Here is a 109,770-nt window from a genome sequence, read left to right on the forward strand (position 1 = left end):
ATAGGGAGCAAAGTCATAGGGTTGGGCCGGCAACCTGGCGACCACCGTGGACAGCGCTGGGGCATTGATGTTGATACCTGTGGGTACGGTGTTGGGCTTTGCCACCAGATCGATGACCTGCTGCCAGTTGATCGTCCAGTTTTGCCCGGCCTGTTTTTCAAAGTGACTGATGGCGTCTACCGCACGCTGCTGGGCGTTGCCGCCCTTGGCATAGGCTTCAACCGGCTTGAAACTTTGCAGATAGAGCTGACCGTTGCCGTTTGTCCCGACCACGTAGGGCTGGTCGATGGTCGTTACCGGTGTACCCACCTTGACCATTTTGAAGAGCTGGACCTCGTTTTCGGGATAGACGTGGAAGCAGCCATGACTCACCCGCATGCCGACACCCCAGGGCTTATTGGTGCCGTGAATGAAAATCTGCGACCAGCCCGTTTCCAGCGCCAGTTCACCCATGGGGTTGTCAGGACCGGCGGGGAAGAACGCGGGTATGGGTTCTCCGGCCTTGGCGTGCTCCTCCTGTATGTTTTTGGGCACCGTCCAGGTGGGGCTTTTCACTTTGGCGATGATGCGGGTACTGCCCAGCGGATTCGGCCATTTTGGGCGGAAAATGCCTACCGGATAGGTGTAAACCACGTTCTGACCCGGGGGAAAATAGAACAGACGTCGTTCCGGGACATTGATGATGATCCCCGTCCAGGGCTTGGGAGGAAGAATATACTGGGTGGGCACCAGTACCCGGGTTCCCGCGCCGGGAAGCCAGGGATCCACGCCGGGATTGGCCGCACGGATTTCGTTATAGCCGACATCATAGTGGCGGGCAATATCGAGCAGGGTATCCTGATGCCGGGCAATGACCACCTGAAGCTGGCCGACCATGTTGCTGCCGGCAGCGGGCAGGGGAAACTCCGCGGCAAGGGCAGTGCTGGAAAACAGGATCGCACAACCGGCAAGGAGACTTGGGATAAGAAGAGATTTCATGATGCAGTATTTTCCTGGACTTGTTGAATATGAGTAAGATCAATTTCGACGTCACCGTCGGCCCGGCGCAGACATAACCACTCCCTGCCCTGCGCCGTCCAGACGTCGAGAATAATTCCATCCTGCCATGAACCATCCACCATGTGTAAACGCGCTGGACGACGCCGCATCGCGGCGAGCTCTAAAGCGCTGTGCAATTCGCAACTTATGGGTTCGTAGGCCGAATGCACGAGTCACACCTCAATGACGGTCATCCCGCCGAGATAGGGACGCAGGGCGGCGGGAATACGAATACGGCCATCGGCCTGTTGATGGTTTTCCAGTAGCGCAACCAGGGTGCGGCCGACGGCGAGTCCGGAGCCATTGAGGGTATGGGCGAGTTGCGGTTTGCCATCTTCGGCACGATAGCGCAATTGCAGGCGACGCGCCTGAAAGCTTTCGAAGTTGCTGCAAGAGCTGATTTCCCGGTACTGATTCTGGCCCGGCAGCCAGACTTCCAGGTCATAGGTCTTGGCGGCACTGAAGCCCAAATCCCCCGCGCAGAGGGCTACCACCCGGTAGGGCAGTTCCAGCAGTTGCAAGACCTTTTCGGCATGGGCGGTGAGTGTTTCGTGGGCCTGAGCAGAATCTTCAGGGCGGACGATCTGCACCAGTTCCACCTTGTCGAACTGATGCTGGCGGATCATGCCGCGGGTATCGCGGCCATAGGCTCCCGCTTCACGGCGAAAACAGGGGGTGTAGGCGCAGAAACGCTGCGGCAGGCTGGCAACAATTTCGCCACGCAACAGGTTGGTGAGCGGCACTTCGGCGGTAGGGATCAGGTAGTAGGGGTCATCTCGTAGGGCGAAGAGGTCTTCTTCGAATTTGGGGAGTTGCCCGGTTCCATACAAGGAATCGGCGTTGGCGAGAAAAGGCGGTGCGATTTCCGTGTAACCGTGTTCCGTCGTATGCAAATCCAGCATGAATTGCGTCAGGGCGCGCTCGAGACGGGCACCGGCGCCACGCAATACCACAAAGCGGGCGCCGGCAAGGCGGGCGCCCGCCGCAAAATCGATGATACCCAGGGCCTCGCCCAGATCGACATGGTCGTGAGGAGGGAAATCGAAGGCGCGGGGCGTGCCCCAGTGACGCAACACCACATTGTCACTTTCATCGCGGCCGTCGGGCACCGAATCCTGCGGGATGTTGGGCAGGCCGATGGTCAGCGTATCCCATTCGGCAAGGGTACGTTCCAGTGATTGCTCCAGGGCCTTGATCTCCTCGCCGTTCGACGCTGCCGCGGCCTGCATCGCACCGGTATCGAGCCCCTGACGGCGCGCCTGACCGATCTGTCTGGAAGCTTCATTGCGGGCGTTGCGAAGCTGTTCGAGCTGAATTTGCAGGGTTTTGCGCTGCTGATCGAGGGCATTCAGGGCAGCTACATCGAGGATGAAGTGGCGGCGAGCGAGGCCGACAGCTACGGTTTCCGGCGAGCTACGCAGCAAGCTGGGGTCAAGCATGGGGTTTTTTCTCCCGGACAGGTTGACGATGAGCGTTTATCCAGCGCAAACGCTCCTGAATACGGATTTCCAAACCGCGGTCGCTGGGCTCATAAAAATGGGCCTGACGCAGACTGGGGGGCAGATAAGACTGTTCCGGAGCGATGGCGTCGGGATAGTCGTGATCGTATTGATATTCCCGGCCGTAATCCAGTGCCTTGAGCAGTGCGGTGGGCGCGTTGCGCAGGTGGAGAGGCACTTCGGCACTCCCGCCGCCTTTGACGACGGCACGCACGGCATTCCATGCCTCGTATACGCGGTTACTTTTGGGACAACTGGCGAGATAGGCCGTAGCCTGCGCCAGCGCCAGCTCCCCCTCGGGCGAACCAAGAAAGGCGTAGGCGTCTTTGGCGGCGAGGGCCATTTCCAAAGCCCGTGGGTCGGCAAGGCCAACATCTTCGGAAGCCATGCGTACCAGCCGACGGGCAAGGTAAAGGGGGTCGGCGCCGCCGTCGAGCATCCGCGCCAGCCAGTAGAGGGCCGCGTCGGGATCGGAACCGCGCAGGGACTTGTGGAAAGCGGAAATTTCGTCGTAAAAGGCTTCCCCCCCTGGTCGAAGCGTCGCCAGGAGTGACCGCTGGCTGCAGCGATGATCCCGGCGGTGATCTGTGTTTTACCCTCCCGTACCGGTGCCAGTTGTACCGCGAGGTCGAGCAGGTTGAGGAGACGGCGCGCGTCGCCGTCGGCAGCGGTCAACAATCCCTTGCGTACTTCCGGGGACATCTCCATCGCCAGTGCTCCCAGACCGAGCACCCTGTCGGCAAGGGTATGATCGAGGACGACGCCGAGTTCTTCTTCAGTCAACGCCTTGAGGACGTGAACCCGTGCCCGGGACAGCAGGGCATTGATCAAGGCGAAACTGGGGTTTTCCGTCGTGGCGCCGATGAGAGTCACGACGCCTTCTTCCACATAAGGTAGCAAGGCATCCTGCTGGCTTTTGTTGAAGCGATGGATTTCATCGATGAAGAGGACCGTGCCCTGCCCCAGGGACTGGGCGGCCTCGGCGCTACTGACGGCGGCGCGGATCTCGCGCACTCCGCTGTTGACGGCAGACAAAACCTGAAAGTGGCGGCCGGCGGTGTGGGCCAAGAGTTGCGCCAGGGTGGTTTTGCCACTGCCTGGTGGACCCCAGAGGATCATGGAGTGCAGATGCCCGGCCTGCACCATGGCCTGCAGCGGACATTCCTTGCCGAGCAAATGACGCTGCCCGACGTAAGCGTCCAGCGTCTGCGGGCGCATCCGCGCCGCCAGGGGACGGGGGTCGGTGGACGATGCTGCCATAAGAACCTTCCGGAGACGGGTTGTCCGTTAAAAATCCCGAGAAATTGCGGCACCGAAGTTGAAGATACTGGCTTTATACGTGCCCGCAAAGCCGGGATAAGAAGACGTCGTGTTGCCGGAGAGGGCATAGGAGGCACCTATGTCGTAATGCCATGCGCCCAGACCGATACCCAACCCGAAGGAGGCCAGATTGCTGCTGGTTCCCGGCACCGCCGCATCAAAACTCGAGCTGTTGCCGGGGCTGCCCTCATGGGCGAGGCCACCGCGAAGTTCCAGATTCTGGTTCAGGTGGTAGCTGAGCCCGAGGCGATAGGCCAAGGCAGACTTCCAGCCGAGGCTGCCATAGCCAGGTAACCGGGCATTGCTCCAGTCATTCCAGTCCACATCCAGTTCGCTCGCAAAGCGTGGGGTAAATCGGTAGCGCACACCTGCCTGTACGCGACTGGGGAGGTCGATGCGGCCACCGCCCGAAGAAACGCTGGCCGCGGAGCGATAACTGAGTCCCGCATTGAAGCGCTCGGTGGTGTAGAAAAGCCCGACGTTACCGCCGACGCCCCCGCCGGTGCCCGAATTTGGGCCAAAGGTTACACTCAGCGCTTGGTAATAATCCAGACCCACTCCAACGCTCAGGTTGGGGAGCAGCAGATAGGCAACCCCCGGATTCACATCCACGATCCGCAGGTCGTTTTTCAGCGAAGGTTGTCCGGGAAAGGTCCCAGCGGGCCAAGTGGCGTTGATGCTGTAGGGTGAAGTGATACCGAGACCAACTGCCAGTGGCAGATCATTGAAACGATGGGTCACAAAGAGATCGGGCAGAATCTGCAGATTGCTGCTGGCATCGATGCTGCCACCGCCATTATCCACCTTGTAAGCCGGGCGCGTTGCGAGAATATCCAGACCCACCCGGGTACCCGGAAAGAAGACCATATCAGCGGGATTGTCGGCAAAACTGCTGACGGGTCCGCCGTCGGCTACCGTGGCACCGGCTTCCGAAAGCCCCACCACGGAGGTCGGCGCGGCGAAACCCGCGGCATGGGACTGCACAGCCACTAACAGACCGAGGGTAACGAGGACGAGGCGGGTCTTCAAAGCCAACATGCAGGACTCCAGAAAATATTATCGAGAGAGAACATCTACGCCGGCAGGCGGAGTGAACTGAAACTCCTGCGCCGAAATGGGGTGATTGATCCTGATATGCTCGAAGCGGAGGACGGTCTGTTGCTGGAAGGCGTCTTCCATACGCATCTCGCGCAGCGCGCCCTGCGCGTCAAAGCCCAGGCGCAACGCGGTGAAGCCCTGATCCTGACCCGTTTTGGGATGCAACAGCAGCCAGCGGAGTCCGTTTTTTTCACCCAGATCTGTAATCCTGAAGCGCTGGCTGAGGTCATCGTTACCAGCGATCAGCGCCGCAGGGGTGGACCCGATAGCTTTGCCGAGGGGCTGCACCGTGGCCTGTTCCAGAGCCGGCTCATAAAGCCAGACCTTCTCACCGTTGGACACGATGGTTTGCCCGTTACGGCCGTTGTAGTCCCAGCGGAATTTGCCGGGGCGGGAAATCCACAGCTTGCCGCCGGTACGCTTGACGATCTGGCCGTCATGGTTGGCTACTTCCTGACGGAACTGGGCCGTGATGGTGTGGGTTTTCTGGAAAAAATCCTGCAACAGCGCCAACCCCGTGGCGGCAGCCGCGAGCTGGATACTACCCAGCATCAGCAGTGGCACCAGGAGCCAGAGAACCAGACCCGAAGCCCGTGATGGGTCGCGCCCGAGGCGCAAACGGTCAGTCACGACCAGGGGGTGCTGCTGCATAGATTTCTCTGCTCCCGTTACTTTGCAAGGGACCGACCACACCGGCCCGCTCCATCTCTTCAATCATGCGGGCGGCCCGATTATAGCCCACCTTGAGTTGCCGCTGCACGTAAGAGATACTCGCCTTGCGGCTGCTGGTGACAATGGCCACCGCCTGATCATAGAGCGGATCGGCATCTTCACCACCCTCCCCGTCCATGCTTTCCCCATCGCCGCCTTCACCACCCTGTAAAATACGTTCGTCGTATTGGGGCGCGCCCAGTTGGCGCAGGGACTCTACCACACGATGGACTTCGTCATCGCTGACAAAGGCTCCATGCACCCGCAACGGATAACCGGAGCCGGGAGGCAGGTAGAGCATGTCGCCCTGGCCGAGCAAGGTTTCCGCGCCCATCTGGTCAAGAATGGTGCGCGAGTCGATACGCGACGAAACCTGAAAGGCAATGCGGGTGGGGACGTTGGCCTTGATCAGCCCGGTGATCACATCCACCGAAGGACGCTGGGTCGCCATGATCAGGTGCAGACCAGCCGCACGCGCTTTCTGGGCCAGACGGGTGATCAGGGTTTCCACCTGTTTGCCGACCACCATCATCAGATCCGCGAACTCGTCGATGATCACCACGATAGCGGGCAGCATGCTCAAGGCCACGGGTTCGCCGTCCATATCTTTATCCGGGCCCGGCAGGGGATGTCCCGCAGCCGCCGCTTCCCGGACCTTCTGATTATATCCGGTCAGGTTGCGCACTCCCGCAAAAGCCATGAGCTTATAGCGCCGTTCCATCTCCGCCACGCACCAGCGCAGGGCGTTGGCGGCCTCTTTCATGTCCGTCACCACCGGCGCGAGCAGGTGAGGGATGCCCTCATAGATGGATAGCTCCAGCATCTTGGGATCCACCATGATCAGGCGTACATCCTCGGCAGTCGCTTTGAACAGTATGCTGAGAATCATGGCATTGACACCCACAGACTTGCCGGCGCCGGTGGTCCCGGCTACCAGCAGGTGGGGCATTCTGGCCAGATCGGCGGACACCGGCTGCCCGCCGATATCCTGACCCAATGCCAGCGTCAGCAGACTTTTGCTCTGGGTGAAGCCGTGACTGGAAAGCACCTCGGAGAGGCGCACCGTGCGCCGGTTGGGGTTTGGCACCTCGATGCCCATGGTGGCCTTACCGGGAATGGCTTCCACCACCCGCACCCGGGCCGCCAGCACGCGCGAAAGGTCTTTGCTGAGGCCCGCAATCTGGCTGACCTTGACTCCCGGTGCCGGTTCTATTTCAAAGCGGGTAATCACCGGTCCGGGATGGGCCGCCACTACGGCCGCCTGCACCCCGAAGTCGGCCAGCTTTTCTTCCAGCATACGCGACTGCTGCTGCAACGCTTCAGGCTGCAGTTGAGAACCAGGATCTGACGCATCCGGTGGATCGAGCAGACCCAGATCGGGCAGGCCATCGGCACGCGGCGGCCCAACCGGAGCCGGCAACGGCAACTGCCGACTGCTTTTAACGGCGGTATGCGCCGAACCTGGCCCGCGTTTTTTGGTAGAAAAGAAGCTGGGTGCAGCGGGCGGGGACACCTTTGGCGCAGCGGGCGTCAGCGTGGTGATGGACGCCGGGGCCGCCCGGGTCGGAATCTGGCGTCGCAGTCGCCAGCGCAGGTGTGGCCTGGGCAAGGCCGCATACAGGGTATTGGCCTGCGCAGCCATCGCGCGCGGCCCGAGACCGGTGAGCAAAAACACGCCGAGGCCAAACAGCCCAAGAAACAGCAAGGCGCTACCACCCACACCGATGAATGGCCGGGCAAGGGCGCCGGCTTCCTGTCCCAGGATACCACCCGCTCCCGCACCGGCAATGGGCCACCAGCCCGCCGGCCAGGTCAGCGCCAGGAAACTGCTCAGACCCAGCATCATGGCGGCAGCGCCCACCGGCGCCGCCCGGCGCCCAGGATGCTGATGAAACCAGTGCCGCCATAGCTGCCACACCCATGCGCCCAACGCCACGGGCAGGAACCATGCGACCACACCAAAGACCTGTACCAGAAAATCAGCGATATAGGCGCCAGTTTTGCCGCCCCAGTTATGGGCGGGGCCACCCTTTCCACTGTTGAACCAGCTCGGATCGGCGGGGTGGAAGCTGAGCAGGGATATCGCCACGAACGCCGTCACGCCGATCAGTATCAGCAGTAGCGCCTCGCGACGCCATGGTTTGGCACGCGGCGGCTGGCCCGGCTTTGCGGGGGCAGGCCGGGAGCCTCGGGACGCATTACGGGCTGCAGAGTTCATGTCGGCACGCTAAACGACCCCTGCGCGGGTGTCAAGGAGATGCGGGGAAAAAAGGCAAGTCAATGCAGTTGTTAGGCATTTCGAATGGATCAGATCACGACACTTCACTGCGCACTGCGCCATATCCGATCGCTGTCCGGGAAGGACAGGGGTGCGGGAATGATGCTAGACTTTCTCCAGAAGTTCTCCGCTGGTCCGCGCCGGTTCCGCCATACAGTGGGCCGGCGCGGTAGCGTTTCTTTATAGGCAGCGAGGTGCCCATGAGCGATCCGAAAAGTGTCATCGATGAAAAACATTGCCGCTTGCTTATCCTGGGCTCCGGTCCCGGTGGTTATACGGCGGCAATCTATGCTGCACGCGCCAATCTGAGTCCGATACTGGTGCAGGGCATGGAGCCCGGCGGCCAACTGATGACGACCACGGAGGTGGATAACTGGCCGGGTGCTGCAGACGGCATCATGGGCCCGGAACTCATGCAGGAACTGGAAAAACAGGCGCGCCGTTTTGATACCGAGATTCTGTTTGACCACATTCATACCGCCGATCTCCGTCAGCGCCCTTTTCGCCTCAGTGGGGATCAGCACTGCTATACCTGCGATGCGCTGATTCTCGCCACCGGCGCATCTGCCAAATACCTGGGTTTGCCCAGCGAAGACAAGTTTCGCGGCAAGGGAGTTTCCGCCTGTGCGACCTGCGACGGATTCTTCTATCGCGGGCAGGCGGTGGCCGTGGTCGGTGGCGGCAATACGGCGGTAGAGGAAGCGTTATATCTCAGCAACATTGCCAAGCATGTCACCGTGATCCATCGTCGCAACAGGTTCCGGGCGGAAAAAATCCTGCAAGACAAACTCATGGCCAAGGAAAATGTCACCGTTATCTGGGATCATTCCGTCGCAGAAGTGCTGGGCGATGCTTCCGGAGTTACCGGCTTGCGCATTGAGCATGTAGAAAACGGCAGCACGCAGGATCTCGCGCTGATGGGTGTATTCATTGCCATCGGCCATCAACCCAACACCGAAATCTTCAAGGGACAACTGAAGATGGACGAGGGGGGTTATCTGGTTACCCGGGGCGGCCGTGATGGCATGGCCACGGCGACCAGTATCGAGGGGGTATTTGCTGCCGGAGATGTTCAGGATTATGTATATCGTCAGGCGGTAACCAGTGCAGGAACCGGCTGTATGGCGGCGTTGGACGCGGAGCGTTGGCTGGAGCAGCAACAAGAGGGCTGAACCATGGGGCGGCGGCCAGATCAGTCGGAGAAACAAGAGCGAGTGACCGGGGTGGACGACACCGCTTGCTTTCTGCAAGCGATAGCGGATGTCCGGCCCCTGCCAGCCCCGCCCCCTCCCCCACGTCCAGCGCCGCCACCGCCCTTGCCGATACAGCGGCATCAGGACGAGTTGGCAGTTCTGGAGGCGCTGGGCGGTGGTCTGCACAGCGACGAAATTCTGGAATCCGGAGACGGGTGGCTTTATTTGCGGCCCGGGCTGTCTCCGGCGCTGCTGCGGGACTTGCGCCGGGGCCGGTTCCGGATTCAGGAGCGGCTCGACCTGCACGGCTGCACCGTGGAGGAAGGCCGCGCTGAACTATCGGCATTTTTGCGGGAAGCGCGACAACGGCGCTGGACCTGCGTTTGCGTCATCCACGGGAAAGGGCTGGGATCCCCCGGTCGCATTCCCGTCCTGAAAAGGCTGGTGGGTGGCTGGTTGATGCGTCATCAGGAGGTGCTGGCATTTGCTCAGGCGCGCCCAGAAGAGGGCGGCGGCGGCGCGTTGCGCGTTCTCCTGGGCTGGCCCCGCCGCAAATAGGCAAGCCCAACCATAGACCGGGCCTTTAACCGGGTACAGACGGCAACGTTGAACAGTTTCGGTACCCCGCCCTCAGCCCTGCGCCGCGTTGCAGGGTATCCGGGTATCGCGCCGCCCCCAGCGCTCCCCGACAGGCAGGGCGCTTTCCGCATCGGCCAGGGAGGCGAGGATCGGGCAATCAGCCACTCGGCCATGGCCGGGGCAGCGGTCGACCTGTTGCGCAAGGACCGTGCGCATTCTTTGCAAATCGGCGATCTTGCGATCGATCTCGGCAAGTTTTTGCACGGTGAGCGCTTTGATCTCGCCCATGTCATTCTCCGCACTGCCGCTAATATCCAGCAGCTCTTTCACTTCCGCCAGGGAAAAGCCAAGATTCTGGGCACGCCGGATAAAACGCAGACGCGCTTCGGCTTCACCGTCATAGAGCCGATAGTTGGATGGCGTCCGCTGCACAGGCCGAATCAGCCCGATCCGCTCATAGTAACGCAAGGTCTCTGCGGCAAGCCCTGCTTCACGCGCCAAGCGGCCGATGGTTACCGGGGCTTCCATAATCATCCTCCTCGTTATAGGGTGCCATTTAAGAGTGCGTACCGTCCCGAACTATGGTGTCCGTTGTAAGGCCCCTAGTCAACACAATGGTCAAGGCCTTGCGCTTCCGCCATTTCCCTCCCCAAAAGGCCTTCCACACAACTCGTCGCGAATACGCCCGCGGGGAGGGAAAAACTCAGAATCAGGGTTTGTACATCCTCCCAGCGGCCGCTGAGGTTCTCCGGACGCGCGCGCAAGGGACGCCGGGCAGCGTCTAGCCCTTGTTCTGCAAGACGTCGTGCCCAATGGAGGCCATCGTCTGTTGTACCGGCGATGACCGGCCCCGCGCCCAGGGCCGAGGTCTCCAGTGCGGCGGCAACCAGGGTCGGCGCCAACCCGCCACGACCTGGTAAGGGGCCGGTGGGATGCAGGTCCCATTCAGCGGCGCGCGCCTGCAAATCCGCGAGATCGTCCTCCTCCGCCAGAAAAATACTGTGCGAGCCAGCCAGTTGCACGACTTCACCCGGCAGAATCTCCGTCCAGTTGGCATGCCGCACCCGCTCGGCGAGGACCAGATTGAACAGGGCGGAGCGGGCCGCGGACCAGAGCAGGCCGCGCCGATGGCGGTCTACCCGCATCGGCTGTCCGGATAACAGTCGCGCGGCCTCTTGCAAATTTCGGTGCCCGAAGCGCTGGGCACCGAAATAGTTGGGGAACCCTCGTTTCAGGAGAATTTGCAGGCGGGCGTCCCAGAGACTGTGTGCTCCCGTGGTGGCGCGCAAAGTGAGTTGAAAGTGGTTGCCACGTAACACGCCCCGACGTAATTTACGGTCATGGCGGCCGATCTGCTGAAAGTGCAGACTGTCGTCTTCCAGACTGCCCCAATCCGGGTTGCTACCCGCCGTAGCCGGCACCGTAAAACTCTGCCGGGTAACAGCTTGACGGTCCTTGAGACCGGCAAAACCCACATCCCGGACCGCCACCCCGGCACAACGCGCCAGACGCTGGGCCACATCCTGCGTATTGAGGCCGCGTTTCTCCACTACCAGCCAGTGATGGGTACCCATACCGGATGGGACAAAAGGCAGCAATTCCGTGACCTGAAAGTCTTCTGGAGACTGCCTCATTTCGGCGCCCAGCAGACCGCTCTCTGCGGGGTAGATGCGCGGCAGACTTTCAGACATGCCGAATCAGCACGACAGCGTGGGCGGCAATGCCTTCACCCCGACCGGTATAGCCCAATTGCTCTGTGGTGGTCGCTTTGATGTTGACCGCATCGAGATCCACGGCGAGGTCAGCAGCAATATGGGCGCGCATCTGCGGGATATGATCTGCCAATTTGGGACGCTGACAGACGATGGTCGCGTCCACGTTGCCTACCGTAAAACCTTTCCCCTGGACCAACTGACGACAATGTCGGAGCAGGAGCCGCGAATCCGCACCTTCGAAATGGGCATCGGTATCGGGGAAATGATGTCCGATGTCGCCCAGGGCAGCCGCCCCCAGCAGGGCATCGCAGACGGAGTGAAGAAGCACGTCAGCATCGGAGTGGCCGGCAAGACCGCGTTCATAGGGTACCGACACACCACCGAGGATCAGGGCCCTTCCCGGCACCAACGCATGTACGTCAAAGCCGTGACCAATACGCAGTTGCATAAGATTATCCTTCTTCGCCACGCGCCGCGAGAATTGCGGCGGCGAGCATGAGATCATCACTGAGGGTTACCTTGATGTTATCGCCGTGTCCCGGGATCAGGCGGGGACGCCAGCCTTGCGCCTCCATCGCCGACGCCTCATCGGTAATTTGCCGGTGCTCCGCACGCGCGGCTTCCAGGGCCACCAGCAGCGCCCCGAGAGGGAACGCCTGCGGAGTCAGGGCGCGCCACAATCCTTCCCGATCCACGGTACCTGAAGAGCATCCATCCTCACCCCGCTTGAGGGTGTCGGCAACGGGCACGGCAAGCAGTGCGCCCTGGGGTGCGTTCGCAAGACTTTCCAGCAGCCTCAAGAGATCTTCGCGACGCAGACAGGGCCGGGCGGCATCATGCACCAGCACCCAATCGGACGGCACCGCGCCCTGTCGCAGCAGCGCCTCCAGACCATGGCGCACCGAATCGGCACGCAGGCCGCCCCCAACAACCGGGGGCAGGAGCGGCGCCGGCACGGGTCCCAGCAATTCCCGCCAGGCACCGGTGGCAATATCCTCGCCCGGCAGAACCAGCTGAATGCCGGCAATGCGCGGTTCCCCAAGGAAGGCCGCCAGGGCGTGGGCAATGACGGGGCGGTCGCGCAGCAGAACGTACTGCTTGGCCTGCGCCGCGCCAAAGCGCTGTCCCCGCCCTCCCGCCGGGATCACCACCCAGACGCGCTCCATATTCCCCCCAACCTTCTGGACCCAAACCACCAGCCCGAAGTATCCGCAGTCTTGAGGGAGGACGCAAGAAAGCGGTGTCCCGTTTTGCAGTTTCCACGGCGCCCCTTTACACTAGGGGTCTTCAGAGTCCCCACATAAGATCAGATATTCTTGGATCGAAGTCTTTCTCTCGGCACCCCGCCGCGCGCCGGGGCGGCACGCGTATTTAGTCAAATTTACGGTGCTGCGGATAGCTGGCTGGCAGCGCAGATGACGCGGCAGTGGCAGCGCCCGCTGCTGGTTCTGCTGCCGAACGCCCGCGACGTGGAGGAATGGCAGCGCGAGTGGCGTTTTTTCGCACCGGACTTGCCCGCGCCGCTGGTTTTCCCGGACCGCGAAACCCTTCCCTATGACCGCCTGGCGCCGCCGGCAGATGCCACGGCCACCCGGCTGGCCACCCTTGCCACTCTGCCGGAATGGCGTGGCGTGTGTCTCGCCCCTCTATCCGCCGTCTTGCAACGCCTGCCACCGCGCAGTTTCCTCGACCAGCACGCCTTTGTCCTCGCCGTGGGCGACCATCTGAGCCCGGAAGGTTTTCGCCAGCGCCTGATCGACGCCGGCTATCGCAATGTCAGTGAGGTTTCGGAGGCTGGCGAATTGGCCTGGCGTGGTGGAATCATCGATCTCTTTCCCAGTGGTAGCCCCCTGCCCTATCGCATCGAGCTCTTCGATAGAGTCGTGGAAAGCATCCGTGCCTTCGACCCGGAAACCCAGCGTACCCTGCAAAAGGTCGAGCGGGTCTCTCTGCTCCCGGCGCGGGAAGTGCCGGTGGACGCTGCCGCGCTACAGGAATTTCGCAGCCGCTTCCGCGCCCGGTTCAGCGGTGACCCGCAACGCGCCGAGATATACCGGGCGGCCAGTCGAGGACAGGCGCCCCAAGGCGCCGAGCATTATCTCCCGCTCTTCTTTACGGAGAGCAGCCACCTGCTGATGCACTTTCCCGTAGACGGCGTCGTCCTTCTCCCGCCCGGTCTGGAGGCATCCGCCCGGCACGTTCGTCAGGACTGGCAGGAGCGCTACGAGGAACGGCGCCACGATACGGTGTATCCCATACTACCACCTGATGAACTGCTCCTACCCCCCGGTGAATGGGAAGATGCCCTGCGCGGTCGGGCGCTGGTATATGGGCAACAGGAGGGCGATGCGGAGCGTCTGCCGACCGCCCCCCTCCCCGGCCTCCAGGGCAGCCCGGAAGCGCCGCTGGCCTCACTGGATACCTTTCTGCGCCATCTGCCGACCGCGGGCCGGGTCATCCTCGCCGCTGAATCAGCGGGCCGCCAGGAAGCCCTGTCGGAACGGCTTGGCAAGAGCGGACTGCTCCCCAGCCGGGTGCATGACTGGCCGGAGTTCCTGGCGGGTACGGAACGGATCGCCATCACCGTGGCGCCCCTGGAACGCGGCCTGCTCATCAAGGAAAATGGCCTGGTCAGACTGGCGCTGGTCTCCGAGGCGCAAATTTTTGGTGACCGCGTCTTTGCCCAGCGGCGGAGCGCCAACGCCCGACAGCGCAGCATGGAAGGCCTGGTCCGCGATCTCGGCGAGTTACAGCCGGGTGATGCCGTTACCCATGAGGAATACGGCATCGGCCGTTTTCAGGGCATGGCCACGCCCTTTGCCGCCCAGGGAGACATCAATGAATATGTGGTCCTGGAGTATGCCAACGGCGATCTGGTCTACGTCCCGGCGGACCATCTGGATCGTATCGCCCGCTACGTGGGTAATGGTGCGACGGAACCGGTGCTCTCCCGCCTCGGCAGCAATCACTGGGAAAAGTCCAAGGCCAAGGCGCGGCAAAAGGCCATCGATGCCGCCAGCGAACTGCTGGATATCTATGCCCGCCGCGCGGCGCGCACCGGCCGGGCTTTTCCCGAACCGGATGACGCCTATTGGGAATTCGTGTCCCGCTTTCCCTTTGAGGAAACCCCGGATCAGCAACAAGCCATTGACGCAGTCATTGCCGATATGACCAGCCCCCACCCCATGGACCGCCTGGTCTGCGGCGATGTCGGCTTCGGCAAAACCGAGGTGGCGCTCCGTGCGGCCTTTCTGGCCGCGCACAGTGGTGCGCAGGTGGCCGTACTGGTCCCCACCACCCTGCTCGCCCAGCAGCATTACGAGAATTTCCGGAACCGCTGCGCCGGGCTGCCCCTGCGGGTGGAAGTGCTCTCCCGTTTCCAGAATACCAAAACGCACAAGCAAGTGCTCACGGCAGTGTCCGTAGGGGAGGTGGATATCCTGATCGGCACTCATCGCCTGCTGCAAAAGGATGTCGCCTTCCACGATCTGGGGCTGCTGATTCTGGATGAGGAGCATCGCTTCGGGGTGCGCCAGAAGGAGCGGATCAAGGCCCTGCGCTCCGAGGTGGATATCCTCACCCTGACCGCAACGCCGATCCCCCGCACTCTCAATCTCTCGCTGGCCGGCCTGCGTGACTTATCCATCATCGCCACGCCACCCCAGCGCCGCCAGCCGGTACGCACCTTTGTGCAAATCTGGGATGATGCGACGGTGATCGAAGCCTGCCAGCGCGAGTTGCATCGCGGTGGTCAGGTATATTTTCTGCATAATGAGGTACGCGACATCGAGCGCATGGCGGCCACACTGCGCCGCCTGCTACCGGAAGCGCGCCTGCGCGTGGCCCATGGCCAGATGCCCGAGGGCGAGCTGGAAGCGGTGATGCTGGATTTTTACCATCAGCGCTTCGACATCCTCCTCTGCACCACCATCATCGAGTCGGGTATCGACAACCCCCATGCCAACACCATCCTCATCAACCGCGCCGATAAATTTGGTCTGGCGCAGCTCCATCAGTTGCGCGGCCGGGTTGGTCGTTCCCATCAACGCGCCTACGCCTACCTGTTCACCCCCGACCTTCGGGCCATGAGCGACGATGCCCGGCGCCGCCTCGACGCCATCCAGTCCCTGGAAGATCTGGGCGTCGGCTTTGCCCTGGCCAGCCACGACCTGGAAATCCGCGGTGCTGGCGAGTTGCTCGGCGAAGAGCAGAGCGGGCACATGGATGAGGTGGGTTTCACCCTCTTCATGGAATGGCTGGACGATGCCGTGGCAGCCATACGTGCGGGGCGGGATCCCCGCAGTCTGGAGGAACAACGCGCGAGCGGTCCCGAGATCCATCTCAACACACCGGCGCTCATCCCCGACGACTATCTGCCCGACGTGCATTTGCGCCTGCAACTATACAAGCGCCTCAGCGATGTGCGCAGCGACACCGCCATCGGTGAGATCATGGTGGAGATGATCGACCGCTTCGGACCCATCCCGGCGCCGACCCGCACCCTGCTCTGTCAGACCCGGTTGCGTCTTGTCGCTACCCAGACCGGCATTGAACAGATCGATGCCGGTCCCGCCGGTGCCCGCCTGCAATTTGCCGCCGAAAACCAGGTGGCCCCCGACAAAATCATCCGGCTCATCCAGCAACCTCACAGTATCTACCAGCTGGATGGCGAGCACCGCCTGCGCATCCGCCGCGACCTGCCCGACGGCGAAGCGCGCTGTCAGGAATTGCTGCAACTCATCGACCAACTGAGGATTCAACCATGAGCAGTACCCGCCTTGCCATTCTCAGCCCTGCCGCCCGCGGGCCCATGAGTCTGCCGGCCAGTATGGGCCAACTGGTGGCGGAGGTGGAAAGTCACCAGGAGGTATGGGGTTGCTGGCTGCAAAGCTGGGATATGCCCGTCACCACCGGTGAAATCGCCCCTTTCCTCGACGAACTCTCGCGCCAGGCCCTGCACCAGGAGCGGGAGGTGATCTGGGCCCCCATGAGCAGTGCCGATGGCGCTGTACGTCTGGTGCTGCATGGAACGGCGCAGCCCGAGGCGCTGCGCCGCGCACTGACCACCCTTCACCTGCAAAACTTTATGCCGGGCCGCGTACTCCACTGCCAGGACGACGATCTGGCCCTGATCCTGCACGGTCCCCGCGGCCCTCTGAGCGCCGTGAATCATCGCCTCATCGAAGCCCTGGAGGGGATCGCGCTGGATGTTGCGGTTTCTCCGCTGTGGGACAAGGGGCATTTCCGCCTGCTGCTGACCGACATGGATTCTACGCTGATCAGCATTGAATGCATTGATGAACTAGCCGAACACCTCGGTCTCAGACGGCAGGTTGCCGCCATCACCGAACGCTCCATGGCGGGCGAGCTGGATTTCCAGACCTCCCTGCGCGAACGGGTACGCCTCCTGGCGGGCACCCCGGCAAGCAGTATCGACACCATCATCCGCGAACGACTGCGGCTCAGTCCCGGTGCCCGCGAACTGGTGGCGGCGGCCAAGTCCCAGGGCGTCGAGGTCGGTGTCGTATCCGGGGGCTTCACCCAGTTTACTCGCCACCTGCAGGAAGCACTGCACCTCGATTACGCCTTCGCCAACACCCTGGAAATCATCCAAGGGCAAATCACCGGCCAGGTACTCGGAGATATCGTCGATGCCGCCGCCAAAGCCGACATCCTCGACCTGCTGGCCATCGGTCTGGGCACCGACGCCGGTCATTGCATCGCCCTCGGAGATGGCGCCAACGATCTGCCCATGATCCGCAAAGCCGGCATAGGCATTGCCTACCACGCCAAAGCGGTCGTCCGCGCCCAGGCGGATTTTCAGATTCGCTACGGCGGTCTCGATACCGCCGCCGCCTATCTCGGCTGGAACACAGCCTGAACCTCGCACTTCGGCCAACATTGTAATACTTGATATTGTTTTAGACTTATTCTATTATCAGCCCATGTGCAGCACAGAACAATCTGGTGCACATCGGCAATGGTGCCGCAACTGCAGCGTAAACAGGAGACCGAGATGAAACTGACCAGCATAGAAGGCCAAAGTGTTCCCCAGGTCGTGTTCCGCACCCGCGATGATAATCAGTGGCGTGACGTCAGCACCGACGAACTTTTCAAGGGCAAGACCGTGATCGTGTTCTCCCTGCCCGGCGCCTATACCCCCACTTGTTCCTCTAGCCATCTGCCGCGCTACAATGAACTTGCGCCGAGCTTTCGCGAAAATGGCGTAGATGACATCCTCTGCATGTCGGTGAATGACGCCTTTGTCATGGACGCCTGGGCCAAAGAACTGGCTGTCGAAAACATCCACCTGATTCCCGATGGCAATGGCGAATTCACGGAAGGCATGGGCATGCTGGTGGACAAGAGCGAACTTGGGTTCGGCAAGCGTTCCTGGCGCTACTCCATGCTGGTGAAGAACGGCATCATCGAGAAAATGTTCATCGAACCCGACAAACCGGGTGATCCCTTCGAGGTCTCTGACGCCGATACCATGCTCCACTACATTAACCCGGAAGCACGCGATCCCGAATTCGTCACCATCTTTGCCCGCGAAGGCTGCCCATATTGTGCCCGCGCCAAGGCAATGTTGAAGGAGCACGGCATGGCCTTTGAAGAGATCAGGACAGGTATGGGTACCAGAGTCAGCTCGCGGACGATTCGCGCGGTGAGCGGACGCTCCACCGTGCCGCAGATCTTTATCGGCGGCAAACACATCGGCGGCGCCGACGACCTGGAGAAATATTTCGACGGGAAGTAAGGGCACATCCCTTCGGATGGTCATCTCCAGCAGTATGCCGGGGATGACGTCCTTCCTGCTTCGTTCAACCCCGAAAAAAGGGAGCTATCATGACCCAATCCTACGATCTCATCGTCATTGGTGGAGGCAGCGGAGGCATTGCCATGGCCAACCGCGCCGCCCGTTACGGGGCAGTCACCGCGCTGGTCGCCGCCGGTCCATTGGGCGGCACCTGTGTGAATGCAGGCTGCGTCCCCAAAAAAATCTACTGGAATGCCGCCCACCTTGCCGGGCAAATGAAGATGGCAGGAGAATATGGCTTCGATACCATAGAACCACGGTTCCACTGGGAACACCTGAAGCAGCAGCGTGACGCCTACATCGGGCGGCTCAATGATCGCTATGCCCAAGGCCTGGATGGTAACGGCGTCTCCCTGATCCGCGGACATGCCCGTTTTTCCGGCGCGCATCGGATCCATGTCGGCGACCACACCCTGGAAGCCGCACACATCCTGATCGCCACGGGGGGGCATCCGGTCTGGCCCGATATTCCGGGTGCAGAACTGGGCATCACCTCGGACGGATTCTTCGCACTGGAATCGAGGCCCCGCTGTGTTGCCGTGGTGGGCGCCGGTTATATCGCCGTGGAACTCGCCGGGGTACTCCACGCTCTCGGCAGTGACGTTTCCCTGGTCATGCGCCGCAGGCACTTCCTCAATGATTTCGATCCGATGCTGCGCGAGAGCTTGATGGATGCCATGCTCCGGCAAGGCATCAGCCTTCTCGCCCAGCGCCAGGTCCGGGAACTGGAAAAACGCGCCGATGGCTTATGCCTGCATTTCCACGATGGCGACTGCCTCGGAGGGCTGGATGCCGTCATCTGGGCCATCGGCCGTCGCCCGAACAGCGCCGACCTTGGTCTGGAGTTCGCAAACATTACTGCCGACCCGCAGGGTTTTATCCCCGTGGATGCCTTCCAGAACACCGATGCACCGGGTGTCTACGCGGTCGGCGATGTCACAGCGGGACCAGCCCTCACCCCGGTAGCCATCGCCGCCGGACGTCGTCTCGCCGACCGCATCTTCGGCGACCAGGCGGAGCGGCATCTCGACACCCTCGTGGTACCCACGGTGATCTTCAGTCACCCCCCCATCGCGACGGTCGGCCTCAGTGAGGCTGCCGCCCAGGAGCAATACGGAGAAGAGGCGGTCAAGGTCTACCAGACGACCTTCACCCCGATGCTCCGCGCTTTTGCGGCAGAACCAGAAAAAACGGCGATGAAGCTGGTCACGGTGGGCCGGGAGGAAAAGGTCGTCGGTCTGCACGCCATCGGCGACGGTGTGGATGAAATGCTCCAAGGCTTTGCGGTAGCGCTGCGCATGGGTGCAACGAAACAGGATCTTGACGACACCATTGCCATCCACCCCACCAGCGCCGAGGAATTCGTCACCATGCGCTGAAGGGCCGGAGCAAAGCCGCAGCTTACTTCTTGTTATGCAACTGCCGGAGAGCCTCCGGTCCCACCGCGGTTCCACAACCGCACTGCGGGCAATCCGCAAGTAGCGGTACGACATTCCCCAGCACTTTTCGCACCTTTTCCATCCCCTCATGCATTACCATGTCGATGGCCTCCATGGTAATGGGCTCCGCCGACTTGCCCGCCGCCAGATTGACCACCAGCGACAAGGGCGCATAGCACAGGCCGATTTCCCGCGCCAATACCGCTTCTGGAGCCCCGGTCATCCCCACCACATCGCCACCATCCCTTTCGATCCGGCGGATTTCAGCAATGGTTTCCAGGCGTGGCCCTTGGGTGGCCGCATAAGTGCCACCGTCGATAACGACGATATCCGCAGATCCTGCCGCCTGCAGCAGGCGCTCACGCACCGGTTGGCAATAGGGCTCAGAAAAGTCGATATGTACCACCATGCTCTCGCCACCTTCAAAGAAGGTACTGGGACGCCCACTGGTATAATCGATCAGTTGATCCGGCAGACAGAGAACGCCTGGCCGCATGGCGGCGGTGATACCGCCCACCGCCGCCACCGCCACCACATGTGTCACCCCGACATGATGAAGCGCCCAGATGTTGGCGCGATAATTGACCCGGTGCGGAGGAATGGTATGGCCATAGCCGTGGCGCGCGATGAAAACGACTTCCTGCCCACCCATTTGACCAAAGGTCAACGGGCCAGATGTCTCCCCAAAGGGCGTACGGATTACCCGGCGGTGACGAATTTGCAAATTTTTGAGCCCGGTCAGACCACTGCCACCGATAATGCCCGCCACACCCATCAGCCGTCCTCCGGCAAAACAAAAATACCCGGCGCATTCCGCCCCAGGCCGCGGGCATCCAGCCCGTACCCAAACACAAAGCGATCCGGCACTTCCAGCCCCACATAGTCCACCCGCACATCGATCGCGCGGGAACGGATTTTCCGCACCATCACCGCCGTATGGATGGCGGCAGCGCCCTCCGCCGCGCAATATTCCTGCAAAGCTTGCAAGGTCACGCCCTCGTCAAGGATATCGTCCACCAGCAAAACTACCGCGCCTGCCAGTGGTTCTTTGGGGCGCGTGCGCCACTGCAAGACACCACCACTGGTTTCGGCGCCATAGCGACCGACTTGCACACAATCGAGCACCAGGGGAAAACGCAGGTGCGGCATCAATTGGCCGACCACCACGACGGCACCCGTCAGCACACAAAGCAATACCACCGGACGATGCGGCGTCAGATGTTCCATCTCTTCATTAATGGCAACGGCCATCCGCTGGATGGCCGTCTCCACCTCTTCCGCGCTGAACAGATGCTCAGCGGGCCCTAAATGGGTAGGTGTCATAATGGCACTAGTAGGTAAAGGTGACCACGTTGTCATCCATTGCCTGCTCGATGACATAAGCGCCACCGACGATGTCCTGGACTTCGGGGATCAGGTCTTCCTTGGTGCATTCCCACAACTCAAGGGTCGGGGTGCAGACAAAGAACTTCACGCCTGCCTCATGGGCGTCCTTGATAAAGTCGTAGACACTCTTGGGGCTGCCCGGCATAACAAACATTTTCTCCGCCACACCCTTTTTGGCCAGCTCGCCGGCACGGGCGGTCAGCACAACTTCGACCTCAAAATCCATCGCGGCAGCCACCGTCGCCTGGAAAAAGGGCGCGCCCAACTCCTGGGGGTTGGAAGGATCGGTGTTCACCATAACCATCAGCAACTTATCAGCCATGTATATCTCCTTGTGAAATTCAGCCCGCCCATCATAGCCGTCCCGATCCAGCGCCGCGCCATGAAATGATTGATTACACCATAAAAAGTCGTAAGGCCCCGCCAGGAGTCCTTAGTGGTCGATATCCTGCACCTCCACACGGCGCGCCCGGCTGGCCCGGGTCAGGATATCCCGCTCCTCAGCCAGTGCGCGCTTGGCCACCTGAATGGCTTCCAGCAGATCCTGGCGTCTGGACTCGACCAAATCACCGCCCACATCCATCAGATGTGCAGTTTTCTCCTGGATTTCGTCAATGAGTACGCCGATGCGTTCTTCCGCCACAGACTCCATATTGCGTAGACGATCACGGCCTTTGTCGACCGCGCGCCGCAATTCCTGGCGCGTCTCTGCGCCGCTGGCCGGGGCCAGCAGCAGGGCACCAACGGCACCAACCAGCACTCCGATAACAAAGCCTTCCGCGTTCTTCATTGTGGTCTCCTCAGTGTTTCCAGCTAATGTTTCCGGGAAAAATAACGCCACCCTGTGCGTAGCGCATGATACCACAGCCCCAGTTCTCGAACCGGACGAACCAGGGAATCCGCGGTATCCATGATCTCCACACTCAGATACCTGAGTGTGGAGTCCACCCGATCCATCTGTACTCGCCCGGTCCGGGTAATATGTTTGATATCCGCCAATGCCACCTTGGCATCGAATATCAGCGGTCCAATGTCTTGTTCAGCCCTGGCCAGCAGCCTTTCCAGACGCAACTGGGTCCGTATCAGCACGACCGCTGTCACCGTGATGACCAACAGAATAATGATCATGACAATGGCAATGATGGTTACCCCCGCACTGACAGTCATCCTCCCCCCCAAGCTTCCGGACACCGAAAGCCAATGCCATTAAATGCGGTGAAGGGCAACAATCCGCCACAACCCCGTGCCTATCGCGCCACCTCTTTTCATTATAAGCCGCATCTGCGGGCTGGGTAAAATCGCAGGCGCCAAGGTGACGCGCGCAGGCTTCCTCAGAATGACAATACATATCCCATCACGGCCAGTCCGACGACACCCAGCAGCCCGAGAGCCACCCTGCTCCAGGTCTGCCGCGCACCGGTCAATCTGTAGTATGGATGCCGGGAATGATAAGTTCGCCAAACCCCCCAGAGCAGGACCAGCCATAGTCCGGACAGCAACCATGCGCCGAGCACATCACTGGGCCAATGCACCCCGAGGATCAGACGACTCCAGGAGATAGCCGCCACCAAACCCGCAAGCACCGTCACCAGCGCCAGACGCAGGCCTCGATGCCGCAGCGTGGCAAGGAGGTAGAGCGCCAGCAGGCCATAGACCACGACGCTGACGCTCACATGTCCACTGGGAAACGCGGCTGGCAACATTTCCGCCGCGCCCGGGGGACGAGCACGTGCGGTTGTCACTTTGATCAGTTGAACGAGTACGGCCAATATCGCCGTGCCGAATACCAGCAGGAAACCATCAAAGAAACGCCAGGTTGCGAAACAGGCAGCGGCCATCAGCGCCAGCAGCCAAGGCAGAAAATCCGGCCCGCCGAGCTGTGTCACCCTGGCCCAGAATGGCTGCCAACCAGGGGTCCTGGATTGCAGAATCACTGTCTCCCAACGGGCGTCCAGCAGTGCTACCCGATGCAGGAGCAGACCCGCCAGAAGATCTCCCGCATAAAGCCAGAGTAACGCCGCCAGCCCCACAGCGAGTAGCAATAAAGCCAGCAATTCCCAGCGTTGTGGTCCGCGCATCGGTCACCCCCCCATGCGCAGGTACCGCCATAACAGCAACGCGGCGATCAGTACTGCGGTGAAGCTCAGTACCAGCACCGCCGCCGCGCCGCAATCCTTCGCGCGCGCTACCAGAGGGTGATATTCCGGGCTTACGAGATCAGCGAGCGATTCTACGGCGCTGTTGAGCAATTCTGCCGCAAGCACCGTGCCCATGAGCAAAATGCCGACCCCCCACCAAAGGAGAGACGCCCCTGTCCAGTACAGAAGGATCACGCCCCCCGCCACCGCCAGCAACTCGGTCCGGAAGCTGGCTTCCTCGCGGGTAGCGATCCACAACCCACGCCCCGCAAAAAGGGCGCGCCGCCATAAGGCGCTGTTTTTTTTCACCAGCCCCCCTGTTCGCGCAAGGACAAAGGCTCACCATCACCGACAATGAAGTGATCCAGCAAGCGCAAGTCCAGTAGTTGCATGGCCTGATCCAGACGCCGCGTCAGGGAAAGGTCCGCCGCGCTGGGCTCCGCCACACCGGAGGGATGATTGTGCGCAACGATGAGCGCCGCCGCATTCAGCTCGAGGGCGCGCTTCAGCACTTCGCGAATGTGCACCGTAGCGCCGTCGATAGTGCCGAGGAACATCTCCTCAAAACGCAGCACCCGGTGCCGATTATCCAGAAAGATCACCGCAAAAACCTCCCGGCAGCGGTCACGCAAAGTAGCAGACAGATACTGTCGTACCCGCAGCGGCGAATCAAGGCCGTCCCCACGTTGCCACTCCTCGGCAAGATGACGCCTACCCATTTCCAGCACCGCCTGCAGGAGGGCATATTTCGCGTCGCCGAGTCCTTTATGTACACAAAAATCATGATGGGAGGCAGTGAGCAATGCCCGCAAACTGCCAAAACTCAGCAGCAGCTCCCTGGCCAGATCCACTGCGCTTTTACCCACCACCCCCACCCGCAGAAAAATCGCCAGCAATTCCGCATCCGACAGCGTCGCGGCCCCTTTTTGCAATAATCTTTCCCGCGGACGCTCGTCCATCGGCCAATCAGTGATGGCCATACGCTCCCTCCTTCCCTTACACTGGGAATGTGATGACTGATAGCGTATTCAACACGACGGAGCCCCTCGCTGGCAAACGGATTCTTCTAGGCGTGGGCGGCAGTATTGCCGCCTACAAAAGCCCGGAAATCGTGCGCGCCCTGCGCCAGGCCGGTGTAGAGTTGCGTGTAGTCATGACACGGAGCGCAGCACAGTTTGTAACCCCGCTGACCTTGCAGGCCATGAGCGGCGAGCCCGTGCGTAGCGATCTCTTTGCCGCTACCGAAGAGGCGGCCATGGACCATATCCGTCTGGCCCGCTGGGCGAACGCCCTCCTGATCGCGCCCATCTCCGCTAACGGAATGGCCCGTCTCGCTCAAGGTCTGGCGGATGACCTCCTCGGCACCATTGTGCTCGCCAGTCGTGTGCCGCTTTTTCTCGCACCCGCGATGAACAGTGCCATGTGGATGCACCCCGCGACTCAACGTAACCTTGCGCAGCTCCAGGCGGATGGCGCCCACTTCTTGGGTCCCGACAGCGGCAGTCTCGCCTGCGGCGAGGACGGCGCTGGACGATTGTTGGCGCCCGACCGGCTGGTGGGCGAACTACGTCTAGCCCTGGCCGAGAAAACCCTGCGCGGCCAACGTGTCCTCATTACCGCCGGTCCGACTTGGGAGGCAATCGATCCGGCAAGAGGTCTCAGCAATCGGGCTAGTGGCCGCCAGGGCTTCGCCCTCTCCCAGGCCTGCGCAGAAGCGGGAGCGGAGGTGCTACTGATTACCGGACCCACCCATGAACAAACCCCGCCGGGAGTAAGCCGCCTGGATGTCGTCTCTGCGCGGGATATGCTCACGGCCTGCCTGCAGGCTCTGGACCGACCGACGGATATATTTATCGCCAACGCTGCCGTGGCCGACCATAGACCGAGTCACTTCAGCGCCCAAAAGCTCAGCAAAACCGCTATTGCCAATCCCCTTCCCCTCAGCATCAATCCGGATATTGTCAGTGCTGTAGATCGGGATTCCCGGCGACCACGCTATATCGTCGCCTTCGCAGCCGAGACCCATAATCACCTTGCCACCGCTGGTACCAAGGCGCAGCGCAAGGGCGCGGACGTTATCGTGGTCAACGATATCAATTCTGCCGAGCTGGGGATGGGGGCCGCCGATAATGCCTGCAGCATCCTGCAGGGTGAACGGGTGCTGCACATCCCGCGCTGCAGCAAAATCGATCTGGCGCGCCACCTGGTGCGTCACCTCAGTAGTTTTATCTCACTGCCTGGAACGGAGATTGAAGACCTTCATGAATAACCTGCAAATTCGCATCCTGGATCCGCGTATCGGCCAGGATTGGCCTCTTCCTCATTACGCCAGCGCCGACGCAGCAGGCATGGACCTACGTGCCTGTCTGGACAACCCGCTGCGGCTGGCTCCGGGGCAGGCCGAACTCGTCTCCGCCGGATTTGCCATGCATATCGGCAACCCTCAGGTTACAGCGCTGTTGCTGCCGCGCTCCGGTCTGGGGCACCGCGGGTTGGTACTGGGCAACTTGGTGGGCCTCATCGATGCGGATTACCAAGGGCCGCTGAAGATGTCCCTGTGGAATCGCGGCAGCGCAGAAATACTCATCGAACCTGGTGAGCGCGTCGCGCAACTGGTGCTGGTGCCGGTTATCCGTCCCGCCATTACGGTGGTGGACCATTTTGCAGCCAGCGTACGGGGTGCCTGCGGATTTGGCAGCACCGGACGACAATAACAGGCGGGTACGCTCCCTCCCGACGTGGCCTACTAGCGCAGGTACCACCGAAGCCTCGGGCGGGGCTGACCCCGTTAGCGAACGTATAGGGGCATAGCGACCTGAGCAAAAAAAACGGCCACGAAGGACGGGCCGGTTTTCTGATCACGACATACAGAATTATTCGGCGGCTGCCGTTTGCCGGTCTACCAGCTCGACAATAGCCAACGGCGCATTATCACCAGCCCGAAAACCGTATTTGACGATACGCAAATAACCACCTGGCCGCGCCAGGTAGTGCGGGCCAAGGTCATCAAACAATTTTACCACTGCCTGGCGATCGCGCAGGCGAGAAAATGCCAGACGTCGTTTTGCGACGGTCGCCTCCTTCGCAAGCGTGATCATGGGCTCGGCAAAGCGCCGCAACTCCTTGGCTTTCGGCAAGGTAGTAACGATCCGCTCATGATGAAACAACGACACCATCATGTTCGCAAACATGGCCTGTCGATGACTGCTATTACGATTTAACTGTTTACCACTTTTACGATGACGCATGGCACCATTCCCTCTACATAATTTCTAACGTTAGCCGATGATCGAGTCCGTATCTGCCGCTCGCCCGGGCACCGGCGGCAGATTTTCCGGCGGCCAGCTGTCGAGTCGCATCCCCAACGTCAGGCCATGCGCCACCAAAACTTCCTTTATCTCATTGAGCGACTTGCGTCCCAGATTAGGCGCCTTTAAAAGTTCCTGCTCCGATTTCTGCACTAAATCGCCGATATAAAAAATGTCCTCAGCCTTCAAGCAGTTCGCCGACCGCACCGTGAGTTCCAGATCATCGACCGGACGAATCAACAGGGGCGTAAGGCTCTGGCTGACCTGCACTTGCGATGCCTCTGGTATTTCCAGGGTTTCCGCACCCGCCAGCACGCCAAGCTGACTGCGAAAAATGCGGGCAGCCTCCTGCACCGCCCAGACCGGATCCACCACACCATTGGTTTCGACATCCAGTACTAGACGATCCAGGTCGGTACGTTGCTCAACCCGGGCGTTTTCCACCAGATAGCTCACCCGCAGCACCGGACTAAAACTTGCGTCCAGAGCCATCACACCGATACGTTTTTCATGCGACTGACGTCGCGTAGCAGCCGCGTCATAGCCACGTCCTTCGTCAATACGCAAATGGAGTACCAGTTCGACATCGCGGGTCAGCGTTGCGATGACCTGCTCCGGATTCGCCACTTCGATACCATGTTCCGATACGATATCGGCGCCGGTCATTTGGCCGGGGCCACGCTTGCGCAGTGTCACCACCGCATCTCCGCGTCCGTGCGCCCGTACCGCCAGCATCTTCAAGTTGAGCAGGATATCCACCACGTCTTCCTGCACGCCCTCGATGCTCGAGTACTCGTGCAACACGCCTTCAATCTCCACCTCGGTAACCGCCGCACCTTTGAGAGACGACAACAACACCCGGCGCAACCCACTACCCAGAGTGTGGCCAAAACCACGCTCCAAGGGCCCAAGGGCCATACGCGCACGGCGTGCTGAAATCACTTCCACGTCAACGCCCTGCGGGCGCAACAGCTCTCCAACCTCAGTCATAAGCGTTCCTCAACCCCCGGTCTTACTTAGAGTACAACTCCACGACGACCTGTTCGTTCAAATCCGGGGCCATGTCTTCTCGCACCGGCACGGCTTTGATGGTCGCCTTAAGTTCGGTAGTGTCCATGCTCACCCATTCCGGGAAACCACGACCTGCTGTAGCTTCAACCGATGCAGCAATACGGATATGCGTCCGGGCGGCCTCAGCGACGCTCACAACGTCCCCGGCACGTACCTGGTAAGACGGAATATCCACACGTCGGCCATTAACCAGAATGTGGCCATGACGAACGACCTGGCGCGCCTCCGCACGGGATGCGCCGAAACCCAAACGATACGCAACATTGTCGAGACGCAACTCGAGGAACCGAAGCAGCAACTCGCCGGTGACACCGCGTGCCTGACTCGCCCGCTGGAAATATCGCCGAAACTGCCCCTCCAACACGCCGTAAATGCGCCGGATTTTCTGCTTCTCACGCAACTGCCCGCCATACTCGCTGACACGTCCCCGCCGCTGGCCATGCTGCCCAGGGGCGTAGGCCCGTATACTCACTGGACATTTATCAGAAAAGCATTTCTCACCCTTGAGAAACAACTTTCCGCCTTCGCGCCGACACAAACGACAACTCGGACCCGTATATTTAGCCACAGACAACCTCCACCTAAAATTTAAACACGCCGCTTTTTAGGCGGACGGCATCCGTTATGAGGAATCGGCGTTACATCGCGGATACTCGCGATACGGAAACCAATGGAATGAAGTGCACGCACAGTGCTCTCGCGTCCAGGCCCCGGTCCCCGGACTTCGACATCCAGGTTCTTTACACCAAACTCCTGAGCTTTTTTACCCGCGTTTTCAGCGGCTACCTGGGCCGCAAAAGGTGTACTTTTGCGCGAGCCCCGAAACCCCGATCCACCGGAGCTGGCCCAAGTCAGCACATTACCCTGACGATCACTGATGGTGATAATCGTGTTGTTGAAAGATGCGTAAATATGCGCGACGCCATCCAGGACATTTTTCTTGACCTTCTTTCGCGCACGAGTATTCGTTTGAGTTTTTGCCATTTCTGGAATCTTCCTGCCTATCGCGTAATAGATTTGGCGGGACCTTTACGCGTACGCGCATTGGTCTTGGTCCGCTGACCGTGAACAGGGAGGCCGCGCCGATGCCGTATGCCGCGGTAACACCCCAGGTCCATCAGGCGTTTTATGTTCATGGTAACTTCGCGGCGCAGGTCGCCCTCCACAAGAAACTTTGCAATCTCCGAACGTATGCGTTCCAGCTCAGGCTCGCTGATATCCTTGACCCGCATATCACATGCAATGTCGGCTGCGCTCAGAACGGTCCGGGCACGCGTTCTGCCGATACCGTAAATATACGTCAAGGCAATTTCTATTTGTTTGTTATTCGGAATATTTACACCAGCGATGCGGGCCATCCGCAATTCCTCCAAGAGACTGAGTGGGGTGACCCCACAAGACTAAACAGTTTCGCCCGCACCTTAACCCTGGCGCTGTTTATGGCGCGGCTCAACACAAATCACCCGAACCACGCCATTACGACGAACAATTTTGCAGTTACGACAAAGCTTTTTAACAGATGCGCGAACCTTCATGACACCCCCTATTTGGCACGATAAATGATGCGACCCTTCGTTAAATCGTAGGGCGTCATCTCTACAGTAACCTTATCTCCAGGCAAAATACGAATATAATGCATCCGCATTTTCCCGGAGATATGTGCATTGACGACATAACCATTTTCTAAGCGAACCTTAAAGGTCGCGCTTGGTAAATTCTCCACTACCTCACCCTGCATTTCCAGGGTATCTTCTTTCGACATTTAGCGTGCTACCCCTACCGCTTTCACGATTCTAGAGAATACCTCATCCGCCTCACCCTCTCCGCTCACCAAGTGGTAAGCAGACCGATCGTGATAATACGCAATCAACGGCGCAGTTTCTGTCTGATAAACAGCCAGGCGCCTACGAATCACCGCCGGCTGATCATCCTCGCGTTGCAACAACACCCCCCCGCAGGCATCACAGATCCCTTCGACTGCAGGCGGGTGATAGCGTACATGGTAAATCGCCCCGCACGTCGCACACACTCGCCGTCCGGAAAGACGCTCCACGATTTCTTCATCAGCCAACTCAATATGAAGCACCGACGCAATTTGATCACCACGTCCGGCAAGCAAATCGTCCAGCGCGTTCGCCTGGTGAATAGTCCGGGGAAATCCATCGAAAACAACCCCCGTCGCCGCATCCGGAAGAAGCAACCGCTCTGCAACGATGCCAATGATAATTTCGTCGCCAACGAGCGCGCCGGACTCCATAACCGCCGCAGCACGAACACCAATGTCACTACCGGACTGAACCGAGGCGCGGAGCATATCACCGGTAGAGACATGAGGCAAGCCTAACAACTGGGCCAAGCGCTGCGCCTGTGTCCCTTTGCCAACGCCCGGCGCACCGAGAAAAATAAAATGCTTTGCCACCCTCACCGCCCGCCAAGAGGGTTTTTGCGAATCAACCCTTCGTACTGGTGCGTCAGCAAATGGCTCTGAATCTGGCCCATCAGGTCCATCATCACGACGACCACGATCAGCAGACTCGTGCCGCCAAAATAGAATGGGACATTGTACTGCACAATGAGAAATTCCGGCAGCAAACAAACCAGGGTCAGATATATGGCGCCCCAGAGCGTAAGCCGGGTAAGAATACGATCCATATACTTAGCCGTATGCTCACCTGGTCGAATGCCTGGTACGAAAGCGCCGGACTTTTTTAAGTTGTCCGCCGTTTCCCGAGGATTAAAGACCATGGCGGTGTAAAAAAACGCAAAAAATACGATCGCCGTTGTAAACACCACAACGTAAAGAGCAGAACCAGGACTCAACGCCTGACCGAAGCGCGCCAACCACTCCATACCTGGCACATTCGCAAACCAACCTGACAGAGTCGCGGGCAGCAATATGATGCTGGATGCGAATATCGGTGGAATTACTCCGGACATATTCACCTTGAGCGGCATATGGGTGCTCTGCCCACCATATACTTTGCGACCGACCTGCCGTTTGGCGTACTGAATGGGAATACGTCTCTGCGCACTCTCCATAAACACCACAAATCCCGTCACAGCGAGCGCCAGCACAAAGAGCGCCACAACAAATAGTGGCTGAAACTGACCAGTTTTCATCAGTTCAAAGGTCGTCCCTATTGCATCCGGCAGTCCGGCAACAATGCCGGCGAAGATAATCATGGAAATACCGTTACCGATTCCACGCTCGGTGATCTGTTCCCCAATCCACATCAAAAAAACCGTACCACAAGCCAAAGAAATGGTTGTGGTGAACAAGAATAGCGGGCCCGGGCTAATAACAACCGGGACATTTCCGGCATGCATCTTCTCAATCGCGATGGCGATTCCCAGACCTTGCATCAGCGCCAATACGACCGTCGCATAACGTGTATACTCTGTTATTTTGCGCCGCCCGGCCTCGCCTTCCTTTTTTAGTTCCTCAAGTTTCGGAAAAACTGATCCCGCCAACTGAAAAATAATGGATGCGCTGATATAGGGCATGATCCCTAACGCAAAAACCGTCAGCCGGGAAAGTGCCCCGCCGGAGAACATGTTGAACATGCCAAGGATGGTTCCCCGTTGCTGATTAAAAAACGTCGCCATAGCCGCTGGGTCGATTCCGGGCACGGGGATATGCGCCCCCACCCGAAAAACCAGAAGCGCACCCAGCAAAAACAGGATACGGTTACGTAACTCATTGATCTTACCAGCACCCTGTGCGGCACCTCCAATGCTACGTAACCCAGCCATCAATCTTCCACCTTTCCGCCGGCCTGTTCGATAGCCGCCCTGGCACCAGCGCTGACTCGCAGACCACGCACCGTCAACCCCTGAGTGATTTCTCCGGTCAATATAACCTTGACCGCATCGGGTGAACCGCGAACGATGCGCCGCAGTAGCAGACCTTCCAAATCCACCACGCCGTCAATGGCTGCAGACTCCAATTGCGATAACGCCACCTCCACGACGCGAACGCCCAACGTGTTACGAAAGCCACGCTTGGGAATACGTCGTTGCAAAGGCATCTGCCCGCCTTCAAAACCTACCTTATGGTAACCGCCGGACCGCGCGTGCTGGCCCTTATGACCACGCCCGGCCGTCTTGCCGAAGCCGCTGCCGATACCCCGCCCAACACGCCGGCGGTCCTTCTTTGAGCCCTCTGCGGGCGAGATAGTGTTTAATTTCATGACAACTCTTCCCAGCGAAGCAGATAAGGAACCTTGTTTACCATCCCTCGAATCTCCGGGGTATCCAAACGCTCCACCGAGTGATGGGTGTGGCGCAAGCCCAGTCCGACAACGACCCGACGATGTTTCTCAGCAACGCCTATCAAACTTTTTACCAGCGTGATACGCAGACGTTTACTCATCGTGTCCTCCTTGCTCGCGAATCTCCTTAAGACTTTTACCACGTTTCATCGCGATCACCTGGGGGCTAACCAGTTTGTTGAAGGCATCAAAGGTCGCCCGAACCACATTGATGGGGTTATTGGAACCCAGCGACTTGGCGACTACATTGCGCAACCCTACCGCCTCGCAAACCGCACGCATCGCACCGCCCGCAATCACACCGCTACCCTCCGGCGCTGGCCGCAACATTACCCGCGCTGCACCGTGACGACCCTCTACCGGGTACGGAATCGTGCCGCCCCGCATCAACGGTATGCTGGTCATCCAGCGGCGGGCCTGATCGGTAGCTTTTTGAATGCCCGCGGGCACCTCTTTGGCCTTTCCGCGGCCAAAGCCAACCTTTCCATCCCCGTCCCCCACGACCATGAGCGCCGCGAAACCAAACTGCCGCCCACCCTTAACCACCTTGGAAACGCGGTTGATATGAATTAATTTTTCCTGCATTCCGTCATTGGGCTGCGTATCGCGATTTTCCCGTGCCATCTTAGCTCTCCATCAGAACGACAACCCGCCTTCACGGGCAGCGTCGGCCAAAGCTCTCACCCGACCGTGATAACGATATCCGCTCCGGTCAAATGCCACTTCCTTAACGCCCACAGCCAATGCCTTCGCTGCAACCCGTTGTCCGATTGTTGCGGCTGCCGCCACATCTGCACCCCGCCCTTTTGACGCACGCAACTCACCCTCGAGGGTGGAGGCCTGCGCCAGAACCTTACCCTGCGTGTCATCAATCACCTGAGCGTAAATATGCTTGCCCGAGCGAAAAACACAGAGTCGCGGTTTGGCCTGCGATGCAATACGTGCTCGCGTTTTACGCGCCCGACGAAGCCTTGCCAAATTTTTATTCATAGTAGTAAGCCTCAACCATTATTTCTTCTTCGCTTCTTTACGTCTGACATTTTCTCCCGCATAACGCACGCCCTTACCCTTGTAGGGCTCCGGAGGACGATAGGCACGGATATCTGCAGCGATCTGCCCGATTTTCTGTTTATCGATTCCCCGAATGACAATCTCTGTCTGAGTCGGTGTCTCGATGGTGATATCATCTGGCACCGGATAGTCCACGGGATGAGAAAAGCCGAGGCTCAAACTGAGGGTCTTGCCCTTCGCCTGGGCACGGTAACCTACGCCGATAATTTCCAGCTTTTGTTCATAGCCCTGGGAGACACCCTGTACCATATTGCTCAATATGGCGCGCATGGTTCCCGCTTGGGCATTCTGGTTATCCGACCATGTCAGTGACGCGCTGCCGTCATCTATCCGCAACTCCACCGCAGGATGAAAAGGAACGGACATTTCGCCCTTAGGGCCTTTTACCACCAGGCGTTGATCTGCAACATGGACCTCAACCCCCTTAGGCAGCGGTACTGGTTGTTTCGCTACACGAGACATTTTCGTTCCCTCCTCAGGACACGACGCAGAGAACTTCGCCACCAATCCCGGCACTGCGGGCCGCGCGATCGGTCATAATTCCCTGAGACGTTGAGATAATGGCAATACCGAAGCCGTCACGCACGCGCGGCAAATCTTCCGCACCACGGTAAACGCGAACACCAGGTCGGCTAACTCGCCGAATTTCAGCGATCACACCCGCACCAGCATAATACTTCAAAGTCAGATCGAGAACGGGGTGACCGTTCGCGACGTCCTCTTTTACTTCCTGAATATAGCCTTCTTCCACCAGAACTCGTGCGATCGCACGTTTCAGCTTAGAAGCGGGCATCCGCACTTTCGCCTTATTTACTTGTTGCGCATTACGAATGCGCGTCAGCATATCAGCAATAGGATCCGTCACGCTCATCGTGTTTCCTCACCAGCTCGCTTTAACGATACCGGGAATTGACCCAGCCGACGCATGCTTACGAAAGCATAGACGGCACAAGCCGAACTTCCGATAGTAACCGCGTGAACGCCCGCACAATTTGCACCGGTGATACGCACGCACTTTAAATTTTGGAGTCCTTTCAGACTTTGCGATTAACGATTTCTTTGCCACGCGTCAAACTCCTTCAAGGCCGGAAGGGCATCTTGAAGGCTTTCAACAGCCCAAGGCCCTCTTCATCATTCTTGGCGGTGGTGGTAAACACCACGTCCAACCCGCGCAAACGATCGATTTTGTCATATTCGATTTCCGGGAATATGATCTGCTCTTTCACGCCCATCGTATAATTTCCACGCCCATCAAAAGACTTCGGCGAAAGCCCGCGAAAGTCCCGAATTCGGGGGATAGCGACACTGACGAGGCGATCTAAAAACTCGTACATCACGATCCCCCGCAACGTCACCATACATCCAATCGGATAGCCTTCGCGAATTTTAAATGCCGCCACAGACTTTCGCGCACGCGTGACTACCGGCTTCTGCCCCGCAATCCTGGTCATGTCCCCCACCGCGGCGTCCAGCACTTTTTTATCGCCAACCGCCTCGCCGACCCCCATGTTCAGAGTGATCTTAAGCAATTTTGGCACTTCCATGACACTACTGAAGCCAAACTCCTGCATCAGTTTGGGCGCAATGGAGGTTTTATACAACGCATGTAAACGTGCTTCCATATGATTTCCCTTGCTTAACGGCGGCCGATAACTTCGCCGTTGCTCTTAAAAACACGCACTTTCTGCCCATCCTCAAGCACTTTATAGCCGATGCGATCCCCGCCGCCAGTTGCGGCGTTGAAAATTGCCACGTTGGATACGTGAATAGGCGCTTCTTTCTCCACGATGCCGCCCGCCTTACCCATGCGATCCGGACGAACGTGGCGTTTGATCATGTTCACCTTTTCAACCAGCACCCGCGAGTCCTCCCCCAGCACCTTGAGCACCTTACCGCGTTTACCCTTGTCTTTGCCGGCAAGAACCACAACCTCATCATCCTTACGTACCTTCAACATGGTCATCCCCTACAACACTTCCGGCGCCAAAGAAATGATCTTCATAAAATTAGCCCCGCGCAGTTCACGCGTAACCGGGCCAAAAATACGTGTCCCAATAGGTTGCAATTGATTATTCAGAAGCACTGCGGCGTTACTGTCAAAGCGAATCAGGGATCCATCTTCCCGGCGCACGCCCTTACGGGTGCGCACCACGAGCGCGTTGTATACGTCGCCTTTTTTAACCTTGCCGCGCGGCACCGCATCCTTGATGCTGACCTTGATCACGTCGCCGATATCCGCATAACGCCGATGTGAACCGCCAAGCACCTTAATACACATCACTTCTCGCGCGCCGCTGTTGTCCGCGACATTGAGCCTTGTCTGTGTCTGTATCATGCGTTATCTCCCTCTACGACGCCTTCGGCGAGCACGCTTACCAAACGCCAACTTTTGGTTTTTGATAACGGGCGACACTCCTCGATTTTTACAATATCTCCGATATGGCAGATATTTTCTGCATCATGGGCGTGAAATTTCTTGGACCGCCGAATATATTTTTTATAAAGTGGATGCTGAATGCGACGTTCAACATTCACCACTATACTTTTATCCATCAGGTTGCTGACTACCGTACCAACCAGACTACGCGGACTTTTCGCCTCGGTCATGAGTGCGCTTCCTTCTTCACGGTAATGGCTGTCCGTACGCGCGCAATATCACGACGCACAGTGCGTAAACGGGACGTCTTGGCCAATTGCCCGGTTGCATGTTGCATCCGCAATCTGAATTGCTCTTCCAAAAGGACCAACAATTGAGCCTGACAACCTGCTAAATCAAGTTTCTGAACTGCCTGAGCTTTCATCCCATCACCCGTCTACTTACAAATGCCGTCTGCACTGGAAGCTTAGCCGCACCCAGCGCGAATGCTTCACGCGCAATCTCTTCCGTTACACCTTCCATTTCATAAAGCACCTTGCCAGGCTGAATCAGCGCCACCCAATATTCCGGGTTGCCTTTACCCTTGCCCATACGCACCTCGGCAGGCTTTTTACTGATTGGTTTGTCCGGGAAAATACGTATCCAGATGCGCCCGCCCCGTTTCACATGACGACTGATGGCGCGCCGTGCGGCTTCAAGCTGACGCGCAGTAATACGGCCGCGACCAACAGCCTTGAGGCCGAACTCACCAAAGCTCACTTTGCTTCCGCGCGTCGCGATACCGCGGTTACGCCCCTTGTGTTGTTTACGAAATTTTGTACGTTTTGGCTGCAGCATCGGAAACTCCCGTCACTTCTGGCGGGCAGCGGCCGTTTGTGCCGTGCTCCACTCCAGGATTTCACCTTTGAAAATCCATACCTTCACCCCAATGATTCCGTAGGTGGTGTTGGCCTCGGCGAAACCGTAGTCAATATCAGCGCGCAACGTGTGAAGCGGAACGCGACCCTCTCGATACCATTCAGTACGGGCAATTTCAGCCCCACCCAAACGACCGGCACAGTTAATGCGCATGCCTAATGCACCGAAACGCATGGCGTTGGTAACAGCGCGCTTCATGGCCCGCCGGAACATGATACGACGGACGAGTTGCTGCGCTACGCTTTCTGCCACCAACTGCGCGTCCAGCTCAGGCTTGCGGATTTCCTCCACATTGATATGCACGGGAACCCCCATGCGCTTTTGCACGTCATGCCGAAGCTTTTCAATATCTTCGCCCTTTTTACCGATCACAATACCCGGTCGGGCGGTATGTACGGTAATGCGCGCACTACGCGCTGGGCGCTCAATAATAATGTCAGAAACCGCCCCGCCAGCAAGTCGCTCCCGAATAAACTGCCGGACCTTGATATCTTCAAGCAGCTTCTCCTGGAAGTCGCTTTTGCCATACCACCGGGAATTCCAATTCTTAATGATTCCCAGACGCAGTCCGATTGGATTGGTTTTTTGTCCCATAGGTTCCTCAGTAAACCTCTGCAACTACAACGGTGATATGGCTGGTGCGCTTCAGAATCCGCGAGCCGCGACCTTTCGCTCTAGCCGCGAACCGCTTCAGTACGGCACCACCATCAATCATGATCTGCTCGACCACCAAGGCGTCGACATCGGCGCCTTCGTTATTCTCGGCGTTCGCGATCGCCGATTCCAAACACTTACGAATGGGCAAGGCGGCCTTTTTAGTAGTGAAACGCAGAATCTCCAACGCCTTCTCCACCGGCTGTCCGCGTACCAGATCTGCGACAAGACGCGCCTTCTGGGGTGACATCTGTAATCCTTTAAGCACGGCTGATGATTTCATCATTCCCCCCTTTAGCGCTTGGCTTTCTTGTCAGCGACGTGGCCCTTGAAGGTCCGCGTCAAAGCAAATTCACCGAGCTTATGACCCACCATATTCTCGTTAACGACTACCGGGATATGCTGACGGCCGTTATGAACGCTAATGGTCAATCCAATGAAATCAGGTGTAATCGTCGAACGGCGCGACCATGTTTTGATCGGCCGACGGCTGTTACTCGCCTGAGCACTCTGCACTTTGCGGTCCAGATGTTCATCAATGAACGGACCTTTTTTAATCGAACGTGGCACGTGAAATCCCCTTAACCACTAACGCGAACGACGACGCACAATCATATTACTCGTACGCTTGTTTCTACGAGTACGGTAACCCTTGGTCGGTTGGCCCCACGGCGATACTGGGTGGCGGCCACCCGAAGTGCGGCCTTCGCCACCACCATGTGGATGGTCAACCGGATTCATCGCCACACCGCGAACTGTTGGCCGCACACCCCGCCAGCGCGTTGCTCCCGCCTTTCCCAACTGACGAGATCCGTGTTCTTCATTGCCCACCTCACCTATAGTAGCGCGGCAGGATACATGAATTCTGCGAACTTCACCAGAGCGCAAGCGCAGTTGGGCGTAATCGCCATCACGGGCCATGAGCTGAACCGATGCACCAGCGGATCTGGCGATCTGTCCGCCCTTGCCTGGCCGCATCTCAACATTATGAACCACTGATCCCACCGGGATACCGCGAAGCGGCATACAGTTACCGGGCTTTATGGGCGTCTGCTCAGCAGAAAGCACCGGATCACCGACAGACATGCCTTTTGCCGCGAGGATATAGCGACGCTCACCGTCGACATAACAAATCAACGCAATATGAGCGGAGCGATTGGGATCGTATTCCAAGCGTTCTACCTTGCCAGGTATGTCTAGTTTATTACGCTTAAAATCCACCAGCCGATAATGGGACTTGTGTCCGCCGCCCTGGTGCCGCCGAGTAACCCGCCCAAGATTGTTGCGACCGCCACTATGAGATTGCACCTCCACCAGCGCGGAATGCGGGTTCCCTTTATGAAGACGTGTGTCGACGGTTTTTACCACGAAACGCCGCCCTGCAGAGGTCGGTTTGGTTTTAATCAGTGCCATGTGTTATCCCTTTTCGTCAGGCAACGCCGTAATCTATGCTGCTGCCCTCGGCCAGCCGTACATAGGCTTTTTTCCATGACGAGCGACGCCCGACATGGCGACCTACACGCTTTTCCTTTCCCAGATAGTTACAGGTTTGAACAGAAAGAACCTGAACCTCAAAAAGTTTTTCAACTGCTGACCTGATCTCGCGCTTCGTGGCATCGCGGGCGACCTTAAATACGAACTGATTCGCCTGCTGCTGCACCATCGTGCTTTTTTCACTGATCAGAGGCGCCAGCAAGACCAGATACTTACGCTCAGCGTTCATCCATACACCTCACCTAACCTGGCTGCGGCTTCAACATCCAGTAATACTCGGCCATATTGAAGCAGATCGGCAGGACCGACATCCTGCCATCCGGCGATACCCACTCTCGGAAAATTCCGCAAGCCCAGAAAAAGATTCAACGGCACTTCCCCCATGACGAGCAGAACATCATCTCCTCCTGCGCGACTTAACCAGTCCCTACCCAGGCGGCTTCGTGGTTCTCCGAAATCTTCCTGCTGAATGATTTGCAAACGACCCTGGCGTAGCAATTCTGCTAGTACGGTCCGCATTGCCCCGGCCCACATTTTCTTGTTGACCTTCTGCGTGTAGTTTTCATTTCCGCCGGGAAAAGCTCGCCCACCACCGCGCCAGATCGGGCTACGAATGCTGCCCGCGCGAGCCCGCCCCGTACCTTTCTGTTTCCAGGGTTTACGTCCGCCACCACGCACTGCCGCACGATTCTTCTGTACGGCGTTGGCCGAACGCATGCCGGCCATCTGGGCTACCACCACCTGATGCAGCAACGCCTCATTATAAGGCACACCAAAAACACCATCGGCGATCTCGATTTCGCTACTTTTCCCGGTGGTCACTTCCAAGCTTTGCACTTGCATTGTTCTTCTCCTAACCACGCACGGCGGGACGAATCATCACGTCCCCGTCTCGCGCACCAGGGACGGCACCCTTGATCATGAGCAGGCGACGATTGGCATCGATACGTACCAACTCAAGATTGAGTGTTGTGACCTGTTCTGCGCCCAGGTGTCCGGCCATTTTCTTGCCCTTGAACACGCGGCCCGGCGTCTGGCGACAACCGATGGATCCCGGTGCACGGTGGGACAGGGAGTTACCATGACTCGCGCGGTTACTCCGGAAATTATGGCGCTTGATGGCGCCGGCGAAGCCTTTACCCTTGCTCACGCCCGACACATCCACGCGCTGCCCTTCAGCGAAAATGTCCAGATCGATGTCCATACCGCACGTATAATTAGCAGTATCTGCCACGCGGAATTCTCGTAATAGCCGCCCGGGAGCAATGCCACTTTTACGAAAGTGTCCTGCCACAGCAGAGGTTACTCGCTGTGGACGGCGCGTACCGGTTGCCACCTGCACTGCACAGTAACCGTCAGTGGCGATATCTTTAACCTGTGCCACCGTATTCGGCGCCACATGGATGACGGTTACCGGCAACACACGCCCGTCATCTGCAACGATGCGCGTCATACCTACTTTCCGTCCGATCAGGCCCATTACCATTGTATCGTCCTTTATAATTACAGCTTGATCTCGACATCGACGCCAGCCGCCAGATCCAGTTTGATCAGGGCATCCACCGTCTTGTCGTTGGGATCGAGAATATCTAGTAAGCGTTTGTGCGTACGTTGTTCAAACTGATCACGCGCATTTTTATCCACATGCGGCGAACGCAAAACCGTAAAGCGTTCGATTTTTGTGGGAAGGGGAATCGGGCCACAAACACGTGCACCGGTCCGGCGCGCGGTTTCTACGATTTCCGCAGCGGAAATATCAAGCATGCGATAATCATATGATTTAAGGCGGATGCGAATCTTGGAACTGTCCATTATTCGACCACCTTGGAGACGACGCCGGCGCCAACGGTACGGCCGCCTTCGCGTACCGCGAAACGTAGACCTTCCTCCATCGCAATCGGCGCAATCAACGCAACCTTGAACAATATGTTGTCTCCCGGCATCACCATCTCCACACCTTCCGGTAATTCCACCGCACCCGTTACGTCCGTCGTACGAAAGTAAAACTGCGGGCGGTACCCGTTGAAAAACGGCGTGTGTCGACCACCTTCCTCTTTCGACAACACATATACTTCCGCTTCAAAACGCGTATGCGGTTTGATGCTGCCAGGCTTGGCCAGTACCTGACCACGCTCTACGTCATCTTTCTTCGTGCCGCGCAGCAGTACCCCGACATTGTCTCCGGCCTGCCCCTGATCCAGAATCTTGCGGAACATCTCTACGCCGGTGACAATGCTCTTGGCGGTGTTGTGAATGCCGATAATCTCGATTTCATCGCCAATCTTCACCACACCACGCTCAATACGCCCGGTCACCACGGTGCCACGACCCGAAATCGAAAATACGTCTTCTATCGGCATCAGGAAGGGTTTGTCTATGGGACGCTCGGGCATCGGGATGTAGCTGTCCATGGCATCCGCCAAACGGAAAATCGCAGGCTCCCCGATGTCGCTCTGATCCCCTTCCAGAGCCTTCAGCGCCGAGCCGATAATCACCGGAATGTCATCACCGGGAAACTCGTACTTGGACAGTAGTTCACGCACTTCCATTTCCACCAATTCCAGCAGCTCGGCGTCATCCACCATGTCCGCCTTGTTCAAAAACACGACGATATAGGGAACGCCCACCTGACGGGCAAGCAAAATATGTTCACGGGTCTGGGGCATCGGGCCGTCTGCTGCCGAACACACCAGGATCGCACCGTCCATCTGCGCCGCCCCGGTGATCATGTTCTTCACATAATCCGCATGACCCGGACAGTCTACATGGGCATAGTGACGATTCGCGGTCTCGTATTCCACGTGCGAGGTCGCTATCGTGATCCCTCGCGCCCGCTCTTCCGGCGCATTGTCTATCTGATCATAGGCGCGAATCTCTCCGCCAAACTTCGCCGACAACACCTTCGTCAGCGCCGCCGTTAATGTGGTCTTGCCATGGTCCACGTGACCAATCGTTCCCACGTTGACATGCGGCTTCGTCCGCTCAAATTTCCCTTTGGACATCTTGAACTCTCCCGTTACGACTAGCGCTGACTTTTCTTGACAATGGCCTCGGCCACATGGCCGGGGACTTCCATATACTTCTCAAACTGCATGGTATAGGTGGCGCGGCCCTGGGAAAGCGAACGTACCGTCGTCGCATATCCGAACATCTCCGCCAGAGGCACTTCGCAGCGGATCAGCTTGGCGCCCGCCTCGTCTTCCATACCCTGCATCATGCCGCGACGACTATTGATGTCGCCGATGATGTCACCCATATATTCTTCCGGAGTTACTACCTCTACGGCAAAGATGGGTTCCAGCAGTATAGGATTCGCCTTGGCTGCGCCCGCCTTGAAACCCATGGACCCCGCGATCTTGAATGCCGCCTCTGAGGAGTCGACATCATGATATGAACCGTCAAAAATGGTGACCTTGACGTCCACCACAGGGAAGCCGGCAATGATACCATTTTCCAGCGCTTCTTCAACACCTTTCTGCGTCGGACCGATGAACTCCTTGGGCACCGTACCGCCAACCACCCCGTTTTCGAATACAAAACCGCTTCCCGGCTCGAGGGGTTCAAGGCGCAACCAGACATGTCCGTATTGACCACGACCGCCTGACTGGCGCACGAACTTGCCTTCCGACTCGACCGTCTTGCGGATCGTTTCGCGATACGCCACCTGCGGCGCACCGACAGTAGCTTCAACCCCGAACTCACGCTTCATGCGGTCGACGATGATTTCCAGATGCAGCTCGCCCATACCGGAGATGATGGTCTGCCCGGATTCCTGATCGGTACGGACCCGAAACGATGGATCCTCCTGCGCAAGCTTCCCCAGAGCAATGCCCATCTTTTCCTGGTCCGCCTTGGTCTTTGGTTCGACCGCGACATGAATCACCGGCTCGGGAAACTCCATCTGCTCCAGAGCAATGGGCTTATTCAAGTCACAGAGCGTATCTCCGGTATAAGCTGTTTTGAGGCCGACGGCGGCGGCGATATCGCCAGCAAGCACCTCTTTGATTTCATGGCGTTCATTGGCATGCATCTGCAGCACGCGCCCGATACGCTCCTTTTGGTTACGCCCCGGGTTGAGGACCGTGGAACCCGCGGTGAGCACCCCGGAATACACCCGAAAAAAGGTGAGTTGCCCGACAAACGGATCCGTCGCGATTTTAAACGCGAGCGCGGAGAAAGGTTCGCTGTCATCAGCGGAACGGACGATTACTTCGCCATTGTCGGGATTCGTACCTTCCACCGGCTTGATATCAACAGGCGACGGCAGATAGTCCAATACTGCGTCCAATGCTGCCTGTACCCCTTTGTTCTTGAAGGCGCTTCCGCACAACACCGGAACCACGGCGCCGGAAATCGTCGCCTTGCGCAAGGCCGCCCGCAATTCTGGAATGCTGATTTCCTCACCTTCCAGATATTTCATCATCACGTCTTCGTCGGCGTCCGCAATCGCTTCGACCATGAAGTGCCGTGCCGCTTCTGCGTCCGCTTGCAAGGCAGGGGGAATATCTTCTTCGGTAAATCGCGTGCCCTGCAACGCATCATCCCAGTTGATGGACTTCATCTTCATCAGGTCGATGACACCGCTGAAGTGATCTTCCTCACCGATGGGCAACTGAACCGGGACAGGGTTACCGCGCAGCTTGGTCGCGATCTGATCGACAACGCGCTTGAAGTTGGCACCCTGGCGATCCATTTTGTTGACGAACGCAATACGGGGCACCTTGTACTTGTTTGCCTGCCGCCATACGGTCTCGGACTGCGGCTGCACGCCACCCACCGCACAAAATACCGCCATGGCGCCATCCAACACCCGCAGGGACCGTTCCACCTCGATAGTGAAGTCGACGTGTCCGGGGGTGTCGATGATGTTGATCCGGTGCTCGGCACGCTGCCCATCCATACCTTTCCAGAAGCAGGTAGTTGCCGCAGAGGTAATGGTGATACCGCGCTCTTGCTCCTGCGCCATCCAGTCCATGACCGCGGTACCTTCATGCACCTCGCCAATCTTATGAGAGACGCCAGTGTAGAACAGAATGCGCTCAGTGGTAGTCGTTTTGCCGGCATCAATGTGCGCCATGATGCCGATATTGCGATAGCGTTCGATAGGGGTTGTGCGTGCCACGTGTCAGTCCTTGTGCGGAGGGTTGCTGTCAATTACCAGCGGAAATGGGCAAAGGCCTTATTCGCTTCTGCCATACGATGGGTCTCCTCACGCTTACGAACCGCGTTGCCGCGATTTTCCGCCGCTTCGAGAATTTCCGCCGCCAGTCGGTTACCCATGGACTTTTCGTTCCGTTTACGCGCTGAGTCACGCAGCCAACGCATAGCCAACGCCATGCGCCGGTCCGAACGGATCTCGACGGGTACTTGGTAAGTGGCACCTCCGACGCGACGGCTTTTCACTTCCACGACCGGGCGCACGTTGTCGATAGCCTTACGAAAAATTTCGAGGGCGTCGCTTTTGCTCCGCTCCGCAACCATTTCCAATGCACCGTAAACGATTTTTTCGGCAGTGCTTTTTTTGCCATCACGCATCATCACGTTGGCAAATTTGGCAATGACCTCTTCCTTGTACTTGGGATCCGGCAGAACAATCCGCTTGGGGACTTCACGACGTCTTGGCATGGCGCAACAACTCCTTCAATAAATATTTACTTTGGACGCTTGGCGCCATACTTGGAACGCGACTGTTTACGGTTTTTGACACCGGCAGTATCCAGGGTGCCACGCACGATATGATAGCGTACACCGGGAAGATCCTTGACACGACCGCCGCGAATCAGTACCACGGAGTGCTCCTGCAGGTTATGCCCTTCACCGGGAATATAACTGCTGACCTCAAAACCATTGGTGAGACGCACACGGGCGACTTTACGCAATGCCGAGTTGGGCTTTTTAGGTGTCGTCGTGTAAACACGGGTACACACGCCGCGCTTCTGCGGGTTGGCGTCCAACGCCGGAACCTTGCTTTTGGCTACAGGCCGCTTACGTGGCTTGCGCACGAGCTGATTTAATGTGGGCATTTACAATCTCCAGAGTACGATGGGGGCACCCAGCCCTCTCACCGATGAGAGGGCGCATTCTAGTTAGGCTTGCCCTGGCTGTCAAGGCAAGCCCCAGTCATACAACAAATTACGGCATATCGCTCACCGATACCGGCATATCGCGCGGCACCGCGGTCTCCAGGGAAAGGGCAGATTCACCCCGACTCAGCCGTCGGCGATGCTCATGGTAGGCCAGGCCCGTTCCTGCAGGAATCAAACGTCCGACAATGACGTTTTCCTTGAGGCCGCGCAAGTCGTCTGCCTTGCCGGATACTGCAGCCTCAGTGAGTACGCGGGTGGTTTCCTGGAAGCTTGCCGCCGAGATGAACGATTCGGTAGACAGGCTTGCCTTGGTGATACCCAGCAACATCGGAGTGAAACGCGGCAGTTCTTTGCCGGCGGCTTCCAGCGCGATGCTTTCATCTTCCACCCGTGCCCGATCCACCTGGTCTCCGGGAATAAAGGTACTGTCCCCGCTGGACGTCACTTCGACCCTACGCAGCATCTGGCGCAGAATGACTTCGATGTGCTTATCATTGATACGCACGCCCTGCAGACGGTATACGTCCTGCACCTCATCTACGATGTAGTTGGCGAGAGCCTGCACACCCAGCACACGCAGGATATCGTGCGGAACCGGCTGGCCTTCGACAAGCTGCTCACCCGGGCTGACCCGCTCCCCTTCGTACACGGTCACATGGCGCCCCTTGGGAATCAGATATTCATGCTGTTCCCCGCTCTCGTCGGTGATGATCAGTCGCTGCTTGCCCTTTGTGTCTTTCCCGAAGCCGATGATGCCCTCGTGCTCCGCGATAACAGCGAAGTCCTTGGGACGCCGGGCCTCGAACAGCTCCGCCACACGGGGCAGACCACCGGTAATGTCGCGCGTCTTTGTGGTACCCACCGGCAGACGTGCCAGAATATCTCCGGGATGAATTTCCATACCTTCGTGCACCGCGATAATCGCCTTTGCCGGCAGGAAATAGCGTGCGGGCAGGTCCGTACCGGGCAGCTTCAGGTCCTGGCCGTGCTCGTCCAGCAGGCTGATCACCGGGCGCAAATCCCGTCCCTGGGGTGGCCGTTGTTTGGCGTCGATGACGACGAGTGTCGACAGCCCGGTGATCTCGTCGGTCTGGATGGCTACGCTCGCGCCTTCCACCGCATCTTTCAGAGAAATTTTGCCGCCGACCTCGCTGACAATGGGCCGCGTATGCGGATCCCATTCCGCGACCCGACGGCCCGCGGTGACCGCGGCGTTGTCATCCACCAGAATGGTGGCACCATAGGGCACCTTGTAACGCTCTTTTTCCCGGCCTTGTTCGTCAGTGACGGTCACCTCCCCATTCCGGCCCACCACTACGTGGCGTCCACTGCTGTGCGTAACCAGACGAAGGTTTGGCTGATAACGAAAAACCCCGCCCTGTTTGATATCGATACTGCTTTGCGCAGCAGAACGACTGGCCGCACCACCGATGTGGAAAGTACGCATGGTGAGCTGGGTACCCGGTTCACCAATGGATTGCGCGGCGATAACGCCGACTGCCTCACCCGCGTTGACTAGATGCCCACGTGCCAGGTCACGCCCATAACACAGTGCACAGACCCCATGGCGTGACCGGCAGGTCAGGGGCGAACGCACCTTCAGTGCATCCACGCCCAGTTCGTCCAACTGACCGAGATGCCGCTCTGTCAGCAGCGTATTGCGGAGGATGACAATCTCACCGGTGTTGGGGTGGACCACATCCTCCGCAACTACACGACCCAGCACGCGATCGCGCAGAGGTTCGATGATCTCACCGCCCTCGACGAGGGAGGTCATGGGCAGGCCTTCCTCCGATCCACAATCGGTCTCGACCACCACCAGATCCTGGGTAACGTCTACCAGACGCCGGGTTAAATAGCCGGAGTTGGCGGTTTTCAGCGCGGTATCTGCAAGTCCCTTGCGGGCACCATGGGTGGAAATGAAGTATTGCAGGACGTTGAGCCCTTCACGGAAATTTGCGGTGATGGGAGTCTCGATAATAGAACCGTCGGGCTTCGCCATCAGGCCGCGCATGCCTGCAAGCTGGCGAATCTGCGCCGCCGAACCTCGGGCGCCGGAATCCGCCATCATAAAGATCGAGTTGAACGAATCCTGCTGCACCGAACTGCCGTCCGGGAGGTACACGGTATCCTTACTGACTCGATCCATCATGGCTTTGGCAACTTCGTCGGTAGCCCGCGACCAGATGTCGACGACCTTGTTATAACGTTCACCCTCGGTCACCAGACCCGAGGTGTATTGGGCCTGAATGGCTTTGACCTCATCTTCGGACCGCGCCAGGATGCCCTCTTTTTCCAGCGGCGTGACCATATCCCCGGCACCAAAGGAAATGCCTGCGCGTGTCGCCATACGGAAGCCGGTATACATCAACTGATCCGCAAAGATAACCGTATCCTTGATACCCAAACGCCGGTAACAGGTATTGATAAGTTCGCCGATCACCTTCTTCTTCAGTACCCGGTTGATGACACTGAACGGCAGCCCCTCGGGGAGAATATCCCCGAGCAGGGCGCGTCCTGCCGTGGTATCGATACGCTCACCGCGAAAGCGCACGGTGATACGGGCATGCAGACCCAGGTTGCCCGTTTCATAGGCGCGCCGCACCTCTGCCGTATCCGCGAAGACCCCGCCCGTGCCCTTGGCGTCGGCCCGCTCCTGGCTGACGTAGTAGAGTCCGAGGACGATGTCCTGGGACGGGACGATAACGGGCTCACCATTGGCCGGGCTGAGAATATTGTTGGTGGACATCATCAGGGTCCGGGCTTCCAACTGCGCCTCCAGCGACAGCGGGACGTGCACAGCCATCTGATCACCGTCAAAATCCGCATTGTATGCCGCACATACCAGTGGATGCAGTTGGATGGCCTTGCCTTCGATCAGGACCGGTTCAAAGGCCTGGATACCCAGGCGATGCAAGGTTGGCGCGCGGTTCAGCATGACCGGATGTTCGCGAATCACCTCTTCAAGGATATCCCAGACTTCCGGTTTTTCCTGCTCGACCAAACGCTTGGCGGCCTTGATGGTGGTCGCCAGCCCGCGCTCTTCCAACTTGTTGAAAATGAATGGCTTGAACAACTCCAGGGCCATCTTCTTCGGCAAACCGCACTGGTGCAGGCGCAGTTCAGGTCCGACGACGATAACCGAGCGGCCGGAGTAGTCCACCCGTTTACCCAGCAGATTCTGACGGAAGCGACCCTGCTTGCCCTTGATCATATCCGCAAGCGACTTGAGCGGGCGTTTATTGGGTCCCGAGATGGCACGTCCACGCCGACCGTTATCGAGCAGCGCGTCTACGGCTTCCTGCAACATGCGTTTTTCGTTGCGCACGATGATGTCCGGCGCCTTTAGTTCCAGCAGGCGCTTGAGCCGGTTGTTACGATTGATGACCCGCCGGTAGAGATCGTTGAGATCAGAGGTTGCAAAACGGCCGCCATCCAGTGGCACCAGGGGCCGCAGGTCCGGGGGCAGCACCGGAAGCACTTCCATGATCATCCATTCGGGACGATTGCCAGACTGTTCAAAGGCCTCCAGGATCTTCAACCGCTTGCTGAGCTTCTTGGTCTTTGTGTCGGAGTTGCTCTCTCGCAGTTCATTGCGGATCTGCTCAATTTCCTGAGCCAGGGGTATGCCACGCAGCAGGTCACGAATACCCTCTGCGCCCATTTTTGCCGTAAACTCATCCCCATGCTCTTCCAGGGCGTCCAGGTACTGGTCTTCGGTAAGGATGTTCCCGCGTTCCAGCGCGGTCACCCCCGGATCAACGACCACATACGCTTCAAAATAGAGGACCCGCTCGATATCACGCAGCGGCATATCGAGAATCATGCCCATACGACTCGGCAGAGATTTGAGGAACCAGATGTGGGCGACAGGGCTGGCAAGTTCAATGTGTCCCATCCGCTCGCGGCGGACCCTCGCCTGGGTTACCTCAACACCGCATTTTTCGCAGACCACGCCGCGGTGTTTCAGGCGCTTGTACTTGCCGCAGAGGCACTCGTAGTCCTTGATCGGCCCAAAGATCTTGGCACAGAACAAGCCTTCGCGTTCCGGTTTGAAGGTCCGATAATTAATCGTCTCGGGTTTTTTTACCTCACCGAAAGACCATGACCGCACCTTATCCGGAGACGCGATACCGATCCGAATCGCATCGAATTCTTCCTGCTGATCGTTTTGTTTGAAGAGCTTCAGTAAGTCTTTCAACGCATCCATCCTTGCCCGCCACGGGCGGAAATTTTACTTGGACTGTTCCAGTTCAATATCGATACCCAAAGAACGCAGTTCTTTCAACAACACGTTGAAAGACTCCGGCATTCCGGCATCCATGCGGAAATCACCCTTGACGATGGACTCATACATCTTGCTGCGCCCGCTTACGTCGTCCGACTTCACGGTGAGCATTTCCTGCAGGGTGTATGCCGCGCCATAGGCCTCCAACGCCCACACCTCCATTTCACCGAAGCGCTGGCCGCCGAACTGCGCCTTACCACCTAAAGGCTGCTGGGTAACCAGACTGTAGGGACCTGTGGAACGGGCATGCATCTTGTCATCCACCAGGTGATGGAGCTTGAGCATATAGAGATAACCCACCGTCACCTGGCGATCAAAGGCATCACCGCTTCGTCCGTCATACAGCGTGACCTGGCCGCTGCGCGGCAAGCCGGCCAACTCCAGCATATCGCCGATCTCTTCTTCGGAGGCACCATCAAAGACCGGGGTCGCCATGGGCACGCCACCACGAAGATTCGCGGCAAGCTCGCGAATTTCCTGGTCTGTCAGGCTGTCGAGATCCTCTTTCTTGCCAGATCGGTTGTAGATTTCCGCAAGGAAAGCGCGCAGCTCCGCCATTGCCATCTCACTGTCCAGCATCGCGCCGATCTTCTTGCCCAGCCCCTTGGCAGCCCATCCCAGATGGGTTTCGAGGATCTGTCCCACGTTCATACGGGACGGTACACCCAGAGGATTGAGCACGATATCCACCGATGTACCATCGGCAAGATAGGGCATGTCTTCCACCGGCACGATCTTGGAGACCACGCCCTTATTCCCATGGCGGCCCGCCATTTTGTCTCCGGGTTGCAGGTGCCTTTTTATGGCCACATGCACTTTAACCATCTTCAGAACGCCCGGGCTCAGATCATCCCCTTGGGTCAGCTTGCGCCGCTTTTCTTCGAGCACCGCATCGAGACGCTGGCGTTGTTCCTCGAGCTGCGCACGGATCTGTTCCAGAGACTCGTTACTCTCTTCCGAGCGCAAACGGATCTCAAACCATTTAGCACGCGGCAAGTCTTTCAGATAAGCCTTGGTCACCTTGTTTCCGGCCGCCAGGCCGTTGGGACCGCCCTCGGCAACCTTACCGATCAGCTGACGCTCAATCCGCTGATAGCTGTCTTCCTCGACGATGCGATACTGATCATTGAGATCCTTACGGATCCGTGCAAGTTCATGTTCTTCAATGGACTTGGCACGGGCATCCTTCTCGATACCATCGCGGGTAAAGACCTGCACGTCGATCACCGTGCCATACATACCGGCAGGCATTCGCATGGAGTTATCTTTCACGTCGGAGGCCTTTTCACCGAAGATTGCCCGCAGAAGCTTCTCTTCCGGCGTCAGCTGAGTCTCGCCCTTGGGCGTGACCTTGCCGACGAGAATGTCACCCGGCGCTAGCTCCGCACCGATTACGACAATACCCGACTCATCCAGATGACGTAAGGCACCTTCGGCGACGTTGGGAATATCCCGGGTGATTTCTTCCGGCCCCAGTTTGGTGTCGCGGGCGAAGACCGAAAACTCCTCGATATGAATCGTGGTATAGCGGTCTTCTGCTACGACCCGTTCCGAGATCAGGATGGAATCCTCGAAGTTATAGCCATTCCAGGGCATAAAGGCGACTAGAATGTTCTGGCCGAGTGCCAGTTCACCCATCTCCGTGCTCGGCCCATCGGCCAGTACGTCGCCACGACTCACCACATCGCCGACCTTGACCACGGGGCGCTGATTCAGGGTGGTGTTCTGGTTGGAACGCGCGTACTTGACGAGGTTGTAGATATCCACGCCGGGCTCTTCCGGCAGGGTTTCCTCATCACTGACCCGAATGACGATACGGGCACCATCAACGATATCCACCACGCCACCACGCCGGGCGACGACGGCCGCGCCGGAATCGATGGCGACCACCCGTTCCATGCCCGTACCCACCATCGGTGCATCGGAACGCACCGTCGGCACCGCTTGGCGTTGCATGTTGGAACCCATGAGGGCGCGATTGGCGTCATCATGCTCCAGGAACGGGATCATACTCGCCGCCACCGAGACGATCTGCCGCGGCGAGATATCCATGAACTGAACCTGATCCGGGTTTGCCAGAGTGAACTCGTTCTTGAAACGGCAGGACACCAGTTCGTCGGTCAGCACGCCGTGCTCGTCCACCGTCGAGTTTGCCTGGGCAATCATATAATTGCCTTCTTCAATCGCCGACAGATATTCCACCTCGTCGGTGGTGCGGCGATCGACGACGCGTCGATACGGCGTTTCGAGAAACCCGTAGGAATTCGTCCGCGCGTAGCACGATAGACTGTTGATCAGTCCGATATTCGGGCCTTCCGGCGTTTCAATGGGGCAGATCCGGCCGTAGTGCGTCGGATGTACGTCACGCACCTCGAAACCCGCACGTTCCCGGGTCAGGCCGCCCGGCCCCAAAGCCGAGACACGCCGCTTGTGGGTGACCTCGGAAAGTGGGTTGGTCTGATCCATGAACTGGGAAAGCTGGCTGGAGCCGAAGAACTCGTTGACCACTGCCGCAATGGGTTTTGCATTGATCAGATCCTGAGGCGTGAGGCCCTCGCTCTCGGCGAGCGCAAGACGGTCCTTGACGGCCCTTTCCACACGCACCAGACCAAGCCGAAATTGATTTTCCATCAACTCACCAACCGAGCGCACGCGCCGGTTACCGAGATGATCGATATCGTCGATCTCCCCCACACCGTTACGCAGGGCGACCAGTACCCTGAGTACTGCGATGATATCCGCATCATTCAGTATGCCAGGACCGGTAATCTCATCGCGTCCCACCCGACGATTGAACTTCATGCGGCCTACGGCCGACAGGTCATAGCGATCGGGACTGAAGAACAGTCCCTGGAACAGGTTTTGCGCCGCATCCTTCGTCGGCGGTTCGCCCGGACGCATCAGCCGATAGATTTCCATCTGGGCGTCGTGCGCATCACGTGACGTGTCGATACGCAACGTTTCTGAAATATAAGGCCCACGATCCAGTTCATTCAGATAGAGCGTATGCAGTGTGAGTGACGGCATTTTTCGCAGAGCGTCCAGAAGCTCACCGCTGACGGGCTCATTGGCCTGTACCACCACTTCGCCGGTTTCAGGATGAACGATATCCCGGGCGACGACCTTGCCCAGAAGGAAGCTATCCGGCACGGGAATCTCATGCAGACCCTGAACCTCGGAGAGCGCCCTGGTTTGGCGCACCGTAATTCGCTTACCGGTCTGTACCAGCACTTCGCCGGTTTCCGGGCTGATGATATCAAACGCCGCCACTTCGCCCTGTAGACGCTGCGGGATCAGCACATAGCGCAGATCGCCGTCGATCAGGCGAAAGGTCTCCATATCAAAGAACATCTCAAGAATATCCTGGGTACTGTAGCCCAGCGCACGCAGCAGCGTCGTCGCCGGCAACTTACGACGGCGATCGATGCGCGCATAAACGTGATCCTTGGGGTCAAACTCGAAATCCAACCACGAACCCCGGTAAGGAATGATGCGCGCGTTAAAGAGGAGCTTTCCCGAAGAATGGGTCTTGCCGCGATCATGATCGAAGAAAACGCCGGGCGAACGATGCAACTGCGAGACGATGACGCGCTCCGTGCCGTTAATCACGAAGGAACCGTGCTCCGTCATCAGCGGCAGTTCGCCCATATAGACGTCCTGCTCCTTCACGTCTTTGACTCTTTTGGCGCCAGTGGTGTCGTCTTTTTCCATCACCGCCAGACGCAAACGTACCCGTAAACCGGCACAGTAGGTCAGCCCGCGCTGGCGGCACTCCACCACATCAAACACCGGTTTTTCCAGGCGGTAGGAAACATAATCCAGCATTGCGTTGCCGGAATAACTTTCCATCGGAAAAACCGAACGGAAAACAGCTTCTAAACCCGTTTCCTTTCGCGCCGCCGGGGGTACCGACTCCTGGAGAAACTCCCGGTAGGAATCCATCTGCGTAGCCAGCAGATATGGCACAGCAAGAATGCTCTGGCTTTTGCCAAAGTCTTTACGAATCCGTTTCTTTTCAGTAAAAGAGTAGGCCATGGATGCTCCGCGCGACGACTGCATGGTTCAGGGATCAGCGGTTAAAGCTGCTTTCCGCAAACAATGAGGGGCTGGCAGCGCTTTACGCGGCCAGCCGATAAGGGTTACTACATCAACTATAGATTACTTGATCTCCGCCTCGGCACCGGCCTCGACGAGCTGCGCCTTGACACTTTCGGCTTCGGCCTTGGCTACGCCTTCCTTCACAGGCTTCGGCGCACCGTCAACCAGATCCTTCGCTTCCTTCAGGCCAAGACCGGTGATGGCCCGAACCACCTTGATGGTATTCACCTTGTTGGCACCGGCGGCGGTGAGGATCACGTCAAATTCGGTCTGTTCCTCCACAGCAGCCGCACCTTCGCCAGCCGCCGCGCCACCGGCAGGTGCTGCGACCGCGACGGCCGCTGCAGATACGCCGAACTTCTCTTCCATTTCCTTGATGAGTTCAGACAGCTCGAGGACCGTCATACCCGCAATAGCGTCTAAAATTTCCGCTTTGGACAATGCCATTTTACTAACTCCTTCAGTTCAAGTTGATTTTAAGCAGCGCGCTGATCGCGAACTGCCGCCAAGGTCCTGACGAAACGGCTCGGGACCTCGTTAAGGGTGCGAACAAAGCCGGCAACCGGGGCCTGCATGGTGCCGAGCAATTTGGCCAGCAATTCTTCGCGTGAGGGCATTTTGCTCAATTGCGCGATTGCCGCCGCATCGATCTGCTTACCACTGAGCACACCACCGATAATGACCAGTTTTTCCAAACGCTTTGCATGGTCAGTGAAGAGCTTCGCCAGGGCAACAGGGTCTTCTGCTGCCGCGAATACCAGAGGGCCTTTCAGCAGATGGTCCATCACTGCGAATGGCGTTCCCGCGAGGGCGCGCTTCAACAGCGTGTTCTTCACAACCTGCACATGCACCGACTGCTTTTGTGCTTCTGCCCGGAAAACAGTCATCTGCGCCACCGTCAAACCGCGATACTCCGCTACCACTGTGGCTTGCGCCCTAGTGAGTCTGGTCTGCAAGGTGGCAACGACCTGTTCCTTTTCTGCGAGTTTGAGACTCACGTGAATGTCACCTCCTATCTAACCGAGGCGGCCAGAAGATCTGGCGCGCCGTCGCCTACGCAGGGAAAATCATTAAGGCTTACGCCCCCTGCGGTCTTTGTACGCCGGCTTACGCCGACCTTCCCGCCCGGAAACGGAAATCTTTAGCCGAGACCACTCAGATCCACGGCAACGCCAGGACCCATGGTCGGAGAGAGGTTCACCTTACGGATATATATACCTTTACTGGTGGCCGGTTTGGCTTTACGCAAGCTGTCGATCAGCACCAGCAGGTTTTCCTGCAACGCCTTCACCTCAAAGGAAGACTTGCCGATGGTACTGTGCACGATACCGCCTTTGTCGGCGCGATAACGCACCTGTCCACCCTTGGCATTGATTACGGCAGTACGAACATCTGCAGTCACCGTTCCGACTTTGGGGTTCGGCATCAAACCACGGGGACCCAGTACGGGACCCAGGGTGCCCACCACACGCATGGCATCCGGCGTAGCAATGACCACGTCAAAGTCCATCTGCCCAGCCTTTACCAACTCCGCAAGATCCTCCATGCCGACAATATCGGCACCGGCTTCACGCGCTTCGGTCGCTTTATCGGCGGTGGCAAAAACGGCCACCCGCATTTGCTTACCGGTGCCATGGGGAAGCACTACCGCACCACGCACCACCTGGTCCGATTTGCGCGGATCAATACCCAGACCTACCGCCACATCCACCGACTCGTCGAACTTGGTCGTGGCCATCTTCTTGACGAGCTCGAGGGCTTCCTCGATCGCGTAACGGTTATTCCGATCCACCATCGCCCTGATGGCAAGTGTGCGCTTGGATTTCGTCGCCATATTTCAGCCCTCCACCGTCAGGCCCATACTGCGGGCAGTACCACGCACGCTGCGCTTTGCCGACTCGATATCCTGCGTATTGAGATCCGGCATTTTCGTTTTGGCGATATCTTCGATCTGCGCTTCCGAAACCTTACCAACCTTTACCGTATTGGGACGCCCGCTGCCCTTTGGCAGGCCCGCAGCCTTCATCAGCAGCACCGCTGCTGGTGGCGTTTTCACCTCGAAAGTGAAGCTTTTATCTGCAAAAACAGTAATGACCACGGGTAACGGCAAACCCGGTTCAACACCCTGGGTCTGGGCATTGAACGCCTTGCAGAACTCCATGATGTTCAATCCACGCTGACCCAAAGCCGGGCCGATAGGCGGGCTTGGATTGGCTTGCGCAGCCTTTACCTGCAGCTTGATATATCCCGTTATTTTCTTTGCCATAATTTAACTCCTGCGAGGTGCGAACGCTGTCAGGCTCCCTCTGTTGAAAACGATCAGGCCTTCTCGACCTGGCCAAAATCCAATTCTACGGGCGTGGAGCGACCAAAGATGGTCACCGAAACTCGTAACTTGCTCTTTTCGAAATTGACTTCCTCGACGACGCCGTTGAAATCCTTGAACGGGCCATCTACGACACGCACCTGCTCACCTGCGTCAAAACTGAATTTCGGACGCGGTTTCTCAACGCCTTCCTTGATGCGGTCCATGATGGCGTTGGTCTCTGCGTCGCTCAGCGGATGGGGGCGCCCTACAGAGCCGCCGACAAATCCGGTGACCCGTGGTGTGCTCTTGACGAGGTGCCAAGTCACGTCGTCCATTTCCATCTGCACCAAGACATAACCGGGGTAAAACATTCGTTGCGAGCTCGTTTTTTGACCGCCCCGCATTTCCACCACTTCTTCGACGGGAACGAGGATATCACCAAACTTGTCGGCAAGCCCCTCCCGATTGGCACGCTCGCGGATCTCGCCCTGCACCTTTTTCTCGAAGCCCGAGAACGCATGAACCACATACCAACGCATAGACATTTACGCGACTCCTCCGAGTAGCAGGCGCACGATCCCAAGGAGTGCCATATCCACCAGCCAAAGGAAGATGGCAATTACCACGATCAAGCCAATAATGATGGCCGTACTGCGCAAGACCTCGGGGCGCGTCGGCCAAACCACCTTCAGCAACTCCACGTATGCTTCCCGAAAAAAGATCAGGAGCGCCTTGCCGTTGTTGCTGGAAGCGAAAAGACCGGTAGCAATCAACAAAGCCAGAATCAGCGCCGCACCAGGGTAATACGTACCGAAGTGGATGGGGATGAGGAAATAGGCGAATACCCCGAGGGCAGCGAATCCTGCCGCAAAATAGAGCTTCACTTTTTCCGACATGAACACCACACCTTTTTAATAATGGCAGGGCAGGAGGGGCTCGAACCCCCAACCTGCGGTTTTGGAGACCGCTGCTCTACCAATTGAGCTACTGCCCTGCAGACGGCAAACGGCGGACAATGCCGCCGTTCAACACTACAACATGAAAACTTATTCGACCACCTTGGAGACGACGCCGGCGCCAACGGTACGACCGCCTTCGCGTACCGCGAAACGCAGACCTTCCTCCATCGCAATCGGCGCAATCAACGCAACCTTGAACAATATGTTGTCTCCCGGCATCACCATCTCCACACCTTCCGGTAATTCCACCGCACCCGTTACGTCCGTCGTACGAAAGTAAAACTGCGGGCGGTACCCGTTGAAAAACGGCGTGTGTCGACCACCTTCCTCTTTCGACAACACATATACTTCCGCTTCAAAACGCGTATGCGGTTTGATGCTGCCAGGCTTGGCCAGTACCTGACCACGCTCTACGTCATCTTTCTTCGTGCCGCGCAGCAGTACCCCGACATTGTCTCCGGCCTGCCCCTGATCCAGAATCTTGCGGAACATCTCTACGCCGGTGACAATGCTCTTGGCGGTGTTGTGAATGCCGATAATCTCGATTTCATCGCCAATCTTCACCACACCACGCTCAATACGCCCGGTCACCACGGTGCCACGACCCGAAATCGAAAATACGTCTTCTATCGGCATCAGGAAGGGTTTGTCTATGGGACGCTCGGGCATCGGGATGTAGCTGTCCATGGCATCCGCCAAACGGAAAATCGCAGGCTCCCCGATGTCGCTCTGATCCCCTTCCAGGGCCTTCAGCGCCGAGCCGATAATCACCGGGATGTCATCACCGGGGAACTCGTACTTGGACAGCAGTTCACGCACTTCCATTTCCACTAATTCCAGCAGCTCGGCGTCATCCACCATGTCCGCCTTGTTCAGAAACACGACGATATAGGGAACGCCCACCTGACGGGCAAGCAAAATATGTTCACGGGTCTGGGGCATCGGGCCGTCCGCTGCCGAACACACCAGGATCGCGCCGTCCATCTGCGCCGCCCCGGTGATCATGTTCTTCACATAATCCGCATGACCCGGACAGTCTACATGGGCATAGTGACGATTCGCGGTCTCGTATTCCACGTGCGAGGTCGCTATCGTGATCCCTCGCGCCCGCTCTTCCGGCGCATTGTCTATCTGATCATAGGCGCGAATCTCTCCGCCAAACTTCGCCGACAACACCTTCGTCAGCGCCGCCGTTAATGTGGTCTTGCCATGGTCCACGTGACCAATCGTTCCCACGTTGACATGCGGCTTCGTCCGCTCAAATTTCCCTTTGGACATCAGACACTCCCCAAGAATACCAGACCCAAGAAAGACCCGAAAATATGGAGCCCACAACCGGATTCGAACCGGTGACCTCTTCCTTACCAAGGAAGTGCTCTACCGACTGAGCTATGTGGGCATGGACACTGGAGCGGGTGATGGGAATCGAACCCACACCATCAGCTTGGAAGGCTGAGGTTCTACCATTGAACTACACCCGCACAAATCAAAACCTGCCATACTGGCGCCCGCTCTAGGCAGAATGCCATAAAAATAAAAGCTTGGTGGAGGGGGGAGGATTCGAACCTCCGAAGGCAGAGCCGTCAGATTTACAGTCTGATCCCTTTGACCGCTCGGGAACCCCTCCCACGATTAGCGGCGCATTGTGCGGCCTGGGTATTTCTTTGTCAAGCGGTGCCGGGCGTCCGGAAACTTCCGGAACGCACATCAACTTGACGAATGATGCGTATTCTGCGCTTTCAGCGCCTTGACATCGTTGCCCATTTACAACATCCTGTAAAAGAATAGTGCAGGTTTTTTGCCGGGCAGCTTCGCCAGGGCTTGAGAGAGGAGGGTTTTGATAATGGAACATATTAAAGGAATCAAAGGTATCACACTGCTGGTTGCCATCAGCGGGGGGCTTTTCGCCAGCGCAGCCTATGCGGACGGTGGCTATGTGGGTTATGCAGTCAACCACGGCGCCAAGCCTGTTGTCACCAGTCGGGGTATCTGCGTGCGTGGCGGGCGTCCGGTAACGGATGGTCCAGTACCCGCCTATTGTGCGCCCGCGCCGGTCGCCGTGGCAGCTGCGCCGACACCGCCTCCGGCCCCTGTACCTGCCCCCATCGCGCCTGTGGAGCAGACGATCCTGGTGAGCAAGCCGATCACCATCACCGGTATCAACTTCAAGTTCGATTCGTACAAGCTGCTGGATCATGACATCCGGGTACTGGACGAAGTGGCGAGTTTTGCCAAAAATCATCCCGAGGCCGTACTCGACGTCAATGGATATTGCAGTAAGGTGGGCACCTACGCCTACAATCTCAAGCTGTCCAAGCTGCGTGCCCAGAGTGTCGCACAGTACCTGGCCCATCACGGGGTGGCGAGTGATCGTATGGTACTGAAGGGTCACTCCTACGACAATCCGGTCGCCACGAACGCTACCCCCCAAGGCCGCTTCCTGAATCAGCGCGTGGAAATCAATTCCAGCATCAAGGTTCAGAAGACCGTTCGTTAATCTCCTTCCAAATATTGCAGATGCGGGCCAGCCAAGGCCCGCTTTTTTTGCGGCGGCCATGGCGGCGCATGGCATCGTTTCCGTGATAGACTAAACGCCATGCGACAGTCCTTCCTTCGTTTTGTGCGAACACTGCAAATCACCCGCGTTCTGGTGCGTTACCGCCTGGACGAAGTGCTGTATTTTCTTCCTTTGTTAAAACCATATCAGGCCGTGTTGCGCCTAAACCCCATGACATGGCTGGCGCCGCGTCCCCAGGGCTCCTTTGCCGAACGCCTGCGCGAGGCCTTGGAAACACTGGGCCCCACCTTTATCAAACTAGGACAGATGCTTTCAACCCGCCGGGATTTACTTCCCGACCACATTACTCATGAGCTTGCGAAACTCCAGGACGCAGTACCCCCTTTCCCCTCCAATGTTGCCCGGCAGATCATCGAGGCAGCGCTTGGCAAAACGCTGGATGCGATCTTCTCCCGGTTTGATGATCAGCCTGCCGCAGCGGCGTCCATTGCCCAAGTGCACTTCGGGCAATTGCTGGATGGCCGCGAGGTCGCGATCAAGGTCAGACGGCCGGGCTTGCAATGGATCATCGAACAGGATCTGGCCATCCTTGCGCTGCTCGCTGATCTCGCGGAGCGCTACTCTCAGGAAGGCCGGCGCCTGAGGGTGCGCGCCGTTGTCGCAGAATACGCGAAAGTCATTCGCGGGGAACTGGATCTGCTACGTGAAGCGGCCAACGCCAGTCAGTTGCGACGTAATTTTACCGCAGAACCGGAACTGCTCTATGTGCCGGAAATATACTGGGACTATTGCGCGTCTCCGGTACTGGTGATGGAGCGCATTTATGGTATCCCCATCGGTCAGCGTGAGGCACTTCATGATGCCGGCATCGATTTTGATCAGCTCTCGCGGCGCGCTGCGGAAATCTTTTTCCGGCAGGTCTTTCGTGACGCATATTTTCACGCGGACATGCATCCCGGCAATATTTTCATCGACCCGAAGAACGGGCGCTTCATCGCAGTGGATTTTGGCATCATGGGCAGCTTGGATGATGCAAGCCAGCATTACCTTGCAGAAAATATGGTTGCGTTTTTCCGACGCGACTACCGGCGCGTGGCAGAAGCGCATGTGGAAGCCGGATGGGTCCCAGCGGATACCAATGTGCAGGATTTTGAAACCGCCATCCGTGCCATTGCGGAGCCGGTGTTCGAAAAACCGCTGAATGAAATATCCGTTGCCAGCCTGTTGCTGCGGCTCTTTCAGACTACGCGCGCCTTTCATATGCAAACCCAGCCACAACTCCTGCTGCTCCAAAAAACGCTGGTCAACGTCGAGGGCATCGCCCGTGATTTCAACCCGGCACTCAATATCTGGGAAGTGGCTACGCCGCTTCTGACAGAATGGCTCAGCCGTCAGCGCGGTCCGCAGGGTTGGTGGTCCGAGCTGAAACGATACTTTCCCCAGTGGGGTTTGGTTCTTCCGGAAATACCGGTGCTCCTTCATAACATCTTGCGCCAGACCCAGCAGGGTGAACTACCCTTGGTGATCCGTAGCAACGACATCCAGGGTATTCGGCAGGAACTGCATAATGGTTTGCAAAAACTTACCTATAGCGTAGGCGGCACGTTTATTGTGGTAGGCTTGGGTATTATTGCGGCGCTGGAGCACCGGCTGGATAGCCCGGTACTTCATTTGCCGGTGTGGGCCTGGCTGATTATCCTGCCGATGGCGCTCTGGGCAGGGACCAGATGGGTACGCAGCATATTTGTCCGTCGCGACTAAGGTAGGCGGGGGTCCGTTACAACAGATACACCGAGCTAGGGAAAGGAGGGTGTCATGTGGATGGTCGTTTCATTTTTGATAGCGGCGCTGGCTGTCATTTTCGCGGTTCAGAACGGAGCACCCGCCACCATTCATTTCTTCTCGTGGACGTTTGCACAATCCCAGGGGGTGGTCCTGCTTAGTGGTTTTGTCGCCGGTTTTATTGCGAGTATGTTGATTTACCTACCCACACATATCCGTAACAAGCTGAAGATCCGCCGCCATGAACGACGCGAGACCGATCTTGAAGGGCAGCTCAACGCGGAACGCGGCAAGCGGGAGTACTTCGAAAAGGAACATGCAGCCGCCATGCGCGTCCAGAAAGGCAACAACACGGCGACCGGCAACACTGGGAGAAGCGCGGACTGAAGGTGATCAGTCGCGCGTCATGGTGCAGCTACCGTCTTTTCCCTAACAGCAGCCACCTCCCGGTACTCTGGGTGTACTTGCGCTAAAGTCGCCAGGTTACGGCTGGCTTGTACGTTGCCAAGCGCCGCTGCTTTGCGCCACCAGAGGCCGGCCTTGCCATAGTCCTGCGGCACCCCCTGCCCCAGGAAATAGAGATTGCCCAGGTTGTACTGAGCGGCGGGAATACCCTGCGCTGCCGCCTTCTCCCACCAGTAAGCTGCTTTGGCTTCATCCTTGTTCACGCCCTGGCCAAAATAATACTGCATGCCAAGGTTGTATTCCGCTTTGGCGTAACCATGGAGGGCAGCCTTATTGAACCAATGTGCAGCCAAGCTATAATTTTGCGGAACTCCGTCACCCAAGGCACAACGAGTACCTATCGTATTCTCGAGCCTGGCCGTGGTGAGATCCGCAGAGTGGGCGGCAGCCACATCTTCCGGGGCTACACCGCTTGCGGTATGCGCACCGGCCCAGGGCGCAGAAAGCGCCAAAAATACTGCCCCACAGACAGCAGGAAGGAATCGTTTACTGAAATCGTGATCATTGCGCATAGAAACTCCTAGCTGATTGCCCACACCTTACAGATAGCGAGGTTACACCAAAAACCTCACGGATAACCAGAAGTTTTTCAGGCCATGCCAAACGGGAATTGCCGACTGGCCACAGCCTGCGCGTCTCTCCCCGCGCAGGCGCCGCAAATCAGACGCGTCAAGCAGACAGATGAGCGTCGATCCAAGACTCCGCCGCGTACCAGTCCGCCTGACAGTCGCCTCCCGCAAAACCGCGCGCCTCGGCAAGATAGTAGGCACGTTCCGCAATCATGCGCTGGCGATCCGCAGCAGAGACCTGCGGAGACTTTGGACGTCCGGCAGCCCGGGGCTTCTTGGGCACGACGACCGCACTCCGCGCCGTTGCGCGAGGCGTCGGCGCCACCTTGGGATCCGCTGAAACTTCCTTGGGCTTTGTGACCCGTTTTTTAGGTTGCTCTTCCGCCATGACTACTCTCCTGAACGACATGAAAAACCGCTTTATAAGAGATAGCACATGGCGGCAGCGTTTTCAAAGTCCGGGCAAGACGTCTTTCCATTTTGTGGAATAGAATGAAGACCATCATCGTGTCATCAGCGACCGGTCTGCAACATCTCCGCAGCCCGCCACCTCTGCGCGAGTTTATCCAGGACGGCGTTGACGAAGCGATGGCCTTGCTCACCACCAAAGTCCTTATCCAGTTCTATGGCTTCATTGATGATCACCCGGTATGGCGTTTGCGGATAGTCCCGCAATTCGTAGGCCGCCAGACGCAGGATCGCCCGTTCGACTTCGCTGACCTCGTCGGCCCAGCGACGGTCCTGCACTTCCTCGGCGATGGCCGGGTCCAGCTCGGAGGTTGCGGCACAGACTCCTTGCCAGAGGCTTTTAAAGAAAGCGACATCGGCGCCCTGCAGGCGCTCCGGATCGGAGGTAAATTGCAACTCGATCTCCGCACAATGGCCCGGGTTCATCTGCCACTGGTAGAGGGCCTGAACAGCAGCTTGACGCGCCAGACGACGGCGACTGATTTTCATCGAGTGCTGTTCAGATCTGACGCAACAACTGCACCATTTCCAGCGCAGTCATGGCAGCATCGAAGCCCTTGTTGCCTGCTTTGGTTCCGGCGCGCTCGATGGCCTGCTCAATGCTGTCCGTGGTCAGCACCCCAAAAATCACCGGCACTCCCGTGTCCAAGGATACCTGGGCCACCCCCTTGGACACTTCGGCCGCGACATAATCAAAATGTGGGGTACTGCCGCGGATCACTGCCCCCAGACAAAGCACGGCGTCATAATTACCGCTACGCGCCAGCTTCTGTGCGATCAGCGGCATCTCATAAGCACCCGGGACATGAACGACATGAAGCTGTTCTTCTTTTGCACCGTGACGGCGCAACGCATCGATGGCACCCTGCTCCAGCTGCTGGGTGATAAAGCTGTTGAAACGGCTGACCAACAGGGCAAAGCGATGCTCACCGGCCTGCAGACTGCCTTCGATATGACGAATCATGACTCATCCTCGGGGACTTCCAGAAAGGGACGCTGGCCGACGATCTCCAGACCGAAGCCGCCGATACCACGGTATTGAAACTGACTGTCGCTGAGGACCACCGCCTGATGCACCCCCAGATCAGAGAGAATCTGGGCACCGATACCAAAGGTGCGCAGAACTCGTCCGGCGTCGCCTGCCTGACCAGGCCCCTTGGGCTTTTCAGGCAATGCGGCAATCTCGCGCAGGAGTTCTTCGACACTCTCCTGATGGTGGAGATAGACCAGTACGCCACGACCTTCTGCAGCAATCCGCCGCAAGGCGATGACATTCGGGCTGGCTTCACCGGCGAAGAGATCATTCAGCGTTTTGCCAACCTGTACCCGTACCAGTACGGGTTCATCATGCGCTTCCAGGTCGCCAAGAACCAGGGCAAAATGCGTTTCACGGGCGACCCAGTCACGATAAACGTGGAGTTCGAAGTCGCCATATGGGGTATGCCACGGGCCACTCGCCTCCCGCTGTACGATCCGCTCCCGTTCCAGGCGATAGCGGATCAGGTCGGCAATGGTGCCAATTTTGAGGCCATGGTCCGCAGCATAGGGGAGCAGGTCGGGCAAACGCGCCATTTCGCCGTCGGCATTGAGAATTTCGCAGATGACGCCAGCGGGTTTGCAGCCAGCCAGTCGCGCAAGGTCGACCGCTGCTTCGGTATGACCGGCGCGAACGAGTACGCCCCCGGGTTCTGCGGCCAGGGGGAAAATGTGACCGGGCATCACGATGTCCTCAGGGCCGGCGTCATCGGCAATGGCAGCCTGAACCGTCGCCGCGCGGTCGGCGGCGGAAATGCCGGTGGTGACACCGCGGGCGGCCTCAATCGAGACCGTGAACGCGGTGCTGAGGTTGGCAGTGTTATGCCCTACCATCTGCGGGAGACGCAATCGCTCGCAACGCTCACGGGTAAGCGGCAGGCACACCAGACCACGTCCCTGCGAAACCATGAAGTTGATGGCGGCGGGTGTCACAAACTCCGCCGCCATGATCAGGTCACCTTCGTTTTCACGCCCCTCGTCGTCCATCAGAATCACCATTCGGCCGGCAGCGATGTCGGCGATGATCTCCTCTGCGGAACTTATACTGGCACTGCTCATACCGGAAACCCTTTTGCGGCGAGTGAATCGCGATCGACTGTTGATTTTAACCCGGACCCGGGGCCTGTGGCCACCCAGCGTTCCAGATAGCGCGCAATGAGGTCCACCTCCAGATTGACGGACTGCCCCGGCCGCCACTGCGCGGCTGTCGTCTGTGCCAAGGTGTGGGGGATGAGATTGAGCATGAACAGGTCGCCTCGGAGCGCGTTGACGGTCAGGCTGATGCCGTCCACGCAGACGCTGCCTTTGGCGGCAACATAGCGTAGCAGGTCCGGAGGTGCGGCGATGGCAAATACCTGCGAGCGTCCCGAGGCGCTCACTTCGCGAACCTGTCCGACACCATCCACATGGCCAGCGACCAGATGCCCTCCCAGGCGATCTGCCAGTCGCAGAGCTTTTTCCAGATTGACCGGACTGCCCACCTGAAGACGTCCAAGAATGGTTTTATCGAGGGTTTCGCGGGAGACATCGACGGCGAAGGCGTCGCGCTGGACTTCCACCACCGTCAGGCAGGCGCCGGAAACCGCAATACTGTCGCCCAACTGGACATCACTAAGATCAAGGTTCCCGGCAGCGACGGTCAGCCGTAGGTCGCCGCTCTGGGGCTGCATCCCGCGGATCTGCCCCAATGCCTGAATAATGCCAGTAAACATCGCCTATCGCTCCTGTGGACGCAATGTCCACTTGATATCGTTGCCCAATCGGGAGCTTTGGATCACCGACCAGCGCGGCACCTCCGCGAGATCCGAATAGGGGCCGGTAGCAAGCACCGGCCGCGCATCCTGCCCGAGCAGCAGCGGTGCCACATAAAGCAGCCATTCGTCGATCAGACCAGCCGCGAACAGGGAGGCAGCGACGCCAGGCCCCGCTTCGACCAGCACCTCGTTGATCTGCCGCTCGGTCAGCATGCCCGTCACTTCCTGCCAGTCCAGTCCCTGTACCGTGCTGCCACAGATCAGCAACTCCGCACCGGCAGCGCACAGCGCCGCCCGGGCGGCAACGGGAGCATCCTGCCGGTGGAAAATCCATACCGCACCAGGTGTACCAAAAAGCGCCGCATCCGGCGGCGTGCGCAGATGGCTGTCCACGATGACTTTCACCGGATAGCGCCGCAGGGGAGTTTCCAGGCGTGGTGCCAGGCGCGGATTGTCGGCCAGCACCGTGCCGATGCCGACAAGGATGGCACTGGCCCGTGCGCGCTCCTGCTGCACATCCGCACGCGCCGCCTCGCCCGTCAGCCATTGGCTTTGTCCGTTGGCAAGCGCCACCCGGCCGTCCAGACTCATGGCCTGCTTGAGCCGCATCCAGGGGCGGCCATGGCGCATCCGGCGCAGAAATCCAGGATTCAGGGCTTCTGCCGCCGCTTCCAGGCAGCCCTCCTCGGCCACCACGCCGGCGGCGCGCAAACGTTCCACGCCGCGCCCCGCCACTAGAGGGTTAGGGTCGCGCATGGCAATCACCACCCGCGCGATACCCGCGGCAATCAGCGCATCCGCACAGGGCGGCGTACGGCCATAGTGACTGCAAGGCTCCAGAGTCACATAAGCCGTAGCGCCGCGCGCAGCAGCACCCGCCTCCTTCAGCGCAAGAACCTCCGCATGCGCCTCACCGGCCTGCAGATGAGCGCCCCGCCCGATGACGCGTCCGTCTTTGACCAGAACAGCACCAACACAGGGATTGGGGTGCGCGCTGTACTGGCCCTGCTTCGCAAGCACCAGAGCCTCAGCCATGAAGGCAAGATCCTGCTCAGTCGCCACGATTCGGATCGTCTCCCCCGCCGGGGACCTCCGCCTCCTTCATCCGCGCAATCTCCACGCTGAACGCATCGACGTCCTCAAAGCGCCTGTAAACAGAGGCAAAACGCACATAGGCGACAGGATCGAGGTCACGCAAAGCCTCCATCACCAGTTCGCCGATGAGGCGCGCCGGGATCTCCCGCTCACCGCGTTCGCGGATACGGCGCTGGATCATCCGCACGGCGGCATCCACCCGCGCAGTGGCTACCGGCCTCTTGCTCAATGCCCGGGTCAGACCCCGCTGGAGTTTGTCTTCGCTGAAGGATTCGCGTCGTCCATCGGTCTTGACGACCATGGGCAACGCCAGCTCTGCCCGTTCAAAGGTGGTGAAGCGTTGCCCGCACTCAGGACATTCGCGCCGCCGCCGTACACTTCCACCGTCATCCGCGAGGCGGGAATCCACCACGCGGGTATCGGCGTAGGCACAGAACGGACAATGCATGAATACTCAGCCGTACACCGGGAACTGATGGCAGAGGGCCTCCATATCTGCACGGACCCGCTCAATGACCGCAGCATCGCTGCTCGCATCCAGGACATCCGCAATGCCGTTGCCCAGGCGATGCATTTCGGCCTCGCCAAAACCTCGCGTGGTAGCGGCCGGCGTACCAATCCGGATGCCGCTGGTAACCGCCGGGGGCGGATATCGAAGGGCACGGCATTCTTGTTGACGGTGATATTGGCCTGTCCCAGTGCCTCTTCCGCCTCCTTACCCGTGACCTTCTCGCCCAGGTTCAGCAAGAAGAGATGGTTGTCGGTACCACCCGAAACCGCGCCATAACCACGCCCCGCCAACACCTTGCTCAAGGTTTGCGCGTTATGAATGACCTGCTGCTGATAGGACTTGAACTCCGGCCGCAGCGCTTCACGGAAGGCGACGGCCTTGGCAGCGATGACATGCATCAGCGGCCCCCCCTGTAAGCCGGGGAAGATCAGGGAGTTCACTTTTTTGCCATATTGCTCCCGGCAGAGGATCAATCCGCCGCGAGGACCGCGCAGGGTTTTGTGGGTGGTGGTGGTGACAAAATCCGCATGGGGCACGGGGCTGGGGTGCAGGCCCGTGGCCACAAGGCCGGCGATGTGCGCCATGTCCACCAGCAGATAGGCGCCGATGCTGCGGGCAATCTCGCCGATGCGGGCGAAGTCGATGACGCGAGAGTAGGCACTGGCACCGGCGACGATCATCTTCGGGCGTTCCCGCTCCGCCTGCTCCGCCATGGCGTCATAATCGATGCGGCCGTCTTCCGCGCGCACGCCATAAGCCGCCACCTGAAAAAGCTTGCCGGACACGTTCACTTTGGCGCCGTGGGTCAGGTGGCCGCCATGAGCAAGGCTCATGCCCATGATCTTGTCACCGGGCTGGAGCACGGACAAGTAAACAGCCTGATTGGCCTGCGAGCCGGAGTGCGCCTGGACATTGGCATGTTCGGCGCCAAAAAGCTCCAGCGCACGGTCCATGGCGAGCTGCTCGGCGATATCTACGTACTCGCAACCGCCATAGTAGCGTTTACCAGGATAGCCTTCTGCGTATTTGTTGGTCAGCACCGAGCCCTGCGCGGCCATTACCATGGGGCTGGCATAGTTCTCGGAAGCGATGAGCTCGACATGATCCTCCTGACGCCGGGTTTCTTTGCGCATGGCATCCCAAAGCACGGGGTCAAAATCAGCGATGGTCAGGGTCTTGGAAAACATGGCGAAACTCCTTGGGCTTCAGAAAAAGCAGGCGTAAACACTAATGGATGCACACGGTCACAGCAAGGGTGAAAAATTGGCATAACCCATGAATCTCTTTCATCCGGCGCCAGCGCCTGGACATGCGCCGGCTCAGATCTTGATACGCACCGGCTGGGGATGGCCCTGCAAAACGAACTTTGGTGCCGCCTTTTCTTTCTTGCCACGGCGTGGCCGCTGTTTGTCCGCAAAAATATCCTGATAAGCCACATAAATGACCGGTGGCCCAAGCACCCAGACCACTAGTCCGAGCCAAAGCTGAGAGAATGCGGGCATCAGCACATTGCTGATCAGAATGGCGGCCCACAGGGCAATCAGGGGGTCGCGCAACTCCGGCCGGAAAATCAGGGTCAGCGTGGTTTCTACCTCTGATTCCAGCCAGCCATGCCCTTTATGCAGTGCAAGGGCGATACCAAAAAAGGCGGGAGAGAACCAGAAGTAGGGCATGAGCGCCAGATTGGAGAAGCGCTCGCCGAATGCGAACCACCAGCCCCAGAACCCCTGCCCCAAGCCAGACCCGTCATTCCAGGGCATCTGAATTCCGGCGAGGATGGCCCCCATCACTACCGTATCCTGGCCGAACTCGAAGATCATCCCGAATATCGCGAATACCATGCCCCATAAAACGGCCACATGGAGTGCGTGCCGGGTTTGCTGCGGGGTGTATTCCTCTCCCTCACTGCGGCCGGCGATGCGCAGACCGACCAGCAATCCAAGCGGTGCCAGCGCGTCCATAAGCCAACCCGGAAAGGGAATGGCGGCGAAGATCAGGGCCCCGGCGGCGAAGGCAAGCCATGGCTTGGGGCGCACCGCTACCAACTCGGCTCCACCTTCCACCCAGGTCATCATTCGATTCAACCAATTCCAAGCCAAAGCGCTGCTCCCGGACTAAGGACAAACGGCCTGCGCGCAATTCCTGTACCAGGCCGGTACAACAGGGATCAGTGTAGCCAAGAATGCGGGTCATGACAAAACACCTGCACCAGGATCTGTCCGGCACGTCTTGTAGCTGGGGGCCGGCGCGATTAGACTCTTTCAGCTCTCCCTATAAATCGAAGTGCATAATGCCAGTAGAGATACCCGTCGATTCCGTTGGACTGGTGACCCCGCAGACTGTGACCTTTTCGGCACCTCTGGAGCTGGAGTGCGGGCGCTGGCTGCCCGGCTACACCCTCGCCTACGAGACCTACGGCACACTCAATGCGCAGCGGAGCAACGCCATCCTGCTCTGCCATGCCCTTTCCGGCGACCACCACGCAGCGGGCTATCACAGCATGGACGATCGCAAACCCGGCTGGTGGGAACACTTGCTGGGACCGAGAAAGGCCATGGATACGGAGCGGTTTTTCTTTGTCTGCGCCAACTTCATCGGCTCCTGCAAGGGGTCCACCGGCCCAGCCAGTACCAACCCGGAAACCGGTGCACCCTGGGGATTGGATTTTCCCATGGTCACCGTGCGCGACTGGGTGAAAACCCAGGCCGAACTGGCAGACTATCTGGGCATTGAACAGTGGGCGGCGGTTGTGGGAGGCAGCCTTGGCGGCATGCAGGTGATGCAGTGGAGCATGGATTATCCGGAGCGCCTGCGGCATGCTGTGGTCATCGCCGCCGCACCCAAGCTCACCGCCCAGAACATCGCCTTCAACGAGGTTTGCCGGCAAGCCATCATGACGGATCCGGACTTTTATAACGGCCGTTATTATGCGCACAACACCAAACCGCGTCGCGGCCTGTCGCTGGCACGCATGATCGGCCATATCACCTATCTCTCCGACAACGCCATGCGTACCAAATTCGGCCGCGACACCCGGGGCGGCAAGGCTTTCTCCTTCGGCTTCGACGTGGATTTTGAAGTGGAGAGTTATCTGCGTTATCAGGGCTCCAGCTTTGTGGAGCGCTTTGATGCCAACAGCTACCTTTATATCACCAAGGCCTTGGACTATTTTGATCCGGCCAGCGCCTGGGGGGGCAATCTGGCCGAGGCCTTTGCCTCCACTCGGGCAAACTTTCTGGTGATTTCCTTCAGCTCGGACTGGCGCTTCTCTCCGGAACGCTCCCGCGAAATCGTGCAAGCCCTGTATACCTGTAACCGGGACGTCAGTTATGCGGAGATCGAGGCAGAGCATGGTCACGATTCTTTCCTGATGCCCATCCCCCAATACGTGGCAGTGCTGGGCACCTATCTGGGGCGGGTTGCTGAAGAGGTCGGCGCATGACCCTGCGTAAGGACCTGGCGATCATCGCCGACTGGATTGCCCCCCGGAGCCGTATCCTCGATCTGGGTTGCGGGGAAGGCGAACTGTTGGCTTACCTGCGCGCCGAAAAAGGGGTGCAGGGCTATGGCGTGGAAATCGAGGAGGCGAGGGTGGTGGCGGCCATACGCCGCGGCATACCGGTGATTCAGCAGGATCTCGATCAAGGTTTGCGTAATTTTGCCGATCAAAGCGTCGATACGGTAGTCCTTTCCCTGACCCTGCAAGCTACAACCTACCCGCGCGAACTGCTGCTGGAGATGCTGCGGGTGGGACGCGAGGTCATCGTCACTTTTCCCAACATGGGGCACTGGCACGCGCGCTGGCAACTGGGTATCCGTGGCCGCATGCCCATGACGGATGTTTTGCCCCATACGTGGTACGATACGCCGAATATCCATCTGTGTACGATCCGCGATTTCGAGTCGCTGTGCCATGATAACGGGATTGCCGTCCATCAGCGGGTCGTGCTGAACGATCTGCGTCGCGAGACCTGGCGCAACCGCCTGTTGCCCAATCTTTTCGGCGAGGTCGCCCTCTATCGTTGCGCCCTGAAGGTGCACTGACCCGCTGCAGGAGAACGCCATGCGACTAGAACTCATCAGCTTTCCCCTCTGCCCTTACGTGCAGCGCTCCGTCATCACCCTGCTCCACAAGCAGGTGGGCTTCACCCTCACCCACATTGATCTGGCGCATAAGCCGGAGTGGTTTCTGGCCCTGTCGCCCCTGGGCAAAGTCCCCTGCCTGAAGATCGATGAACACACCGTTCTTTTCGATTCGCAGGTCATCAATGAATATCTGGACGAAACCATCGCCCCCGCGCTGCATCCTGCCGACCCGCTGGAGCGGGCGCAGCACCGCGCCTGGATTGCCTTCGGCAGCGAAATACTGGGCGATCAGATGCAGATGATGGTCGCTCAGGGAGAAGAGCGTTTTACCGCCGCCAGTCGTCAGCTTTTTGATAAACTGGAGCGACTGGATAAAGCCATGGGAAACGGCGCATTCTTTGCTGGCGATGACTTCAGTCTGATAGACGCCGCATTGGCTCCCCTGTTCATGCGCATGGAAATCCTCCATACCCTGCGCCCATTGCCGCGCTGGGAATCCTTGGGCAAACTGCGACGTTTGACGGCGTTGCTCATGGAGCTGCCGGAAGTGGCGGGATCGGTAACTGCGGACTTCCCCGATCGTCTGCGCAACTATATTAGTGAGAGAGGCAGTCTGTTTTTGCGTACTGCCTGAACCAACGCCGCACCACAAATCCGATAAAGAACAGGGGAGTAGACCATATGAGCGCACATCACGAAAATGGGGAACAGAGTCAGGCACTGGTGCCGACCACCCACTTCGGCTACCAGGAGGTACCCGAGACGGAGAAGGAGCAACTCGTCAGGGGGGTTTTCAGCAACGTCGCCAGCAAATATGACCTGATGAACGATCTCATGTCCCTCGGGGTCCACCGTTTGTGGAAACGCTTTACCGTAGATCTCGCCCGGCCCCGGCCGGGGCAGCGGGTACTGGATCTGGCGGGTGGTACGGGCGATCTGGCGGCCGCCATTTATCCGCGGGTGCGGCCCAACGGCTCCATCGTGGTCTCGGACATCAATCCCGAGATGCTGGCGGTGGGGGAAAGTCGGCTGGCTGACAAAGGCATCATCGCGGGAGTGGAGTTTGTCGAGGCCAACGCCGAGGATCTGCCTTTCCCTGACCGCGAATTCGATCTGGTCACCCTGGCTTTCGGTATTCGCAATATGACCCACCCGGAAAGGGCGCTGAAAGAAATTCATCGGGTGCTGAAAACCGGTGGGCGGGTATTGATCCTCGAATTCTCCCATCCACGCTGGCCCGGTTTGCAGACCGTATATGATATGTACTCCTTCAAGTTATTGCCGCGAATTGGCGAACTGGTGGCCAAAGACCGTGAGAGCTACCAGTATCTGGTGGAATCCATCCGCCGCTTCCCCGATCAGGAAACCTTCAAAATAATGATGGAAGATGCCGGGTTGGAGCGGGTGGAGGTATTCAACCTCTCCGGCGGGATTGTCGCACTGCATCGCGGGTTCCGGATGGACTAATGAATGCTTTTCATCACCACGCCTAAAAATTCCCTCTTGAGCCCACCGACATGGCAGGGCATGATGGCGGCAATTTTCGCAGAGGAGTAATGCCCATGACATCGGTCCACAGTCTCGGTTTTCCCCGTATCGGCCACAAGCGCGAGCTGAAGAAGGCGCTGGAAAGCTTCTGGTCCAGGGAAATTGACGAGCAGGAGTTGCAGTCCCGCGCTGCCCAGTTACGTGACCGTCACTGGCGGATTCAACAGACCTGCGGCATGGATCTGGTACCCGTCGGTGATTTCAGCCTTTACGACCACATGCTCGACATGAGCTGCACCCTTGGTGCCATTCCGCCCCGTTACGGCTTCGCCGGCGGTCAGGTCGGTCTGGACACCTTCTTCGCCATGGCCCGCGGCTCCGCCACCCAGCCAGCCATGGAAATGACCAAGTGGTTCGATGCCAACTATCATTTCATCGTCCCCGAGTTCCACGAGGGGATGGATTTCCGCCTCAGCAGCGAGCGTCTGTTTGATCAGGTGAAAGAGGTGCAGTCCTTGGGTCTCAAGGCCAAACCCGTACTGGTCGGCCCCATCACCTATCTGTGGCTGGGCAAGGAAAAGGACCTGAAAGCAGAAGCACACCATGAAGCGCAACATCATCACGATGACAGCGCCTGTCATGGCCATGGCGCCCCGATCGGGACCGCTTGTTTTGACCGGTTGACCCTGCTGTCCAAGGTCCTGCCGGTTTATGCCGAGATACTCGCGCGTCTGGCGGAAATGGGTGTCGAATGGGTACAGATCGACGAACCTGCCCTCGCCCTCGATCTCCCCCAGGAATGGGTCAAGGCGCTGGAATCCGCATACCAGGCACTGCACAGTCACAAGACGCCCAAGGTGCTGCTGGCGACCTATTTTGACTCCGTCGCCGACCATGCCAAAGCACTGAAGGCGCTGCCGGTGGCCGGCGTACACTTGGATCTGCGCCGTGCGCCGCAGCAATTGAACAGTTTCCTCAGCGACTATCCCGCCGACAAGGTACTCTCCCTTGGCGTCGTCGATGGCCGTAACGTCTGGCGCGCCGATCTGGACGCTGCTCTGGAACTGCTGCAACCCGCTCACAAACAACTCGGTGATCGCCTCTGGGTGGCACCGTCCTGCAGCCTGCTGCACACTCCGGTAGACTTGGAGCAGGAGACCGAGCTGGACGCCGAACTCAAGTCCTGGCTGTCCTTCTCGGTACAGAAACTGGACGAAGTCGCCATCATCGGACGCGCGCTGAATGAAGGCGTCGAGTCGGTGGCACAGGAACTGGCCGCCGCCCGCGCAGCCGCCGCCTCACGCAAAAGCTCGCCACGCATTCACAACCCGGCGGTCGCCCAGCGTCTGGAGGGACTGGGTCAGGATGATGGTCGGCGCAAGAGCCCTTTCCCCACCCGCGAAGCCGCGCAGCGCGCCCGTTTCAAACTGCCTGCCTTCCCCACCACCAGCATCGGCAGCTTCCCGCAGACTCCCGAGATCCGTAAAGCCCGCCTGCAGAATCGCAAGGGTGAGTTGAGCAACGCTGATTACCAGAAAGCCATGGAAGCAGAAATCGCCCTGGTGGTGAAGGAACAGGAACGTCTGGGCATCGACGTACCCGTCCACGGTGAGCCGGAACGCAATGACATGGTGGAATACTTTGGTGAGCAGCTCGCCGGTTTCGCCTTTACCCGTCATGGCTGGGTACAGAGCTATGGTTCACGCTACGTCAAACCGCCGCTGATTTTCGGCGACGTCTCCCGTCCCACTCCGATGACGGTAGCCTGGAGCAAGTACGCCCAGTCTCTCACCCAGCGGCCCATGAAGGGCATGCTCACGGGTCCGGTGACCATTCTGCAATGGTCTTTCGTCCGCGATGACCAACCCCGGGAACGTACTGCACTACAGATCGCCCTGGCCATCCGTGATGAGGTCAAGGACCTGATCGACGCAGGCATCGGCATCATCCAGATCGACGAACCGGCCTACCGTGAGGGTTTGCCCCTCAAGCGCAAGGATTGGGGTCACTACCTCGAGTGGGCCTCCCGCGCCTTCCGGATTTCGGCGCAGGTCGCCCCCGATGATGTCCAGATTCACACACACATGTGTTACTCGGAGTTCAACGACATTCTGCCCGCCATTGCGGCCATGGATGCCGATGTCATCACCATCGAGACTTCCCGCTCGCAGATGGAGCTGCTGGACGCCTTCGCAACCTTCAACTACCCCAACGAAATCGGACCGGGCGTCTACGACATCCACTCCCCGCGCGTCCCCAGCGTCGAAGAGATGGTGGGTCTGATGGAGAAGGCAGTTAAAGTGGTTCCCGCCGAACGTCTCTGGATCAATCCCGACTGTGGTCTGAAAACCCGCAAGTGGGCGGAAGTCACCCCGGCACTGGAGAATATGGTCGAAGCAGCCCGTCAGGTTCGCGCCCGGCACGGTTGACATCCACCTCTGGAGCCGTGAAGAAGCCCTCGTTGTTCCGAGGGCTTTTTTATAATCATTTCGGACCATCATTAACTAAGCATATGGTTATTGAACCTTGTTGTCGGCGTCATGGTCCAACTGGCGCTTTACGTCTGAATTTCAACCGATAACGAGGGAGTGACAGCCATGAAAAACGACGTGACCGATGCCATGATCAACGGCTTCAAGGCGTTCCACCGTACCTATTATGATGATCGCCCCGACCTTTTCGATTCCCTCGTGGATAATGGGCAAAGCCCGAAAGTCATGCTGGTGGGTTGCTCCGATGCCCGGGTCACCCCCACAGCCCTCTACGGCAGCGAGCCCGGGGACATTTTTGTAGTGCGCAATATCGCCAATCTCGTGCCGCCGGCGGAGCAGGATGGCCATCTCCACGGTACCAGTGCTGCAGTGGAATTCGCAGTCAGCCGCCTGGAAGTCGAACATATCATCATCAACGGCCACTCACACTGCGGCGGCATAAAAGCGCTGCTTCACGGTAGCGACGGCAAATATGTCGGCCCCTGGGTGGAGATTGCCAAAGACGCCCGGTCCGACGTGCTGCGGGAGTACGCCGATGCCAGCCCGGAAGAGCAGGCACGTGCACTGGAAAAAGCCAGCATTCTGATTTCTCTTGAAAACCTGCTGACCTTCGACAGTGTGCGCCGCCGCGTGGTGCGGGGTGAGTTGCAGTTGCATGGCTGGTACTTCGACATGGAAGAAGGCACTCTCCTCAGCTATCGTGCGGAGAAACATCAGTTCGAGCCGTTGGCCTGAGGACACGATATGGAAAACAGCGCCAATCTTTCGCCATTCAAAAATCTGCGCACGGATGTGCCCGCTGCCGTGGTCGTCGCCCTGGTAGCGATGCCGCTCTGTCTCGGCGTAGCTCTGGCGTCAGGGACACCAATGATCGCCGGACTGATTGCGGGCGTTATGGGCGGCCTGCTGGTCCCCTTGTTCAGCCGTTCGCAACTGGCCGTCAGCGGTCCGACGCCCGCCATCGTCGCCACGGTGCTCCTGGCCATGCAGACTTTGCCGAGTTTCTCCGCCTTCCTGCTGGCGGTAGTCATTGCCGGGGGCATCCAGATCGTTCTGGGTGCCATCCGTGCCGGCGTCGTCGCATATTTTTTCCCCTCCGCGGTCATTCAGGGCATCCTTTCGGCGATCGGTATCATCATCATCCTCAAACAGTTTCCTTATGCCATCGGTTTTGACCTGGGCGAATTTGGCAATCAGGATTTCATCAGCGCCCATGGCGAGAATACCTTCACTGGTGTCATCGCTGCCCTCGCCCACCTGGAATGGGGCGCACTGCTGGTCAGCGTACTCGCCCTTTCGGTTCTCATCACTTGGGACAAGGTGGCGGTACTGCGTAAACAGACCTGGCTGTCGGGACCACTCATGGCGGTGATCTTGGGCACCCTGCTCAACACATTGTTCCTCTACGCCGTTCCAGGTCTGGCCGTCAGCGGCCATAACCTGGTCAATCTGCCGATCATCCGCTCCGTTGCGGATCTGCAGGGCATGCTGCAAATGCCGGACTGGGGGATGATCGGATCGAAAGCCGTCTGGGTGACCGCCATCGCCCTCACCTTTATCACCAGTCTGGAGAGCCTGTTATCCGTCGAGGCAACGGACAAACTGGATGTATTCAAACGACGTACGCCCCTTGATCGCGAATTACTCGGACAAGGTGTGGCCAATATTGCCAGCGGTCTGATCGGCGGGCTTCCTGTGGCGGCGGTTATCGTGCGCAGTACGGCCAACGTGGCTGCCGGGGCCCGCACCAAGGCAAGTGCCTTTCTGCATGGCTTGTTCCTGCTACTCGCCGTGCTGTTTCTGGCGACGTTGTTGAACCAGATTCCGCTGGCTGCCTTGGCATCCATTCTGATTTTCGTCGGCTTCAAGCTGGCCCACCCAAACATTTTCCAAAAAATGTTCAAGCTGGATAAATCCCAGTATTTACCCTTCCTCATCACCATCGTTGCCATTTTATTCACCAGCCTGATTACCGGCGTGATCATCGGCCTGCTGGCCGGGGTGTTCTTTGTCCTCAAGGCCAATTACCATAGTGCCATAGAGATTGGCCGGGAGGGCCCCGCTTATAAAATTGCCTTGAACCGGGAGGTGACATTTGTCAACAAGGCGCGACTTTCCCACATCCTGGAACGACTGCCAAAGGGCGCAGAGGTCATACTGGATGGTGAACATGTGGGTTTCATTGATCACGATGTCCTCGAAGTGATCAGGGATTTTGAACGCTCTGCGCCCTTGCGTGAAATCCGCCTACGGGAACAGGGCTTTGATGCGCCGGTGCTGAAGGTCCCCGTATAATGATCACAGTCGACCCTGCGACAGCAATTCCGCATTGCCTCCAGCTGCCGTGGTATTGATGCTCACCGCCTGTTCCGCCACCATCCGCAACAAATAATGTGGACCACCGGCTTTCGGGCCGGTTCCACTTAACCCTTCTCCACCAAATGGTTGCACACCAACCACTGCACCAATCATGTTGCGGTTCACGTACACATTACCGCAGCGGGACCGCGCAGCAATATGTGCCGCCCGGTCATCAATCCGGGTCTGGACACCCAAAGTCAGTCCGAATCCCAAAGCGTTGATAGCATCAATCAGCGCGTCGATTTGTCCGGCTTTCCAGGTGACCACCTGCAGCACCGGACCAAATATTTCCTCGCGAACCTGACTGACATGGCTAATGGCGTAAGCACAGGGGGCCACAAAATGCAGATCCCGCTGCTGATCATCCTGCATCGTCAGCGCTACAGAAATATCCGTAGCGTGGGCATTTTCCAGCAAGGATGCGGGCCAGGCACAACGGGCCAGCAATCTTCCTCCGCCCTGCTCAATACGGGCCATTTGGGCAAGGATATTGGACTGCGCGTCGGCATCAATCACTGGTCCCACATCAGTGGCATATTCTACCGTAGGGCCAATCACCAGCTCGTGCATGGCGCCTTTCAGCATGGTCAGAATTTCTTCCGCGCATTCTTCCTGCACACATAGCAAACGCAGTGCAGAACATCTTTGTCCGGCGGAACGAAATGCCGAGGCAATCACCGCATCCACCACCTGCTCGGCCAGAGCGGTGGAGTCCACAATCATGGCATTGATGCCTCCGGTTTCGGCAATCAAGGGCACAATGGGGCCCTCTTTGACGGCCAGGGCCTGATGAATGTGGCGAGCAACACCCGTCGAACCGGTAAACACCACCCCGCTGGTCAGCGGATGCGCCACCAGAGCGGCACCCACGGTTTCGCCAGCACCCGGCATCAGCGCCAGCACATCGCGGGGAACACCTGCTTCCCACAGCAGTGCGACAAAAGCTTTGGCAATAGCCATGGTCTGTTCGGCGGGCTTGGCAGCCACACTATTGCCCGTAACCAGAGCCGCTACAACCTGTCCGGCAAAAATCGCCAAGGGGAAATTCCAGGGGCTGATACAAACGAACACACCACGCCCCCGCAAACTCAGGGAATTGGCCTCACCGGTAGGACCGGGCAGGGCTTCCTTACGCATGAGCGTCTTGGCCTGAATGGCATAATAACGGCAAAAATCCACAGCTTCGCGCAGTTCGGCCACAGCATCTGCCAAAGTTTTGTGCGCTTCGCGCATCACCAGAGCAATCATTGAATCCCGTCGGGTTTCCAGCAGCTCTGCCGCCTGGGTCAAAATCTCGGCGCGTCGCTCCACGGGCACCGCATCCCAGCGTGTTTGCCCGGCATGCAGCGTGCGCATCAACGGATCCACCTCTTCCACCTGTATTTCTTCGGGGGTCTGTACCCGCAGCGCCAGGGCAGCTTCCAGAACCGGGCCGCGTTCCACAATATAAGTCATATCCATTCCTTGACTGTTCAGTCGCAATTCACCATGCAAACGGCCGTAAATCTCTATCGGTTTGGGCAGTGCCACTTCTTCAGCCCGCCAGAGCGGGCTGACCAGCAAATCTTCGGCTGCCACATGCTGATTGGCCAGCTGATGAATAAAAGACGTGTTGGCCCCATTTTCGAGAAGGCGGCGCACCAGGTAGGCGAGCAGATCCCGATGACGGCCTACCGGGGCATATATCCGCAAGTGCTGAATGCGGGCGTGGCGTAAAACTTCCCGGTAAATCCCTTCTCCCATACCATGCAGGCGCTGCATCTCAAAACGGGCATCGGGTTGCTGATCCGCCAATTGCAAAACCGCGGCAATGGTCGCTGCGTTGTGGGTGGCAAATTGCGGATAGACCAGAGCCTGTGGACCATTCGCCTCTTCAAGGAGACGCGCTGCAGCGGCCAGATAACTGATATCGGTATGATGTTTATGGGTGAACACCGGATAACCGGACAAACCCATTTCCTGGGCTCTCTTGATTTCCATATCCCAGTAAGCACCCTTGACCAGACGCAACATCAAACGGCTCTGGTTGCGACGCGTCCGGGCCAGAACTTCATCAATGGCAGCATCCGCCCGGCTCTGATACGCCTGCACGGCAATACCCATCCCGTCCCAGCCTGCACAAGTCGCATGCCCGGCAATATGCTGTTGCAAGGCATCCAGCAAATCGAGCTGCAACTCAAGGCGATCACTTTCTTCTGCATCCAGCGTCAGATTCAGGCGTCCCTGGGCGGCCAACTCGGCCAGTTGCTGCAGCTTGGGGAAAAGTTCTCTCCAAAGACGGGCGCGCTGGGCTTCTTCGAAGCGCGGGTGTAATGCTGACAGTTTGATGGAGATACCATCGCGTTCCCGAGGACCTCCATTACCGGTTTGCGTGGCGAGTGCTCTCAATGCGGATTCATAAGAAGCCGCGTAGCGGGTCGCATCGGCACTATTGCGGGCACCCTCTCCGAGCATATCGTAGGAATAACATAGTGCGGGCTGTTTTTTCCGGGCCTCTGCGGAGCGCCGGCGCGCCTCGCCAAGATCCTGTCCGAGTACAAACTGCCGACCTAGCAGCGCAATGGCACGCACCACAGCCGTCACTACGGTATTCATACCAAGTCTTTGCACCAGACTGCGCGTTTCTTTTTCGGCGAGCAGACGGCGAGATAAAATCAGCACGCGACCGGAAATCTGGGTGATCCAGGACTGTTTTTCTTCACCGGCAAAGCGCGCTCTGCCCAACTGGTCCGCCGCCAGCAGCGCTGCGGTGCCGGTATCGGGCACCCGCAGCAGGGCCTCGGCCAGACGCATCAAGGCCAAGCCTTCGGCACTGGTGATGGGGTATTCCCGCAACAGCGATTCCAACGCCCAGAACGGGGCTGGCTGCTTGCGTACCGCCTCCACCCAGGGCCGCGCCTGATCAATGACATTCAGCCAGTTCAGCTTGCCGTTGAGCGCCGACAGCAACGCCTCAACCTGCTGATTTTCATCCCGGTACGGGGGCGGCAGTGTCACATTGTTCCGAATAAAATCCGGGGAATCAGCAGGTTCACCGGGTAAAACTGATTGTAAACGGGTTTGAGACATTCCGATAAGGCTCCTTGCAGCAGGTAATCGGGTTCATGATCAGCCTGTGCCTACCTCCTTTTTTTCACCTGCGGGTTTTATGCGCCTTGTGGTACTACCAGGGCCGTGGACGCCAGAAACTGCCGGCAGCGTTCCAAGCCTTCCGCTGCGCCTTCGGTGACGGTTACTCGTGGCACTCAGGAATAGCCTTTTCGTCATCAGTATCCCAGGAGCTCAACCAGGCGCGCACTTCCTGGCCGGTCAGGTGTCGGCCGGTTTCCTTGTAGGCCGTCCATGAGGCCAAGGCTTCCTGCTTGAAGCGCTCGCGAGATTCCTCGCGCTCGACGTAACGCTTTCCTATCTCCGAGTCCATCCAGGCCGGCGCACTGAAATTATCTTACCGTATCGCATAAGTCCTTATTTTACGAAGCACCGCGCTCTAAGTCATGTAAATTTTCAGTCCGCCGACGGTAACAGCGGCATACCGAGTTCTTTGAGGAAAGCGTTGTGTTTCGCCGTCGCGATCTGGATCGCCCGCTCGATGTCCACCAGGCGCGCATGGGTCGCCGCGAGGTCGATTTCCTCCTCGGCCACCGCCGTGCTGATGTAGCGGGAGATATTCAGGTTAAAGTCGTTCTTCTCGATCTCCGCCATGTCCACGCGGCGGGCGTAGCGCAGTTCTTCCTTGCGGAACTGGTAGGTATCGACAATCCGCTTGATATGTTCCTTGCTCAATTGGTTCTGGCGCTTGCCTTTCACGAAATGCTCGGCGGCGTTGATGAACAGCACGTCGTCGGGCTTCTTGCACTTTTTCAGCACGAGGACGCAAACCGGAATACCGGTGGAATAGAACAGGTTCGCTGGCAAGTCGATGACGGTGTCGATGTGGCCGTCTTTCAGCAGCTTGGTGCGGATGCGTTCCTCCGCCCCTCCCCGGAATAGCACCCCGTGGGGCAGGATGATCGCCATCACGCCTTCGTCTTTCAGGAAATGAAAGCCGTGCAGCAAAAAGGCGAAGTCGGCAGCGGATTTCGGCGCGAGGCCGTGGCTTTTGAAACGCACGTCGTCGGCCAGCGCGTCGGTGGGCTCCCAGCGGTAGCTGAAGGGCGGATTGGCGACGATGGCGTCGAAGCTCGGCTTCTTCGCCGGGTTCTGCTCGCGCAGCATGTCCCACTCGTTGAGCAGGGTGTCGCCGTGGAAGATCTCGAACTCCGTGTCTTTCACCCCGTGCAGCAGCATGTTCATGCGCGCGAGGTTGTAGGTGGTGATGTTCTTTTCCTGGCCGTAGATTTTGCCGATGGTGCCGCCCGCCTTGGCCACCCTCTTGCGCACGTTCAGCAGCAGCGAGCCGGAGCCGCAGGCGAAGTCCATCACGCTCTCCAGCCGTTTTTTGGTGCCGGTTTTCGGTTCCTGACTGTCCAGCGTGACGATGGCGGAGAGGATGTCGGAAATCTGCTGCGGCGTATAGAACTCGCCCGCCTTCTTGCCCGACCCAGCGGCAAACTGGCCGATCAGGTATTCATAGGCATCGCCCAGCGCGTCGATGTTCGTGGAAAACTCCGCCAGCCCTTCGGCGATTTTCTGGATGATGGTGCAGAGCTTGGCGTTGCGGTCGGTGTAGGTCTTGCCCAGCTTGGGCGAACTCAGGTCGATCTCGGAGAACAGGCCCTGAAAGGTGCTCTCGAAGGATTCCGTCTCGATGTATTTGAAGCCCGCCTGCAGCGTGTTGAGCAGCTCCGCGTTTTGCGTGCGGGCCAGGTTGGCGATGCTGTTCCAGAGGTGCTGTGGCTCAATAACGTAATGCACCTTGCGGCGCATCTGCTTCTCGAAGGCCGGAATGTCGTCCGCGTTGTTGGCGTACCAGAGCGCCAGCGGCACCTTGCGCGTGTCTTTGCCCACATCGGGGTAATCCTTGCCCAGTTCCTTCTTCGCCGCCGTCTCGTAGTTGTCGGAGAGGTAGCGCAGAAAGAGAAAAGACAGCATGTAGTCGCGGAAGTCGTCCGCATCCATCGCCCCGCGCAGTTGGTCGGCGATGCTCCAGAGGGTATTGCCCAGTTGTTTTTGGTTGGTTTCGGTCATGGTTTGAGCGTTTTCTCGGTGTTTGCCTGTTGGGCGGCCCGCCGCAACGCCCCCAGGGATGCGCGCAGGTCGGGGTCTTTGGCATTGGAAATGTCTTTGGTGCTCATCGGTTTTCTCCCCATTGCAAGAGGGTCGGCTCTTCGCCGACATTGTCATATTCTGCCCAGGTATCCACAGCGGCCTTGTAGGCTTGATCGAGGTTGCGCCGTCCGGCAGAAAAACGGCGGCGGATCACCGCCTCGTCAATGTGGTGCCCGCCTTGGCGCACCCGATAGCCCACGGCCAGAATGGCGTCGAGGTTGTAGAGCTTGGTGAGGTAGTTTTTGCCGTCGGCCGCAGTTACCGAGGATTCCTCGGTAACTGGTTTCTCCTCTAGTTCGCCATCCGTAAAAATGTTCTTGAGGTGCAACCCCACGTTGTCCGTGCTCACGTCAAAGAGCTTTGCCGCTGCCGGTGGTGTGCCAGATGTAGCCGTTGCCGTTATCTTCGTCGATGCACTGGATCATGTGCTGCACGGCATAGACTTGGTAGGGCCGCATCATCATGAGCTTTTGCTCACCGGCGAGCAGCACCATGTAGCGGCTGATGGTCTGGCCAAGCTCGCACTTTTTCAGGAAGCGTTCGGCGAAGGCGTCGAGCTGGGTGATCTTGCGGTTGTCCTCGTCCGCGAATTCATAGACGGGCAGAAAGCGCTCGTCGGCATTGAAAGCGAAGTGGCGGGCGTTGTTGTTGGCGAAGTAGTAGGTCCGGTCGCCGTTGCTGACGATGAACAACTGCATGAAACAGAGCAGCGTCTTGGTGTAGCCGTTGCCGGGGTCGTGCTTGTATTCGACGATCTGCTCCATGGCCCGGCGCGGATGGACACCCAGGGTCTTCAGCTCGATCTGCACGCAGGGCACGCCGTTGATGAGCAGGATGACGTCGTAGCGGTGGTGGCTGTAGTCGGTATTGATGCGCAGCTGGTGGATGACCTCGAAGGTGTTCTTGCACCAGTCCTTGAGGTTGACCAATGTGTAGTTGAGCGGCGTGCCGTCGTCGCGGGTGAAGGCATTGATGCTGCGTAGGGTCCTGGCGGCGGTAAAGACATCCGGGGTGACGATTTCTTCCAGCAGGCGGGCGAACTCGGCATCGGTGAGACGGACGCGGTTGAGCGCCTCGAATTTCTCGCGGAAGTTTTGCTCCAGCGCGGCGCGGTCATGAATATCGTCGCGATAGTCGTATTTGAGGTTTTGCAGGGTGCCGATGAAGCCGTATTCGATGGTGTCCTCGCGGACGGCGGAATGCGGGCGATCAGCGGGCCGACTGTAGGTGCCTGGAGCGTTGATTTGTTTCCGGGTGCGGTCTTCCGGTTTCATGCGTTCTCCAGCGACATGTTTTGGTGCATTCTACGCTGTTGGGCTTATAGGACAAAATTTTACCGCTTTCCGTTAAGTGGTGAGTCGCTTGCGTGACGGGATGCTGGCATTGCCAGCTCGCCCCGTCTGTGCCAAGGTCTATTCCTCCAACAGTTCCGAGTGCTTCCATGCATATCTGGGTCGATGCCGACGCCTGCCCCAATGTCATCAAGGAAATTCTGTTTCGCGCCAGTACGCGTCTGAAACTGCCCCTGACTCTGGTCGCCAATCAGCCCCTGCGCGTGCCCCACACTGCTCATATTCGCAGTGTGGTAGTGCCGGGAGGCTTTGATGTGGCCGACGATGAAATCGTGCGCTGCATTGAAGCGGGCGATCTGGTCATCACCGCCGATATTCCCCTAGCCGCTGCTGTGCTGAAAAAAAATGGCCATGCCCTCAGCCCGCGCGGCGAGCGGTATTCCCCCGAAACCATCCGCGAGCGCCTGCGGATACGGGATATGATGGAGCAACTTCGAGATTCCGGCGTCCGTACCGGCGGTCCCGCCACCCTGAGTCAAGCCGACCGGCAGGCCTTTGCCAACGCTCTGGATTTCCTCTTGCGTTAATAGACTGATAACGCTATCCTTGCGAACTTTTCCGGGCAGTCCCGGCGAAACCCTTGTTGGAGGTCTGTGATGTACGCGGTCATTGAAAATGGTGGCAAGCAGTATCGGGTGACAGTGGGCGACAAGCTCCGGCTCGAAAAGATGGAAGTAGAGCCGGGAGCCGAACTTGCACTGGACCGTGTGCTCATGGTCGGCGTTGGTGAGGACGTCCAGGTAGGACGACCTCTGGTGGAAGGTGCCGCAGTGAAAGCCACCGTACTCAGCCAGGGCCGCGCGAAAAAGGTACATATTTTCAAGATGCGTCGGCGCAAGCACTACCGTAAGCAGCAGGGCCATCGTCAGTACTTTACCGAAGTCCGCATTACCGGCATTGAAGCCTAAGGAGCACAATCATGGCACACAAGAAGGCTGGCGGTTCCTCCCGTAACGGTCGCGATTCCGAGTCCAAGCGTCTGGGCGTCAAGCGCTACGCCGGACAGGAGGTCATCAGCGGCAACATCATCATTCGTCAGCGTGGCACCCAGTTTTATCCGGGCGCCAACGTCGGTATCGGCAAAGACCATACCCTCTTTGCCACCGCCGAAGGTGTCGTGAAGTTCGAGCGCAAAGGTCCGCGCCAGGTACGCACCGTCAGCGTCGTTTCGGCAGGCTGATCAGGCTACCGCCCGGAGGGACCCCGCCCCGTTTTTGCGGGAGCGGGGTTTTTCTATGAAATTTATTGATGAAGTACGCATTCATGTGGCGTCCGGCAACGGTGGCCACGGCGCGGTGAGCTTTCGCCGCGAGAAATTTATTCCTTTTGGCGGCCCCGATGGCGGCGATGGCGGGCGCGGCGGCAGTGTTTATCTGGTGGCCCAGGCCAGCCTCAACACGCTCATCGATTTCCGTTACCAGCGCCGCTATCGCGCCGAAAATGGTCACGGCGGCGCCGGGCGCCAAATGACGGGCCGCGCCGGTCACGACCTGGAGATCAAAGTCCCGGTCGGCACCCTGGTGTATGACGACGACACCCATGAATTGCTTGGTGACCTGCGTTTCGAAGGCGAACGGCTGTTGGTCGCCCGGAGCGGCCGGGGGGGGCACGGTAATCTGTCCTATAAATCGAGTACCAATCGCGCCCCTCGTCAGTTTGAGAAAGGCGGCGCGGGTGAGGAACGGGATCTGCGCCTGGAGTTGCGCCTGCTTGCCGACGTCGGCCTGCTGGGACTGCCCAATGCCGGCAAAAGCACCCTGATCCGTGCCGTCAGTGCTGCCCGCCCCAAAGTGGCGGACTACCCCTTCACCACCTTGTATCCCAATCTCGGCGTCGTGCGCGTCGCAGCGCACGAGTCCTTTGTGCTTGCCGATATTCCCGGCCTCATTCCGGGCGCCTCTGAAGGTGCAGGACTAGGCACCCGCTTTCTCAAGCACCTGAGTCGCACCCGCCTACTCCTGCATCTGGTAGACATGGCCCCCGTCGACGGGAGCGATCCGGCGATGAATATCCGCGCACTGGAAATGGAGCTGGCCGCCTACAGCCCAACCCTGGCCGCGCGTCCCCGCTGGTTGGTGGTCAACAAGTCAGACCTCCTTCCGGGCGAAGAAGCCGAGGCGAGGTTTCAACAGATCTGCAAGGCTCTGCAATGGGAAAGGCCGGCCTTTCTGATCTCGGCCGCCAGCGGCGCCGGCTGTGAGGCTTTGGTGTATGCCATCTGGCAGGCCCTTCCCGACCTTCCTCCGGCCGCTGACCCTACGCAGACAGAGGACTGGGGTGACGAAAGCGATGGCGACGAGCACCTTGAAGACTGGGAGGGCGACGATCTCGATGCCGACTGGGAGGAGGGGCAGGTGTGAGCCGCAACCTCAAAACCGCGCAACGCTGGGTCATAAAAATCGGCAGCAGCCTGCTCACCAATAACGGTCAGGGCCTTGATCTCGCCGCCATCGAGGCATGGGTTACGCAAATACTGGTGTTGCGGCGGCAGGGTATTGAACTGGTGCTGGTTTCTTCGGGCGCGGTAGCTGCCGGCATGGAGCGCCTCGGCTGGTCGACTCGCCCTACATCACTCCACAAACTCCAGGCGGCTGCCAGCGTTGGCCAGGCTGCTCTCATTCAGGCTTATGAAGATTTTCTGCGCCGGGGCAACGTGCATGGCAGCCAGGTCCTGCTGACCCATGAAGATTTGCAGGATCGTCAGCGTTACCTCAACGCCCGCGCCACCCTGCGCATCTTGCTGGAAATGGGTGTAATCCCCATTATCAATGAGAATGACGCCATTGCCAGCGCCGAAATCCGCTTTGGCGACAATGACACCCTGGCGGCCATGGTCGCCAATCTACTGGAAGCTGACCTGCTGGTGATACTCACCGATCAGGCCGGGCTTTATGACCGGGACCCGCGCCACGACCCCCATGCCAGCCTGCTTTCGGAAGTGCGGGCCGGAGACCCGGAACTACTACGGATGGCTGGTGGTGCCGGGACAATGCTGGGGAGCGGAGGCATGATCACCAAGGTGCGGGCGGCCAGCCGTGCCGCCCAGTCGGGCGCCGCCACCGTTATCGCCCCAGGCAGCGCCGACAACATCCTGTTGCGAATCTGGTCCGGGGAAGATGTGGGGACGTATTTTCGTCCGGGCGTTGCCAAACTGGCTGCGCGCAAGCGCTGGCTGGCAGGGCAGCTGCGCCCGTCCGGGACACTCCATCTGGACGCGGGCGCCGTGCGGGTACTCCGGGAAAAGGGCAGCAGTCTGCTTCCAGTCGGTATTACCGCCAGCGAGGGCGACTTCCAGCGCGGCGACTTGGTGCGCTGTGTGGACCCGGAAGGTCATGAAGTCGCGCGCGGTCTGGTGAACTTCGCGCAGCATGAAGTCCTGTTGCGGCTAGGTAAGGGCAGCAAGGCACTCTGCGCGTTGTTCGGCGATGTGGACGAGTTCGAGATCATCCACCGTGACAACCTGGTGCTCAGCAGCGACCAGGGCTAATTCGTACCGGCTCCCGGGGCATCGTCGTCCCTTAGTGAACAAATCCCCACGTCCTGCATGCCAAGACAGGTACCATAGAGATAGAGGCTGTGGTCGCTGATAAAAAAGCCCTGGTTCGCAGCGAGCTCCCGCTGCCGGGCCTCCAGCATCTCATCGAAAAACTCCAGCACCTTACCACAGGCGGTACACACCATATGATCGTGGTGGCCGGTTTCATTGAGCTCAAAGACCGCCTTATCGCCCTCGAAGTGGTGCCTTCGCACCAATCCGGCCATTTCAAACTGTGTAAGCACTCGATAGACCGTCGCCAGGCCCACTTCTTCACCGGTCTCCAGCAACAGCCGGTAAATTTCCTCGGCCGTAAGATGCCGTGCGTCGCTGTCCTCAAAAATGCGGAGTATCTTCAGCCGCGGCAAGGTCGCCTTGAGACCGGCGCGTTTCAATTCATCGCTGTTCATTCGTTCGTCGATCATTCGCTCGTAGCAATAGCCATGCGTAATGGTTTAGGATAGTTGCACCTGACGCCCAAGACAAGGACCATGAGAAGCTTCCGCCTGATTATTCTGCTTACTTTCTGTGCCCTACCGCTCGGCGCCTGCAGCATTTACCGCGTCAGTGTGCAACAGGGCAATGTCATCACCGCCAAGGAGCTGGCTGAACTACACCCGGGAATGGATGAGCTGCAGGTGCGCGCCATCCTTGGCTCGCCACTCCTGCAGGACCCGTGGCATCCCCATCAGTGGGTGTATGCCTACAGCTTCAAACCGGCCTATGGCAATACGGAGGTCCGCAAGGTGCTGGTGCTTTTTGACAAGGACGACAAGCTGACCGGCGTGCAGGGAGACGTACGGAGCACCACGCCGACGACAGCGGCCACTGCGTCTTAGGGATGGCCGGAGTGCGGGGCGTCCCCAGGTTCTTGTGCCCCCAACGCGCGCGGCTGGCCATATACGGCCCGCGCACGTTGAGCGAAGCGTTGCACCATGGTTTCCGCCGCCTGCTTGAATATGGGTTCTAGAAACGCACCCAACAACCGGGACGCGAACTCAAAACGCATATCCAGGGTTACTTTGGTACCCCTGGCGTCCGGTTCCAGTTGCCAGAGCCCTTCCAGAAAGCGGAAGGGACCATTGACCAGCCGCACCTCCGCCATCTTGGGCCGCTGATAACGATTTTTGGTGGTGAAGGATTTGCCAAAAGCGCCGTGGGAGATGGTGATCTCGGCAACCACTTCATCCTCCTTCGACTGGATGATCCGGGTTCGCCCACACCAGGGTAAAAATTGCGGATAGGCGCGGATATCCTCTATCAGGGCAAAAATCTGCGCCGCGCTGTAAGGCAGCACGGCGGTCTTACAAATATGATGCATGAAATCCTCTCAATATCGGCGCTGCCCCAGCGCGCGCGCCTGCACCCAACGATCTATCTGTACCAAAAACCATTCCACGACCCGCCGCCAGCGGGGCCGTTTGCGCCAGGGCTCCGGGTCGATGTTCCGCGCCTGGGCGAATTCACGTAAAAACAGGGTATGCAGCAACAGCGCCGCGAGGGGAGCGCGCAGCTCCAGGTTCAGTTCATGATTGAACCACAGGCTCAGAAAATCGAGATTCGCGGAGCCGATGGATGCCCAGGAATCATCCACCAGCAGATATTTCGCATGCAGAAAGGCACCCTCATATTCGTATATATGCACTCCTCTGCGCATCAGCTTTTGATAGTACGCCTGAATCCCAAATCGCAAAAGCGGGTGATCGGTGATTCTGCCGGCGAGCAGAAGCCTGACGTCGACACCCCGTTGAACGGCATGATATACCGCCCGCAGGACGATAGGATCGGGATTGAAATAGGGGGTAGCGATCCAGATACTGCGATGCGCCGCACGGATGGCGGCGAGCAGACGGCGACGCACCGCCAGATTTTTCGGCGGCGCCCCCTCTACGAAACGGCCAAAACCCCACCACAAGGTATCGGAGGGGAAAGATGCCGCCATGCCCGGCGACGGAAGCGACTCGGGGCGATGACGAAAAAAAATCTGGCGACCTTGTTCCGCCAAGTGACCACGACAGGCAAAGAGCGTCTCACGATAGGGCACGGTACCGGGAACGCCGGTGAGCCAGTCATCCGCAATCGCGAAACCACCGACCGCAACCCACTTACCATCCACCACGACGATGCGCCGGTGGCTGCGTCGCAGCCTTTTTTCCAGCCCTTTGGTTTGCAGGTGATGGTACCAGTGTAACCGGGCACCAGCGGCGCGCAACTCAGCCGCCCAGGCGCCCGGAAAGCCGCGGCTGCCCACAGCGTCCAGGGTGATATAGACCTCTACCCCAGCCGCCGCCTTGTCGCAGAGGATACGCACGACACGCCGGGGCCAGTCGCCTCCGGCAAAAATATAGTTCTCAAAGAGAATCTCGTTGTGCGCGTCGCGCAGGCACTGCTCCAGCCATTCGGCGATAGCAGGCATCTCGCTCAGCAGCACGGCTGCGGGAATGGGCTCCCAGCGTCTTTGGCGATGCGCCGCGAAATGGTCGGGCAACAGCTTCGGCACGTCTTCAGGCTCCGCTATGGTGCATGCTGGTTACCTTCCACAGGAACAACGACAAAGTCAATGCCACCTTTCTGCGCGCTGGCCTTTTCCCGTACAATACGCGACTGACCGGCACGGGAGGTGCAGGATGAGCAGCACAATCGCCCTCAATCGCGAGGCGAAACATGATTACTTCATTGAAGAGCGCTTTGAGGCCGGCATGGTCTTGGAGGGCTGGGAGGTGAAGTCCCTGCGTGCCAATCGGCTCACTCTCAAAGACAGTTATATCATCGTCAAAAATGCGGAACTCTGGTTGCTGGGCGCGCACATCAGTCCACTGCTTACCGCCAGCACTCATATAAACCCTGACCCGACACGTACCCGCAAGCTGCTGATGCACAGGGAACAGATCAATCGCATGATCGGTAGTGTCGAGCGCAAGGGCTTTACGATCGTGCCCCTGGCCATGTACTGGAAGCAGGGCCGTGCCAAAGTGGAAATCGCACTGGTGAAGGGCAAACAGGAGCACGACAAACGTGCCACGGTCAAAGACCGGGAGTGGCAGCGGGACAGGGCGCGCATCATGAAGGGCGGAGCGCGGGATGTCTGAACGGCGTCAGGGGACTTTTCTCTTTCAGGCGCTGATTCTGTTCCTTTTTGCCTTCTGGCTGTTGGCCTTTCATACCGGAAATTCCAGCCTCTGGGACATCGATGAGCCCAATAATGCCCAGGCGCTGAAAGAAATGATGGTGCATCACAACCTGGTGGTCCCCACCTTCAACGCCGCGCTGCGTCCCGACAAGCCCATCCTCAATTACTGGTTGATGTGGGCCGGGGTACACGTGCTGGGAATGAACAGTTGGGGCCTGCGTATCGGCTCGGTGGCGATGGGGGCGCTGCTGGTATTCTATCTGGCGCTGGCTTTGCGTCGCCCCTATGGGGAGCAGACTGCGCTGCTGGCCGGACTACTGGCTGCCACAGCCCTCCATAGCCAGATCATCTTCCGGGCCGCAGTACCGGATCCTCTGTTGATTCTCTTTGTCACTATCACACTGGTTTCCTACCTGCGGGGTTATCTTTACCCGGAAAAAGCGAAGCGTGACTATCTGATCGCCTACGCAGCGATGGGGTTGGCGACCCTGGCCAAAGGCCCCATAGGCTTCCTCCTGCCTGGCCTTGTCATTGTGGTTTTCCTGCTGCTGCGCCGGGAACTGCCGGATCTTTGGCGCCGCGGCCGCCTGGCGTGGGGTATCCCACTGTTTTTGGTCGTCACCCTACCCTGGTATCTGGCGGTGGGTATAGAGACCCATTGGGCCTGGGATCGCCTGTTCATTGACCAGCAGAACATCGATCGCTACGCCGCCGCCATGCAGGGTCATTCGGGTCCGATTTACTATTATCTCTTCACCATAGCGCTGGCGCTGCTGCCCTGGACGATTTTTCTGCCGCAAACCATTGCGGAAATCTGGCAGAGACGGGCAACGCTGCTGCAACAGGCACCCGCTGATACCTTCATGCTGGTCTGGGCCGTTATCTGGGTCGCTTTTTTCAGCCTCGGCGCCACCAAGCTCCCCAATTACGTCTGGGAAGCCTACCCCCCGCTCTTCGTCCTTATCGCGGCGCGCCTTTACCGGGCGTTGAACGGGACGGAGCCCCTCGGTCGTCGCGGTGTCGTCCTGTCCCTCGTGGCATTATTGCTGGTGGGTGTCATCCTGGCGGCCCTGGGGGCCTGGCTGGTACCGGAAAAAATTCCGCCCCTGGGCAGCATGGCCTATCTGGGCCTGCCCTATATCGCCGCGGCAATGCTCGGTCTGCTCTTCGCCTGGCGAGGCCTGCTGCTGCCGATCATCAGCAGTCTCGGAGCAGGCGCGGTAGCCCTCACGGCCTGCCTGGTATTGCTGGCCATGCCCGCCCTGAATGTCTTGAAACCCTCGGTGACCATGGGTCGCATGATCCGCGCGAGTGTCGGCGCACGACCCTACGCCATCGCGACCTGGCAGTGGTTTGAGCCCAGTTTTCTTTTTTATGCCGGGCGTGGCGCCATGCGCGTGCATCAGTTGAAAAACCCGCAGGCGATCCGGCGCGTCGTTGCCGATGGCCACGGCACCGCCTATCTCGCCCTGCCGACCCGCGATATACCGGCCCTGCGGACAGGCTTACCCGGAGCGTTGCATGTACAGGAACTCTACTCGGGTTATGAACTCTATAGTCGGCAGCATATCGCCCTGTTACGCATCGAGTCCCCCATATCTCAGGAGAAAAACGGATCATGACGATTGTTCACGCAATTCAGACCCTGGCTCGTTCGCTGGCGATTGGCGGGGTCATCCTGACCACGGGCGTCGGCATCGCCCAGGGGGCGACAGCGGCCGCCGATCATGATCTCGACTACTGGCAAGCCCTGAGCCACACCCACTACATCGAAGAAGGCAGCAAGGGGCCCATCCTCTATGATTTTCTGGATCCCAACTGTCCCTATTGCCATCAGACTTATGTCTGGCTGCAAAATCCCGTTGATGGTGGACAATTGCGCGTGCGCTTCGTCATCGTCGGTTTCCTGTCGCCTAGCAGCAAGGGCAAGGCTGCGGCCATTCTCGCGGCACCCGAACCTCTGGCCGCCCTCCGGCGGACGGAAAAAGGTTTTGCCATGACCCAAAACGGTCCGGAAGGCGGCATCAAGCCTGCCGACGCCGCAGTAATCGCCAATGTGCAGAAGCAACTTCAATTCAACCAGTCCCGTCTCGATGGCAAAGAATCTGAACTTTTTGGGATGGAAGGTGCCGCGGTGCCTTTTCTGGTCTACCAGCGGGGCAAAAAAATCCATTACCTTTTAGGCCCGCCCGACAACGCACAATGGAAAGACCTGCTCGACGCTTCATGAGCCCAGCGAGGCTGTCCGGCCTGATTGCGGTGCTGGTGGCGGGCGCGGCGGCCGGTGCCTTTGTCCTGGTCCTCTGGCTGCAATTCGCACGAGGCTACGAACCGTGCAGTCTCTGTGTGTATCAGCGCCTGGCCAATATCGCCGTGCTGCTCATCGTCGTGATGGGATTTTTCTGGACGAGGGTGGCACGGCGCGGATTGTGGATGCTGGCCAGTGCCTATGCCCTGGCGGGCGCAGGGCTTGCCGGCTGGCAATGGCATCTCAGCGCGATCGCAAGCCACGCACCCGAGGCATGCGCAGCGGTGAGTATCTTCCGGAGTGGGCGCAGTTTCGGGCCTTGGGGCAAAGAGGCAGCCTCGGTCTTCTCGGGACAGGGCTCCTGTGCCGCCGCCGGAGCCCGCACCCTGGCTGGATGGCCCGTTACGCACTGGAGTCTGGTCTTTTTCCTCACCTGCGCCGTACTGCTGTGGCTTGCCCAATGGCTTTGCGGACGGCAGGACAGGCGTTAGGCCTCGACCACAGAAACAGGGTTTCCGACTTCTTCAGTTTGGCCATCGCCAGTCACGACGCAGGGTTTCCAGTACGTCAAGCGCCCGACCCGTGTCCAGGGCGAGCGCATTCACATGCCCCATTTTACGCCGCGGTCTAGCCTCCTTTTTCCCGTACAGGTGGGGCTTGAGCTGGGGATGACGCAGCAGCGCATCCCAGTCCGGGCTACCCCTATCCCAGAGATCACCCAGCAAGTTCATCATCACCACGGGGCTGATCAGGCGGGTATCCCCGAGAGGCAGACCGCAGAGGGTCCGCACCTGTTGGTCGAACTGGCTGTGCACACAGGCGTCCACGGTAAAATGACCACTGTTATGAGGACGGGGCGCCATCTCGTTCACCAACAGTTGGCCCGCGCCATCCACAAAAAATTCGACCGCCAACACACCGACATAATCCAGCGCCCCGGCAATCCGAGCGGCGCTGTATCGCGCCCGTTCCTGCAGCGGCTCGACGGCACGGGCGGGTACGATGCTGAGGTCGAGAACGCCCCGATAATGGATATTTTCGGCCATCGGGTAGAACACCATCATGCCATCGCTGGTGCGTGCCAGAATGATGGAAAGCTCCTGAGCCAGCGCAACGCGCCCTTCCAGCACCGCTTCCGTCTCTCCCAGTGATGCCCAGGCGGCAGCCAGGTCTGCTGCGGAAGCCACATCGATCTGCCCCTTGCCGTCATAACCGAGACGCGCAGTCTTGAGAATGGCTGGAAAGGGCACATTTGCCGCTGCCGCTGCCAGGTCGGCGGCGCTGCGCAGCAGTGCGAAAGGCGCAACAGCCAGATTCAGGTCGCGGAAAAAGGCCTTTTCCCGTGCCCGATCCTGGGCAATGGCCACCGCCGCGACGCCGGGGTGCATCGGTACCTCCCGGGCGACACGCTCCAAGGCAGCCAGCGGAACATTCTCAAATTCCGTAGTAACCGCCGCACAGGTACCCGTCAACTCCCGTAATGCGTGGATATCGTCATAGGCCGCGCAGAGATGGCGGTCTGCCACCGCGGCGGCGGGACAATCCGGATCGGGGTCCAGTACCCATACGCTGTAGCCGACGCGCCGGGCGGCGAGGGCAAACATCTGACCGAGTTGTCCGCCGCCGAGCATACCGAGAGTGGCGCCGGGCAGGATCAAAGGCCGGTCTCCGGCAAGGTCATGGCCATCACTGCAGTCTCCTGGCGCGCGCGAAAATCCAAGAGGCGCAGGGCCAGCGCGGCATCGGCACCAGCCAGCATCGCGGCAGCAAACAGGGCAGCATTGGCAGCACCCGCCGCGCCGATGGCAAAGGTGGCCACCGGCACCCCCTTTGGCATCTGCACGATAGACAATAGAGAATCCAGGCCTTGCAGATGCCGGGAAGGCACCGGCACGCCGAGCACCGGCACGATGGTCTTGGCCGCCAGCATACCGGGCAGGTGCGCAGCGCCGCCAGCGCCGGCAATGATGCATCGCAACCCCCGCGGCGCGGCACCAGCCGCATAGTCAAAAAGGAGGTCCGGCGTGCGGTGTGCGGATACGACACGCTGTTCGCAGGGAATGGCCATCGCCTGCAGATGTTCCACCGCGGCGCGCATCACTTCCCAGTCACTTTCGCTGCCCATCACCACACCGACTACCGGTTGTTCCATACCTGCCCCTCTACGCCCTGACCCCAAACGGGTTATAATGCCTGTCATGGAAGGAGCGCTCAAGACCAGCCATCGGGCCATCCGCAGTTTCGTGCTGCGCCAGGGCCGCATCACCGCTGCCCAGACCCGGGCAGTTGCGGAATATTTGCCGGCCCGACAGATAGATGCCCATGCCGAGTGGCGGGATCCCTGGGATAACCAAAGACCGCTCTTGCTGGAAATAGGCTTTGGCAACGGTGAGCACCTGGCCGCCATTGCCGCGCAACGGCCGACCTGGGGCTGCATCGGCATCGAGGTGCATACACCCGGCGTGGGGTCCCTGCTGCTGCAACTGGTGGAGGCCGGAACCGATAACGTCCGGATCGTCCACGACGATGCCGTCACATGGCTGAAGGCGCTGCCGGACGCTCTTCTGCGCTGCATCATCATTCAGTTTCCTGATCCATGGCCTAAAAAACGGCAACAAAAACGGCGCCTTATCCAGCCGGATTTTGCTGCAGTGTTGTGTCGCCTGCTGCAGCCCGGAGGCGAACTGCAACTGGCCACGGACTGGGCGGACTATGCTGGGCAGATGCTCACCGTGCTCAACGCCACCCCAGGCCTGCAAAATGCGTCTCCCGACAATGGCTATGTCTTCCGCCCCGACAACCGCATTCTGACCCGATTTGAGCGGCGCGGGCAGCGACTGGGGCATACAGTTTATGACCTCTGCTATCGGCGCATCCCGTGACTGCCAAGCGCTCCGACTGTGTGCATTGCCTCATGCGCGGACGAAGCATTTTTGCCGGGTTGAGCAGGGACGAAGTCTGCGAACTCGGTATGGACGTCCAGGATATCCACGTCCCGACGGGAACGTCGATCTATCACGAGGGCGGCCCTGCGCAATATGCCTATACGCTTCGTCAGGGCGGCATCAAGCTGGTCAAGAGTCTGCCCAATGGTCACGCGCAAATCGTTCGCCTGCTCAACCACGGCGACCTCCTGGGTTTTGAAGGATTGCGTAGCGAGCGGCATCGTCATAGTGCCATTACCTTGACCGGCACCGATCTCTGCCGCCTGGAACTGAGGGCACTGGATGCGCTTTCCCAGCGTCTCCCAGCGGTGCGTGAAGCCATTTTCGCGCGCTGGCAGCAGGCACTGCAGGAAGCTGAAGACCGCATTGTCGAACTGGGTGCCAAAAAGGCCGATGCTCGGCTGGCCACATTCCTCTGCCAATGGGTCAGCGCCTACCCGCAACAGCGTGCGGCGCCTTTCCCCCTCACCCGTCAGGACCTGGGGGAGTTTCTCGGCCTTTCCACCGAGCACGTCAGCCGCATCATGGCGGACCTGAAACGCCATGGGCTGCTCCACGAACACAAGGGGCAAATCGAAATTCCTGATCCCCAAAACCTACTCCTGTACGCGAGCAGCGACGGCACCCGCGCCTGAGCCTCCCCTGTTAGTTAACCAAATCTGTCAATTTTGACAATTGTCAATGCAGACACTCTTTCTACGCCTTATGGTGAGAGTATGGGCGTCTCAGAACACAGGATGATGCTCCGACACCATTGCCGACAAGGGGTGATAGCATGTTTTTCAGACAGCTTCTTGAAACCGAAACCAGCACCTATACCTACATCCTGGGGGACCCGACCTGGCACGAGGCCGTGGTTATCGACCCGGTTCTGGAAACCATCGATGAGATACTGCGCATACTTGATCGGGAATCCATGCGACTAGCATACGTGCTCGATACCCATGTCCACGCCGACCACGTTACCGGCGCCAGCGCACTGCGTGCGCACACCGGTGCGCAGGTCGTGATCAGCCGCCGAGCTGCCGCGCCCTGTGCAGACGTACCGGTGGATGATAACGATTTTATCGTGCTGGGTGATGACGTCATACGGGTCATTAGCACGCCCGGCCACACTCCGGGATGCGCTAGTTACCGTTGGCGCGACCGGGTCTTCACGGGCGACGCACTATTGATCGGGGGCTGTGGCCGCACGGATTTTCAGGGTGGCGATGCTGGGGCGCTCTATGACAGCATCACCGGGAAGATCTTCACACTGCGCGACGAGACCCTGGTCTATCCTGGCCACGACTATGCCGGTCGCCACGTCAGTTGCGTCGGCGAGGAAAAGCGTATGAACCGTCGCCTGGCGGGTAAAAGCCGGGAGGAGTTCATCGCCATCATGGCGGAACTCCACTTGTCAAAACCGAAGAAAATTCATGTTGCCGTGCCCGCCAACCAGCGCTGTGGAGCGCTCAATATATGAGGAGTACTTAAAGATGAGCAAAAAAAATACCGTGCACGGGGTGCTGGCAGGCATGAGACGTGGTGGCGGCGGCGGAGGTCGCGGACGCGGGCAGGGCGGCATTCGTTTCGGGAATGAGCCGGGCATGCGGCCTGCCGGCATGAGCCTGGCCGACGAGGAAGCTATGGAACAGCGGATGCTGGTGAGCACCGGGAACACGGACAAAAGGGCACGCCATCAGCACGATCAGGAGGTCTTCCATACCCTGCTTCGCCATCACGACCAGATTCAGCGTGAATTGACCCGGCTTCCCGATGGCATACGTTCGCTGACGACTTCCGCCAACCCGGAGATCGTCAGCCTGCTGCACGACCATGTTCCGGCCATGCACCACCGGTTGGAAGAAAACTTTGGATTGCGCTTCTGGGATCCAGCATTTCCGGAAATTTTCGCGCAGCGCGAAAAAGTACAAATGGAAGTAACCCTGGTACCCAATGGAGTTCTTGTGGAAGAGACCAGCGAGGATCCCAACGTGGTGACCCTCATTCAAGCCCACGGCATCGTCGTCAGCCTCTTCGTGCAACGCGGCTTTGCCCAGGCCCAGGAGGTCAGCCCCTTGCCAGACAACTATCAGCGTGTACTGGGTGGCTGAGCAGTCTGCCGGAGGGGCAACGGCGTCCGGCCTGCCGGGCGCCCTGCCAGGCGGATGCAGTATACTGTGTGAACGGGGCCGATTGCGGCTTCCTTCCACGTTTTCTGCTACTGAGGAATAGCATATGACCCAAGTGACCATTATCGGCGCAGGCTTTGGTGGCCTGACGGCCGTCCGCCACCTGCGCCGCCGGATGCCCGACGCGGAAATCACCGTCATCGCACCCAGGGCGGAGTTCGTTTACTACCCCAGCCTGATCTGGATTCCCACCGGGCTGCGGCAAGGCGAGAATCTGCGGATTCCCTTGGACCGTTTCTTTCAGCGCCAACGGGTGGAGTTTCATCAGGGTCGCGTCACTGGCCTGCGCGACGGTGGCCGTACCGTCATCACCGACCACGGTGAAGTGCGGAACGACGCGCTCATCATTGCCAGCGGCGGTCGCGGTATCCGTAAGCTACCGGGCATCGAGCACAGTTTCGCTATCTGCGACGGCATCGATGCCGCCGAAAACATCCGAGACCGCTTGGCGCTGATGGACAAAGGTACCATTGCCTTCGGTTTCGCCGGCAACCCCCTGGAGCCAACCGCCGTACGCGGTGGTCCGGTCTTTGAACTGCTCTTTGGAATCGACACTTACCTTCGTCAGATCGATAAGCGCGGACAAATCGAATTGGTATTTTTCAATCCGATGACCGAACCGGGTAACCGGCTGGGTCCGAAGGCGGTGGAAGGACTGCTCGCGGAAATGCAGCGGCGCGATATTCGCACCCATCTTGGTCATAAAATCAGTGGGTTCTCGGTAAACAAAGTGATGACCGAAGGCGGCGACATTGCCGCGGACCTGATCCTGTTCATGCCCGGCATGACCGGCCCGGACTGGGCAGCCAACAGCGGTTTGCCCCTCTCTGCCGGTGGCTTTTTTCAGTCCGACCTGCACTGCACGGTTCCCGACCATCCGGGCGTCTTTGTCATTGGTGACGGGGGGTCCTACGCGGGCAGCCCGGACTGGCTACCCAAGCAGGGCCACATGGCGGACCTGCAGGCCGGGACCGCCGTGCATAACCTGCTCCTGCATCTGCAAGGGAAGGCGGCAGACAACACCTTCCGCAGCGAGTTGATCTGCATTGTCGACACCCTGGACAGCGGCATCATGGTCTATCGCAGCCCCAATCATGCCAGCATCCTGCCAAATTCGCTCTGGCATGCGGCCAAGGTCGCCTTTGAGTGGCGTTATCTGCTGCATTACCGCTGAGCCAGCGCAATGCGGCCCCGACAACGCGCGGCGGGGCTTCAGCGCTCCTGTCCGGGCGCACTATAATGCCGCCCTTTCCACGCTCCGCCCCGGCCGCCGTAATGACGGCGGGCGGAATCCAGCGTCATGAGTGTATAGAACAGTGCCGCAATGGGCAGACTGAACGCCCGGAGGGGGTTCAGCGCGTAAAGCCGCAAAGTGGGCACATAGGCCGTCAGCATCAGCAGACAGGCGAGCAGCGTGGGCATCGCCAGCCAGACATTTTCGGTCCAAAGTCCATACAGCAGCCCTCCTACCGGCCCGGCATAGAGAAAAGTCATCACCAACGTTGCTCCGAGCAGCCGCCAGGGGCTGAACCGCAGTTGCACGTAGGCGGAGCGAGCTACCATCCGCCATATTTCGCCAAGTTGGCGGTAATCCCGCAGACTATGGCTCTCCGTCCCCAAACCCAGCCAGATCGCGCCATGGGGCTTCAGCAATGCTGCCAGCGTGCAGTCATCGATGCGTGCGGCACGCATGGCGGCGAACCCGCCGACCTTTTCGAGTGCCTCCCGACGCAGCAGCATACACCCCCCGCCGCACCGGCCAGAGTACGGTGTGGGTCGTTGACCCAGGGAAAGGGATACAGCATCTGGAAGAAGAAGATGAAGGGCGGAATCAGAAGACGCTCCCAAAAACCGCGGCAGGAGAGCATCACCATCAGCGAGACCAGTGACAAATCCCGATCCTCTATCCGGGTGACGAGGCGCCGCAAGACATCCGGCCCATGCACGATATCTCCGTCGGTGAACCAGAGAAGCGGCACCGGGCCGGCCGCGGTCACCCCCTGGTCCATGGCCCAGACCTTACCCGCCCAGTTTTCCGGCAGCGGCGCGCCAGTCAGCACCTCCAGACGGGAGGAGGCATCCATCTGCCGCGCCGCCTCCCGTGCGCACTTTGCGGTGCCGTCCGTACTCTGGTCATCCACCACGATGACCCGCAAGACGCCGGGGTAATCCTGTCTCAGCAGGGCCGTTACGCAAGCACCAATACCCTCTGCTTCATTACGCGCAGGCACTACGGCGGTGACTTCTGGCCAGCTTCGCCGTGGGTTGCTTTCGCGGGGTGGAAGACGCTGATCTGCCCGCCAGAAAGCGCCCCGCCCGAGGAACAGCACCAGCCAGGCCACCAGAACGGCCCATGCGGCCGGTAACAGCCACACGTCGCTCAAGACTGAATACGCCACTGCCCTTCCGCAGAGGTGGCGGCCCCAGGATCGGCCATGCCCGAACGCATACACGCCTGTTTGATGGCGAGGCGCAGATCGTTCTGCGAATCGGCCGCGCGCAGGGCATCGTCATATTCCACCAGTCCATCCATAAACAACTGCAACAGGCTCTGATCAAACGTCTGCATACCGACGTCGTTCGTTCGCGACATGGCGTCCTTCAGCAGACTCACTTCACCCTTGTAGATCAGATCGGCAATGGCCGGGGTATTGATCAGCACCTCCATGGCAGCGATTCGTCCGCTCTGCCCCTTGACCGGCAACAGGCGCTGTGAGACCACGGCACGCAAATTGAGTGAAAGATCCATGAGCAACTGTTTTTTACGATCTTCCGGGAAAAAATTGATGATCCGTTCAATGGCCTGATTGGCATTGTTCGCGTGGAGGGTGGACATACACAGGTGCCCGGTTTCGGCATAAGCGATGGCATGATCCATGGTGTCCCGGCTGCGCACTTCGCCGATCAGGATGACATCCGGCGCTTCCCGCAACGCATTCTCCAGCGCCCGCTCATAATTCAGGGTATCGATGCCCACTTCGCGCTGATTGACGATGGACTTCGCATTCCGGTGCAGAAATTCGATTGGATCCTCAATGGTGAGGATATGACCCGCCGCATTCTGGTTGCGATACTGGACCATCGACGCCAGGGAGGTGCTTTTCCCGGAACCGGTAGAACCGACGAAGAGCACCAGCCCCCGCGACGTCATGGCCAGATCTTTCAGTATCGGCGGCAGCCTGAGCTGCTCCAGGCTGGGAATCTGGGTCTTGATGGCGCGCAGGACAAAGCTCAGTTCACCACGCTGGAAAAACCCGTTGACCCGGAAACGCCCCACCTCGGGCACGGAAATGGCCATGTTGATTTCTTTCTCGTGCTGGAACTCCTGTAAGCGCTCCATCCCCAGAATTTCCTTGGCCAGATTCAGCACCTGACCCGGTTTCAGCATTTCTGTCCCCAGCGGAACCGTCCGCCCGTCGACTTTCATGACCGGTGGCGAGCCCACGGTGAGGTACAGGTCCGAGCCGTTTTTTTCCACCATCAGGACCAGCAAGTCATCCAGTACAGACTGAAGTTTAGACATGCAGCCTCCTCGCCAGCTTCTATGTGTGGCGATATGGCGTAGTAAATGTGGAGCAGGATTGAGTCAGGCGACCTTTTTGCGGGGTGGGTCATCGGTATCGGCCCAAAAGGCGGGGGCGGGGCACTGGAATTTCCCGGACTTCGGGTCGTAGCCCTTCCAGAATGGAACCCGCAGAAATTGCAGATGAAGCCATTGGGCCATGAGTCCTGCGGTGACAGGAGTAGCGATACGCCAGGGCGCTACTGCAGTCATGGGGAAATCTTCGGATAGGGTTTCGGCGAGGAGTTGCACCATGGACCAAGCGATGCAGCGGATTTGCATCCAGCGTTCCAAGACGGTGCGTTTTTGCTGCCAGAGGTTATGGATGCCCCACCAGCGTTTGAGATTGTGGAAGATCGGTTCGATCTGCCAGCGGTTGCTGTAGAGGACGACGATTTCGCTGGCGGTGAGATCCGTCTCGGAAGCGAGATAGAGGCGGGTGGGAGACCACCGATGATGCTTTTCATCGTAGATCGCACTCCATACGGCACGGACCGGATGGCCGTTCAGGAATCGTGCATTGGCGATGATGGATTGAAGACGGACCTTCTGCCGTTTCCCATAGAGATCCAGAGAGACGATCTCGGTGGGCAGCGCAGCCATGTCTTCCACGGTGTACTTGTTTCCATATATCCGAGGACGCCCGCGTTGGGATGTCCTCGGCGGTGGGTCGCGGAGCAGTACAGTATCTTTGCGCACCTGGCCGATGAACTGGCCTGCCGGCTGCAGGCCGTGCTGACGCAACAGGGGCAAGAGCAGGCGCCGCCGCATGAACCAAGCATCGGTGAGCAACCGGACGGGTACGGGGATGTGGGGTATAAAGGCGCGCAGCAATGCTCCGGCGATTTTCAGCTTGTGGGTGTTGCCGGTACTGGGCACCAGGCGCAAGCGGATGGGAAAGGAAATGGCTTTGCCGGAACGGGTACGCAGGGTCAACGCCAGACCCACCCAATTCTGGGCGAGGACATAACTGGGGCGGTTGTGCTTATGACTGTGGTCGAAGCGGATGGCCGCGCCTGGGGCCTTGGTAGAGTGCCGCAGGACCATCGTGTCGTCGACGACTAACTCGACGATCAGGGGCTTGGGCAAGGACTGCAGGAGCCAGCGTACCTGGGTTATGGCCAACGCCTGTGTACGCAAGGACGCACGCTCCAGGAGTTTGTAATAGGTGGTCCAGTGGCAGCGGAGGGAGATGCTGCTGAGGGCGCGGGTGACCCAGCCTTCGGGCGAGATCAGGCAACCGCAAAGCAGCTCCACAAAACTGCGCCGCGAGCGGGGCGGCACGACCGTCAGAAAGTAGGAAATCCACTCCGAGAGGCGGAGGGCAACGAGACGATGAAAGGGCATGACAGTGATTCCGAGAAGCCTAAAACGCTTCTCATTGGCCGACCCTTTTTTACAAGGGTCGGCCGCACGGCACTATCACTGTGTCAAGCACTTTCGTAGCAAAAATAGAAAAAACCCGGCGGAGCCGGGCTGTATGTCTAAACTTCAGCAGTACAGACATAAATTATCCTCAGGCCACGTTCATGAAGCTGTCTTTGTTCTGTACCCGGCGCAGCGCATCTTCGCGAGTCACCTTGTGGGCACGCACCAGGTCGGCAAGACATTGGTCCAGGGTTTGCATGCCCTGATTTTGCCCGGTCTGGATCACCGAGTACATCTGCGCAACCTTGTTCTCACGAATCAGGTTGCGGATAGCCGGGGTGGCGATCATGATTTCGTGGGCGGCGACCCTTCCCTTGCCGTCGGCCGTTTTGAGCAAAGTCTGGGAAATGACCGCGCGCAGGGATTCGGACAGCATGGCGCGGACCATATCCTTTTCCCCCCGGGAAAGGAATCGACAATACGGTCGATGGTTTTTGGTGCGGAACTGGTATGCAGCGTCGCAAACACGATATGGCCGGTCTCTGCCGCGGTAAGCGCCAGGCGCATGGTCTCCAGATCACGTAACTCGCCCACCAGGATGATATCGGGATCTTCACGTAAAGCCGAGCGCAGGGCGTTTTCAAAGGAGTGGGTGCTGGCACCCACCTCGCGCTGGTTGATCAGGCACTTCTTGGGGGTGTGCAGAAATTCGATAGGATCTTCAATGGTAATGATGTGGTCGGCGCGATTCGCATTGATATGATCTACCATCGCCGCCAGCGTCGTTGACTTACCCGATCCGGTCGGCCCCGTGACCAATACCAGTCCGCGCGGCACGTTGATGATCTCCTTGAAAGAACTGGGCGCATGGAGGTCTTCCAGTGTCAGCACACTCGCAGGAATCGTCCGGAACGCCGCAGCCGGTCCGCGGTCCTGGTTGAAGGCGTTAACCCGGAAACGCGCCACACCCGGCAGTTCATAGGCAAAGTCGATTTCCAGGTTCTCCTCATACCCCTTCCGCTGGAAATCGTTCATGATGTCGTAAATCATGCTGTGTACGGTTTTGCTGTCCTGCGCCTCCACATTCAGCGGACGGATGTCGCCGTTGATCCGCAGCATCGGCGCCAGACCTGCCGAGATATGGGTGTCCGATGCGTTGTTTTTTACCGCGAAGGCGAGCAGTTCTGAAATATCCATCGTGCGGCTCCCGACATGAACGCCCCATGATTTGGGGCCAAAGGCTATTGGGCGTTACTATAGTCGACCTTGACCATTTCGCCCACGTCTGCCGGAGACTGATGTCCATCGCTGAACGCCTGGCCCATGTGCAATGGGAGATTGCCGATCACCCGCCGCAGTGCCTGCTGGCTGCAAGCAAGCACGTTACGGCGGCGACACTGCGTGACGCCTATGCCCTCGGACTTCGCCACTTCGGCGAAAACTTCCTGCAGGAGGCGCTGGACAAACAGACGGCACTGAGAGATCTGGATGGCATCATCTGGCATTTCATAGGTCGCATCCAGCGCAACAAGACCGCACTAATAGCCCAGCATTTCGACTGGGTGGAAAGTGTGGACCGCCCACTCATCGCGGAACGGCTCCATGCCGCCCGCGCCGGCATGGAGCCGTTGAATGTGCTGATCGAAGTCGCCATCAGTGGGGAGGAAACCAAGGGCGGCTGCGCGCCAGAAGAGGTTCCGGAATTGGCCCTCGTCATTTCCCGGTTGTCCCGTTTACGGCTCCGCGGCCTGATGGCCCTGGTCCACCCGCAACCGGAGCCGGCAGAGGCCGACTTCCGCCGGATGGCAGAACTTTTTCTCGCGCTGCGGCAAACCCAGGTCCATGCCGATCTGGATACCCTCTCCATGGGCACTTCGGCGGATTACCTCCAGGCCCTGCAGCAGGGTGCCACAGAAATCCGTCTTGGTACCATCCTCTTCGGAGCCCGTGCCCAGGAGCCCTTATGATACCTCAGAATATTGTCTTCATTGGTGCCGGCAATATGGCTCGCGCCCTTATCGCCGGTCTGCGGCGTCAGGGCATTGCAGGCGAGCAGATTCAGGTTCACGCCCCCAGCAGTGCACACCGTGACGCACTTGCCGAAGAGTTCGGCATCCGCAGCCTGGCGGCAACGGCGCAAAGTCTGCCTGCCAACAGCGTGGTCATCTACGCAGCCAAACCCAAGCAGATATCCGCAGTGCTCGCGCTGTGGCGGCAGGCTTTCGCCGATGCCGGCGTGCTCTTCCTCTCTGTGGCTGCCGGCATCGGCAGCGCACGCATTGCCGCCGAACTAAACCCCGGGAGCGCCATCGTGCGCGGCATGCCCAACACCCCGGCGCAAGTCGGCGCCGGAGCGACGGCGCTGTATGCCCGCGATTCGGTGAGCGCCGCGCAACGCCAGACTGCCGGGTTTATCATGTCCGCCGTGGGCCAGATTTACTGGTTAAGCGATGAATCACTGATGGACGCCGTTACGGCACTATCCGGAAGCGGCCCTGCCTATGTCCTGCTGTTCCTGGAAGCCCTTGAAGATGCCGCCGTGCTGCAGGGCCTGGACCGTGTCACTGCGCGCGCCCTCGCCCTGCAGACGGTGCTCGGCACCGCACAGATGGCGGCTGCCAGCGCCCTCAGTCCGACCGAGTTACGCCATCAGGTCACCAGTCCGGGGGGCACCACGGCGGCGGGTTTGGCGGTCTGGGAAGAGCACCTGCGGCCACTGGCGCAGCGGGCCCTAGCCGCCGCGGCGGAGCGCAGCCGCGCCCTAGGCAGCCCCGAAAAGGATATATCATGACCGAACTGAGCATTATGGCGGCGCGCCTTACCAGTCTCATTCTGACCTTGCTGTTCTGGGCAATTCTCATCCGTGCCATATTGTCCTGGGTACAGCCCGATCCACGCAATCCGGTCATACAGTTTCTGGATCGGCTGACCGGACCCATTCTCTATCCCCTACAGCGGATCATCCCGCCCATCGGCGGATTCGACCTCAGTCCGCTGGCAGCGCTGCTGATCATCGAAGTGCTCAAGGGGCTGCTGGTTCATGCCATCCTCAATCTGGGCGGGTAACCCCATTACGACGGACTGCAGCACATGACTTCCTCAGAAACACGCCCCCCATATCTGCGGGCAGACGGTGACGACCTGTATGTACGCGTCCACGTACAGCCGGGTGCCAAGATCGATGCCATCGGCGGATGCCACGGCGATGCCCTCAAAATTCGCCTGCGTGCCCGGCCCGTGGATGGCGCTGCCAATACTGCCCTTTCGGCTTTGCTCTGTGCTACCCTGCGCCTGAAAAGACAGCAGATCACTTTGGTGCAGGGGGAGAGCGCGCGGGACAAAGTGCTCAGGATCAGCGCAGCGCCCACACACGTGCAGACTCAACTCAGAAAATATGCCGAATCCGCCCACTCACCTGCTCTCGACAGGGAAGACCGATGAACCACAGCGCAGCACTGCCGACTCTCGATGCCATCCTCGAAATCTATGCCAGCCCCTTCAACGATCTGATTTATGAGGCGCAACAGGTGCATCGGCTACACTTTGATCCAAATGCCATCCAGTGCTCCACCCTCCTCTCCATCAAGACCGGCGGTTGCCCCGAGGATTGTGGCTACTGCTCCCAGAGCGTCCATCACCAGACGGCCCTCCAGGCCGAACCGCTGATGGATCTTGAACAGGTGCGTGCCGCCGCGCGGGAGGCCAAAGCCAATGGGGCCCAACGCCTGTGCATGGGGGCTGCCTGGCGCTCGCCCCACGACCGGGATATCGAAAAAGTAGCCGCCATGATCGGCGTGGTCAAGGAGTATGGCCTGGAAAGCTGCGTGACGCTGGGGATGCTCAAACCGGGGCAAGCGGAACGCTTACAGCATGCTGGCCTCGACTACTACAACCACAATCTCGATACCTCCCCCGAGTTTTATGGTGAAGTCATCCACACCCGCAGTTATCAGGACCGCCTCGACACCCTGGAAGCGGTGCGTGACGCCGGTATCCGGATTTGCAGCGGCGGCATCCTCGGCATGGGAGAGTCCCGCCGGGACCGGGCGCGGATGCTGCAAGTGCTCGCGCAGTTGCCCCAGGCTCCGGAGAGTATCCCCATCAACGCCCTGGTGCCCATTCCCGGCACCCCGCTGGAGGCTGCGGAGCCGATTGACGGCTTTGAATTCGTGCGCACCGTCGCGGTCGCCAGAATCCTCTTCCCCAAGGCCTACGTACGGCTTTCGGCAGGGCGCGAAGCCATGAGCGACGAATTACAGGCGCTCGCCTTTCTGGCCGGTGCCAACAGCATTTTTCTTGGGGATCGCCTGCTGACGACAGGGAATGCCAGCACCGGACATGATCAGGCCTTGTTCAACCGACTGGGCCTGCACCGCAGCGCGGACTGACGGTCGGCGACAGGGGCCAGCCGGACGGACCGACCCCGGTGTAGCTCAGGAGTGGTCACCAAAAGACAGGGGGATGGCGTAGGTCAGCAGCACCTCATCCTCGCCGGGATCCTCGTTGGCGATATATGCATTGGAAATGTGGGCGATCTTGATTCCCAAGCGCGACTGATCGGCAAACTGATAAGCCAGACTCAACTCCAGACGAAACTGGAAGGTGCCGTCCAGATATTTGCCGCGCCCCTGATTATATCCGCCCATGCCGAGCACCGGCGTCAGTACCCAGTGATCCCAGGCAATATCCGAGTAAAAGCCGGTGTAGCCCATGAAACCGCCGTTGGTATTGGCGACGATACCCCATAGCGCGCCGATGCCGAACAACTTGGAGGCAGACTGGTATTCCAGATCGATCTCCGGAAGGGTTGCATTACCCCGATGTCCAGGACCGGGCTCGACGCCAGCCGCGTTAAAGGCGCCGATACCGGCGTCGAAATACGCAGGTCCGCCCTGGACCACATGCAAGCCTGCGCCTTCTGCCCAGGCTGGCCCGGCTGCCAGCAGAGCCAATGCCGTCACACCCAGGATCCTCGCCAGGATTTTACTACCGTCCTTCATGACTGCTCCTTAGTAAAGATGTGTCGGCCGCCTTGCCGACAGGAATCGTTTGCGTTATGGTATCAACCGAACGGTCAGTATGCGTTCGCTCAGCGCGCATGTCAAAAAAGCCTGATGGACCTGAGCCGCGCATATACTGTGCGCAAAACCCATTGTAAGCAGGGGTTGCGCATGAGTCGACCGTCGAAACAGGTCCGGAGAGTCGCCCGGCTGCTGGGATTCAACAAGGGACACATATGCGCTGGCTCAAACGCCTTTTGGTTCTGGTCATCATCGTCGTGGTTGCCTTTGGCGCCTATGCATACTTCCAGATTTCTGATTACTATCCCAACACCGACGATGCCTATCTGCATGCCCATGTCGTGAACATCGCACCGCGGGTTACGGGACATATTGTCGCCATTTATGTGCATGATAATCAGGTCGTGCAGGCTGGACAGCCCCTGCTCCAGGTGGATCCGCGGGCCTACGTCTACGACGTGCAGAAAGCCGAGGCCGAACTGACCCAGGCGGAACGGCAGACGGCCGCCATTCAGGCCAATATTGCCGGAGCGCGCGCCAATATCAGCGCCGACCAGGTCAATTACCAGAATGCCCGGCACAACGCCCAACGCGCGGCAGCGCTGGCGGCACAGAAATATCTATCCGCGCAACAGGCGGATAACGAAATGACCGCGGCGAAAAGTGCCGGGGCGCGCCTGACCGCCGATCAGGCGGCCCTGGCGGAGACACAGGCACAGCAAGTCCTCAATGGTGCCCGCATCGCCGCCGCCAAGGCCGCCCTGCGCACAGCCCGGCTCTATCTGTCTGAAACCACGCTCTACGCGCCCATCGCGGGAGTCGTCAGCAAAGTGGATAAAATCCATGTGGGCGACGTGGTCAATGTCAATCAAGACCTGTTCCCCCTGATCGGCAATGCGGAATACTGGGTCGAGGCCAACTACAAGGAAACCGATCTTAGCCGGGTACACCCGGGACAGAGTGCGAAAATCACTGTGGACATGTACCCCGACCATCGCTTCAAGGGAAGGGTGATAAGCCTGAGCGGCGGTGCCGGAAACGCCTTCTCCCTGCTGCCCCCGGAAAATGCTACGGGTAACTGGGTGAAGGTGACACAGCGGGTACCGGTGCGCGTGCTCATCACCAATCCGGACCCCAGGTTCCCGCTACGGATCGGTACCAGCGCGTCGGTAACGGTGGATACGGGCGGAGCACCGGGCTGGGTCAAGGCGCTGCGACCGATCTTCTGAGGCCCCGGCGTTACCGGCCGTGCCGGCGAGATCTGCACCAACGCACGCGCAGGTGACCCAGGTTCAGCGCGTGTCGGAGATCAATGTACCGACCCCGGCGTCGGTGAATATTTCCAGCAATAATGCATGGGGTACCCGACCATCGATGATATGTGAAGCCTGCACGCCCGCCGCCACAGCGTCCAGACAGCACTGGATCTTGGGCAACATGCCGCCGTAAATACGGCCATCGGCGACCATCCGGTCCACCTCGGCGGCCTCCAGACGAGTGCGCAACTGTCCGTCAGAATCCAGCACACCGGCGACATTGGTCATCAGGATGAGCTTCTCTGCTCGCAACGTCGCAGCGAGAGCGCCCGCCACCAGGTCGGCATTGATATTATAGGACTCGCCCAGGGAGCCCACCCCGACTGGCGCCACCACCGGAATAAAATCACCCTGATCCAGCAGACGGATAATATCCGGGTCCACCCGTGCGACCTCGCCCACCAGTCCGAGATCCACACCATCCCGGCGCAGGGGGCGCGCCCGGAGCAAGCCGCCGTCCTTGCCGGTCAACCCCACGGCGCGGCCGCCCGCACGATTGATGGCCTGCACGATCTCCTTGTTGACACCCCCGCCAAGGACCATTTCCACCACTTCCATGGTCGCGGCATCGGTCACCCGCATGCCATCCACAAAATGGGTATGCACCCCGAGTCGCTCCAGCATGGCACCGATCTGCGGCCCACCCCCATGCACCACCACCGGATTCATGCCCACCTGTTTCATCAGGGTTACATCGTAGGCAAACTGTTCCTGAAGTCGGGCATCGATCATGGCGTTGCCACCGTACTTGATGACGATGGTACGGCCGTGAAAACGCTGCATGTAAGGCAGGGCTTCCACCAGTATGCGGGCCTGCAGGTGGGGATCGCTGTGTATGGAGTTTATCATGCACGTACCGTGTCTGTTGAAGATTCCGGAATCAGCCCACGCAGAAGAATCTCGACAACCCCAGCGTCATAACCTGCGGGATCATCGGCAAAGCCCACGGCCGGATAATGGCGCAGAATATCCCGGGACTGAAAAAAGAAAACATTCGCGCCCAACATCAGGGTTGCCACCAAGGCAGGGTTGAAATCCGCCCGCAGTTCGCCCCGGGCCTGCCCGCTTTCCAAGACCGCAACCAAGGCAGAAAACACATCCGCGAAACCCTGTTCCGCAAACTCCCGTGCTCTGGGCGCGCCTTTTTCGAGTAATTCCCGCCATACCAGA

General features: G+C 58.9%; 129 protein-coding genes, 4 tRNA genes and 2 pseudogenes (2 of these 135 cut by a window edge). 39 read left to right on the forward strand and 96 right to left on the reverse strand.

Annotated elements, in window-relative coordinates; genetic code table 11:
- The 8 genes and pseudogenes from AFERRID_RS05125 to AFERRID_RS05155 all read right to left on the reverse strand — a co-directional run.
- Positions 1-978, reverse strand: the 5' portion of a protein-coding gene (locus AFERRID_RS05125; RefSeq protein ID WP_126604515.1) for a L,D-transpeptidase family protein. It extends 66 nt beyond the left edge of the window; only the first 978 of its 1,044 coding nucleotides appear in the window; the start codon lies at positions 976-978; the stop codon falls past the left edge of the window.
- On the reverse strand, positions 975-1,208 hold the full coding sequence (locus AFERRID_RS05130) for a Rho-binding antiterminator (protein ID WP_113527441.1): 234 nt from the start codon (positions 1,206-1,208) through the stop codon (positions 975-977). Before AFERRID_RS05130 ends, AFERRID_RS05125 begins: the two co-directional genes overlap by 4 nt.
- A 3-nt stretch (positions 1,209-1,211) precedes the next feature.
- Positions 1,212-2,477, reverse strand: coding sequence for a serine--tRNA ligase (serS, locus tag AFERRID_RS05135; RefSeq protein WP_113527440.1), 1,266 nt, complete (start codon positions 2,475-2,477; stop codon positions 1,212-1,214).
- Positions 2,470-2,976, reverse strand: coding sequence for an AAA family ATPase (locus AFERRID_RS16325; RefSeq protein ID WP_456263963.1), 507 nt, complete (start codon positions 2,974-2,976; stop codon positions 2,470-2,472). Before AFERRID_RS16325 ends, serS begins: the two co-directional genes overlap by 8 nt.
- 143 nt (positions 2,977-3,119) lie before the next feature.
- Positions 3,120-3,797, reverse strand: a pseudogene (locus AFERRID_RS16330) (AAA family ATPase); the annotation flags it as partial.
- Between the two features lie 27 nt (positions 3,798-3,824).
- The gene (locus AFERRID_RS05145) at positions 3,825-4,895 is read right to left on the reverse strand and encodes an OmpP1/FadL family transporter (protein ID WP_126604516.1); all 1,071 of its coding nucleotides are present in this window, start codon (positions 4,893-4,895) and stop codon (positions 3,825-3,827) included.
- Between the two features lie 18 nt (positions 4,896-4,913).
- Positions 4,914-5,606 carry an outer membrane lipoprotein chaperone LolA gene (gene lolA, locus AFERRID_RS05150; protein WP_113527437.1) on the reverse strand — a complete coding sequence of 231 codons (693 nt, stop codon included), beginning with the start codon at positions 5,604-5,606 and terminating at the stop codon, positions 4,914-4,916.
- Positions 5,578-7,884, reverse strand: coding sequence for a DNA translocase FtsK (locus AFERRID_RS05155; protein ID WP_126604517.1), 2,307 nt, complete (start codon positions 7,882-7,884; stop codon positions 5,578-5,580). The genes lolA and AFERRID_RS05155 overlap by 29 nt, the downstream gene beginning before the upstream one ends.
- Before the next feature lie 260 nt (positions 7,885-8,144).
- Here AFERRID_RS05155 and trxB point away from each other — a divergent pair, with 260 nt between their 5' ends.
- Positions 8,145-9,116: a thioredoxin-disulfide reductase gene (gene trxB, locus AFERRID_RS05160; RefSeq protein WP_113527435.1), complete on the forward strand. Its 972-nt coding sequence runs from the start codon at positions 8,145-8,147 to the stop codon at positions 9,114-9,116.
- 3 nt (positions 9,117-9,119) lie between these two features.
- Entirely contained in the window at positions 9,120-9,695 is a 576-nt protein-coding gene (locus tag AFERRID_RS05165; protein WP_113527434.1) for a Smr/MutS family protein, read from the forward strand.
- A gap of 72 nt (positions 9,696-9,767) precedes the next feature.
- On the opposite strand, the gene AFERRID_RS05170 is transcribed toward AFERRID_RS05165, so the two are convergent.
- The 4 genes from AFERRID_RS05170 to ispD form a co-directional block, all read right to left on the reverse strand.
- Positions 9,768-10,244 carry a heavy metal-responsive transcriptional regulator gene (locus AFERRID_RS05170; protein ID WP_126604518.1) on the reverse strand — a complete coding sequence of 159 codons (477 nt, stop codon included), beginning with the start codon at positions 10,242-10,244 and terminating at the stop codon, positions 9,768-9,770.
- A gap of 74 nt (positions 10,245-10,318) precedes the next feature.
- Positions 10,319-11,407: a tRNA pseudouridine(13) synthase TruD gene (gene truD / locus AFERRID_RS05175; RefSeq protein WP_126604519.1), complete on the reverse strand. Its 1,089-nt coding sequence runs from the start codon at positions 11,405-11,407 to the stop codon at positions 10,319-10,321.
- Positions 11,400-11,879, reverse strand: a complete 480-nt coding sequence (gene ispF / locus AFERRID_RS05180) for a 2-C-methyl-D-erythritol 2,4-cyclodiphosphate synthase (protein WP_126604520.1) — start codon at positions 11,877-11,879, stop codon at positions 11,400-11,402. The genes truD and ispF overlap by 8 nt, the downstream gene beginning before the upstream one ends.
- A 4-nt stretch (positions 11,880-11,883) precedes the next feature.
- Positions 11,884-12,597: a 2-C-methyl-D-erythritol 4-phosphate cytidylyltransferase gene (gene ispD, locus AFERRID_RS05185; protein ID WP_126604521.1), complete on the reverse strand. Its 714-nt coding sequence runs from the start codon at positions 12,595-12,597 to the stop codon at positions 11,884-11,886.
- A 150-nt stretch (positions 12,598-12,747) separates the two neighbouring features.
- On the opposite strand from ispD, the gene mfd reads away from it, so the two are divergent.
- From mfd to gorA, 4 genes are all read left to right on the forward strand, one after another.
- On the forward strand, positions 12,748-16,197 hold the full coding sequence (mfd, locus tag AFERRID_RS05190) for a transcription-repair coupling factor (protein WP_126604522.1): 3,450 nt from the start codon (positions 12,748-12,750) through the stop codon (positions 16,195-16,197).
- Entirely contained in the window at positions 16,194-17,312 is a 1,119-nt protein-coding gene (gene serB / locus AFERRID_RS05195) for a phosphoserine phosphatase SerB (protein ID WP_126604523.1), read from the forward strand. The genes mfd and serB overlap by 4 nt, the downstream gene beginning before the upstream one ends.
- A gap of 135 nt (positions 17,313-17,447) precedes the next feature.
- Positions 17,448-18,191, forward strand: coding sequence for a glutathione peroxidase (locus tag AFERRID_RS05200; RefSeq protein ID WP_126604524.1), 744 nt, complete (start codon positions 17,448-17,450; stop codon positions 18,189-18,191).
- 89 nt (positions 18,192-18,280) lie between these two features.
- Positions 18,281-19,630, forward strand: a complete 1,350-nt coding sequence (gene gorA, locus AFERRID_RS05205) for a glutathione-disulfide reductase (protein ID WP_126604525.1) — start codon at positions 18,281-18,283, stop codon at positions 19,628-19,630.
- 22 nt (positions 19,631-19,652) lie between these two features.
- Here the strand turns inward: gorA and AFERRID_RS05210 are convergent, their stop codons facing one another.
- The 8 genes from AFERRID_RS05210 to radC form a co-directional block, all read right to left on the reverse strand.
- Positions 19,653-20,465 carry an S-methyl-5'-thioinosine phosphorylase gene (locus AFERRID_RS05210; protein ID WP_126604526.1) on the reverse strand — a complete coding sequence of 271 codons (813 nt, stop codon included), beginning with the start codon at positions 20,463-20,465 and terminating at the stop codon, positions 19,653-19,655.
- Positions 20,465-21,013: a hypoxanthine-guanine phosphoribosyltransferase gene (locus AFERRID_RS05215; RefSeq protein ID WP_172959338.1), complete on the reverse strand. Its 549-nt coding sequence runs from the start codon at positions 21,011-21,013 to the stop codon at positions 20,465-20,467. Before AFERRID_RS05215 ends, AFERRID_RS05210 begins: the two co-directional genes overlap by 1 nt.
- 7 nt (positions 21,014-21,020) lie before the next feature.
- A complete protein-coding gene (locus AFERRID_RS05220; protein ID WP_113527424.1) occupies positions 21,021-21,398 on the reverse strand; it encodes a DsrE/DsrF/DrsH-like family protein in 378 nt (125 codons plus the stop codon).
- Between the two features lie 111 nt (positions 21,399-21,509).
- Positions 21,510-21,866: a YtxH domain-containing protein gene (locus AFERRID_RS05225; RefSeq protein ID WP_126604528.1), complete on the reverse strand. Its 357-nt coding sequence runs from the start codon at positions 21,864-21,866 to the stop codon at positions 21,510-21,512.
- 23 nt (positions 21,867-21,889) lie between these two features.
- The gene (locus tag AFERRID_RS05230) at positions 21,890-22,243 is read right to left on the reverse strand and encodes a hypothetical protein (RefSeq protein ID WP_126604529.1); all 354 of its coding nucleotides are present in this window, start codon (positions 22,241-22,243) and stop codon (positions 21,890-21,892) included.
- 164 nt (positions 22,244-22,407) lie between these two features.
- The gene (locus AFERRID_RS05235) at positions 22,408-23,154 is read right to left on the reverse strand and encodes a phosphatase PAP2 family protein (RefSeq protein WP_126604530.1); all 747 of its coding nucleotides are present in this window, start codon (positions 23,152-23,154) and stop codon (positions 22,408-22,410) included.
- 3 nt (positions 23,155-23,157) lie between these two features.
- Positions 23,158-23,523: a diacylglycerol kinase gene (locus tag AFERRID_RS05240; protein ID WP_113527420.1), complete on the reverse strand. Its 366-nt coding sequence runs from the start codon at positions 23,521-23,523 to the stop codon at positions 23,158-23,160.
- Complete coding sequence (gene radC, locus AFERRID_RS05245; protein WP_126604531.1) at positions 23,520-24,194, reverse strand: RadC family protein; 675 nt, start codon at positions 24,192-24,194, stop codon at positions 23,520-23,522. The genes AFERRID_RS05240 and radC overlap by 4 nt, the downstream gene beginning before the upstream one ends.
- A 32-nt stretch (positions 24,195-24,226) precedes the next feature.
- Between radC and coaBC the strand changes: the two genes are divergently transcribed.
- Both coaBC and dut read left to right on the forward strand, forming a co-directional pair.
- Positions 24,227-25,483 (forward strand): bifunctional phosphopantothenoylcysteine decarboxylase/phosphopantothenate--cysteine ligase CoaBC, encoded by a 1,257-nt coding sequence (gene coaBC, locus AFERRID_RS05250; RefSeq protein WP_126604532.1) that lies wholly within the window; start codon positions 24,227-24,229, stop codon positions 25,481-25,483.
- Complete coding sequence (gene dut / locus AFERRID_RS05255; protein WP_113527417.1) at positions 25,476-25,928, forward strand: dUTP diphosphatase; 453 nt, start codon at positions 25,476-25,478, stop codon at positions 25,926-25,928. The genes coaBC and dut overlap by 8 nt, the downstream gene beginning before the upstream one ends.
- A gap of 159 nt (positions 25,929-26,087) precedes the next feature.
- Here dut and rplQ read toward each other — a convergent pair whose 3' ends face one another.
- From rplQ to AFERRID_RS05490, 47 genes are all read right to left on the reverse strand, one after another.
- Positions 26,088-26,462, reverse strand: coding sequence for a 50S ribosomal protein L17 (rplQ, locus tag AFERRID_RS05260; RefSeq protein WP_012536100.1), 375 nt, complete (start codon positions 26,460-26,462; stop codon positions 26,088-26,090).
- Between the two features lie 30 nt (positions 26,463-26,492).
- Positions 26,493-27,512, reverse strand: a complete 1,020-nt coding sequence (locus tag AFERRID_RS05265; RefSeq protein WP_126604533.1) for a DNA-directed RNA polymerase subunit alpha — start codon at positions 27,510-27,512, stop codon at positions 26,493-26,495.
- A gap of 22 nt (positions 27,513-27,534) precedes the next feature.
- Positions 27,535-28,161: a 30S ribosomal protein S4 gene (gene rpsD / locus AFERRID_RS05270; RefSeq protein WP_012536098.1), complete on the reverse strand. Its 627-nt coding sequence runs from the start codon at positions 28,159-28,161 to the stop codon at positions 27,535-27,537.
- 20 nt (positions 28,162-28,181) lie between these two features.
- A complete protein-coding gene (rpsK, locus tag AFERRID_RS05275; RefSeq protein ID WP_009568279.1) occupies positions 28,182-28,577 on the reverse strand; it encodes a 30S ribosomal protein S11 in 396 nt (131 codons plus the stop codon).
- Between the two features lie 17 nt (positions 28,578-28,594).
- A complete protein-coding gene (gene rpsM, locus AFERRID_RS05280; RefSeq protein WP_113527415.1) occupies positions 28,595-28,951 on the reverse strand; it encodes a 30S ribosomal protein S13 in 357 nt (118 codons plus the stop codon).
- 63 nt (positions 28,952-29,014) lie between these two features.
- Entirely contained in the window at positions 29,015-29,128 is a 114-nt protein-coding gene (gene rpmJ, locus AFERRID_RS05285) for a 50S ribosomal protein L36 (RefSeq protein WP_009568281.1), read from the reverse strand.
- An 8-nt stretch (positions 29,129-29,136) separates the two neighbouring features.
- Entirely contained in the window at positions 29,137-29,355 is a 219-nt protein-coding gene (gene infA / locus AFERRID_RS05290) for a translation initiation factor IF-1 (RefSeq protein WP_009568282.1), read from the reverse strand.
- Positions 29,356-30,012 carry an adenylate kinase gene (locus AFERRID_RS05295; protein WP_225981911.1) on the reverse strand — a complete coding sequence of 219 codons (657 nt, stop codon included), beginning with the start codon at positions 30,010-30,012 and terminating at the stop codon, positions 29,356-29,358. It lies immediately after the preceding gene.
- Between the two features lie 2 nt (positions 30,013-30,014).
- Entirely contained in the window at positions 30,015-31,346 is a 1,332-nt protein-coding gene (secY, locus tag AFERRID_RS05300; protein WP_113527413.1) for a preprotein translocase subunit SecY, read from the reverse strand.
- Entirely contained in the window at positions 31,346-31,783 is a 438-nt protein-coding gene (gene rplO / locus AFERRID_RS05305; protein WP_113527412.1) for a 50S ribosomal protein L15, read from the reverse strand. The genes secY and rplO overlap by 1 nt, the downstream gene beginning before the upstream one ends.
- Positions 31,780-31,965, reverse strand: coding sequence for a 50S ribosomal protein L30 (rpmD, locus tag AFERRID_RS05310; RefSeq protein ID WP_113527411.1), 186 nt, complete (start codon positions 31,963-31,965; stop codon positions 31,780-31,782). The genes rplO and rpmD overlap by 4 nt, the downstream gene beginning before the upstream one ends.
- Positions 31,958-32,488 carry a 30S ribosomal protein S5 gene (gene rpsE / locus AFERRID_RS05315; protein WP_113527410.1) on the reverse strand — a complete coding sequence of 177 codons (531 nt, stop codon included), beginning with the start codon at positions 32,486-32,488 and terminating at the stop codon, positions 31,958-31,960. Before rpsE ends, rpmD begins: the two co-directional genes overlap by 8 nt.
- A gap of 12 nt (positions 32,489-32,500) precedes the next feature.
- Positions 32,501-32,854 carry a 50S ribosomal protein L18 gene (rplR, locus tag AFERRID_RS05320; RefSeq protein WP_113527409.1) on the reverse strand — a complete coding sequence of 118 codons (354 nt, stop codon included), beginning with the start codon at positions 32,852-32,854 and terminating at the stop codon, positions 32,501-32,503.
- 18 nt (positions 32,855-32,872) lie between these two features.
- A complete protein-coding gene (rplF, locus tag AFERRID_RS05325) occupies positions 32,873-33,397 on the reverse strand; it encodes a 50S ribosomal protein L6 (RefSeq protein WP_113527408.1) in 525 nt (174 codons plus the stop codon).
- Positions 33,398-33,410: 13 nt separating this feature from the next.
- Positions 33,411-33,806 carry a 30S ribosomal protein S8 gene (gene rpsH, locus AFERRID_RS05330; RefSeq protein ID WP_009568793.1) on the reverse strand — a complete coding sequence of 132 codons (396 nt, stop codon included), beginning with the start codon at positions 33,804-33,806 and terminating at the stop codon, positions 33,411-33,413.
- Between the two features lie 9 nt (positions 33,807-33,815).
- A complete protein-coding gene (locus tag AFERRID_RS05335) occupies positions 33,816-34,001 on the reverse strand; it encodes a type Z 30S ribosomal protein S14 (RefSeq protein WP_012536091.1) in 186 nt (61 codons plus the stop codon).
- A gap of 13 nt (positions 34,002-34,014) precedes the next feature.
- On the reverse strand, positions 34,015-34,557 hold the full coding sequence (rplE, locus tag AFERRID_RS05340) for a 50S ribosomal protein L5 (RefSeq protein ID WP_126604535.1): 543 nt from the start codon (positions 34,555-34,557) through the stop codon (positions 34,015-34,017).
- 14 nt (positions 34,558-34,571) lie between these two features.
- Positions 34,572-34,892 (reverse strand): 50S ribosomal protein L24, encoded by a 321-nt coding sequence (gene rplX / locus AFERRID_RS05345; protein ID WP_113527444.1) that lies wholly within the window; start codon positions 34,890-34,892, stop codon positions 34,572-34,574.
- 9 nt (positions 34,893-34,901) lie between these two features.
- Positions 34,902-35,270 (reverse strand): 50S ribosomal protein L14, encoded by a 369-nt coding sequence (rplN, locus tag AFERRID_RS05350; protein ID WP_012536089.1) that lies wholly within the window; start codon positions 35,268-35,270, stop codon positions 34,902-34,904.
- Positions 35,267-35,542 (reverse strand): 30S ribosomal protein S17, encoded by a 276-nt coding sequence (gene rpsQ, locus AFERRID_RS05355; protein ID WP_113527406.1) that lies wholly within the window; start codon positions 35,540-35,542, stop codon positions 35,267-35,269. Before rpsQ ends, rplN begins: the two co-directional genes overlap by 4 nt.
- The gene (gene rpmC / locus AFERRID_RS05360; protein WP_009569559.1) at positions 35,539-35,736 is read right to left on the reverse strand and encodes a 50S ribosomal protein L29; all 198 of its coding nucleotides are present in this window, start codon (positions 35,734-35,736) and stop codon (positions 35,539-35,541) included. The genes rpsQ and rpmC overlap by 4 nt, the downstream gene beginning before the upstream one ends.
- Positions 35,733-36,149, reverse strand: coding sequence for a 50S ribosomal protein L16 (rplP, locus tag AFERRID_RS05365; RefSeq protein ID WP_113527404.1), 417 nt, complete (start codon positions 36,147-36,149; stop codon positions 35,733-35,735). Before rplP ends, rpmC begins: the two co-directional genes overlap by 4 nt.
- A 12-nt stretch (positions 36,150-36,161) precedes the next feature.
- Positions 36,162-36,824 (reverse strand): 30S ribosomal protein S3, encoded by a 663-nt coding sequence (gene rpsC, locus AFERRID_RS05370; protein ID WP_009565437.1) that lies wholly within the window; start codon positions 36,822-36,824, stop codon positions 36,162-36,164.
- A gap of 7 nt (positions 36,825-36,831) precedes the next feature.
- Positions 36,832-37,167, reverse strand: a complete 336-nt coding sequence (gene rplV / locus AFERRID_RS05375) for a 50S ribosomal protein L22 (RefSeq protein ID WP_113527403.1) — start codon at positions 37,165-37,167, stop codon at positions 36,832-36,834.
- Positions 37,168-37,178: 11 nt separating this feature from the next.
- Positions 37,179-37,454 carry a 30S ribosomal protein S19 gene (gene rpsS / locus AFERRID_RS05380; RefSeq protein ID WP_009565435.1) on the reverse strand — a complete coding sequence of 92 codons (276 nt, stop codon included), beginning with the start codon at positions 37,452-37,454 and terminating at the stop codon, positions 37,179-37,181.
- Positions 37,455-37,472: 18 nt separating this feature from the next.
- On the reverse strand, positions 37,473-38,297 hold the full coding sequence (gene rplB, locus AFERRID_RS05385) for a 50S ribosomal protein L2 (protein WP_113527402.1): 825 nt from the start codon (positions 38,295-38,297) through the stop codon (positions 37,473-37,475).
- Between the two features lie 16 nt (positions 38,298-38,313).
- Positions 38,314-38,607 carry a 50S ribosomal protein L23 gene (gene rplW / locus AFERRID_RS05390; protein WP_113527401.1) on the reverse strand — a complete coding sequence of 98 codons (294 nt, stop codon included), beginning with the start codon at positions 38,605-38,607 and terminating at the stop codon, positions 38,314-38,316.
- Entirely contained in the window at positions 38,604-39,221 is a 618-nt protein-coding gene (rplD, locus tag AFERRID_RS05395; RefSeq protein ID WP_113527400.1) for a 50S ribosomal protein L4, read from the reverse strand. Before rplD ends, rplW begins: the two co-directional genes overlap by 4 nt.
- Before the next feature lie 10 nt (positions 39,222-39,231).
- Positions 39,232-39,864, reverse strand: a complete 633-nt coding sequence (gene rplC / locus AFERRID_RS05400; protein ID WP_126604536.1) for a 50S ribosomal protein L3 — start codon at positions 39,862-39,864, stop codon at positions 39,232-39,234.
- Positions 39,865-39,881: 17 nt separating this feature from the next.
- Positions 39,882-40,190, reverse strand: coding sequence for a 30S ribosomal protein S10 (gene rpsJ, locus AFERRID_RS05405; RefSeq protein ID WP_012536086.1), 309 nt, complete (start codon positions 40,188-40,190; stop codon positions 39,882-39,884).
- Positions 40,190-41,380: an elongation factor Tu gene (tuf, locus tag AFERRID_RS05410; RefSeq protein ID WP_113527398.1), complete on the reverse strand. Its 1,191-nt coding sequence runs from the start codon at positions 41,378-41,380 to the stop codon at positions 40,190-40,192. The genes rpsJ and tuf (AFERRID_RS05410) overlap by 1 nt, the downstream gene beginning before the upstream one ends.
- Before the next feature lie 20 nt (positions 41,381-41,400).
- A complete protein-coding gene (gene fusA / locus AFERRID_RS05415) occupies positions 41,401-43,500 on the reverse strand; it encodes an elongation factor G (RefSeq protein WP_126604537.1) in 2,100 nt (699 codons plus the stop codon).
- 32 nt (positions 43,501-43,532) lie between these two features.
- Complete coding sequence (gene rpsG, locus AFERRID_RS05420) at positions 43,533-44,003, reverse strand: 30S ribosomal protein S7 (protein ID WP_064220035.1); 471 nt, start codon at positions 44,001-44,003, stop codon at positions 43,533-43,535.
- 26 nt (positions 44,004-44,029) lie between these two features.
- Complete coding sequence (rpsL, locus tag AFERRID_RS05425; protein ID WP_010641426.1) at positions 44,030-44,401, reverse strand: 30S ribosomal protein S12; 372 nt, start codon at positions 44,399-44,401, stop codon at positions 44,030-44,032.
- 109 nt (positions 44,402-44,510) lie between these two features.
- Entirely contained in the window at positions 44,511-48,674 is a 4,164-nt protein-coding gene (rpoC, locus tag AFERRID_RS05430) for a DNA-directed RNA polymerase subunit beta' (protein ID WP_225981910.1), read from the reverse strand.
- A gap of 24 nt (positions 48,675-48,698) precedes the next feature.
- Entirely contained in the window at positions 48,699-52,787 is a 4,089-nt protein-coding gene (gene rpoB / locus AFERRID_RS05435) for a DNA-directed RNA polymerase subunit beta (protein WP_126604539.1), read from the reverse strand.
- A 123-nt stretch (positions 52,788-52,910) separates the two neighbouring features.
- Positions 52,911-53,297, reverse strand: coding sequence for a 50S ribosomal protein L7/L12 (rplL, locus tag AFERRID_RS05440; RefSeq protein ID WP_009568779.1), 387 nt, complete (start codon positions 53,295-53,297; stop codon positions 52,911-52,913).
- Between the two features lie 29 nt (positions 53,298-53,326).
- Positions 53,327-53,848: a 50S ribosomal protein L10 gene (rplJ, locus tag AFERRID_RS05445; protein ID WP_009568780.1), complete on the reverse strand. Its 522-nt coding sequence runs from the start codon at positions 53,846-53,848 to the stop codon at positions 53,327-53,329.
- Positions 53,849-53,991: 143 nt separating this feature from the next.
- The gene (rplA, locus tag AFERRID_RS05450; RefSeq protein ID WP_012536081.1) at positions 53,992-54,684 is read right to left on the reverse strand and encodes a 50S ribosomal protein L1; all 693 of its coding nucleotides are present in this window, start codon (positions 54,682-54,684) and stop codon (positions 53,992-53,994) included.
- 3 nt (positions 54,685-54,687) lie between these two features.
- Positions 54,688-55,116, reverse strand: a complete 429-nt coding sequence (rplK, locus tag AFERRID_RS05455; protein WP_012536080.1) for a 50S ribosomal protein L11 — start codon at positions 55,114-55,116, stop codon at positions 54,688-54,690.
- Between the two features lie 53 nt (positions 55,117-55,169).
- Positions 55,170-55,703: a transcription termination/antitermination protein NusG gene (nusG, locus tag AFERRID_RS05460; RefSeq protein WP_126604540.1), complete on the reverse strand. Its 534-nt coding sequence runs from the start codon at positions 55,701-55,703 to the stop codon at positions 55,170-55,172.
- Positions 55,704-56,054 carry a preprotein translocase subunit SecE gene (secE, locus tag AFERRID_RS05465; RefSeq protein WP_113527662.1) on the reverse strand — a complete coding sequence of 117 codons (351 nt, stop codon included), beginning with the start codon at positions 56,052-56,054 and terminating at the stop codon, positions 55,704-55,706. It abuts the gene before it with no gap.
- Between the two features lie 22 nt (positions 56,055-56,076).
- A tRNA-Trp gene (locus tag AFERRID_RS05470) sits at positions 56,077-56,152 on the reverse strand.
- A gap of 52 nt (positions 56,153-56,204) precedes the next feature.
- Positions 56,205-57,395, reverse strand: coding sequence for an elongation factor Tu (gene tuf, locus AFERRID_RS05475; RefSeq protein ID WP_113527398.1), 1,191 nt, complete (start codon positions 57,393-57,395; stop codon positions 56,205-56,207).
- Positions 57,396-57,440: 45 nt separating this feature from the next.
- A tRNA-Thr gene (locus AFERRID_RS05480) sits at positions 57,441-57,516 on the reverse strand.
- Between the two features lie 8 nt (positions 57,517-57,524).
- A tRNA-Gly gene (locus AFERRID_RS05485) sits at positions 57,525-57,598 on the reverse strand.
- 61 nt (positions 57,599-57,659) lie between these two features.
- Positions 57,660-57,744, reverse strand: a tRNA-Tyr gene (locus AFERRID_RS05490).
- Between the two features lie 216 nt (positions 57,745-57,960).
- Here AFERRID_RS05490 and AFERRID_RS05495 point away from each other — a divergent pair.
- The 3 genes from AFERRID_RS05495 to AFERRID_RS05505 all read left to right on the forward strand — a co-directional run bounded on the left by AFERRID_RS05495 (position 57,961) and on the right by AFERRID_RS05505 (position 60,804).
- On the forward strand, positions 57,961-58,614 hold the full coding sequence (locus AFERRID_RS05495) for an OmpA family protein (protein WP_113527397.1): 654 nt from the start codon (positions 57,961-57,963) through the stop codon (positions 58,612-58,614).
- 99 nt (positions 58,615-58,713) lie between these two features.
- Positions 58,714-60,396 carry a ubiquinone biosynthesis regulatory protein kinase UbiB gene (gene ubiB / locus AFERRID_RS05500; protein WP_113527396.1) on the forward strand — a complete coding sequence of 561 codons (1,683 nt, stop codon included), beginning with the start codon at positions 58,714-58,716 and terminating at the stop codon, positions 60,394-60,396.
- Positions 60,397-60,450: 54 nt separating this feature from the next.
- Positions 60,451-60,804 carry a LapA family protein gene (locus tag AFERRID_RS05505; RefSeq protein ID WP_113527395.1) on the forward strand — a complete coding sequence of 118 codons (354 nt, stop codon included), beginning with the start codon at positions 60,451-60,453 and terminating at the stop codon, positions 60,802-60,804.
- A 17-nt stretch (positions 60,805-60,821) separates the two neighbouring features.
- Here AFERRID_RS05505 and AFERRID_RS05510 read toward each other — a convergent pair whose 3' ends face one another.
- From AFERRID_RS05510 to AFERRID_RS05555, 10 genes and pseudogenes are all read right to left on the reverse strand, one after another.
- Entirely contained in the window at positions 60,822-61,394 is a 573-nt protein-coding gene (locus AFERRID_RS05510) for a tetratricopeptide repeat protein (protein WP_113527394.1), read from the reverse strand.
- A 157-nt stretch (positions 61,395-61,551) separates the two neighbouring features.
- Positions 61,552-61,839 carry a DUF2934 domain-containing protein gene (locus AFERRID_RS05515; protein ID WP_113527393.1) on the reverse strand — a complete coding sequence of 96 codons (288 nt, stop codon included), beginning with the start codon at positions 61,837-61,839 and terminating at the stop codon, positions 61,552-61,554.
- 125 nt (positions 61,840-61,964) lie between these two features.
- The gene (gene nusB, locus AFERRID_RS05520) at positions 61,965-62,408 is read right to left on the reverse strand and encodes a transcription antitermination factor NusB (protein WP_113527392.1); all 444 of its coding nucleotides are present in this window, start codon (positions 62,406-62,408) and stop codon (positions 61,965-61,967) included.
- Positions 62,409-62,418: 10 nt separating this feature from the next.
- Complete coding sequence (gene ribH / locus AFERRID_RS05525; RefSeq protein ID WP_113527391.1) at positions 62,419-62,883, reverse strand: 6,7-dimethyl-8-ribityllumazine synthase; 465 nt, start codon at positions 62,881-62,883, stop codon at positions 62,419-62,421.
- Complete coding sequence (ribB, locus tag AFERRID_RS05530; protein ID WP_113527390.1) at positions 62,880-64,013, reverse strand: 3,4-dihydroxy-2-butanone-4-phosphate synthase; 1,134 nt, start codon at positions 64,011-64,013, stop codon at positions 62,880-62,882. The genes ribH and ribB overlap by 4 nt, the downstream gene beginning before the upstream one ends.
- Positions 64,010-64,666, reverse strand: a complete 657-nt coding sequence (locus AFERRID_RS05535; protein WP_113527389.1) for a riboflavin synthase — start codon at positions 64,664-64,666, stop codon at positions 64,010-64,012. Before AFERRID_RS05535 ends, ribB begins: the two co-directional genes overlap by 4 nt.
- 3 nt (positions 64,667-64,669) lie before the next feature.
- Positions 64,670-65,770 (reverse strand): bifunctional diaminohydroxyphosphoribosylaminopyrimidine deaminase/5-amino-6-(5-phosphoribosylamino)uracil reductase RibD, encoded by a 1,101-nt coding sequence (ribD, locus tag AFERRID_RS05540; protein ID WP_113527388.1) that lies wholly within the window; start codon positions 65,768-65,770, stop codon positions 64,670-64,672.
- Entirely contained in the window at positions 65,760-66,251 is a 492-nt protein-coding gene (gene nrdR, locus AFERRID_RS05545; RefSeq protein ID WP_113527387.1) for a transcriptional regulator NrdR, read from the reverse strand. Before nrdR ends, ribD begins: the two co-directional genes overlap by 11 nt.
- A 6-nt stretch (positions 66,252-66,257) precedes the next feature.
- A pseudogene (gene glyA / locus AFERRID_RS05550) lies at positions 66,258-67,501 on the reverse strand (serine hydroxymethyltransferase).
- Between the two features lie 132 nt (positions 67,502-67,633).
- Positions 67,634-68,413: a hypothetical protein gene (locus AFERRID_RS05555; RefSeq protein ID WP_225981909.1), complete on the reverse strand. Its 780-nt coding sequence runs from the start codon at positions 68,411-68,413 to the stop codon at positions 67,634-67,636.
- A gap of 191 nt (positions 68,414-68,604) precedes the next feature.
- On the opposite strand from AFERRID_RS05555, the gene metX reads away from it, so the two are divergent.
- The 7 genes from metX (at position 68,605) to AFERRID_RS05590 (ending at position 76,675) form a co-directional block, all read left to right on the forward strand.
- Positions 68,605-69,756: a homoserine O-succinyltransferase MetX gene (metX, locus tag AFERRID_RS05560; RefSeq protein ID WP_113527384.1), complete on the forward strand. Its 1,152-nt coding sequence runs from the start codon at positions 68,605-68,607 to the stop codon at positions 69,754-69,756.
- Entirely contained in the window at positions 69,753-70,358 is a 606-nt protein-coding gene (metW, locus tag AFERRID_RS05565; protein ID WP_113527383.1) for a methionine biosynthesis protein MetW, read from the forward strand. The genes metX and metW overlap by 4 nt, the downstream gene beginning before the upstream one ends.
- Positions 70,359-70,377: 19 nt before the next feature.
- Positions 70,378-71,034 carry a glutathione S-transferase family protein gene (locus AFERRID_RS05570; protein WP_126604541.1) on the forward strand — a complete coding sequence of 219 codons (657 nt, stop codon included), beginning with the start codon at positions 70,378-70,380 and terminating at the stop codon, positions 71,032-71,034.
- A gap of 47 nt (positions 71,035-71,081) precedes the next feature.
- Entirely contained in the window at positions 71,082-71,867 is a 786-nt protein-coding gene (ubiE, locus tag AFERRID_RS05575; RefSeq protein WP_126604542.1) for a bifunctional demethylmenaquinone methyltransferase/2-methoxy-6-polyprenyl-1,4-benzoquinol methylase UbiE, read from the forward strand.
- Positions 71,868-71,962: 95 nt separating this feature from the next.
- Positions 71,963-74,317 (forward strand): 5-methyltetrahydropteroyltriglutamate--homocysteine S-methyltransferase, encoded by a 2,355-nt coding sequence (metE, locus tag AFERRID_RS05580; protein ID WP_126604543.1) that lies wholly within the window; start codon positions 71,963-71,965, stop codon positions 74,315-74,317.
- A 168-nt stretch (positions 74,318-74,485) separates the two neighbouring features.
- On the forward strand, positions 74,486-75,115 hold the full coding sequence (locus AFERRID_RS05585; RefSeq protein WP_113527379.1) for a carbonic anhydrase: 630 nt from the start codon (positions 74,486-74,488) through the stop codon (positions 75,113-75,115).
- A gap of 9 nt (positions 75,116-75,124) precedes the next feature.
- Complete coding sequence (locus AFERRID_RS05590; protein WP_113527378.1) at positions 75,125-76,675, forward strand: SulP family inorganic anion transporter; 1,551 nt, start codon at positions 75,125-75,127, stop codon at positions 76,673-76,675.
- A gap of 3 nt (positions 76,676-76,678) precedes the next feature.
- Here AFERRID_RS05590 and AFERRID_RS05595 read toward each other — a convergent pair whose 3' ends face one another.
- The 5 genes from AFERRID_RS05595 to AFERRID_RS05620 form a co-directional block, all read right to left on the reverse strand.
- Positions 76,679-79,738, reverse strand: a complete 3,060-nt coding sequence (locus AFERRID_RS05595; RefSeq protein WP_172959339.1) for an L-glutamate gamma-semialdehyde dehydrogenase — start codon at positions 79,736-79,738, stop codon at positions 76,679-76,681.
- 235 nt (positions 79,739-79,973) lie between these two features.
- Positions 79,974-80,162, reverse strand: coding sequence for a hypothetical protein (locus tag AFERRID_RS05605; RefSeq protein WP_225981908.1), 189 nt, complete (start codon positions 80,160-80,162; stop codon positions 79,974-79,976).
- An 83-nt stretch (positions 80,163-80,245) separates the two neighbouring features.
- Positions 80,246-81,868, reverse strand: a complete 1,623-nt coding sequence (locus tag AFERRID_RS05610) for a type I restriction-modification system subunit M (protein ID WP_126604544.1) — start codon at positions 81,866-81,868, stop codon at positions 80,246-80,248.
- A 103-nt stretch (positions 81,869-81,971) separates the two neighbouring features.
- Positions 81,972-82,298: a hypothetical protein gene (locus AFERRID_RS15280; RefSeq protein ID WP_197722482.1), complete on the reverse strand. Its 327-nt coding sequence runs from the start codon at positions 82,296-82,298 to the stop codon at positions 81,972-81,974.
- A gap of 1 nt (position 82,299) precedes the next feature.
- Entirely contained in the window at positions 82,300-83,223 is a 924-nt protein-coding gene (locus AFERRID_RS05620; protein ID WP_225981907.1) for a type I restriction endonuclease, read from the reverse strand.
- Between the two features lie 167 nt (positions 83,224-83,390).
- Between AFERRID_RS05620 and AFERRID_RS05625 the strand changes: the two genes are divergently transcribed.
- The 5 genes from AFERRID_RS05625 to proB all read left to right on the forward strand — a co-directional run bounded on the left by AFERRID_RS05625 (position 83,391) and on the right by proB (position 86,788).
- Entirely contained in the window at positions 83,391-83,828 is a 438-nt protein-coding gene (locus AFERRID_RS05625) for a YaiI/YqxD family protein (RefSeq protein ID WP_113526348.1), read from the forward strand.
- A gap of 69 nt (positions 83,829-83,897) precedes the next feature.
- Entirely contained in the window at positions 83,898-84,209 is a 312-nt protein-coding gene (gene rplU / locus AFERRID_RS05630; RefSeq protein ID WP_113526347.1) for a 50S ribosomal protein L21, read from the forward strand.
- An 11-nt stretch (positions 84,210-84,220) separates the two neighbouring features.
- On the forward strand, positions 84,221-84,481 hold the full coding sequence (rpmA, locus tag AFERRID_RS05635; RefSeq protein ID WP_113526346.1) for a 50S ribosomal protein L27: 261 nt from the start codon (positions 84,221-84,223) through the stop codon (positions 84,479-84,481).
- A 55-nt stretch (positions 84,482-84,536) separates the two neighbouring features.
- On the forward strand, positions 84,537-85,661 hold the full coding sequence (cgtA, locus tag AFERRID_RS05640; RefSeq protein WP_126604545.1) for an Obg family GTPase CgtA: 1,125 nt from the start codon (positions 84,537-84,539) through the stop codon (positions 85,659-85,661).
- Positions 85,658-86,788 carry a glutamate 5-kinase gene (proB, locus tag AFERRID_RS05645; RefSeq protein ID WP_126604546.1) on the forward strand — a complete coding sequence of 377 codons (1,131 nt, stop codon included), beginning with the start codon at positions 85,658-85,660 and terminating at the stop codon, positions 86,786-86,788. The genes cgtA and proB overlap by 4 nt, the downstream gene beginning before the upstream one ends.
- Here proB and fur read toward each other — a convergent pair.
- Positions 86,785-87,261 carry a ferric iron uptake transcriptional regulator gene (gene fur, locus AFERRID_RS05650; protein ID WP_113526343.1) on the reverse strand — a complete coding sequence of 159 codons (477 nt, stop codon included), beginning with the start codon at positions 87,259-87,261 and terminating at the stop codon, positions 86,785-86,787. The two genes, proB and fur, sit on opposite strands and share 4 nt — an antisense overlap.
- 66 nt (positions 87,262-87,327) lie before the next feature.
- Here fur and AFERRID_RS05655 point away from each other — a divergent pair, with 66 nt between their 5' ends.
- Positions 87,328-87,675: an outer membrane protein assembly factor BamE gene (locus AFERRID_RS05655; RefSeq protein ID WP_113526342.1), complete on the forward strand. Its 348-nt coding sequence runs from the start codon at positions 87,328-87,330 to the stop codon at positions 87,673-87,675.
- On the opposite strand, the gene AFERRID_RS05660 is transcribed toward AFERRID_RS05655, so the two are convergent.
- A complete protein-coding gene (locus AFERRID_RS05660; RefSeq protein WP_113526341.1) occupies positions 87,672-88,157 on the reverse strand; it encodes a type II toxin-antitoxin system RatA family toxin in 486 nt (161 codons plus the stop codon). The genes AFERRID_RS05655 and AFERRID_RS05660 overlap by 4 nt on opposite strands.
- A gap of 9 nt (positions 88,158-88,166) precedes the next feature.
- Positions 88,167-89,336, reverse strand: coding sequence for a phospholipase D-like domain-containing protein (locus tag AFERRID_RS05665; protein WP_113526340.1), 1,170 nt, complete (start codon positions 89,334-89,336; stop codon positions 88,167-88,169).
- Between the two features lie 127 nt (positions 89,337-89,463).
- Between AFERRID_RS05665 and smpB the strand changes: the two genes are divergently transcribed.
- The 4 genes from smpB to AFERRID_RS05685 are packed head-to-tail and all read left to right on the forward strand — an operon-like array spanning position 89,464 to position 92,705.
- The gene (smpB, locus tag AFERRID_RS05670) at positions 89,464-89,925 is read left to right on the forward strand and encodes an SsrA-binding protein SmpB (protein WP_126604547.1); all 462 of its coding nucleotides are present in this window, start codon (positions 89,464-89,466) and stop codon (positions 89,923-89,925) included.
- Complete coding sequence (locus AFERRID_RS05675; RefSeq protein WP_126604548.1) at positions 89,918-91,588, forward strand: ArnT family glycosyltransferase; 1,671 nt, start codon at positions 89,918-89,920, stop codon at positions 91,586-91,588. The genes smpB and AFERRID_RS05675 overlap by 8 nt, the downstream gene beginning before the upstream one ends.
- On the forward strand, positions 91,585-92,196 hold the full coding sequence (locus AFERRID_RS05680; protein ID WP_113526337.1) for a thioredoxin fold domain-containing protein: 612 nt from the start codon (positions 91,585-91,587) through the stop codon (positions 92,194-92,196). Before AFERRID_RS05675 ends, AFERRID_RS05680 begins: the two co-directional genes overlap by 4 nt.
- Positions 92,193-92,705, forward strand: coding sequence for a disulfide bond formation protein B (locus AFERRID_RS05685; RefSeq protein WP_225981906.1), 513 nt, complete (start codon positions 92,193-92,195; stop codon positions 92,703-92,705). Before AFERRID_RS05680 ends, AFERRID_RS05685 begins: the two co-directional genes overlap by 4 nt.
- Positions 92,706-92,738: 33 nt before the next feature.
- Here AFERRID_RS05685 and AFERRID_RS05690 read toward each other — a convergent pair whose 3' ends face one another.
- Together AFERRID_RS05690 and purE are read right to left on the reverse strand one after the other, a co-directional pair.
- Positions 92,739-93,872, reverse strand: a complete 1,134-nt coding sequence (locus AFERRID_RS05690; protein ID WP_126604550.1) for a 5-(carboxyamino)imidazole ribonucleotide synthase — start codon at positions 93,870-93,872, stop codon at positions 92,739-92,741.
- Positions 93,869-94,366, reverse strand: a complete 498-nt coding sequence (gene purE / locus AFERRID_RS05695; RefSeq protein WP_126604551.1) for a 5-(carboxyamino)imidazole ribonucleotide mutase — start codon at positions 94,364-94,366, stop codon at positions 93,869-93,871. Before purE ends, AFERRID_RS05690 begins: the two co-directional genes overlap by 4 nt.
- A 37-nt stretch (positions 94,367-94,403) precedes the next feature.
- On the opposite strand from purE, the gene trmB reads away from it, so the two are divergent.
- From trmB to AFERRID_RS05720, 5 genes are all read left to right on the forward strand, one after another.
- On the forward strand, positions 94,404-95,096 hold the full coding sequence (gene trmB / locus AFERRID_RS05700) for a tRNA (guanosine(46)-N7)-methyltransferase TrmB (RefSeq protein ID WP_172959340.1): 693 nt from the start codon (positions 94,404-94,406) through the stop codon (positions 95,094-95,096).
- Positions 95,093-95,794, forward strand: a complete 702-nt coding sequence (locus AFERRID_RS05705) for a Crp/Fnr family transcriptional regulator (protein WP_113526333.1) — start codon at positions 95,093-95,095, stop codon at positions 95,792-95,794. The genes trmB and AFERRID_RS05705 overlap by 4 nt, the downstream gene beginning before the upstream one ends.
- Before the next feature lie 140 nt (positions 95,795-95,934).
- Positions 95,935-96,624 carry a sulfur dioxygenase subunit alpha Sdo gene (sdo, locus tag AFERRID_RS05710; RefSeq protein WP_126604552.1) on the forward strand — a complete coding sequence of 230 codons (690 nt, stop codon included), beginning with the start codon at positions 95,935-95,937 and terminating at the stop codon, positions 96,622-96,624.
- Between the two features lie 13 nt (positions 96,625-96,637).
- Positions 96,638-97,255, forward strand: coding sequence for a hypothetical protein (locus AFERRID_RS05715; RefSeq protein WP_113526331.1), 618 nt, complete (start codon positions 96,638-96,640; stop codon positions 97,253-97,255).
- A gap of 124 nt (positions 97,256-97,379) precedes the next feature.
- On the forward strand, positions 97,380-98,507 hold the full coding sequence (locus AFERRID_RS05720; RefSeq protein ID WP_113526330.1) for an NAD(P)/FAD-dependent oxidoreductase: 1,128 nt from the start codon (positions 97,380-97,382) through the stop codon (positions 98,505-98,507).
- Positions 98,508-98,545: 38 nt separating this feature from the next.
- Here AFERRID_RS05720 and AFERRID_RS15490 read toward each other — a convergent pair whose 3' ends face one another.
- The 6 genes from AFERRID_RS15490 to AFERRID_RS05740 form a co-directional block, all read right to left on the reverse strand.
- The gene (locus AFERRID_RS15490; RefSeq protein ID WP_331251181.1) at positions 98,546-99,073 is read right to left on the reverse strand and encodes a glycosyltransferase; all 528 of its coding nucleotides are present in this window, start codon (positions 99,071-99,073) and stop codon (positions 98,546-98,548) included.
- Positions 98,980-99,708, reverse strand: a complete 729-nt coding sequence (locus AFERRID_RS15495) for a glycosyltransferase (RefSeq protein WP_232027936.1) — start codon at positions 99,706-99,708, stop codon at positions 98,980-98,982. Before AFERRID_RS15495 ends, AFERRID_RS15490 begins: the two co-directional genes overlap by 94 nt.
- Before the next feature lie 5 nt (positions 99,709-99,713).
- Positions 99,714-100,856, reverse strand: a complete 1,143-nt coding sequence (locus tag AFERRID_RS05730) for a PilT/PilU family type 4a pilus ATPase (RefSeq protein WP_126604553.1) — start codon at positions 100,854-100,856, stop codon at positions 99,714-99,716.
- Positions 100,857-100,919: 63 nt separating this feature from the next.
- Positions 100,920-102,242, reverse strand: a complete 1,323-nt coding sequence (locus tag AFERRID_RS05735) for an IS701 family transposase (RefSeq protein ID WP_070807692.1) — start codon at positions 102,240-102,242, stop codon at positions 100,920-100,922.
- 169 nt (positions 102,243-102,411) lie between these two features.
- Positions 102,412-102,612 (reverse strand): hypothetical protein, encoded by a 201-nt coding sequence (locus AFERRID_RS16335; RefSeq protein WP_269149220.1) that lies wholly within the window; start codon positions 102,610-102,612, stop codon positions 102,412-102,414.
- On the reverse strand, positions 102,609-103,460 hold the full coding sequence (locus AFERRID_RS05740) for a type IV pilus twitching motility protein PilT (protein WP_269149221.1): 852 nt from the start codon (positions 103,458-103,460) through the stop codon (positions 102,609-102,611). The genes AFERRID_RS16335 and AFERRID_RS05740 overlap by 4 nt, the downstream gene beginning before the upstream one ends.
- Positions 103,461-103,561: 101 nt before the next feature.
- Between AFERRID_RS05740 and AFERRID_RS05745 the strand changes: the two genes are divergently transcribed.
- From AFERRID_RS05745 to bioB, 5 genes are read left to right on the forward strand one after another with little or no spacing between them, the layout of a single operon-like run.
- Positions 103,562-104,230, forward strand: coding sequence for a YggS family pyridoxal phosphate-dependent enzyme (locus tag AFERRID_RS05745; protein WP_113526326.1), 669 nt, complete (start codon positions 103,562-103,564; stop codon positions 104,228-104,230).
- Positions 104,227-105,054: a pyrroline-5-carboxylate reductase gene (gene proC, locus AFERRID_RS05750; protein ID WP_113526325.1), complete on the forward strand. Its 828-nt coding sequence runs from the start codon at positions 104,227-104,229 to the stop codon at positions 105,052-105,054. Before AFERRID_RS05745 ends, proC begins: the two co-directional genes overlap by 4 nt.
- Positions 105,051-105,329: a YggT family protein gene (locus AFERRID_RS05755; protein ID WP_113526324.1), complete on the forward strand. Its 279-nt coding sequence runs from the start codon at positions 105,051-105,053 to the stop codon at positions 105,327-105,329. The genes proC and AFERRID_RS05755 overlap by 4 nt, the downstream gene beginning before the upstream one ends.
- 24 nt (positions 105,330-105,353) lie before the next feature.
- Positions 105,354-105,704 (forward strand): DUF167 domain-containing protein, encoded by a 351-nt coding sequence (locus AFERRID_RS05760; RefSeq protein ID WP_126604554.1) that lies wholly within the window; start codon positions 105,354-105,356, stop codon positions 105,702-105,704.
- Entirely contained in the window at positions 105,701-106,651 is a 951-nt protein-coding gene (bioB, locus tag AFERRID_RS05765) for a biotin synthase BioB (RefSeq protein ID WP_113526322.1), read from the forward strand. The genes AFERRID_RS05760 and bioB overlap by 4 nt, the downstream gene beginning before the upstream one ends.
- A gap of 45 nt (positions 106,652-106,696) precedes the next feature.
- Here the strand turns inward: bioB and AFERRID_RS05770 are convergent, their stop codons facing one another.
- Complete coding sequence (locus AFERRID_RS05770) at positions 106,697-107,263, reverse strand: acyloxyacyl hydrolase (RefSeq protein ID WP_113526321.1); 567 nt, start codon at positions 107,261-107,263, stop codon at positions 106,697-106,699.
- A 236-nt stretch (positions 107,264-107,499) separates the two neighbouring features.
- On the opposite strand from AFERRID_RS05770, the gene AFERRID_RS05775 reads away from it, so the two are divergent.
- Positions 107,500-108,513 carry an HlyD family secretion protein gene (locus tag AFERRID_RS05775; protein WP_113526320.1) on the forward strand — a complete coding sequence of 338 codons (1,014 nt, stop codon included), beginning with the start codon at positions 107,500-107,502 and terminating at the stop codon, positions 108,511-108,513.
- Between the two features lie 63 nt (positions 108,514-108,576).
- On the opposite strand, the gene argB is transcribed toward AFERRID_RS05775, so the two are convergent.
- Both argB and AFERRID_RS05785 read right to left on the reverse strand, forming a co-directional pair.
- The gene (gene argB, locus AFERRID_RS05780) at positions 108,577-109,449 is read right to left on the reverse strand and encodes an acetylglutamate kinase (RefSeq protein WP_113526319.1); all 873 of its coding nucleotides are present in this window, start codon (positions 109,447-109,449) and stop codon (positions 108,577-108,579) included.
- Positions 109,446-109,770, reverse strand: partial view of a TetR/AcrR family transcriptional regulator gene (locus AFERRID_RS05785; RefSeq protein ID WP_113526318.1) — the 3' portion only. Its footprint extends 320 nt past the window's final position; the window shows 325 of its 645 coding nt (coding positions 321-645); its start codon lies off the right edge, out of view; the stop codon is at positions 109,446-109,448. The genes argB and AFERRID_RS05785 overlap by 4 nt, the downstream gene beginning before the upstream one ends.

It is taken from the genome of Acidithiobacillus ferridurans (assembly GCF_003966655.1).
Classification (GTDB): Bacteria; Pseudomonadota; Gammaproteobacteria; order Acidithiobacillales; family Acidithiobacillaceae; genus Acidithiobacillus; species Acidithiobacillus ferridurans.

Excerpts from the sequence above, each read along its gene's own strand:
- AFERRID_RS16335 (WP_269149220.1), bottom strand. The coding sequence starts at position 102,612 with ATGATCGCCACCCCGGCTATCCGCAACCTGATTCGTGAGAACAAGGTT.
- AFERRID_RS05715 (WP_113526331.1), top strand. The coding sequence starts at position 96,638 with ATGAGCAAAAAAAATACCGTGCACGGGGTGCTGGCAGGCATGAGACGT.
- AFERRID_RS05605 (WP_225981908.1), bottom strand. The coding sequence starts at position 80,162 with ATGGACTCGGAGATAGGAAAGCGTTACGTCGAGCGCGAGGAATCTCGC.
- rpsQ (WP_113527406.1), bottom strand. The coding sequence starts at position 35,542 with ATGACCGAGGCGAAAAGTCCGCGTAGTCTGGTTGGTACGGTAGTCAGC.
- metE (WP_126604543.1), top strand. The coding sequence starts at position 71,963 with ATGACATCGGTCCACAGTCTCGGTTTTCCCCGTATCGGCCACAAGCGC.
- AFERRID_RS05220 (WP_113527424.1), bottom strand. The coding sequence starts at position 21,398 with ATGGCTGATAAGTTGCTGATGGTTATGGTGAACACCGATCCTTCCAAC.
- smpB (WP_126604547.1), top strand. The coding sequence starts at position 89,464 with ATGAGCAGCACAATCGCCCTCAATCGCGAGGCGAAACATGATTACTTC.
- radC (WP_126604531.1), bottom strand. The coding sequence starts at position 24,194 with ATGGCCATCACTGATTGGCCGATGGACGAGCGTCCGCGGGAAAGATTA.
- rplE (WP_126604535.1), bottom strand. The coding sequence starts at position 34,557 with ATGGAAGCACGTTTACATGCGTTGTATAAAACCTCCATTGCGCCCAAA.
- rpsC (WP_009565437.1), bottom strand. The coding sequence starts at position 36,824 with ATGGGACAAAAAACCAATCCAATCGGACTGCGTCTGGGAATCATTAAG.
- AFERRID_RS16325 (WP_456263963.1), bottom strand. The coding sequence starts at position 2,976 with ATGCTCGACGGCGGCGCCGACCCCCTTTACCTTGCCCGTCGGCTGGTA.
- AFERRID_RS05210 (WP_126604526.1), bottom strand. The coding sequence starts at position 20,465 with ATGGGTGTGGCGGGCATTATCGGTGGCAGTGGTCTGACCGGGCTCAAA.
- rplL (WP_009568779.1), bottom strand. The coding sequence starts at position 53,297 with ATGGCATTGTCCAAAGCGGAAATTTTAGACGCTATTGCGGGTATGACG.
- ribH (WP_113527391.1), bottom strand. The coding sequence starts at position 62,883 with ATGATTCGTCATATCGAAGGCAGTCTGCAGGCCGGTGAGCATCGCTTT.
- AFERRID_RS05720 (WP_113526330.1), top strand. The coding sequence starts at position 97,380 with ATGACCCAAGTGACCATTATCGGCGCAGGCTTTGGTGGCCTGACGGCC.
- rplO (WP_113527412.1), bottom strand. The coding sequence starts at position 31,783 with ATGAAATTAAACACTATCTCGCCCGCAGAGGGCTCAAAGAAGGACCGC.
- argB (WP_113526319.1), bottom strand. The coding sequence starts at position 109,449 with ATGATAAACTCCATACACAGCGATCCCCACCTGCAGGCCCGCATACTG.
- AFERRID_RS05510 (WP_113527394.1), bottom strand. The coding sequence starts at position 61,394 with ATGCGCAATGATCACGATTTCAGTAAACGATTCCTTCCTGCTGTCTGT.
- AFERRID_RS05745 (WP_113526326.1), top strand. The coding sequence starts at position 103,562 with ATGTCCATCGCTGAACGCCTGGCCCATGTGCAATGGGAGATTGCCGAT.
- nusG (WP_126604540.1), bottom strand. The coding sequence starts at position 55,703 with ATGTCTATGCGTTGGTATGTGGTTCATGCGTTCTCGGGCTTCGAGAAA.
- AFERRID_RS05620 (WP_225981907.1), bottom strand. The coding sequence starts at position 83,223 with ATGAAACCGGAAGACCGCACCCGGAAACAAATCAACGCTCCAGGCACC.
- rplB (WP_113527402.1), bottom strand. The coding sequence starts at position 38,297 with ATGGCACTGATTAAAACCAAACCGACCTCTGCAGGGCGGCGTTTCGTG.
- AFERRID_RS05570 (WP_126604541.1), top strand. The coding sequence starts at position 70,378 with ATGCGACTAGAACTCATCAGCTTTCCCCTCTGCCCTTACGTGCAGCGC.
- rplP (WP_113527404.1), bottom strand. The coding sequence starts at position 36,149 with ATGCTGCAGCCAAAACGTACAAAATTTCGTAAACAACACAAGGGGCGT.
- rpsG (WP_064220035.1), bottom strand. The coding sequence starts at position 44,003 with ATGCCAAGACGTCGTGAAGTCCCCAAGCGGATTGTTCTGCCGGATCCC.
- AFERRID_RS05235 (WP_126604530.1), bottom strand. The coding sequence starts at position 23,154 with ATGCGCGGACCACAACGCTGGGAATTGCTGGCTTTATTGCTACTCGCT.
- AFERRID_RS05735 (WP_070807692.1), bottom strand. The coding sequence starts at position 102,242 with ATGCCCTTTCATCGTCTCGTTGCCCTCCGCCTCTCGGAGTGGATTTCC.
- ispF (WP_126604520.1), bottom strand. The coding sequence starts at position 11,879 with ATGCAACTGCGTATTGGTCACGGCTTTGACGTACATGCGTTGGTGCCG.
- rplN (WP_012536089.1), bottom strand. The coding sequence starts at position 35,270 with ATGATACAGACACAGACAAGGCTCAATGTCGCGGACAACAGCGGCGCG.
- rplA (WP_012536081.1), bottom strand. The coding sequence starts at position 54,684 with ATGGCGACGAAATCCAAGCGCACACTTGCCATCAGGGCGATGGTGGAT.
- AFERRID_RS05515 (WP_113527393.1), bottom strand. The coding sequence starts at position 61,839 with ATGGCGGAAGAGCAACCTAAAAAACGGGTCACAAAGCCCAAGGAAGTT.
- AFERRID_RS05730 (WP_126604553.1), bottom strand. The coding sequence starts at position 100,856 with ATGTCTAAACTTCAGTCTGTACTGGATGACTTGCTGGTCCTGATGGTG.
- tuf (WP_113527398.1), bottom strand. The coding sequence starts at position 41,380 with ATGTCCAAAGGGAAATTTGAGCGGACGAAGCCGCATGTCAACGTGGGA.
- rplQ (WP_012536100.1), bottom strand. The coding sequence starts at position 26,462 with ATGCGTCATCGTAAAAGTGGTAAACAGTTAAATCGTAATAGCAGTCAT.
- metX (WP_113527384.1), top strand. The coding sequence starts at position 68,605 with ATGCCAGTAGAGATACCCGTCGATTCCGTTGGACTGGTGACCCCGCAG.
- serB (WP_126604523.1), top strand. The coding sequence starts at position 16,194 with ATGAGCAGTACCCGCCTTGCCATTCTCAGCCCTGCCGCCCGCGGGCCC.
- ribB (WP_113527390.1), bottom strand. The coding sequence starts at position 64,013 with ATGAGCAGTGCCAGTATAAGTTCCGCAGAGGAGATCATCGCCGACATC.
- ispD (WP_126604521.1), bottom strand. The coding sequence starts at position 12,597 with ATGGAGCGCGTCTGGGTGGTGATCCCGGCGGGAGGGCGGGGACAGCGC.
- purE (WP_126604551.1), bottom strand. The coding sequence starts at position 94,366 with ATGGAACAACCGGTAGTCGGTGTGGTGATGGGCAGCGAAAGTGACTGG.
- trxB (WP_113527435.1), top strand. The coding sequence starts at position 8,145 with ATGAGCGATCCGAAAAGTGTCATCGATGAAAAACATTGCCGCTTGCTT.
- AFERRID_RS05590 (WP_113527378.1), top strand. The coding sequence starts at position 75,125 with ATGGAAAACAGCGCCAATCTTTCGCCATTCAAAAATCTGCGCACGGAT.
- AFERRID_RS05660 (WP_113526341.1), bottom strand. The coding sequence starts at position 88,157 with ATGCATCATATTTGTAAGACCGCCGTGCTGCCTTACAGCGCGGCGCAG.
- AFERRID_RS05225 (WP_126604528.1), bottom strand. The coding sequence starts at position 21,866 with ATGAAGAACGCGGAAGGCTTTGTTATCGGAGTGCTGGTTGGTGCCGTT.
- nrdR (WP_113527387.1), bottom strand. The coding sequence starts at position 66,251 with ATGCATTGTCCGTTCTGTGCCTACGCCGATACCCGCGTGGTGGATTCC.
- AFERRID_RS05155 (WP_126604517.1), bottom strand. The coding sequence starts at position 7,884 with ATGAACTCTGCAGCCCGTAATGCGTCCCGAGGCTCCCGGCCTGCCCCC.
- AFERRID_RS05215 (WP_172959338.1), bottom strand. The coding sequence starts at position 21,013 with ATGACACCTACCCATTTAGGGCCCGCTGAGCATCTGTTCAGCGCGGAA.
- rpmJ (WP_009568281.1), bottom strand. The coding sequence starts at position 29,128 with ATGAAGGTTCGCGCATCTGTTAAAAAGCTTTGTCGTAACTGCAAAATT.
- dut (WP_113527417.1), top strand. The coding sequence starts at position 25,476 with ATGAATAACCTGCAAATTCGCATCCTGGATCCGCGTATCGGCCAGGAT.
- gorA (WP_126604525.1), top strand. The coding sequence starts at position 18,281 with ATGACCCAATCCTACGATCTCATCGTCATTGGTGGAGGCAGCGGAGGC.
- rpsM (WP_113527415.1), bottom strand. The coding sequence starts at position 28,951 with ATGGCCCGCATCGCTGGTGTAAATATTCCGAATAACAAACAAATAGAA.
- rpsJ (WP_012536086.1), bottom strand. The coding sequence starts at position 40,190 with ATGGACAGTTCCAAGATTCGCATCCGCCTTAAATCATATGATTATCGC.
- tuf (WP_113527398.1), bottom strand. The coding sequence starts at position 57,395 with ATGTCCAAAGGGAAATTTGAGCGGACGAAGCCGCATGTCAACGTGGGA.
- serS (WP_113527440.1), bottom strand. The coding sequence starts at position 2,477 with ATGCTTGACCCCAGCTTGCTGCGTAGCTCGCCGGAAACCGTAGCTGTC.
- AFERRID_RS05760 (WP_126604554.1), top strand. The coding sequence starts at position 105,354 with ATGACTTCCTCAGAAACACGCCCCCCATATCTGCGGGCAGACGGTGAC.
- rpsK (WP_009568279.1), bottom strand. The coding sequence starts at position 28,577 with ATGGCAAAAACTCAAACGAATACTCGTGCGCGAAAGAAGGTCAAGAAA.
- bioB (WP_113526322.1), top strand. The coding sequence starts at position 105,701 with ATGAACCACAGCGCAGCACTGCCGACTCTCGATGCCATCCTCGAAATC.
- AFERRID_RS05200 (WP_126604524.1), top strand. The coding sequence starts at position 17,448 with ATGAAACTGACCAGCATAGAAGGCCAAAGTGTTCCCCAGGTCGTGTTC.
- AFERRID_RS05680 (WP_113526337.1), top strand. The coding sequence starts at position 91,585 with ATGACGATTGTTCACGCAATTCAGACCCTGGCTCGTTCGCTGGCGATT.
- AFERRID_RS05675 (WP_126604548.1), top strand. The coding sequence starts at position 89,918 with ATGTCTGAACGGCGTCAGGGGACTTTTCTCTTTCAGGCGCTGATTCTG.
- proC (WP_113526325.1), top strand. The coding sequence starts at position 104,227 with ATGATACCTCAGAATATTGTCTTCATTGGTGCCGGCAATATGGCTCGC.
- rplX (WP_113527444.1), bottom strand. The coding sequence starts at position 34,892 with ATGTTGAAGGTACGTAAGGATGATGAGGTTGTGGTTCTTGCCGGCAAA.
- AFERRID_RS15490 (WP_331251181.1), bottom strand. The coding sequence starts at position 99,073 with ATGCTGCTGCGTCGGGAGGCACTCGAAAAGGTCGGCGGGTTCGCCGCC.
- AFERRID_RS05755 (WP_113526324.1), top strand. The coding sequence starts at position 105,051 with ATGACCGAACTGAGCATTATGGCGGCGCGCCTTACCAGTCTCATTCTG.
- rpoC (WP_225981910.1), bottom strand. The coding sequence starts at position 48,674 with ATGGATGCGTTGAAAGACTTACTGAAGCTCTTCAAACAAAACGATCAG.
- nusB (WP_113527392.1), bottom strand. The coding sequence starts at position 62,408 with ATGAAAATCAGTCGCCGTCGTCTGGCGCGTCAAGCTGCTGTTCAGGCC.
- rplR (WP_113527409.1), bottom strand. The coding sequence starts at position 32,854 with ATGAATAAAAATTTGGCAAGGCTTCGTCGGGCGCGTAAAACGCGAGCA.
- AFERRID_RS05685 (WP_225981906.1), top strand. The coding sequence starts at position 92,193 with ATGAGCCCAGCGAGGCTGTCCGGCCTGATTGCGGTGCTGGTGGCGGGC.
- coaBC (WP_126604532.1), top strand. The coding sequence starts at position 24,227 with ATGACTGATAGCGTATTCAACACGACGGAGCCCCTCGCTGGCAAACGG.
- AFERRID_RS05585 (WP_113527379.1), top strand. The coding sequence starts at position 74,486 with ATGAAAAACGACGTGACCGATGCCATGATCAACGGCTTCAAGGCGTTC.
- rplC (WP_126604536.1), bottom strand. The coding sequence starts at position 39,864 with ATGGTAATGGGCCTGATCGGACGGAAAGTAGGTATGACGCGCATCGTT.
- secE (WP_113527662.1), bottom strand. The coding sequence starts at position 56,054 with ATGTCGGAAAAAGTGAAGCTCTATTTTGCGGCAGGATTCGCTGCCCTC.
- rplV (WP_113527403.1), bottom strand. The coding sequence starts at position 37,167 with ATGAAATCATCAGCCGTGCTTAAAGGATTACAGATGTCACCCCAGAAG.
- infA (WP_009568282.1), bottom strand. The coding sequence starts at position 29,355 with ATGTCGAAAGAAGATACCCTGGAAATGCAGGGTGAGGTAGTGGAGAAT.
- rplF (WP_113527408.1), bottom strand. The coding sequence starts at position 33,397 with ATGTCTCGTGTAGCGAAACAACCAGTACCGCTGCCTAAGGGGGTTGAG.
- AFERRID_RS05495 (WP_113527397.1), top strand. The coding sequence starts at position 57,961 with ATGGAACATATTAAAGGAATCAAAGGTATCACACTGCTGGTTGCCATC.
- AFERRID_RS05770 (WP_113526321.1), bottom strand. The coding sequence starts at position 107,263 with ATGAAGGACGGTAGTAAAATCCTGGCGAGGATCCTGGGTGTGACGGCA.
- AFERRID_RS05165 (WP_113527434.1), top strand. The coding sequence starts at position 9,120 with ATGGGGCGGCGGCCAGATCAGTCGGAGAAACAAGAGCGAGTGACCGGG.
- cgtA (WP_126604545.1), top strand. The coding sequence starts at position 84,537 with ATGAAATTTATTGATGAAGTACGCATTCATGTGGCGTCCGGCAACGGT.
- rpsL (WP_010641426.1), bottom strand. The coding sequence starts at position 44,401 with ATGCCCACATTAAATCAGCTCGTGCGCAAGCCACGTAAGCGGCCTGTA.
- AFERRID_RS05505 (WP_113527395.1), top strand. The coding sequence starts at position 60,451 with ATGTGGATGGTCGTTTCATTTTTGATAGCGGCGCTGGCTGTCATTTTC.
- AFERRID_RS05655 (WP_113526342.1), top strand. The coding sequence starts at position 87,328 with ATGAGAAGCTTCCGCCTGATTATTCTGCTTACTTTCTGTGCCCTACCG.
- rplW (WP_113527401.1), bottom strand. The coding sequence starts at position 38,607 with ATGAACGCTGAGCGTAAGTATCTGGTCTTGCTGGCGCCTCTGATCAGT.
- trmB (WP_172959340.1), top strand. The coding sequence starts at position 94,404 with ATGCCTGTCATGGAAGGAGCGCTCAAGACCAGCCATCGGGCCATCCGC.
- ubiB (WP_113527396.1), top strand. The coding sequence starts at position 58,714 with ATGCGACAGTCCTTCCTTCGTTTTGTGCGAACACTGCAAATCACCCGC.
- fur (WP_113526343.1), bottom strand. The coding sequence starts at position 87,261 with ATGATCGACGAACGAATGAACAGCGATGAATTGAAACGCGCCGGTCTC.
- AFERRID_RS05535 (WP_113527389.1), bottom strand. The coding sequence starts at position 64,666 with ATGTTTACTGGCATTATTCAGGCATTGGGGCAGATCCGCGGGATGCAG.
- rpsH (WP_009568793.1), bottom strand. The coding sequence starts at position 33,806 with ATGAGCGTGACGGATCCTATTGCTGATATGCTGACGCGCATTCGTAAT.
- AFERRID_RS05145 (WP_126604516.1), bottom strand. The coding sequence starts at position 4,895 with ATGTTGGCTTTGAAGACCCGCCTCGTCCTCGTTACCCTCGGTCTGTTA.
- rpoB (WP_126604539.1), bottom strand. The coding sequence starts at position 52,787 with ATGGCCTACTCTTTTACTGAAAAGAAACGGATTCGTAAAGACTTTGGC.
- rplK (WP_012536080.1), bottom strand. The coding sequence starts at position 55,116 with ATGGCAAAGAAAATAACGGGATATATCAAGCTGCAGGTAAAGGCTGCG.
- rpmD (WP_113527411.1), bottom strand. The coding sequence starts at position 31,965 with ATGAGTAAACGTCTGCGTATCACGCTGGTAAAAAGTTTGATAGGCGTT.
- metW (WP_113527383.1), top strand. The coding sequence starts at position 69,753 with ATGACCCTGCGTAAGGACCTGGCGATCATCGCCGACTGGATTGCCCCC.
- AFERRID_RS05740 (WP_269149221.1), bottom strand. The coding sequence starts at position 103,460 with ATGGATATTTCAGAACTGCTCGCCTTCGCGGTAAAAAACAACGCATCG.
- AFERRID_RS05610 (WP_126604544.1), bottom strand. The coding sequence starts at position 81,868 with ATGACCGAAACCAACCAAAAACAACTGGGCAATACCCTCTGGAGCATC.
- secY (WP_113527413.1), bottom strand. The coding sequence starts at position 31,346 with ATGGCTGGGTTACGTAGCATTGGAGGTGCCGCACAGGGTGCTGGTAAG.
- rpsE (WP_113527410.1), bottom strand. The coding sequence starts at position 32,488 with ATGGCACGGGAAAATCGCGATACGCAGCCCAATGACGGAATGCAGGAA.
- AFERRID_RS05170 (WP_126604518.1), bottom strand. The coding sequence starts at position 10,244 with ATGGAAGCCCCGGTAACCATCGGCCGCTTGGCGCGTGAAGCAGGGCTT.
- rpmA (WP_113526346.1), top strand. The coding sequence starts at position 84,221 with ATGGCACACAAGAAGGCTGGCGGTTCCTCCCGTAACGGTCGCGATTCC.
- AFERRID_RS05775 (WP_113526320.1), top strand. The coding sequence starts at position 107,500 with ATGCGCTGGCTCAAACGCCTTTTGGTTCTGGTCATCATCGTCGTGGTT.
- AFERRID_RS05230 (WP_126604529.1), bottom strand. The coding sequence starts at position 22,243 with ATGACTGTCAGTGCGGGGGTAACCATCATTGCCATTGTCATGATCATT.
- rplD (WP_113527400.1), bottom strand. The coding sequence starts at position 39,221 with ATGCAAGTGCAAAGCTTGGAAGTGACCACCGGGAAAAGTAGCGAAATC.
- lolA (WP_113527437.1), bottom strand. The coding sequence starts at position 5,606 with ATGCAGCAGCACCCCCTGGTCGTGACTGACCGTTTGCGCCTCGGGCGC.
- rplU (WP_113526347.1), top strand. The coding sequence starts at position 83,898 with ATGTACGCGGTCATTGAAAATGGTGGCAAGCAGTATCGGGTGACAGTG.
- truD (WP_126604519.1), bottom strand. The coding sequence starts at position 11,407 with ATGTCTGAAAGTCTGCCGCGCATCTACCCCGCAGAGAGCGGTCTGCTG.
- rpmC (WP_009569559.1), bottom strand. The coding sequence starts at position 35,736 with ATGAAAGCTCAGGCAGTTCAGAAACTTGATTTAGCAGGTTGTCAGGCT.
- AFERRID_RS05265 (WP_126604533.1), bottom strand. The coding sequence starts at position 27,512 with ATGACTGAGGTTGGAGAGCTGTTGCGCCCGCAGGGCGTTGACGTGGAA.
- ubiE (WP_126604542.1), top strand. The coding sequence starts at position 71,082 with ATGAGCGCACATCACGAAAATGGGGAACAGAGTCAGGCACTGGTGCCG.
- AFERRID_RS05625 (WP_113526348.1), top strand. The coding sequence starts at position 83,391 with ATGCATATCTGGGTCGATGCCGACGCCTGCCCCAATGTCATCAAGGAA.
- sdo (WP_126604552.1), top strand. The coding sequence starts at position 95,935 with ATGTTTTTCAGACAGCTTCTTGAAACCGAAACCAGCACCTATACCTAC.